The following is a 111,106-nucleotide window of genomic DNA, read 5'->3' on the forward strand; positions in this document are numbered from 1 at the left end:
CGCCGCCGGCCGGTGAACACCGGCTTCAAGGCCGGCAATGTGCGGGACTTCTGCCTCACCTGGGGCGGCGCCTATGACTTCATGCTGCCGCTCGATGCGGACAGCCTGATGGGAGCGCCGGCGGTGCTCGACCTGGTGCGGACCCTGGAGGCGAACCCGCGCATCGGCATCCTTCAAAGCCTCGTGGTGGGCCTGCCCAGCGCCAGCGGGTTCGCGCGCCTGTTCCAGTTCGGCATGCGACACGGCATGCGCTGCTACACGCTCGGCGCCACATGGTGGGCGGGCGATTGCGGCCCGTTCTGGGGGCACAATGCGTTGATCCGGGTGCAGCCCTTCACGCTCCATTGCGAACTGCCGCTCTTGCCCGGAGAACCGCCGCTGGGCGGGCCGATCCTCTCCCACGACCAGGTAGAAGCCGTGCTCATGCGCCGGGCCGGCTACGAGGTGCGGGTGGTGCCGGTGGAGGGGGAGAGCTTCGAGGAAAATCCCCCCACTTTGCTGGATTTCATGGCCCGCGACCTGCGCTGGTGCCTGGGCAATCTGCAATACACCCGCCTGCTCTCCCTGCCGGGCCTGCCGCCCATGAGCCGGTTCCAGCTTTTGTGGGCGATCCTGATGTTCGCCGCCATGCCGGCGGTGCCGCTGGCGCTGGCGCTGCTGCCGTTCGCGGCGGGGGATGCCTCGCCCGAGGTCGGGGCGGGAACGGCGGGGCTTTATCTCGGCCTGCTGTTCCTCTCCCTGTCGCCGAAGCTCGCCGGGCTGGCGGACGTGGCGCTCACGGCGGGCGGCGTCGCGCGCTATGGCGGAGCGGGGCGGTTCGCGGCTTCGGCGCTGGCGGAACTGGCGTTCGCCTTCCTGCTCGCGCCCATCATGGCGCTGTCCACCACCCGCTTCCTGGCGCTGCTCGCCTTCGGCCATGTGCACGGCGTGTGGAACGGGCAGGCGCGCGACGCCCATGCCCTGTCCTGGCGCGTGGCGGCGCGCGCGCTGTGGTTTCCCACGGTGTTCGGGCTTGGGGTGGCGCTCGCCATGGCGCTGACGGCGCCAGTGCTGCTGCTGTGGACCGCGCCGCTGATCGCCGGCTGCTGGCTGGCGATTCCGTTCGCGGTGTTAACCGCCGATCCGCGCTTCGGCGCCTGGCTCGCGGCCCGGCGGCTGTGCGCGACGCCGGAGGAAGCAGCCCCGCCGGCGGTCTTCTCGGCCCTTGTCCCACAGGCTCCGGCGCGGCGCCGCGCGGCGGCCTGAAGCTCTTGCCGCATCGCTGGAAAAGGCCGGGGACGCCGAAAATGTTTCACGTGAAACATGGACTTAGCGCAGACGAACAGCGGTTTCGTGACGCCTCTCCGCGCCGTTTCGGCCGATGACACTGCAAATTCGGCCGAGATCTTCGCCATGAATGAATCCGGTTCGCGCCGGCCGGCCCCGAACGCCGCGACCGTTCAGCTGGCGCGGCGTTCGCGCTGATCGGCGATGAACTCCAGATAGGGGCGCAGGGACATTGCAGGCTCGCATCGCGATCCGTGCCGGCCGCTGTCGGGCGGCGGGATAGAAACGGGCGCCCCGAGGGGCGCCCGCGATCGTCTCAAGCGGTCTGTCGACGTGCGAATGTCAGCGCCGGAAGCCGCCGCCGCCGAAGCGCGCGCCGCCGCCATAGCCGCCGCCGAAGCGGTCGGCGCCGGCATTCACCCGCTCGTTGCTCCACTGGCGCGCCTGGCGCTCCTGGTCGAGGTTCGCGGGCGCGGCATTGTGGTCCACCGACTGCCAGCCGGACGATGTGGCCTTGTTCCAGCCGGTGTCCGAGTGCTGGTAGACGTTGCCGTCATGGTCCGCATAGACGTTGCCGTTGTTCCAGCCCACCGTGTTGCCGGTGCGCTGGTTGGTGGCGACGCCCTTGCTGTCCACGTCCACATGCCCGTCCTCGCGGCTGACCGAGGTGGTGGAGGCGTGGGCCGTGCCGGCGGTGGGATTGACCCCGGTGGATTCGCGCGTCGCTTCCTTGTTGCCGGTATAGGCATTGCCGGTGACGGTGGCGCTGGACTGGCCGCGCGCCCCGGTGGCGGGATTGTAGCGGGAATTGTCGCGGGTGGCGCCGTAATTGCCGGTATAGGGATTGAACGCCGCCGCCGAGCGGCCGGCGAAGTCGGTGCCGCGGGCCGTGGTGCCGGACCAGGCGCGCGAGGACCAGGCGGTGCCGTTGGCGGTCACGCCCCAGGAATGGGCCACCACCGCGTCGCCGCCCCAGCGGCCGTACATGTTGGTGTAGTTGAGATTGGTATAGCCCCAATGGCCGCCCCACGGGCCGGCGCCCCAATAGGGGCCCCAATAGGGGTTCACGGCGGCGCCCCAGGCCCAGCCGGCGGCGAAGCCGAAGCCGAAGCCCACGGTGGCGCCGAGCGCGAAGCCGGCGCCATAGCCATAGGTCGCCGGGCAGCCATACCACCAGGTGGCCCCGGCATAGCCGGTGCAATAATAGCCGCTGCCATAGACCACGGTGCCGCCGGGCGCGACCATCACGCCCATATAGCCGGGGGTGTAGCCGACCACGACTGTCTCCGGCTGCACCGAATAGATCCGCACATAGGTCACATAATGCACGGGCGAGGAGACCGGGATCGTATAGATCACGTCCGGCACCGCGTCGGCCACGCGCCAGGGGCCGGTGGGCGAGGCGGAGACGAACCACACGCCCTGCGAGACCATGTAGAAGCGGTTGGAGCTGACCTGGATCACCGGCAGCGGCGTGTTGACCGCATATTGCAGGCTGGTGCCGGTGATCGGCGCGAACTGCGGCGCGCCCTGGTAGGTGACGCTGCCGCTGGTGGAGCGCTTGACGGTGGCGGTCTGGGGAATGGTGGCGGCGATGGCCGCTTCCTTGGCCTGCGGGGTTCCCGCCACCGAGACCAGCACATTGGCCTTCGGGTCCTGCGGCGAGATCTTCGCGAAGTCCGCCGGCAGCGCGTCGGAGGCGACGAACGCCCAGGGTCCGCGCAGATCGGTGGCGCGGAACCAGCGGCCCGAGATCAGCACGTAATAGGCATTGTTGGTCGGGTCCATGAACACCGCATGGTCGGCATTGCTCATGGAGAGCAGGCCGGTGCCGGCGACCGGGAGCATCTGCGGCTGGCCGTTGGTCTGCACCAGCTCGGTGGGGGTGGCCGAGACATAGATCGCCGGGGGCGGGGTGATCGGCTTGCCGTCCTGCGCCAGCAGCGGGTCGGGCGCATTCTGCTTGGCGGCGATCTTGGCCGCGTTCTGGAGCGCGCTCGCGGGCTGGGGCGTCACCACCCAGGTGCTGTCGAGGCTGCTGGTCTCATACCAGGTGCCGGCCGCCTGGAGATGATAGACGCCCTTGTCGTCGCGCAGCATCAGGGGCCGCGTGTTGATGACGCGCTGGAAGCCCTTCGCCCCGTCCACCGGCTTCAGGTCGGGATCGCCGGAGATCAGCACCAGCACGGTGAGCGTGTCGGTGAAGACGATGCGCGGCGGGGTGTTCTCCACCGGCTGGGTCTTCAGCGCGGCGATCTTCTGGTTGACGGCGTAGCTCGCCTGGAGATGGTCCAGCGCCACGGTGATGCCGTTCGGCGGCAGGCGCTTGGTGAGCGCCTCCTGGATCGCGGCGACCTTCTCGGGGGCGGTCGGCACCTCCACCTTGGCGATGGCGATATTGTCGAGATGGACCAGGCCCTCCGCCTTGTCCACGGTGGTGGTGGCGGTGAAATCGGCGAAGCCATAGGTCGGCGCGCCATCCTTGGGGCCGATGGCGACGGCGGCGCGGCCGCCGATCTTGTTGCCGTCCCAGCTGTTGATCTGCGGCTGGTAGAGCTCCAGCCGGCTGTCGCCCACGTCGAAATCGCGCGGCCAGGCGAGGCCGGCGCCCGGCGCCGCCTCGGTCTGCTGCTGGGCCGGCGGCTGCTGGCCATAGGCAAAGGGCGCAGAGAGCATGGACGCGATGGTCAGCGCGGCGATCGCGCTGGTGCCCTTGAGCCGCACTTTCAGCATTAGCGTTTCCTCTTCCCGAATTGCCCGCCCCAATGGCCAAGACCTAGCATTTCCGATTGCTTTCGTCAGCCGCGGCGGGATCCACCCGCAAGCTTGACGGGTGCGCAAAAACGGACCGCTAATGTGGTGCGTCGCCGCGCCTCAGGTGCGGCGGGGGATGCGTGCAGCATCCGGGCAGGGAGAAGGCAACGTGAAAAGATACGTCGCGGAATGTCTCGGCACGGCAACGCTCGTGCTTTTCGGCTGTGGCGCTGCGGTGGTGACCGGGGCGGGGGGCAACCATGTGGGTCTCCTCGCGGTCGCCTTCGCGTTCGGCCTCGCCGTCACCTCCATGGCCTATGGCATCGGCCATGTGTCCGGCTGTCACATCAATCCCGCCGTGACGCTGGGCGTGTGGGCCGCCGGGCGGCTGCCGGCGATCGAGGTGCCGAAATATATCATCGCCCAGGTCCTCGGCGGGATTCTCGGCGCCGGCATCCTCTATGCCATCGCCTCCGGCCGGCTCACCGGCTTCGATGCCGAAACCGAGGGGCTTGGCCAGAACGGCTGGGGCGAAGGCTATCTCGGAGGCTACGGGCTCGGCGCGGCGGTGGCGGCCGAGCTGGTGGGAAGCTTCATCTTTCTGGTGGTCATCCTCGGCTCCACCTCGCGGGCGGGAATCACCCAGGCGGCCGGCCTCGCCATCGGCCTGTCCCTGGTGATGATCCACATCGTGCTCATCCCGGTGACCGGCGTGTCGGTCAATCCGGCGCGCAGCATCGGCCCGGCGCTGTTTGTCGGCGGCAAGGCGCTGGCGCAGCTCTGGCTGTTCATCGTCGTGCCGCCCATCGGCGCGATGCTGGCGGGATTGCTGTTTCGCCTGCGCGTGCTGGAAGACTGAGGCCGGGCGCACCCGCGGGCGGCGATCGCTCCTTCGCCCGCCACCGGGCGCGCGCGCCCGTTCCCAACACGGGCCTTTGTCGCGCGCCTTTGCGCGCCGTACCCGCGTGCCGGCCTGCCATGTGCGCGTCCTACAGGGGTGCCGTCGGCGCCCATGTGCCATGCACCGCCATGGCGCGCCAGAGCCTTGCCACCCGCGCGGTTCGCGGCTAAGCCCGCTGAAAGCGTGAGGATAGAATGGCTCAGGACGGTCTCAATTATCGCGACGCCGGGGTCGATATCGATGCCGGAAACCGGCTCGTCGATCTCATCAAGCCGCTGGTCAAGGCCACCGCCCGGCCCGGCGCCGATGCCGACATCGGCGGTTTCGGCGGCCTGTTCGATCTCAAGCGCGCCGGTTTCCTCGATCCGCTGCTGGTCGCCACCACCGACGGCGTGGGCACCAAGCTGAAGATCGCCATCGAAACCGGCAAGCACGACACGATCGGCATCGATCTCGTCGCCATGTGCGTGAACGATCTGGTGGTGCAGGGCGCCGAGCCCCTGTTCTTCCTGGATTATTTCGCCACCGGCCATCTCACCCCGGATGTCGGCGCGCAGATCGTCGCCGGCGTGGCGCGCGCTTGCAAGGAAGCGGGATGCGCGCTCATCGGCGGGGAGACCGCCGAGATGCCGGGCATGTATTCGGAAGGCGACTACGACCTCGCCGGCTTTTCGGTGGGCGCGGTGGAGCGTTCCGCCGTGCTGCCCCGCCCGGACGTGGGGCCGGACGACGTGATTCTCGGCCTGGCCTCCTCCGGCATTCATTCCAACGGCTATTCCCTGGTGCGCCGGATCGTCGAGCGCGCGGGCCTCGCCTTCGACGTGGAGGCGCCGTTCGCGCCCGGCGTCGACCTCGGCGTGGCCCTGCTGGAGCCGACCCGGCTCTATGTGCGCAGCGTGCTGGGCGTCATCCGCCAGACCCATGCGGTGAAGGCGCTCGCCCATATCACCGGCGGCGGCATCACCGAGAACCTGCCGCGCGTGCTGCCGAAGGGCACCATCGCGCGCATCGACCTTTCCAATCTCATCGTCCCGCCGGTGTTCCGCTGGCTCGCCCAGGCGGGCGGGGTGGCGCCGGAGGAAATGCTCCGCGCCTTCAATTGCGGGATCGGCATGGCGGTGGTGGTGGCGGCCGAGGACGCCGAGCGGGTCGCCGACGCATTCGCCGACATGGGCGAGAGCGTGGTCCGCCTCGGCGTCATCGAGCCGGGCGCGGACGCGGCCCACGTGGTCTATGACGGCACGCTGGGGCTCGATGCGCCGGTGGGTGACGCCTGATGCACAAGAAACGCGTCGCCATCCTGATTTCCGGCCGGGGCTCCAACATGGCGGCCCTGGTGAAGGCCGCCGAGGCGTCCGATTTCCCGGCCGAGATCGCCCTCGTCGTCTCCAACCGGGCGGATGCGGCGGGCCTGCAATTCGCCGAGGCCGCCGGCATCCGCACCATGGTGCTGAGCCATCGCGATTTCGCCGATCGGATCGCCTTCGACGCCGCGCTCGACGCGCATTTGCGGATCGAGGGAATCGAGATCATCTGCCTTGCCGGCTTCATGCGCATTCTCACCCCCTGGCTGGTGGAGCGCTGGCGCGACCGCATGATCAATGTGCACCCCTCGCTGCTGCCGAGCTTCAAGGGTCTCGACACCCACGCCCGCGCGCTGGAAGCCGGGGTGCGCTTCCACGGCTGCACGGTGCATCTGGTGCGGCCGGAGATGGACGACGGACCCATCGTGCTCCAGGCGGTGGTGCCGGTGCGGCCCGACGACACGCCGCAGACCCTGGCGGAGCGCGTGCTGACGCAGGAGCACATCATCTATCCGCGCGGGCTGGCGCTGCTGGCCGGCGGGCGGATCCAGGTGAAGGACGAGCGCGCGCTCATTTCCGGCGCGCGCACCCCGCTCGACGTGCTGATCGCCCCGCGGGTGTGAGGCCGGCGCCGGGGTCCTGTGCGCTGGCGTCTCGCGTCTCGGGGGCGTGACGCTTGCGCGTCGTGCGCGTGCGGGAAGGAACGGGTTGGCATGACATCCTCGCCGTCGAAGCCGGGCGCCGCGCGCTATCCCCTGGTGCTCGCGACCCTGATGACCGGGGCGGCGGGCTATGTGGACGCCGTGGGCTATGCCCAGGCGGGCGGGCTCTATCTCTCCTTCATGAGCGGCAACACCACCCGCCTCGGCACCGCGCTCGCGGCGCTGAACCTGCATGTGCTGCTCGGCACGGCCATGGTGATCTGCGCGTTCGTGATCGGCGCGGTGGCGGGCACGCTGGTGGTGGAAGCCCCCGTGCGCCGGCCCATGCTGGCGGTGCTCGGGGTTGAAATCCTCCTGCTGTGCGGCGCGCTGGCCCTGGTGGCGGCGGGCAGCCTGATGCCGCCGCTGTTCCTGATCTCCATCGCCATGGGCATGCAGAATTCCGCGCACCAGGTGGTGCAGGGGGCCGACGTGGGCAAGAGCTTCGTGACCGGGGCGCTGTTCAGCTTCGGCCAATCCCTGGTCGCGGCGGCCAAGGGCCGGGTGCGGCCGATGGAATGCGCGATCTACGGCCTCTCCTGGCTCACCTTCGTGGCCGGCGTGGCGCTCGGCGCCCTGACCGTCACCGCCTTCGGCCTGTTCGAGGCGCTGGCGATCCTGGTGGCGGCGCTGGCGGTGGCGATGGTGGGGATCTGGAGGGGGTGGGTTTAGGGGGCTGTGCGGTTTCTTGTGAGGGGAGGTTGGGCCGGCGGGACCGACGTCCCTGCCTACCCTGCGACTCTCAACCTATATTTAATACGGCGCATCTGTATCTTTTCTTGACTGCGGCAATCGGTGTGCATCTATATTTTTTAGATGCAGTGTCTCTGTAAGCCGGCTTAAAAATTATGCAAAAAAAAGACAGAAAATGCATACTTTGTTTGCGCGCGATCTTAGGCGAGACAAAGCCGGAGCATATCCTCCTAAATGCGCTTGGGGGTAGGGTGGCCGTTAAAAATATTATTTGCTCTGAGTGTAACGAGGGCATGGGGCGAGGGCCCGATCGCGATCTAGCCGATAGCGTTGCCATGCTGAGAAGTATTGGACACTTGCGTTCTGGCAATGGTGATGCGCCACCCACTATCCGTGGAGTCAAGAGCGAGGGAATGACATTCAATCTTGAATCAGGGATGCGTGTTAAGCCGCGCTCCGAAGGCAAGCAGGTCAACGTTAATGTAAAAGATAATGACGTAAATATTTCAATTTCAGCTCGTAATGAGAAAGAGCTTGAATATTTGATGAATAGCGCAGCTCGTGCCGTTGCTAAAAAATTAGGCTATTCCGAGCCAAAGGTGATCGAGGCGATCCGAGCCGACATTCTTTCAGCTCACACACGTAGCGATACCATCGTCCCCGCGCCATCAATTAAGGGTGATTTGCAATTTGGTCTAGGGCAATCACAACAGTCTATGGCCAAAGCAGCTCTGGTTCTATGGGCGCGTCTCGTCGGCAGCGAGGAGATCACTCGGCCCTCGTATGATCAAATCAGAAATTTTATTTGGAATGGAGATAAGTCAAATGATCCAACCGTATTGGTGAAATTAGACTATCGAAATATTTTAGAAACACCGCCAGAATTCGGCACAAATCCGAATATTATTCAAATAATAAGTGACAAAAATGGCGCCGTATATGGATATTTTAGATTGTATGGCGCAATCGGATGGCGATTTTTGCTGTCTTCATCCGGGGCTCCTCCAAGAAGGGCGTGCTCTCTTATCTCAAATCCTTTCCAAAATGAGGTTTTTAGCCTAGATAAAGACGAAAAGGCCGTTCTGCCTGCAGAATGGATTTTGGCCGACTGGAGTCTAGATCTTGACAATATGAACCCTGCCATGGACCGGCTTGGCTTCTTGATCGCTCGTGGACAAGATCTATCTCAGCGGTTAATGATTGAAGATTGGTTCAAAGAGGCTTGCGCACAATGCGGGTGCAAAGAAGGTGAAGAATTTACCGAAGAGCATTTAAAATTCATTTCTGAATACGTGTCGAAGCGGGCAGTCGTACACCTCACCCGAAGATCGGTTAGCTGGAGTTCTGCTCGCAGTTAAACTCGTACCTAGCGGTTTTTTTGAAGCTGTGAACCAATTCCACCTCCCCCCTCACACCTTCCCCACCCCCACCCGATTGTCATGAAACGCCGCCCCGCCCCACCGGGGCCACCGGGTAGGCCGCTGACGTGGCGCTGGGCGCCCTGACGGTCACCGCCTTCGGCCTGTTCCACGCCTTGCTGATCCTGGTGGTGACGCTGGCGCTGGCGATGACGGGGATTTGGATGGGGCGGGTGGGGGGAGGGGACTGTTGGAGGACATCGTTAGCCTACCAAGGCAACACGCTGTCAAGAAAGGCGACTATGGCTCCTGACTTGAGCACGTAAAAATCCTCTCGACCGGCCCGGAGGACAATGCCAGCGAAAAAGGCGCGAGGCCCACCCTCTGCGTCCTGGATCACGAATGCGGGCCCGCCGCTCATCCCGTCTGGATTGATCTCTAATGCCCGCGTTGGCGTAACCCGCAATAATGCTTTGTCCGTCGGCTGTTCCTCATGTGGTAAGCAAGCAACATGGAGACGGTAAAAGCCTAAGCGATTGTTTTCATAAAGGTCATAATCCTGCACGGCAGATGGAAAACCCACAATAAGCGCTGCCAGCGTAATGTCTGCCTTGAAGTGGGCGGGTATTGTGGTCAGATCAAAAAATCGCGGCTTCAGCTCTGGAATATTTGCGACTGGGTCTGTGAAATTGAAGGCGACAACGTCGTTTGCATCGCTTTCTAAGGTTGGGTGATAGCCTCGGCGGCCGCTTGATGTGATGACCCGGCTGCCGTCATCTGTCAGCATCCCCACCCGACTTTCATCGACCCCTTCCAGTTGGTGTTGTGCGACGAGCAAGAGGTGATGGCCGCGATAATGGATGGCCGTCGCAGACCCAGGCAGCGAGACTTTAAACGTCTCGTCTCCCTCGTTATAGATCACGAGGCTCAATGCGTGCCGAGCGAGCACGCCCTCAATTGAACGGCCAGGAATGATCACGCCATTCAGGCTGATGCCGAGCCTCATGAAGCTATCAAGGAGAGTCACAGTCTCTCACAAACTCCTCGGTATTCGCTTTAGCGGGAAATTCGCGTCTGCCTTAGATGATCGGCCAAACTCTACTATCGTCCCCCTCACCCCATCCGCATCACCCCCACCCGATTGTCATGAAACGCCGCCCCGCCCACCGGGGCCACGGGGTCGGCGCCGGTGAGGGTGTTGATGCCGCGGCCGCCGGCGTGGGCGGCGTTGGGGTGGATCTGCTCGGCCACCACCACGCCGCGCCGCACGCCGTCGAACAGGCGGGCGGTGAGCTGCACGCGGCCGCGCGGGTTGGAAACCTCCACCGCATCCCCGGTTGAAATGCCGAGCGCCGCCGCGTCGGCGGGGTGGATGAGCAGGGTCGGCCCGCCCTCCTTGTGCGTGGAGGTGGCGGTCTGGTTGAAGGTGGAATTGAGGAAATTGCGCGCCGGCGCGGTCACGAGGCGGAACGGGTGCTCCGCCGTCGCCTCCTCGATCACCGCCCAATGGTCCGGGAATTCCGGCATGTCGGCGACGCCGAATTTTTCCGGCGCGGCGAACGGCACCTTGTCCCAGCGCGGCTTCAGGCGAAAGCGCCCGTCGCGATGGCCGAAGCCGTTGAGATAATGGGCGGTGGCGAAATCCGGCTGCACATCCTTGAAACGCGCGGCCTCCAGCTCCTCCAGCGTGCCGCGCTCCGAGGCGCGCAAGGTCCAGTCCACCAGTTCGCGCGCGCTCATCTCGAAGCCTGGATGCTGCGCGCCGAGGCGCGGGGCGAGCGCGCAGAGCAAGTCATGGTTGGAGCGGCATTCGCCCGGCGGCTCCACCAGTTTGGGCCCCATCTGGATGTGCTGGTGCCCGCCGGAGAGATAGAGATCGTCATGCTCGGTGAACATGGTGGCGGGAAAGACGATGTCCGCCTGCCGCGCGGTCTCGGTGAGGAAATGCTCGTGCACCGCCACGAACAGGTCGTCGCGCGCGAACCCGCGCTTCACCGCCTCCTGGTCGGGCGCGACGCTGAGGGGATTGGTGCTCTGGATCAGCATCGCATGCACCTGCGGCCCGTCATAGAGCGCCGCGCGGTCGCCGGTGAGGATGGCGCCGATGCGGGATTGGTCGAGTTCGCGCGTGGCGGGATCGCGCACGTCCAGCCCCTCGATCAGCGTCTTCTTCAGCCGGTAGATGCCGGAATTGGAATGAAACGCGCCGCCCCCCTCGTGCTGCCAGGCGCCGGAGACCACGGGAATGCAGGAGGCGGCATGCATGTTCACCGCGCCGTTGCGGCTGCGCGACATGCCATAGCCGAGGCGGAAATAGCTCTTCGGCGTTAAGCCCACCAGCGCCGCGAAGGCCTCGATCTCCTCCACGCTCAGCCCGGTGATGGCGGCCGCCCAGGCGGGCGTGCGGGTTTCGAGATGGGCTTCCAGCGCCGCCGCATCATTGGCATAGCGGGCGAGATAGGCGCGGTCGGCGCGATTGTCGCGGAACAGCACGTGCATCACCGCGCAGGCGAGCGCGCCGTCGGTGCCGGGGCGGATCAGCAGGGGAATGTCCGCCTGCTCCATGGTGGGGGTGCGATAGACATCCACCACCGCGATCTTCGCGCCGCGCTCCTTGCGGGCGCGGATGGCGTGGGTCATCACATTCACCTGCGTCGCCACCGCATTGGTGCCCCAGATGACGATCAGGTCCGCCGCGCGGCTGATCTCGCGCGGATCGGCGCCCGCGAGCCGCCCGGTGCCGGCCATATAGCCGCTCCAGGCCGGGTTCACGCAGATGGAGGAGAAGAAGCGCGAATAGCCCTTGGCATGGGTCAGGCGGTTGATGCCGTCGCGCATCACCAGCCCCATCGTGCCAGCATAATAATAAGGCCACACGCTCTGCGCGCCGTGGGTGTGCTCGGCGGCGAGCAGGGCCTGCGCGGTGCGGTCCAGCGCCTCGTCCCAGGAGATGGGGGCGAATTGGGTGGAGCCCTTGGGCCCGGTGCGCTTCAGCGGCGTCATCAGGCGGTCGGGATGGTGCGCGCGCTCGGCATAGCGGGCGACCTTCGCGCAGATCACGCCGGCGGTATAGGAATTGTCCGCCGCCCCGCGCACCCGGCCGATCCGGTTGTCCGCCAGCACCTCCACTTCGAGCGCGCAGGTGGAGGGGCAATCGTGGGGGCAGGTGGAAGCGCGCATCTGCGGGGCGCGCGCCGCCAGCGGGCGGACGTGATCGTTCATGAGCGAGGCAACTCCTTCGCTCCCTTATAGCGTCGCCACGCCCGGCGGGCCAAACGCGTTTCGCCCCCGGCCGCGGCCACGACCGGGGGCGATGCGCGGGCGAAAGGCCCGCGGGCGATGCGCGAACTCAGGTGGCGTGCGCCTTCTCCTTGCCGCGCCCGCGCAGCAGGAAGCCGAGCGTCACCACCAGGGCCGCGCCGACGGCGCTGGCCAGATAATGCGGCAGGTTGGCGGGCTTCAGCCCGCTGGGCGCTTCGGAATCCGGCTTCACCCACTCGGGATTGACGCTCTGCATGTATTGCAGGGACATCACGTCGCCCACCACCATTTCCCCGGCGATCCAGCCGAGCAGGGCCGCGCCCGCCCACACCAGCACCGGCAGGCGGGTGAGCAGCGCCATCACCAGCTGCGAGCCGGCGATGATGAGGGGAATGGTGAGCAGCAGGCCGAAGATGAACAGTTCGGGATGGCCGCGCGAAGCGGCGGCGATGGCCACCACATTGTCGAGGCTCATCACCGCGTCGGCGATGGCGATGGTGCGCACCGCCTTCCACAGGCTGTCGGAGGCGGCAACCTCGTGCGTTTCGCCCTCATTGTCGGTGACGAGCTTCACCGCGATCCAGATCAGCAGCAGGCCGCCGGCCACCTTCAGCAGGGGAATGCCGAGCAGGTAGGAGACGGCGAGGGCGAAGATGATGCGCAGGCCGACCGCCGCGCCGGCGCCGAGCAGGATGCCCCAGCGGCGCTGGCCGGGCGGAAGCGAGCGACACGCGAGCGCGATCACCACCGCATTGTCGCCCGACAGCAGCAGGTCGATCCAGATGATCTGAAGAAGCGAGACCCAAAAGGTCGGATCGGAAAAATCCATGCGACAGTCCTTCTGTCCTGATGGGATGCGCGTGGGCGCGATCCGCGAAATCCGCCGGGAGCGCCGTATCGCAATGACGTTACGGCATGTATGGGGCGCAAAAAAGGGGGCGGATGCCCCCTTCGCGTCGGCAAGTGTCAGTTGTGCGAGGCCGCCTGCCTGGCGCTGCGCATGCGGCCGATGATCCAGGCGATGGCCACCACGAGCACGGCGCCGGCCGCCGCCGCGGGCAGGTGCCAGGCCTCGCTGGCATCATGGCCGCCGAGGCGGTCGGTGATGGCGACGTCGCTCAGCAGCATCTCGCCGGCGACCCAGCCGAGCAGGGCCGCGCCCAGCCAGATGAGGATCGGGAACCGGTCGAGAATGGCCATGACGATGGAGCTGCCGGCCACGATCAGCGGAATGGAGATGGCGAGGCCGAAGATCAGCAGCGTCCAATTGCCGTTGGCGACGGCGGCGACCGCCACCACATTGTCGAGGCTCATGACGATATCGGCGATCGCGACGGTGCCGACGGCCTTCCACAGATTGTCGCTGGCGGCGACCGCATCCTCGTTTTCTTCATTGGGAAGGGCGAGGTCGACGGCGATGTACATCAAGGCGAGGGAGCCGACCACCTTCAGCCAGGGCAAGGCTAGCAAGGTGGCGACGATGCCGGTGAAGAGGATGCGCAATCCCACCGCCACGCCCGCGCCCAGCACGATGCCCCAGCGGCGCGTCTTCTCCGGCAGGGAGCGGCACGCCATGGCGATCACGACCGCATTGTCCCCGGACAGGAGAATGTTGATCCAGATGATTTGCAGCAGCGCCAGCCACAGCACCGGAGAGTCAATCGCCATCGTTCCCCATCCTCATTCGCGTTTCCCGGCGGGTATGCTGCGTCTGGTGCGCCGTATTATGCATTCCCTAACGGGAGGCTAATGGAGTGGCGCGGGGCCTACAATCAAAACCGGACACCGCGCCGCGCAAAAAGCATTGTGCACCGCGGTGTCCGTAGGGGAAACGCCTCAGCCGACGATTTCGTTGCCGGAAAAGAACTGGGCGATTTCGATGGCGGCATTCTCGGCGCTGTCGGAGCCGTGCACGGAATTCGCCTCGATGGACTCGGCGAACAGCTTGCGCAGGGTGCCTTCCGCCGCATTGGCGGGATTGGTGGCGCCCATGACTTCGCGATACTTGAGAACCGCATTATCGGCCTGAAGCACCTGCACGACCACCGGACCGGAGGTCATGAACGCCACCAGCTCGCCGAAGAACGGCCGCTCGCGATGGACGCCGTAGAAGGTTTCGGCCTGTTCGCGGGTGAGCTGGATGCGCTTCTGGGCGACGATGCGCAGACCCGCATTCTCGATCACGGCGTTGACCGCACCGGTGATGTTGCGACGCGTCGCGTCGGGCTTGATGATCGAGAAAGTGCGCTCGATCGCCATGGTGACCGTCCTGTCGTTATGAATGAAAATGGCTCCGCGACTGCCGCGGACGCGCGGGCTTTAGCAGCGATGCCGCTCTGCGGCAAGGGAAGGCGCCGAGAGGACCGCCTTCCCGACGCCAAACGGGCGCCGCATGCCCGGACGCCGGCCGCTTCGGACGGCGGCGCGATGCTTCAGCGCCGCAGGATTTCGGCGATGGCGCGGTCCGTCACCACCGCGATGGAAAAGCGGATCGGGCTCCCGAGCAGGCGCGGCCAGAACAGGGGCTCCTTGATGGCGCCCAGGAATTGCGCGGCGGCAAGGCCGGTATCGAGCGAGGCCGGCAGCTTGCCGGCGCCGCGCAGCACCTCCAGATAGGCCGTGAGCTTGCGCAGCGTCGGTTCCTTGCCGGTGCGCGAGAAGGCCTCCGAGAGTTCGGGAAAGCGCGGCGCCTCGGCGATGATCAGCCGGAGGATGGGGATCACGTCCGGCTGGTCCCAATGGACGCACATGCGCGCGACGAACTCGCGCAGCACCAGGCGCGGGTCCGCCTCGGCCGTGGTCGGCAGGTCGGGGCCGCCGGTGAAATGCGCCCAGACCTCGGCGATGATCGCGCCGAACAGCTCCGCCTTGCTGGGATAATGTTGATACAGCGTGCGCTTGGAGGCGGGCGCGGCGGCGGCGATGGCGTCCATGCTGGTGTTGCCATAGCCGCGCTCGATGAACAGCCGCCGCGCGGCGGAGCGGATGCGGCGGCCGGTGCCGCGCGGATCGCGCGCCGCGAGCCGCGCCTCGGGCGCGGGGCCTTTTGCCGGTGCCGTGCCGCTTGCGGGTGCCGTGCCGCTTGCCGGTGCCGTACCGGTGTCGGGGGCGCGCGCGGCCTCCGGAGCGGGCTTTGCAGCGGCCTTCGCGGCCGGTCCGGCGGTGGCGAGGGGTGGTTTTCGAGTGGTCATGATTGACAATGTAAACTAAACGGTATAGTTTACATATGGCGATTGAGAGCGCGCCCCGCCAGACCGGTGTCTGCGGCCCGCGCCTCCCCGCCCCGGCGCCGCCTCCTGTCCCGGCATGTCCGCGCCGCTCCTCATTTGTCCATCACCTAGTCTCTCATCCGCGAGGTCTTCCATGAACCGCCGCTTCCTGGGCCGTTCCGGCCTGTCCGTGTCCGCCATCGGCCTCGGCTGCATGGGCATGTCCGAATTCTACGGCAGCAGCAATGATGCGCAATCGCTCGAGACCCTCGACGCCGCGTTCGAGCTGGGCGTGACCTTCTTCGATACCGCCGACATGTACGGCGTCGGGCACAACGAACGCCTTCTGAGCCAGTTCCTGAAGGGCAAGCGCGACAAGGTGGTGCTGGCCACGAAATTCGGCCATATGCGCGGCCCCAACGGCGAGCGGCTCGGGGTCAATGGCAAGCCGGATTATGTCCGCACCGCCTGCGATGCCAGCCTTGCCCGCCTCGGCACCGATGTGATCGATCTTTATTATCTCCACCGGGTCGATCCCGCGACCCCCATCGAGGATACGGTCGGCGCCATGAAGGGGCTGGTGGAAGCCGGCAAGGTGCGCTTCATCGGCCTCTCCGAATGTTCGGTGGCGACGCTGAAGCGCGCGAGCGCGGTCCATCCCATCACCGCCGTGCAGAGCGAATATTCCCTGTGGAGCCGCGAGCCCGAGGACGGCATGCTCGCGGCCTGCCGCGAACTCGGCACCGCCTTTGTGGCCTACAGCCCCCTCGGCCGCGCCTTCCTGACAGGGACCGTGGCGACCGGCGCGCTGGAGGCGAGCGACTTCCGCAACCACAATCCCCGCTTCCAGGGCGAGGCGGCGGCGCAGAACGGCCGCCTCGTGGCGGCGCTGGCGCAGATCGCCCAGGGGCTCGGGCTGACCTCCGCCCAGCTGGCGCTGGCCTGGATTCTCAACAAGCAGGACAATGTGGTGCCGATCCCCGGCACCCGCCGCATCAAATATCTCAAGGAGAATATCGCGGCCACCGAAGTGGTGCTCTCGCCCGCGCAGATCGCGGAGCTGGACGCCCTGTTCGCGCCCGAGGCCATCGCCGGCACGCGCTATCCCGAAGCCGCCATGGCCGGCCTCAATCTGTGAGGCACAGGGGCGGGCTGCGGCCCGCCCGCGCTCAAGCCCTCTCCCGCATGCGGGAGAGGCGGCTGCCGTCCCTCAGGGATGGCGCTGCACGAACACCCGGCTTTCGAAATCGAACACCAGCACGCCGTCCTGGTTGGTGCCCGTGTTGTAGGCGATCAGCATGCCCCAGTCCGGCCGGCTTTTGGGCAGGATCTTCTCCCGCGCCTCGGTGGCATAAGTGATGACGTCGTCCACATAGACCGGCTTCAGCCAGCGCAGGTCCTTGAAGCCGGGCGACGGTCCCGTCACCGGCACCGGAATGCCCTTGGCCACCCGCTCGGCGGCGGTGCGCTGCTGATAGGCGACGAAATATTTCATCCAGGTGGCGGCGGTATGCCAGCCGGAGGCGCACAGCGCGCCGAACAGGCTGCGCTTGGCCGCCTCGTCGTCCACATGGAACGGCTGCGGGTCGTATTTGCGGGCGAACGCGACGATCTCGTCCCGGGTGAAGGTGTGGGTGCCGAGGATCTCGCGGTCGCCCACCTGGATTTCATCGAAGAAGTTCATGCGAGGCGCGCTCCCGGATTGCGGCGGCTGAACAGGACCACGCATTCCTGTTCCAGCGCCACGCTGCCCGAAGGTTTCAGCAGTTCCAGCTTCAAGGTCACCAGCCCGAGGTCGGGCCGCGACTTGGAGCTGCGGCTCTGGACCACCGTGCGCCGCAAGGTGACGACATCGCCGGGAAAGATCGGCTCGCGCCATTTGGTCTCGGTCACGCCCGGCGAGCCCTGGCCGGCGGCGCGCAGCAGGAAGCCGTCGCACATCAGCCGCATCATGATCGCGCAGGTATGCCAGCCCGAGGCGGCAAGGCCGCCGAGCATCGACGCCTTGCCCGCCGCCGCATCGAGATGCATGGGCTGGGCGTCGAACTCGCTGGCGAAGGCGATGATCTCCTCCTCGGTGACTTCGTAGGAGCCGAAGGTCTTCACCTCCCCCTCGACGAAGTCCTCCCAAAAGATGTCGGGCATCCCACCTCCTCCTGCCTTTTTCGAATGAGAGGGGAGGCACGGGGCGCGGTCAAGCCACGCCTGTGCGATCCCGTCCCCGCATGCTAGTTGGCGAAGCGGAAGTGCAGCACGTCGCCGTCCTGCACCACATATTCCTTGCCTTCCAGGCGCAGCCGCCCGGCGTCGCGCGCGCCGGATTCGCCCTTGTATTGGACATAGTCCGCATAGGCGATGGTTTCCGAGCGGATGAAGCCCTTCTCGAAATCGGAATGGATCACGCCGGCCGCCGCCGGGGCCTTGGTGCCCTTGGTGATGGTCCAGGCGCGCGCTTCCTTCGGGCCCACGGTGAAATAGGTCACGAGGTGCAGCAGATCGTAGCCGGCGCGGATCACCCGGTTGAGGCCCGGCTCGTCGAGGCCGATGGCGTCGAGATAGTCCTTCTGGTCCTCGGCCGGCAGCACGGCGATCTCGCTCTCGATCTTGGCCGAGACCACCACCGCCTTGGCGCCTTCCTCGGCCGCGCGCTTGAACACCTCGGCGGAGAGCGCATTGCCCTCCAGCGCCGAGGCCTCCTCCACATTGCAGACGTAGAGCACGGGCTTTGCGGTCATCAGGCCGAGCATGGAGAAGGCCTGCTCCTCCTCGGGCTTGCGTTCGACGAGGCGCGCCGGCTTGCCCTCGCGCAGCAGCACCAGGGCGCGGTTCATCAGGTCGAGGGTTTCCTTGGCTTCCTTGTCGGCGCCGTTCTTGGTCTTCTTCTCCAAAGCGGCGGCGCGCTTTTCCAGGCTTTCGAGATCGGCCAGCATCAGCTCGGTCTCGATGGTCTCGATATCGTCCACGGGGGCGATCTTGCCTTCCACATGGGTCACGTCGCCATCCTCGAAGCAGCGCACCACATGGGCGATGGCGTCGCATTCGCGGATATTGGCCAGGAACTGGTTGCCCAGCCCCTCGCCCTTGGAGGCGCCGCGCACCAGGCCGGCGATGTCCACGAAGGTGAGGCGGGTGGGGATGATCTGGCCCGAGCCGGCGATGGAGGCCAAGGTATCGAGGCGCGGATCGGGTACCGCCACTTCACCCACATTGGGCTCGATGGTGCAGAAGGGATAATTGGCCGCCTGCGCCGCGGCGGTCTGGGTAAGCGCGTTGAAGAGGGTCGACTTGCCCACGTTCGGCAGGCCGACGATGCCGCATTTGAAGCCCATAGCTCAGCGATCTTTCAGCGAGGAGAAGACGGTCTCGATGTCCGTCGTAAAGGGATTGATCACGGTGGTGCGCTCGATGGCGAGGCCGTCTTCAAGATCCTCGCTCATCAGCAGCCGGCAATCGGCAAGGAGCGCGGATGCAATCATCAGGCAATCCCACCATTCGAATTTGAAGCGATCCTCGATGTGGAAGGCCCGCCCCATCAGCTCGCTGGGCGAGGCGGAGTGGCAGGCCGGCATCAGATCGCCGAGGAAGTCCCGTATGGCATGGCGCGGCAGGAAGGGAAACCGGTCGATGGCGCGCGCATAGAACTCGCTCGCCACCTGGGGCGTGATCACCAGCTCGCCGTGGCGGCGGATGGAGCGCAGGCTATGCCTCGTCAGCGCCCGTTTGCGCGCGTCGCTGCGGTCCTGGAGGGAGATCAGCATCGGCGCGTCCACGAAGCATCGCAGGCTCATGGCTGTCCTCACGCATCGGGGGTGGGGGTCCCTCCGGGTCCCAGCCCGGGCCGGAGAGCCAGCGGTCGAACGGCGCAAGCGGATCGGAATGACCGCCGAGCGCCCGGCTGAGGCGGTCGGCGATGAATTTGGAGAGGCTCTTGCCCTCGCGCGCGGCGGCGAGGCGCACCTGGACGGTGAGTTCGTCGGACAGGGTGATGGTGATGTTCTTCACGGGCGGCCCCCGCCTGCGCAGGTCGAACGGGCGCCCCACACTGGGGTCAGGCGCGCGGATCGCCAACGGCTTTCTTGTCGCCGAAGCCCTGGGCGTCCAGGAACAGGTGCGCCCGGTTCTGGAATTCCTCCGGCTTTCCGGCCACCAGCTGTTCGGCGAAGTCCGCGCATGCCTCGCACACCCCCTCGACCCACGGCTTCTCGCTCTTGGCGAAATCGCCCAGGACATAAGGGTGCACCAGCGTCTTGTCGCCCGGATGACCGATGCCGAGCCGCACCCGCCAATAGTCGTTGCCGCAATGTGCGGTAATGGAGCGCAGGCCGTTGTGGCCGGCATTTCCGCCGCCCTTCTTGGTGCGGATCTTGGCCGGGGGAAGATCCAGCTCGTCGTGGAACACGAACACGCGCTCCAGCGGGATCTTGTAGAAGCGCATGGCTTCACTGACCGCGCGGCCGCTCTCGTTCATGAAGGTCTCGGGCAGCAGCGCGAGCACCTTTTCCCCGGCGATCTCGCCTTCGGCGACCGCGCCCTGGAAGCGGCGGCGCCAGGGGGAAAGCCGATGGCGGCGGGCCAGGGCCTCCACCGCCATGAAGCCGATATTATGCCGGTTGCCGACATATTTCGGGCCGGGATTGCCGAGGCCTGCGAGCAGGATCACGGTTCAACTCCGGCCCGAGAGGTCGATCAGGACTTGGTGGAGGTCGCGGCGGCGGAGGCGGCGGCAGCCGCCGCATCGTCCGCTTCAGCATCCTTCAGGCCCGACGGCGCCACGACGGTCGCCAGGGTGTCGTCGCCATGCAGCGCCGAGACCACGCCTTCCGGCAGGGTGACCGACGACAGATGCAGCGACGCGCCGAGCGGAACGCCCGTCAGGTCCACGGCGATGTGGTCGGGAATGGATTCGGCCGGGCAATCCAGCTCCACCGCATGGTGGACGATGTTCAGTGTGCCGCCCGCCTTCAGGCCGGGAGAGGCTTCCTGCTTCACGAAGTGCACCGGCACTTCCACCGTGACGCGCGCACCGGCGGACACCCGCAGGAAGTCCACGTGCAGCGGCAGATCCTTCACCGGATCGAGCTGGTAGTCGCGGGGGATGACGCGGTGCTTCTTGCCGTCCACTTCGATCTGGAAGAGGGTGGTCAGGAAGTGGCCGGCGTAGATGGTCCGGGTGATCTCCTTGTGTTCCAGGGAGATGGTGATCGGATCCTGCTTCTCGCCGTAGATCACGGCAGGCACGCGTCCGGCGCGGCGCTCTTCACGGGCGGCCCCCTTGCCGGCCCGTTCGCGCACCACGGCCTTCAATTCTTTGATGGCAGTCATGGCACTTCATCCTAATGTCACTGGTTCCAGAAAGGCCAACGGCCGCTCGCGCGGCCGTCCGGCTTTCGCCTTGGCACGCCTCCAGGGGGGCGCATGCCGAAACGAAGGCGGGCTTATAGCCGCGTTGGCCCGCAAACGCAATAAAGACGGGCACCGGGAGGGGAAAATGGGGCAGTGGACGGCACGCGGGGTGGTTCTGGCGATGCTCATGCTCGGCGTCAGCGGCGCGGCGGGCTGGGCGCAAGGCGCACCGGCCGCGCCCACGGCGCCGGGGAGCGGGGCGCGGATCGTCGAATGGGATATCCCGCAGATCAGCACCTTGCCGGACGACGCCTTCGGCCGCCTCGTGCGGTTCGGCCGCTCGGTGCTGGAGGCGACCTATGCCCATGTGGGCCCCGCCGCCGCCGACCCCGCGATGCGCTTTGCCGGCAACAATCTCGCCTGCGCGAATTGCCATCTCAATGACGGGCGCAAGAAGTTCGGCCTGCCGCTGGTGGCCGCCGACGCCGATTATCCGGCCTATTCCGCCCGCACGGCGCGGGATCTCACCCTCGCCGACCGGGTCAACCAATGCATGACCCGCTCCATGAACGGGCGTCCCATGCCGGCGGACGCGCCGCCCATGCAGGCCTTGCTGGCCTATCTCGCGGTGCTGTCCACCCATATTCCCGAGGATGCGAAGATCTCCGGGGGTGGGGCGGGCACCATGCCGGAGCTGGATCGCGCGGCCGATCCCGTGCGCGGCGCCGCGGTGTTCCGCGCCCAATGCGCCGATTGCCACGGAGTTTCCGGGCAAGGCGTGCGGCGCAATGTGGCCGACGCCGCGCTCGGCTATGGCGTGCCGCCCCTGTGGGGACCGGACAGCTTCAATGACGGCGCGGGAATGAGCCGGCTCATGACCTTGGCCAATTTCGCCCACAACAACATGCCCAACGGCACAGATTGGCTCATGCCGCAGCTGAGCCCGCAGGACGCCTGGGACGTGGCGGCCTTCGTCGAATCCCAGTCCCGCCCGGCGCTGGCCGGCCTGGAACGGGACTTTCCCGACCTGCTTCTGAAACCGATCGACGCGCCCTACGGGCCCTATGCGGACGGCTTTTCCGCCGCCCAGCACAAATACGGCCCCTATGGGCCGATCCGGGCGGAGATCGCCCGGCTGAAGGCGGAAAAGGGCAGCGTGCCCAATCCCAACCTCAAATAGCTATTTGGGCAGCGGCTCGGCGGAGCAGGCGTGCGTGGGCGTCACCTTGAACCAGTCGCCGCACTTGTCGCAGCCGGCGAGGCCGAGGCCGAGGCCCACCACGAGGGCGATCTGAAGAATACGGCGCATGTCGCGCTCCCTGATCCTGCGTCGCGCCGCACCATAAAGCAGGGCGCGCCGCTTTCAACCGGCGCGTTGGGGGCGCGGCCATGCAGCCGATCACAGAAAGCTCAGCGGGTCCACGTCGATCGCCACCCGCACGTTGCCCGTGGGCTTCGGCGCCTTCTCGCGCCAGCCCCTGAGATAGGCGGAGAGATCGAACGCGCGGGGCGCGCGCACCAGCAGCCGCCAGCGATGGCGCCCGCGCAGCAAGGCGAGCGGCGCCTCGGCGGGGCCGAGCACGCGCACATCCGCATGCAAGGGCGCGCTCGCGGCGAGCCGGCGGGCATGGCCTTCCGCCGCATGGGCCTCGCTCGCCGAGACGATCAGGCTCGCCATGCGGCCGAACGGCGGCAGATGGGCTTCCTCGCGCGAGGCGATCTCGCTTTCATAGAAGGCGGCCCGGTCGCCCAGCATCAAAGCCTTCATCACCGGGTGCTCGGGCATGTGGGTCTGAATGAAGCCGCGCCCTTCGGTGGAGCCGCGCCCGGCGCGCCCCGCCACCTGGTGGACGAGCTGGAAGGTGCGTTCCGCCGCGCGCGGGTCGCCATGGCCGAGGCCGACATCCGCATCCACCACCCCCACCAAGGCGAGGCCGGGGAAATTGTGCCCCTTCGCCACCAATTGGGTGCCGACGATGATATCCACCTCGCCCTTGGCCACGGCGTCCAGCTCCGCCCGCATGCGCTCGACGCCGCCGGAGAGATCGCTGGAGAGCACGAGGCTGCGGGCGGCGGGGAACAGGGTCTGCACTTCTTCCTGCAGGCGCTCGACGCCGGGGCCGCAGGGGATCAGGCTGTCCTTGGCGTTGCAGGCGGGGCAGGTGTCGGGGATCGGCGCCTGGTAGCCGCAATGATGGCAGGCGAGCCGGCGGCGGAAGCGATGTTCCACCAGCCAGGCCGAGCAGGAAGGGCAGCGCATGCGGTGGCCGCACGCCCGGCACATGGTGAGCGGGGCATAGCCGCGCCGATTGAGGAACAAAAGCGCCTGCCCGCCCGCCGCCATGGTATCGGCGATCTCGGCCTCAAGGCGCGGGGCGATCCAGCGGCCGCGCGGCGGGCCCTCCTTGCGCAGATCGATGGGCGAGAGCCCCGGAACCTTCGCGCCGCCGAACCGCTCCGGCAGGGCGAGGCGCTTGTAGCGGCCGCGCCGGGCGTTCACCTCGGTCTCGATGGAAGGGGTCGCCGAGGCGAGGACGATGGGCGCTTTCGCCAGCCGCGCGCGCACCACCGCCATGTCGCGGGCGTGATAGGCGACCCCGTCGTCCTGCTTATAGGCCGGGTCGTGTTCCTCATCGACGATGGTCAGGCCGAGATCGCGGAACGGCAGGAACAGGGCCGAACGCGCGCCCGCGACCACGCTCACCTCCCCGCTGGCCACGCCCCGCAGCACCCGCGCCCGGCGTTTTGTGGAAACGCCGGAATGCCATTCCGCCGGCTTCACGCCGAACCGGCGCGTGAACCGGTCCATGAAGGCCTGGGTGAGCGCGATTTCCGGCAGCAGGATGAGCGATTGCCGCCCTTCCATGATCGCCTGGGCCACCGCCTCGAAATAGACCTCGGTCTTGCCCGAGCCGGTGACACCATCCAGCAGGTGCACGCTGAAATCGCGCGCGGCCACCGCCGCCCGCAGCGCCTGCGCCGCGCCGGCCTGCTCGGGCGAAAGCTCGGGCACGGCAAAAGAGGCATCGGGCGGATAGGCGGCGGGCTCGGGTGGAAGGACGAGGGTTTCCAGCGCCCCGTCGTCCACCAGGCCATCCACCACGGAGGGGGAGACCCCGGCTTCGCGCGCCGCCTCGCTTTTGCCGCGCACGAAGCCGTCGGCGAGGAAAGCGAGCAGGCGCGCCCGGGCGGCGGTCATTCTCTCGGGGGCATGGCCGGTGGCGCGCACGCCCACCCGCTCGCGCGTCGGACCCGGGCTTTCGTCGTGGCGCAGGGCCATGCGCAGCACCATGCCGCGCGGCGCCAAGGTATAGTCGGCGATCCAGTCCACCAGCCGGCGCAATTCCTGCGGCAAGGGCGTGTGGTCGAGCTTCGCCTTGACGCTTTTCAGCTTGGCTTGATCGACCCCGCCCGCATCGCTGCGCAGCGCCCACACGCACCCCACCATGCCGCGCGAGCCGAGCGGCACCTGCACGAGATCGCCCGGCGCGAGCGCGAGCCCATCCGGCACGGCATAGGAATAAGGGGCGTCGAGGCCGAGGGGGAGCAGGACATCGACGAGGCGTTGGGTCATGTTGGTTTTTTGGTCCGGCGGGAGCGAAAGGTCAAAGGGGAAGGGGAGAATGGCCGCCGGGTGACGGCGAACCCGCTCCCGTGTCCACCGAAACCACGAAAACGTAGCGTCCACGCCGTTCCGGCCTTGCCTTCGCCATCACGCGCGGCTACCTGCAAGCCATGAAATTCCTCGATCTAGCCAAGATATATGTACGTTCCGGTGATGGCGGGGCGGGGTGCGTCTCGTTCCGGCGCGAAAAGTTCATCGAGTTCGGCGGTCCCAACGGCGGCGACGGCGGACGCGGCGGCGATGTGTGGGTGGAGTGCGTGGACGGGCTCAACACCCTGATCGACTATCGCTACCAGCAGCATTTCAAGGCCAAGAAGGGCGAGCACGGCATGGGCGCCAACCGCACCGGCGCCAAGGGCGCCGACGTGGTGCTCAAGGTGCCGGCCGGAACCGAGATCCTGGACGAGGACGAGGAAACCGTCCTCGCCGACCTCACCGAGGTGGGTCAGCGCATCCGTTTGCTCGCCGGCGGCAATGGCGGGTTCGGCAATGCCCAGTTCAAGACCTCCACCAACCAGGCGCCGCGCCGCGCCAATCCGGGCCTGGAAGGCCAGGAGAAGTGGATCTGGCTGCGCCTGAAGCTGATCGCCGACGCCGGCCTCATCGGCCTGCCCAATGCCGGCAAGTCGACGTTTCTCGCCGCGACCACCGCCGCCAAGCCCAAGATCGCCGATTATCCCTTCACCACCTTGCATCCCGGCCTCGGCGTGGTGCGGGTGGACGACCGCGAATTCGTGCTCGCCGACATTCCCGGCCTGATCGAGGGCGCCCACGAGGGCCACGGCATCGGCGACCGGTTCCTGGCCCATATCGAGCGCTGCCGCGCTTTGCTGCATCTGGTGGACGGCACCTGCGAGCATGCCGGCAAGGCTTATAAGACCGTGCGCGCGGAGCTTGCCGCCTATGGCGCCGGGCTCGACGAAAAGCCGGAGATCGTCGCCCTCTCCAAGATCGACGCGCTTTCCCCCGAACTGCTCAAGCAGCAGAAGGAGCGGCTCCAGCGCGCGGCGAAGAAGAAGCCGCTTCTGCTCTCCGCCCAGTCGGGCCAGGGCATGCAGGATGCGCTGCGCATGCTGTTCAAGGTCGTGACCGACGGCCGCCTTGAGGAGGAGGAAGCGGCGCCCAAGCCCGAGTGGCGGCCGTGAGCGAAGGGGCGGCGGCGGTCTCTCTTTCCACGCGCCGCCTGCTGCTGCGTCCGCTGGCGGCCAAAGACGCCGAGGCGCTGCACCGCGCCTATGGCGATCCGCATGTCATGCGGCACTGGCACACCCCGCCCCATGACACGCTGGCGCAGACCCGGGCTCTGCTGGAAGGGATCGGCGCCGGCTCGGCCTGGGTGCTGGTGCCGCACGGCGGCGAAGAGGCCGTCGGCCTCGTCTATTTTCTCAGCGGGAAAGGCATCGCCGGCCTCGGCTACATCCTCGCCCGCGCGGCCTGGGGCCAGGGCTTCATGCCGGAGGCGGTGGAGCGGGTCGTCGCCTATGGGTTCGAGGCCCTGGGGCTCGACGGCATCGAATTGTGGATCCATGCGGCCAACCCTGCCTCGCGGCGGGTGGCGGAGAAGACCGGCTTTGCCCGGCGTGGCGCCTTCCCGCAAAAGTTTGCCCACGCCCCGGCCGCGCACGAAACCCTGGTTTATGGCCTCAAACGGACGGAATGGGCCGGCGCCGCGGCCGGCCCGGATGCGCCGGCCGAGGCTTACGGCCTGACGCCGGTGCTGGCGGTCCGTGACGTCGCCGCCACCGCCGCATTCTACCGCGACATGCTGGGGTTTCGAATCGAGTTCCTGGAGGGCGATCCGCCGGTTTATGGCGGCGTCGCGTTCGCCACCTTTGCGGCGACGGGCGCGCGGCTGCACCTCACGCATCGTGAGGCACCGCCGCCTGTGGAAGGCCTTTCCCTGCGCATCCTGGTGGACGGTTCCATCGATTGCCTGCATGAGCGGTTCGCCGCGCGCGGCGTCGCGATCGCCGCCCCGCTGACGCAGCAGCCGTGGGGTGCGCGGGAATTCGCGGTGCGCGACAACAACGGCTATGTGCTGATGTTCACCACCCCGGCCTGAGGCGCGGCGGCGGGCGTGGCGCATGGCTGGTTCCACGGCAAATCTCTTGAACTCGCGCCCCGCTCTATCTATGCGATGCACTTCCGCGCCACGGCCGCTTTCCTCGGCGCGCGCCCCCATGACCGAAGACCGCCCGTGACCCACGCACCCGCAGCAGCCGTTCCCTCGCTCGCCGATTTCCGCCGCATCGTCATCAAGGTCGGCTCGGCGCTGCTCGTTGATTCCGCGCGCGGAAAGGTCCGCCTGCCCTGGCTCACCTCGCTGGCGGAGGACATCGGCGCGCTGCATGCCGAGGGCAAGGACGTGCTGGTGGTCTCCTCGGGCGCCATCGCGCTCGGGCGCACCGTGCTCGGCCTGCCGCGCGGCGCACTGAAGCTGGAGGACAGCCAGGCCGCCGCCGCCGTGGGACAGATCGCGCTCGCCCGCACCTGGTCGGAAATCCTCGCCCACGAGAATGTCACCGCCGGCCAGATCCTGCTGACGCTCGGCGACACCGAGGAACGCCGGCGGTATTTGAATGCGCGCTCCACCCTGGCGCGGCTGCTGGAATATCGCGCAGTGCCCGTCATCAACGAGAACGACACGGTGGCGACCAGCGAAATCCGCTATGGCGACAACGACCGCCTCGCCGCGCGCGTCGCCACCATGGCCAGCGCCGATCTGCTGGTGCTGCTCTCCGATATCGACGGACTCTATACCGCTCCGCCGGCGCAGAACCCGGAGGCGCGCCATATCGCCGTGGTGCCGCGCATCACCGCCGAGATCGAGGGCATGGCGGGGGCCGCCGGCTCGGAACTCTCGCGCGGCGGCATGCGCACCAAGATCGAGGCCGGCAAGATCGCCACCTCCGCCGGCACCCATATGGTGATCGCGTCCGGCCATGTGAAAAACCCGCTGCGCGCGATCCTCGATGGCGGGCGCTGCACCTGGTTTCTCAGCGGCGCGACCCCCGCCCGCGCGCGCAAGGCCTGGATCGGCGGCGCGCTGGAGCCGCGCGGCATCCTGCATCTGGACGAGGGGGCGGTCGCGGCTCTGCGGCGCGGCGCGAGCCTGCTGCCGGCCGGCGTCACGCGGGTGGAAGGCCTGTTCGAGCGCGGCGACGCGGTGCTGTTGCGCGGCCCCGACGGCGGCGAGATCGGGCGCGGCCTGGTGGCCTATGACAGCGACCATGCCGAGCGCATCATCGGCCGCGCCAGCGCCGAGATCGAGGCCATCCTCGGCTTCCAGGGCCGGCTGGAACTGATCCACCGCGACGACATGGCGGTGGGCGCGGAATAGGTATCGCCCAACAGGCGACCCTTGAAACAGGCTACCTTTGGGGCCGCGCCTGCGTTATGCGTGGAGCCGGCGTGCAAGGCTTGCGGTTGCGCGGCTTCCGTCCGCACGCCACCTGATGGTAAGGCTTGAGGCCGTTTCGCTTTTTCCGGCGACGGCCCGATCAGAGAGTGCGCCATGTCCACGTCCAGCGCCGCCCGAGTGAACGCCCCCGCGATCGCCGATCGCGCGGTGCCGCCGCAGGATATCGCCGGTACCCTGCTGGACATGGGCAAGCGCGCCCGCGCCGCCGCACGCAGTCTCGCGGTGGCGGACCCCGAGGTGAAGACGCGGGCGCTCCTGGCCGCTGCCCGCGCCATCCGCGCCGCCGCGCCCGAAATTCTCGCCGCCAATGCGGACGATCTGGCGCGCGCGCGGGCCGATGGCATGTCCGCCGCGTTCCAGGACCGGCTGGCGCTGACCGACGCGCGGATCGAGGCGATCGCCGCCGGCATCGAGGCGGTGGCGGCCTTGCCCGATCCCGTCGGCAAGGTCACGGAACGCTGGACCCGCCCGAACGGCCTGATCATCGAGCGCGTGCGCACGCCGCTCGGCGTCATCGGCGTGATCTATGAAAGCCGGCCCAATGTGACCGCCGATGCGGCGGCACTCTGCGTGCGTGCGGGCAATGCGGTGGTGCTGCGCGGCGGCTCCGACAGCCTCGGATCGAGCGGCGCCATTCACCGGGCGTTCGTCGCCGGGCTCGTGGAGGCCGGCTTGCCGGCGGATGCGGTGCAATTCGTGCCGTTCGCCGATCGCGGCGCGGTGGGCGAGATGCTCAAGGGCCTCGGCGGAAACCTGGACGTGATCGTGCCGCGCGGCGGCAAGGGCCTGGTGGCGCGGGTACAGAGCGAGGCGCGCGTGCCCGTGTTCGCCCATCTCGACGGCATCGTCCATGTCTATGTCCATGCGCCGGCCGATCTCGCCATGGCGAAAACCGTGCTGCTGAACGCCAAGATGCGCCGCACCGGCATTTGCGGCGCCGCCGAGACGCTGCTGGTGGACGAAGCGAGTGCGCCGACCCATCTCAAGCCGCTGATCCAGATGCTGCTCGACGCCGGCTGCGAAGTGCGCGGCGATGCGGCGGCGCAGGCAGCCGATCCGCGCGTTTTGCCGGCAAACGATGCCGATTGGGACACGGAATACGAGGATGCCATCATCTCGGTGAAAGTGGTGGCGGGGCTGGACGAGGCCATCGCCCATATCGAGGGGCATGGCTCGCATCACACGGATTCCATCATCACTCAGGATGAGGATGCGGCCCGCCGGTTCCTCAGCGAAGTGGATTCGGCGATCGTCATGCACAATGCCTCCACCCAGTTCGCCGACGGCGGCGAGTTCGGCTTCGGCGCCGAGATCGGCATCGCCACGGGGCGCATGCATGCGCGCGGCCCGGTGGGGGCGGAGCAGCTGACCTCCTTCAAATACCGCGTTCACGGGGCCGGGCAGACCCGTCCGTGACCTGCGTGCCAAGCCCGCGCATGCGAGACTCCCGAGCCCCGGAGAGATCGCCGGCCGCGCCGCTCGGCGAGGGCGCGGCCACGCGCCTGCCGCTGGCTACGGCGGGCATGCGCATCGGCCTGTTCGGCGGCAGCTTCAATCCCGCCCATGGCGCGCATCGCGCCGCCAGCCTGCTGGCACTGCGGCGGCTGGGGCTGGACCGGGTGTGGTGGCTCGTGACGCCGGGCAACCCCTTGAAGGACAATCGCGATCTTCCTTCGCTCGCGGCCCGGGTGGCCTATGCCCGCACGGTGGCGCACCATCCGCTGATCGATGTCACGGGCATCGAGGCGCGGCTCGGCACGCGCTATAGCTACGAGACCGTGGCGGCGCTGCGGGCGCGCCTGCCGCAGGTGCGCTTCGTATGGCTGATGGGGGCGGACAATCTCGCCCATTTCAGCCGCTGGCAACGCTGGCGGGATCTGGCGAACCTGCTGCCGATCGCCGTGGTGGACCGGATGGGCGACAGCCTCGCCGCCACCGCCTCGCTGGGCGCCCAGGCGCTCGGGCGATTCCGAATCGACGAGAGCGACGCGGCCATCCTGCCCACCCTCGATCCCCCCGCCTGGGTGTTTCTGCACGGGATGAAATCCCCAGTTTCCTCAACGGGCATTCGCGCCGCACAACGGCTCGCGGAATGGCCCGCGCGGGGGCCGATGGGCCACAAGTCTTGATTTTTCGTTGATTTGAGCGCATTTTACTTATGCGGCCTCAGGGTTCGGCTTCGCCTGCCCCAGGAGTCCGCATCAATTTTCGAGAGGATTTGGACCACTGTCCACGACGGCTCTCATGGCGGCCGCCCCCAACCCGGCGCCCGCATCGATTTCCGAAGCGCCCGACGCTGAGGAAGTCCTCGCCCTCGTCACCGCCCAGCTGGACGACGACAAGTCGGAAGACATCGTCTCCATCGACCTGCGGGGCAAAACATCGATCGCCGATTACATGGTGGTGGCGTCCGGTCGCTCCCAGCGACATGTGGGCGCCGTTGCCGAGCACCTCATCGAGGCGCTGAAGGCGGCCGGTGTGCGCGACGTGCGGGTCGAAGGCCAGCCGGCCTGCGACTGGGTGCTCATCGACGCCGGGGACGTGATCATTCACGTTTTCCAGCCCGAGGTTCGCAGCTTCTATTCGATCGAGAAGATGTGGTCCGGGACCGCGCGCGCCTGATGGCGCGCGGCGTTTCCCGTTCGGGCTGACCGCGCGGTGCGCATCCTGCTGGTCTGTATCGGCCGGTTGAAAGCCGGGGCCGAACGGGATCTTGTGACACGTTATGTCGAGCGGGCGCGGGCCAGCGGCCGCGCGCTCGGGCTCACCGGCTTCGAGACCCTGGAATTTTCCGAATCCGCCGCGCGGCGCGCGGAAGATCGCATGACCGAGGAAGGCGCGGCCCTGCTTGCCGCCCTCCCGCCCGGGGCCATGGTGGTGGTGCTCGATCCGCGCGGCCGCGCGCTCTCCAGCGAGGATTTCGCCACCCGTATCCAGACCGAGCGCGATGCCGGCACCGCCGCCCTGTGCCTCGTCATCGGCGGCGCGGACGGGCTTGCCGAATCGCTGCGCGCGCGGGCGCAACTGATGCTGGCGTTCGGCGCCGCCACCTTTCCCCATCAATTGGTGCGCGTAATGCTGGCCGAGCAGCTCTATCGCGCCACCACCATTCTCTCCGGGCACCCCTACCACCGGGCCTGAAGGCTATTGACCGGTCCGGGCGCGTGATTTCGCCCTGTCCGGGGCGAAGCTGTGCGATGGTTTACACATCCTCAACTTCGCGTGCTTAAGTCTACGTTCATGATCTTTCGCGCCGGGCCCTTCTTCTGCGTGGTGGCGGTCGGCTTCGCGCTGGCGCAGGCCGGGCCGGCGCATGGCCAGGCGTCATCCCCCGGAGCGGGCGCGCCGGTGCCGGTTCCGCGTGCCGCCAAGCCCGCGCCGCGCCCGGCCGGCGCCCCGCCGGCGGTGGATACCGAGGCGCTGCAGAACGATGTGCGGCGCAATGCGGCCTTCCAGGCCCAGCTCCAGGCCGATCTCGCCAGCGCCTCGGGCGACCGGGGCAAGCTCTCCCAGATGCTGGTGGACACCACCACCCATATTCGCGAGGTCGAGCAGAAGCTGACCGATGTGGAAGGCCGCATGGCGGAGCTGGACCGCAGCCGCTCGGCCCTCGCCGCCTCGCTGGTGAGCCGGCGCGAGGTTCTGGCCGACGTGCTCGCCGCCCTGGTGCGGATGGGGCGCAATCCGCCGCCGGCCTTGCTGATGCGGCCCGACGATGCGCTCGATGCGGTGCGCTCGGCGATCCTGCTCGGCGCGCTGCTGCCGGAAATGCGGGTGGAGGCGGAAACGCTCGCCACCGACCTTGCCGAGCTGAACCGGGTGCGCGCCGAACTCACCAGCGCGCGCGACACGCTCACCACGCTGCGCGCCTCGCTCGGCGAGGATCGCGCGCGGATCGCCGCGCTCGTGACGGAACGCCAGCGGCGCCAGGCGGAGAGCGGGGCCATCCAGCCGGGCGACAAGGCCCAGGCCGATTCCCTCGCCAAGACCAGCGGCGACGTGCACGATCTCGTGACCCGCCTGGAAACCGAAGTGGCGCCCGCCGCGCGCGCCGCCGACGCGGCTCGCTCCGCGCCGCAGGATGCCGCTGGGGCAGGTGGGTCGGGAAAGACCCAGGTCGCGGCCCTGACCAACCCGGCGCGGCTTGCGCCGGCGATCGCCTTCACCGAGGCCAAAGGCTTGCTGCCATTACCCGTTGCCGGAGTGCGGCTGCGCGAATTCGGCGCGCCGGACGGGCTCGGAAGCACGGAAAAAGGCTTGACCATCGCCACCCGCGCGGGCGCGCAGGTCGCCGCTCCGAGCGACGGCTGGGTGGTCTATGCCGGCCCGTTCCGCTCCTACGGCCAACTCTTGATCATAAATGCCGGCGGAGGCTACCATATTCTCATGGCGGGAATGGAACGCATCACCGTGGACCTCGGGCAGTTCGTGCTGACCGGGGAGCCGGTGGCGGTGATGGGAAACGGTCCGCGGGCAGCGAATTCGGCCTCGGGACAGCCCCATTTATATGTCGAATTCCGTAAGGACGGAATTTCAATCGATCCCGCCCCCTGGTGGGCGGCAACGGACAGTCAGAAGGTGCGCGGATGATGCGTCGTACGTCTCTATTTCTCTTTGGCGTTGCGGCCGGCGCCCTGGTGGCCGTAGCGGCAACCCAGCCAGGTATGCTTTCCAGCATGACCGCGCAGGCGGCGGCTTCCGACACCTACCGCCAGCTCAACCTGTTCGGTGACGTGTTCGAGCGCGTGCGATCCGATTATGTCGAGAAGCCCGACGACAGCAAGCTCGTGGAAAGCGCCATCAACGGCATGCTCCAGGGGCTCGACCCGCATTCCTCCTACATGGATGCGAAGAGCTTCCGCGACATGCAGGTGCAGACCCGCGGCGAGTTCGGCGGCCTCGGCATCGAGGTCACCATGGACGACGGCCTCGTGAAGGTGATCGCGCCCATCGACGATACCCCGGCCGCCAAGGCCGGCGTGCAGGCGGGCGACATCATCACCAAGCTCGACGACGACCAGGTGCAGGGCCTCACCCTGAACCAGGCGGTCGAGAAGATGCGCGGCGCCGTCAACACGCCGATTCGCCTCACCATCGTGCGCAAGGGCCAGGACAAGCCGATCGAGATCAAGGTGGTGCGCGACACCATCAAGATCCGCGCGGTGCGCTCGCGAATCGAGAATGGCGACATCGCCTATCTGCGCATCACCTCGTTCAACGAGCAGACCTTCGACAATCTGAAGAAGGCGATCGAGGACACCACCGCCCAGATCGGCCCCGACAAGATCAAGGGCTATATCGTCGATCTGCGCAACAATCCCGGCGGCCTGCTCGACCAGGCGATCGCCGTGTCGGACGCGTTCCTGGAGAAGGGCGAGATCGTCTCCACCCGCGGCCGCAACGCCGACGAGACCCAGCGCTTCAACGCGCGCGGCGGCGACCTGACCAAGGGCAAGCCGGTGATCGTGCTGACCAACGGCGGCTCCGCCTCGGCCTCGGAAATCGTCGCCGGCGCGCTCCAGGACCATAAGCGCGCGACCATTCTCGGCTCGCGCACGTTCGGCAAGGGATCGGTGCAGACCATCATCCCGCTCGGCGGCAACGGCGCGCTGCGCCTCACCACGGCGCGCTACTACACGCCGTCGGGCCGCTCCATTCAGGCCAAGGGGATCGAGCCGGACATCATCCTGATCCAGGATCTGCCGGAGGACCAGAAGGCCAAGATCGGCGCCGCCGCGGGCGACACCACGCGCGGGGAAGCCTCGCTGAAGGGCCATCTGAAGAACGGCGACGACGAGCAGGCGGGTTCGCCCTCCTACGTCCCGGCCGATCCGAAGGACGACACCCAGCTGAAGATGGCGGTGGATCTGCTGGAAGGCACCATCAAGAACGCCGCCTTCCCGCCGAATCCCAACAAGACCACCTCCGCCAACTGAGGCGAATCCGGGCGGTGCGCCGTCCGGACCCGTTGGAGCGTTCAAGGCCCGCCGGTTTTGCCGGCGGGTCTTTTTTTGCCGGAAAAAGACTGTTTCCGTTTTGCGCCGCACGCCCGGCGCGATTGCTTGCCGGCGGACGATTTCGCGGGCAAAGCTGCGGGATAAAAGGAAAATTTCTGCCCTAAGGGCAGGGAATTGCGGGCTTCGCGCGGCTGCGGTGCGTCAATGCGGCACTGTGCCCTTCACTCGGTCGTGTTGCCGCTTCGCAAAGCCTGTGTTAGGCAACCCCGACTTCCGGAGACCGGCCTTGCCGGCGTTTCGGGGGGGAGCATCGATATTCCCAACAGATCAAGGGTTTGGGTCTCCAATCGCGCGGATCGCGCGGCGGAGGTTGCGGACCCGAGAGAGGCGCGGGTGGCGGAGACGATCGTGTCAGGCATGGCGGGGCGCTATGCGACCGCACTGTTCGAATTGGCGAACGAGGCGGGAACCCTCGACGCCGTGAAGGCAGACCTCGGCACGTTGTCGGGCCTGATCGCGGAGAATGCCGACCTCGGCCGTCTCGTGCGCAGCCCGGTCTTCGGCGCCGAGGAACAATCCCGCGCGATCGCCGCCGTGATGGACAGCATCGGCATCACCGGCATCACCGCGAATTTCGTGAAGCTGGTCGCCAGCAACCGCCGCCTGTTCGCGCTGCCGGCGATGATTTCCGCTTTCAACGCTCTGGTCGCCGCCCATCGCGGCGAGGTGACGGCGCAGGTGACTGCCGCCGAGCCGCTGAGCGATACCCACATCGCCGCGCTGAAGGAAGCGCTGGCTCAAAAGACCGGCAAGGACGTGAGCCTCGACGTGACCGTCGACCCGTCCATCATCGGTGGTCTGATCGTGAAGCTCGGCTCGCGCATGGTCGATGCTTCTTTGAAGACCAAACTCAATTCTATCCGGCATGCGATGAAAGAGGTCCGCTGATGGACATTCGAGCCGCTGAAATCTCTGCCATCCTGAAAGAGCAGATCCAGAATTTCGGCCAGGAGGCGGAAGTCTCGGAGGTCGGTCAGGTTCTCTCCGTGGGCGACGGCATTGCGCGCGCTTATGGTCTCGACAACGTCCAGGCGGGCGAAATGGTCGAGTTCGAGAACGGCACGCGCGGCATGGCGCTGAACCTCGAAATCGACAATGTCGGTATCGTGATCTTCGGCTCCGACCGCGAGATCAAGGAAGGCCAGACCGTCAAGCGCACCGGCGCGATCGTGGACGTGCCGGTCGGCAAGGGTCTGCTGGGCCGCGTCGTGGACGCGCTGGGCAATCCGATCGACGGCAAGGGCCCGATCGAATACACCGAGCGCCGCCGCGTGGACGTGAAGGCCCCCGGCATCATTCCCCGCAAGTCCGTGCATGAGCCCATGCAGACCGGCCTGAAGGCGATCGACGCCCTCATCCCGGTGGGCCGCGGCCAGCGCGAGCTGATCATCGGCGACCGCCAGACCGGCAAGACCGCCGTCGCGCTCGACACCATTCTCAACCAGAAGCCCATCAACCAGGGCACGGACGAGAAGGCCAAGCTCTATTGCGTCTATGTGGCGGTGGGCCAGAAGCGCTCCACGGTCGCCCAGTTCGTTAAGGTGCTGGAAGAGCAGGGCGCGCTGGAATATTCCATCATCGTCGCCGCCACCGCCTCCGATCCGGCCCCCATGCAGTTCCTGGCGCCGTTCTCCGGCACCGCCATGGGCGAGTTCTTCCGCGACAACGGCATGCACGCCCTGATCGTCCATGACGATCTGTCCAAGCAGGCGGTCGCCTATCGCCAGATGTCGCTGCTGCTGCGCCGCCCGCCGGGCCGCGAAGCCTATCCCGGCGACGTGTTCTATCTCCACTCCCGCCTGCTGGAGCGCGCGGCCAAGCTGAACGACGCCAACGGCGCCGGCTCGCTGACCGCCCTCCCGGTGATCGAGACCCAGGCCAACGACGTGTCGGCCTATATCCCGACCAACGTGATCTCCATCACCGACGGCCAGATCTTCCTTGAATCCGACCTGTTCTACCAGGGCATCCGCCCGGCGGTGAACGTCGGCCTCTCGGTGTCGCGCGTCGGCTCCTCCGCCCAGATCAAGGCGATGAAGCAGGTGGCGGGCAAGATCAAGGGCGAGCTCGCCCAGTATCGCGAGCTGGCGGCCTTCGCCCAGTTCGGCTCCGACCTCGACGCCTCCACCCAGAAGCTGCTGAACCGCGGCGCGCGCCTGACCGAGCTGCTGAAGCAGGGCCAGTTCTCGCCGCTGAAGGTCGAGGAGCAGGTGGTGGTGATCTTCGCCGGCACCAACGGCTATCTCGACCCGCTGCCGGTCTCCAAGGTCCGCGAGTTCGAGGCCGGCCTGCTGCTGGCGCTGCGCTCGCAGCATCAGGACATTCTCGACACCATTCGCACCTCCAAGGAAATGTCCAAGGAGACCCAGGAGAAGCTCACGAAGGCCATCGAGGCCTTTTCCAAGAGCTTTTCCTGAGCCTTTCCTCGAGATTGATGGACGGGCGCAATGGCGAGCCTGAAAGAACTTAGAAACCGGATCGCCTCGGTCAAGGCGACGCAGAAGATCACCAAGGCGATGCAGATGGTCGCCGCGGCGAAGCTGCGTCGCGCCCAGACCATGGCGGAGGCCGCGCGCCCGTTCGCCGAGCGCATGGATGCCGTCCTCGGCAATCTGGCCTCCGGCGTCACGGTCAGCGCCGACACGCCCCTCCTTCTCGCGGGCACGGGCAAGGACGAGAAGCACCTGCTTCTCGTCTGCACCTCCGAGCGCGGCCTGTGCGGCGCGTTCAATACCCAGATCGTGCGTTTCGCGCGTGAGCGGGCCTATGCGCTGATGGCCCAGGGGAAGGACGTCAAGTTCTTCTGCGTCGGCCGCAAGGGCTACGACCAGCTGCGCCGCACCTTCCCGAACCAGATCGTCGAGCTGGTGGACCTGCGGGCGGTGCGCACGCTCGGCTTCGTGAACGCCCAGGACATCGCGGAAAAGATCATCGCCCGTTTCAACAAGGGCGAGTTCGACGTCTGCACCCTGTTCTTCTCGCACTTCAAGTCGGTGATCTCGCAGATCCCGACCGCGCAGCAGATCATCCCCGCCACCTTCGAGGAGAAGGCCGGCGAGGCGAGCACCTATGATTACGAGCCGGACGAGGGCGAGATCCTCGCCGACCTCCTGCCGCGCAACCTCGCGGTGCAGGTGTTCCGCGCCCTGCTGGAAAATCAGGCGTCGTTCTATGGCTCGCAGATGAGCGCCATGGACAATGCCACCCGCAATGCGGGCGAGATGATCAAGAAGCAGACCCTCATCTACAACCGCACGCGCCAGGCCATGATCACGAAGGAACTCATCGAGATCATCTCCGGCGCAGAAGCGCTCTGACGGCAGCGCGGTCGAGACACAAGGACGACGAACTATGGCCAATCCCACCGGACGCATCTCTCAGGTCATCGGCGCCGTCGTCGACGTGCAGTTCGACGGCCACCTGCCGGCAATCCTCAACGCGCTCGAGACCACCAACCAGGGCAACCGCCTGGTGCTCGAAGTGGCCCAGCATCTCGGCGAGAGCACCGTGCGCACCATCGCCATGGACTCCACCGAAGGCTTGGTGCGCGGCCAGCCGGTCACCGATACCGGCGCCCCGATCCGGGTGCCGGTGGGCGAAGCCACGCTCGGCCGCATCATGAACGTCATCGGCGAGCCGGTGGACGAGCTCGGCCCGATCGTCGGCGAGATGGTCCGCGCCATCCACCAGGAAGCCCCGAGCTACGCCGAGCAATCCACCGAAGCCGAGATCCTGGTGACGGGCATCAAGGTGGTGGACCTGCTGGCGCCTTACTCCAAGGGCGGCAAGATCGGCCTGTTCGGCGGCGCCGGCGTGGGCAAGACCGTGCTCATCATGGAGCTGATCAACAATATCGCGAAGGCGCACGGCGGCTATTCCGTGTTCGCCGGCGTGGGCGAGCGCACCCGCGAGGGCAACGATCTCTACTACGAAATGATCGAGTCCAAGGTGAACGTGGACCCGCACGAGCATGACGGCTCGGCCGCCGGCTCCAAGTGCGCCCTGGTCTACGGCCAGATGAACGAGCCCCCGGGCGCCCGCGCCCGCGTCGCGCTGACCGGCCTCACCGTCGCCGAGCATTTCCGCGACCAGGGCCAGGACGTGCTGTTCTTCGTGGACAACATCTTCCGCTTCACCCAGGCCGGCTCGGAAGTGTCGGCTCTGCTCGGCCGCATTCCCTCGGCGGTGGGCTATCAGCCCACGCTGGCGACCGACATGGGCGCGCTCCAGGAGCGCATCACCACCACCACCAAGGGCTCGATCACCTCGGTGCAGGCCATCTACGTGCCCGCCGACGATCTGACCGACCCGGCGCCCGCCGCCTCGTTCGCCCATCTGGACGCGACCACCGTTCTGTCGCGCTCGATCGCGGAAAAGGGCATCTACCCGGCGGTGGATCCGCTGGACTCCACCTCGCGCATTCTCTCCCCGCTGGTGATCGGCGACGAGCACTACAACGTCGCCCGTCAGGTTCAGCAGACCCTTCAGCGCTACAAGTCGCTCCAGGACATCATCGCCATCCTCGGCATGGACGAGCTGAGCGAAGAGGACAAGCTGGTGGTGTCGCGCGCCCGCAAGATCGAGCGCTTCCTCAGCCAGCCGTTCCACGTGGCCGAAGTGTTCACCGGCTCGCCCGGCAAGCTGGTCGATCTCGCCGACACCATCAAGGGCTTCAAGGGCCTGGTGGAAGGCAAGTACGACCACCTGCCGGAAGGCGCCTTCTACATGGTGGGCACCATCGAGGAAGCCATCGAGAAGGGTAAGAAGATGGCGGCCGCCGCCGCCTGAGTTTAACTGCCGGAGCCTGCGGGCCTGAAGGTTGATAGAGGCCGATCCCAGGTCCGCACCGGCGGATGCGGGGTCGGCATCGCACGCATCAAAGGCCCGCGCGGTCGGAGACACACAGATGGCCACCTTCCCCTTTGAGCTTGTCTCTCCCGAGAAGCTGCTCTTTTCCGGCCAGGTGCAGGAAGTGGGCGTGCCCGGGAGCGAGGGCGATTTCGGCGTCATGGCCGGCCACGCGCCGTTCATCGCCACCCTGCGCCCCGGCATCCTCACCATTCACGCCGATGGCGGCGCCAAGCGCCTGTTCGTGCGCGGCGGTTTCGCCGAGGTGAACCCCGCCGGCCTCACCGTGCTCGCCGAGCGCGCGGTGCCGGTGGAAGAGATCAAGCCGGAGATGCTGCGCCAGCTGATCAAGGACGCGCAGGAAGATATCGCCGACGCCCGCACCGACGAAGCGCGCCAGCGCGCTGAAGCGCAGGTTGCCGATCTCAAGCAGGTGCTGGATATCCTGGTTCCCGGCGAAGCGCCGCTGCCGCATTGAGCAGCGCGGCCTTTCCGAGGCGGTGATGACAAATCAAAGGCCGGCTCGCGCCGGCCTTTTTCTTTGCGCCGTTCCATCTTGCTCCGCGCCCCCTGGCGGGGGGCACCCGCCCCCCACATCGCCGCGGCTTTCGATACCGCCAAGGGGTCTTCCTGCCGCCGAGCTGTCTTCCTGCCGCCGAGGGCGGGCCCGCGCGCGGCGCGCCGAGGTGCGTCAGGGCAGGGTGAAGCGGCGGAAGTCGTGGATGACCCGCTCATAGACCGCCCGCTTGAAGGGAACCACAAGCTCAGCCGTACGCTCCAGGCTTTCCCAGCGCCAATGGACGAATTCGGGCTTATGCTGGCCGCCGCCGGGCTTGTGGATGTCGATCTCGCCGTCCACACCGGTGAAGCGCAGGGCGAACCAGCGCTGTGTCTGGCCGCGATACCTGCCCTTCCAGGCCTGGCCCGCGATGCGGCCGGGAAGGTCATAGGTCAGCCAGTCCTCCACCTCGCCGAGCCGGACGACGGAGCGGATGGAGGTTTCCTCGTATAATTCCCGCAGCGCGGCCGCGAACGGCTCCTCGCCCGCATCGATGCCGCCCTGCGGCATCTGCCAGGAATGCTCCATGTCCACATGTTCGGGGCCGCCCGAGCGCTGGCCCATGAAGACCTGCCCGGCCGCATTGAAAACGGCGAGGCCCACGCATCGACGATAGGGCAGGTCTTCCTGGCGTTTCATGGTGCACCTCGTTTGGCCGCCCGGACCGGGGGCGGGGGATCTGCGCGCCTGCTTAGCAAATCCGCGGCTCCCGCGCGCGGGGGGCGCCGCGCCGGCCCACGCGGAAAAACCGCGCAGGTCCGGGCCGCCCCCGTCGGAGGCTTCAGTGGGCGCGCATGCCGCGCGGCAGGGCGGTCGCGGCCCAGGCGCGCAGGGACACCCAGGTCCGGCGGTCGAGCAGGAAGCGATCCACCGGCACCGAGGCGGCCAGCGCCTTCACGCGGCACAGGCCGGCGCCGCACCACTGGAAGGCGCACTTCTCCAGCACCCGCCGCGAGGCCGGATTGACCACCCGGGCGGCACCGGCGATCTGCGCGATGGCGGTTTCGGAAAAGGCATAGTCGATCACGGCGCGCGCGGCCTCGGTGGCGATGCCGCGGCCCCAGAAGGGTTCGCCGATCCAATAGCCGAGCTCGGGCGCGGGCTCGCCGGGGCGGCGGGCGAAGCCGCACATGCCGACCAGGGTGAGCGCACCTTCCTGCTTCAGGAGCACGGCGAAGGTGGCGGCCTCCTCGCCCTGCGGCGCATGGGCGATGAAGCTCAAGGCGTCGGTGGCGCGATAGGGATGGGGCAGGTTGGCGGTCATTTCCGCGATGCGGCGGCTATTGGCCAGCGCCGCAATGGCGTCCACGTCCTCGATCTTGGGCGCGCGCAGCACCAGCCGCGCGGTTTCGAGGACGGGAATACAGCTTTCCTGTAACGGAACTCCGGGGGGCGTCTCGATGATGGTCATGGCGGGCTCCAGGCCAAGGCAAAAGAAAACCGGGAAGACGTGCCCGTCTCCCCGGTTTCATCGGAGCCCCAGCTTCCTGGTTCAGGCTCCCTCCGGTTCGACGAGACCGGCGGGATCCTGCATTTTCAGGTCTCGCCGGTTATTCAGCCGCCTCAAGGGCGGGGGTAGCTACTACAGAGACGAACGTGCGGTCGTTGGCTTTGGTGCGGAACTCGACGCGGCCTTCGATGAGGGCGAACAAGGTATGGTCCTTGCCCATGCCGACGTTGAGGCCGGGATGCCATTTGGTGCCGCGTTGACGCACGATAATGTTGCCGGGAATGACTTCCTGGCCGCCGAAGCGCTTCACGCCAAGGCGACGGCCGTCGGAATCGCGGCCGTTGCGGGACGAACCGCCTGCTTTCTTATGAGCCATTTGCGCTCTCCGTTCTCAGATCAAGCTTCGGCCGAGGCCTGTTCGGCCGGCGCAGCTTGGGTTGCGGGGACGACGGCCTTGCCGTCGGTTCCGAGAATCTCGGTGATGCGCACGACGGTGAGGTCGGCGCGGAAGCCGCGCTTGCGGCGCGAGTTCTGCCGGCGACGCTTCTTGAACGCGATCACCTTGTCGCCGCGGGTCTGTTCGACCACTTCCACGGTAACGGAGGCGCCGTCCACGAGCGGGGCACCGATCACGGTGGTCTCGCCTGCCAGCATGAGCACGGGGAACGACAGGGTCTGGCCGGCTTCGGCGTCGATGATCTTGTCGACCGTGATGACGTCTTGCGGGGCGACGCGGTACTGCTTGCCGCCCGTCTTGATGACCGCGAACATCTTTGTCTCGCTTTCGTGTTCCACCCGCCTCGAAGGGAGGGCTTCTTTCGGTCGATTGGGAATATGGGCACAGGGGCCCACGCGAAGCGGCTCGTGTACCCTTTGCCGGGTCGGTTTGTCAATGCGCGCGCCCCGGCAAAAACGCGGAGCGGTGCCGGTTTGCGTCCGGCCGCGTGGTGTCCTAACCCTGCGTTTGAAACATCTCCAGGCGGGCTCCAGACAGGGATCCGCCGCTGCCGACGCGCCAGGCTCGATTCGCAAGGATCCCATCATGCACGACAAGCAGGCCGAAATTCCGGACGGCATGCCCGCCATCCGCACCATCGCCATGCCGGCGGACACCAATCCGAGCGGCGATATCTTCGGCGGCTGGCTGATGTCGCAGATGGATCTTGCGGCCGGCAACATCGCCGCCCGCCGCGCCCGCGGCCGCTGCGCGACGGTGGCGGTGGAGGCCATCACCTTTCTCGGCCCGGTGTTCGTGGGCGACGAGGTGAGCCTGTTCGCCAACATCCTGTCGGTGGGCCGCACCTCCATGCGCATCGAGGTGGAAGCCTGGCGCCGCGCGCGGGAAGGCGAGGATACGCGCAAGGTGACGGAAGCCGTGTTCACCTTCGTCGCCATCGACGCCAACGGCAAGCCGCGCCCTGTGGGCGACGCCGCCTGAGGCGCGCGCCCTTTCGGCGGGCGTGGAAAGCCTGCGCGGGGCGTCTTGTGCTTGTTTCCCGGCTCGGCTAGAAGCGCAGAACCACATAAACGGGCGCCGCGCGCCCGTGCCCCGGTTGGAGAGGTGGCAGAGTGGTCGAATGCACCGCACTCGAAATGCGGCATACGGGCAACCGTATCGGGGGTTCAAATCCCTCCCTCTCCGCCAATCATTGCGATAAGTCGTTGAAAATAAAGATTTATCGCTCTCGAACGATACCTCTCCCCACATTGCACCCCACATTCTGAGCGTGCTGCTCTCGCGTGCGCGCGAGGCGATCATCTCGAGTCGATGAACACGTTCTGCGCCTCCGCGTTGAGCAGCAATCTCGACTGTATCGGGCGTCATGCCTGCCCAAAGCCGCTCTCGCGGGCAGATCAAATACATCGCAGCCCTGAACCGCTGAGGTTCAAATACTCAAGCGCGATTTGAGGTTCGGCTTGAAGCCAAAGCGTCCCTCAGCACGAGTTGCTTGACAAAATGACGGTATTATGATACAATACAGAGGCGGAGACTGCCGCCAGCCTCACGAAAGATCACATCATGACTGTCAAATCTCAGACCACCTCGCACGGCATTCTCGTGCTCTTCAATGCCACGCCGTCCCAGGCCGCAAAGTTCGAAGGCGAAGCCGCTGAAAAGGCGCGCGCTGTTGCCGAGGGCCTCGGCCTTCGCTGCGCGACGCTGAACCCGGCGAAGGACGCCAAGCTCATGGCGAGTCTCGCGCGCGGCGCCTTCGACAAGGAGGGTGCTCCCCTGCTCGGCGCGGTCACGCCCCGCATGATCAGCGAGCTCGCGGCCGTGGCCGAGAGCGCGGCCAAAACGGCGCCTGTCGTGCAGTTGATTCCGAAGGCCGCTGAGGCCAAGGCGGCCGCGAAAGCGACAATGCCAGCGCCTGCCGTCGAAACGGCCGCTGACGCCGCCTCGGGCGCCACGGACAAGCCTGTATCTGCCGTGGCCATCGCATCGCAGAACATGCTCGACGGCGGCAATCTCGGTGTCGTCAGTAAGGAGGTCGCCGTGGGGCTCTGGCCCGAGATTGCCAGCGGCCATCTGGTGCTGGCACCGGACTATGAAGAGGGTGCGTTCAACGGCTGGTGGCCAGCCGAGGTCATCAATCGCGACGCGACCCGGGCCACGCTCAAATGGCACGGCTTCGACGATCTGCCGGTGATCACGCGGCCGATCAGCCAGCTCGCCCTCATGCATCCCGATTGCAAGGCGTGAGCGGGAGGCTGGGAGGCCTCATGGCCTCCCAGCACTTATTGCCTAGGCCGGGCCGGACAAGGGCTAAGGCCGCTTGCGGCCACCCTTCAGTGGCGACGGCGGCACTGCATCTGCAGGAGGCTTCTGCAGCAGATCCGCCACGGGCACTTCGAGTACATCCGCCAGTCTATCGAGAAGATCTATCGTGGGATTTTCCGTCTGGCGCTCGATGCCACCGACATAAGCGCGATCAATGCCGGAATCAGCTGCGAGTCGCTCTTGCGAGACTCCGCGAGCCACGCGCAATGCGCGGACGTTCCAAGCCAAAATAGCGCGCCCCTTCATGCGCTCGAAAGCAGCAGCCAGATGGCTATTAAACCACTGGCTATTGCCATCATGTATGAATATCTTCGTCGCGAAATACCTCCGCGCCTCAGAAAGGAATCCCTCCGATGGCCTCTCCCAGGCTGATCAGGACGCTTGCGCTGTGCGGCTGCCTTGGCCTGCTCGCCTTCCCTCACTTCGCTAAGGCCGAGTACGGCTACAAGGACCGGATCTTCGAGCAGAAGTACGTCCTGCCGGAACAGCCCACCGACGATGAGCTCATTCAGCTCCGCCTGGGGCTCATGCTGCTCGGGGCCGACCCCGGGCAGGTCGACACGCTCTTCAGCGCGGAACTGGCACAGGCCATGGGCGGCATGTGCGACACCGTCGTGATCCTGAAGAAGGTGGTCTCCCGGCCGCCTCCCTCTGAGGCGCAGACTGTCCTCACGCAGGCCGCGGAGTCCGGGACGGTACAGGCCGTGAAGATGCAGCGTCCCGAGGTGCCCGGCGCCGAGCTTTGCCTGGCGCAGACCGTGCTCTTCAAGAAGGCCTTTGCCGATAGCCTCTCGACCGATCGGCAATTGAGCGATCTGGCGGCCGCGACCCGCAGGCGCTTCGCCGCCAACTGGATTGCGCAGGCCGAGCTGCAGCGGCCGCAGGTGCAGGCCGCCGCCCAGCGGCTCTCGAACATTCTCCAACGTGTAGCGCGCCTCGCCGCTGTCGGCGTCGTCGTGTCCGCCGCCGATGGGGGCGCCATGCAGGACAGTCCCATCCAGGAGGCACTGACGCAGCTTTCCGGGGACGAGCCCTATGCCACCATCGACCGCCGCCTGACCGAGATCGAGGAGGAGGCGGTGCGCTCCCTTGAAGAGCGCGGCGCGACGCTCAAGCAGCAGCAAGCGCGGTACGAGGAGGAAGCGCGCCGTCTGGATGAAACGCGGCGTCAAGAGTTGGACCGCGCGATCCACGGCACTGAGGCACCCCGGGCACAGGTACAGGCGCCAACCGTCACTCCGACCACCATTGCCGCCGATGCTTTGGATGCCGCCCAAGGGCGTGTCGCGCGAGCACGCCAGGCCGTGCAGGCAGCAGAGCGGCGCTTGCAGGAGCGCTCCGCCGCGATCCAGGCCGATCAGGCGCGCCGCATGCAGAGCCTGGCCATGGGCATGGCGCGGGGCCCATACGGCGTGGCGCAGGCGTTCCAGGATCTGGCGGGCGGCGGTGGTGCCGATCCCCTGGAGGGATTGCGGCGCGAGCGAGCAAGGGCGCAGCGCGAGCTCGATCAGGCCCTGGCCGCTCTGGCCGCGCTGCGGTCAGCGCAGAAGACCGCATCTGCATCGCAGGCCGCACCTGGCGCGCAGCCAAGCGAAGAGCGCTGCGTCGAAGGCGGCCGCTGCACCATCGTCGAGCGCACGGTCTTCTGCCGCACGCCGCAACAGCTCGCCACTTTGCTCTCGGAACGGCCGGGACCGGCGCGGCGGCGCGTGCGCGATCTCTTCGCCAGCACGGGCGACTGCACCATCCTCGACATCGGCGACACGCTGCAATGGGTCGACGCCCTCGTCGTCATCCAGCCGAAGGGCGAGGCGCCGGCCGAACTCATCCCGGTCGTACGCGCCGACGGCCAGCGCGGGCTCGTGCTCAGCGGCGGCGTGGGGATGGCCGCGCCCGCCACGGCGCAGCGCTGAGCCGCGATCTCACGCGCGTTTCCATAGCGTCATCACATCATCGCTTCATTATGGGGGAAAGCATGAAAGTTCTGATGAAAAACCCGAAGACGGGCGAGCTCAAGCGCATCAAGGTCGGCTGGAGCTGGGTCCTGTTCTTCTTCTCCACCTTCTTCGGCATCCCGCTGTTCCTGCGCCGCCTCTATGTCTGGGGCATCCTGATCAATGTGATCAACTTTTCCACGACCATCAGCCAGAGCCTGGCGGACCTGGAGCCGAAGGACGTGGCCCTGGTCGCGCTCGCGGCCTGCATCCTCGATTTGATCTTGATGATCTTCTTCGGCGTCAAGGGCAACGAACTGACGGCCAAGAACTATCTGGAGCACGGCTGGGTGTTCGCCGATCCGGATTCGCAGGAGACCTGGTACGCCAAAACCCGATGGAGCCTTGCCATCGACCGGCCGCCGTATCGCACCGAGCCGCATCCCATGGAGCCGAACCGCACCGAGCCGACCCTACGGAGCGAGGGATGATTTTTCGCGCGAGATGCATCTTCGCAAGCATTGCCGCCGTCGCCGTATTGGCGATGGTGGCTTCCTCTTGCCGGGCACAGGAGGCAGAGCCGGATTGCGATGCGCCGGATTATCGCCCCGCCGATTTGCGCAAGCCCATGCGCTTCTTCTCCCCGCCGAGCGCGATCTGCAGCGGCAATGCCGTCGAGCGCGCCGACCTCGCCGTCGGCATGATCACGCCCGACACGCCGCAGGCCTTCGCCGCCTTTGCCCGCGACAATCCCGATGGCGGCATGCTGCGGTTCGTCTCGCCGGGCGGGGATCTCGCCTCCGCCGCCAAGCTGGGCGAACTGATCCGCAAGGCCGGCTTCGGCACCAGCCTCGGCGAGATCTGCGTCGGCGCCTGCGCCTATGCCATCCTCGGCGGCGTGAAGCGCTACATGATCGCGCAAGACTCCGGCGCCGAGGATGCGGGTGATCTCTTCGACCGTTTCGAGGGCGCCACCGGCACCCGCCTCGGCGTGCATCAATTCTCCTTCTCGGGCACGACGGCCTATGCCCAGCAGATCATGGGGCGGCTGATCGACTACACGCTGGCCATGGGCATCGATCCCCGCTTTCTGGCGCTCGCCGCCAAGACGCCGGAGGGCGCACCCCGCTGGCTCACCCCGGACGAGATGCGCGCCTGGAATATCGACAACACGGCGCGCCGCTATGCGCCGCTCAGCCTGCAGGCCGCCGGGGGCATGGGCTCCGCGATCGGCGCCACTGCCGAAGTGGCCAGCAGCCGCTTCGATGACACGACGCGCCTGCGCCTGTTCTGCCGCAAAGGCCGCAAGACCCCCCTCGTCGCCTTGGTGTTCCAGCCGGGCTCGCGCGACACGGCGCTCGGGCAAAAGACCAGCCGGCCGGAGGATGTGCTGAGCATGCTCGAAAACCTCGACATGGAGGTGCGCTTCGAGCGCGGCGGCACGCGCAAACTCGCCGCGCGCGTGCTCGACATCAAGCCCAGCCCCACCGCCGAGGCACCGTTCCAGCTCATCGCCGTTCTGGAGGTCTCTGGCGTGTCATTCCAAGAGCTGGAAGCCATAGTCGCGGTCTCCTTCCAGGACGCCAGCGATCTCTCCCACGCCGACTGGTCGATCCAGGACGCCCTGCACTTCCGTATCTTCGGAGACCGCCGTCTGATCCACCTCGCCATGGCGACCTGCACAGAGTGAACTCTCGCCAATGAGGAGGCCTTCGATGAATCCACCAGCCATTCTGCGTCGCTTGCTGCTTGGCATCGGCGCTGCCACCTTCGCCGTCCCGCTTCTGCCTGCCCCCGCAGGCGCGCAGACCTATGCGGATTTATCCTGCCGGGCGCTCTGGTACAGTCGCAACGCGATCTATGCCGACCGCGGTTATTGTTTCCGCACCCCCGACGCACGCGCCGTGTTCGGCAACGCCTGCTTCCCACCCTACGGCCAGCTTTCTGCCAGCGAGCAGCGTGAGGTGGAGATCATAAGATCCTGGGAAGCGAGGCGGGGGTGTCCGAGGTAAAAGGGCAGCAGACGGGGCATCTGGAGAGCAAAGAGCCGCACGTGCCGACGATCCAATGGCCTCTGCGCATCATCGATTTTGAGGCGAGCTCACTGGAGGATGGCGGATATCCCATCGAGGTGGGACTTGCCGTCTGGCCGGCGCCGGAGGAGCCCATCCAGGTGTGGTCGGCGCTTATCCGGCCGACGCAGGATTGGAGCGACTTCGGCCATTGGAGCGAACTGTCGCAAGAGGTGCACGGCATCGACCGGGCCGAGCTTGCAACAGCCGAATCGCCGATGGCTGTCGCCAGGACCCTGAACACGCTGATCGGCGACGGGCCAGTTTGGTGCGATGGCGGGCCATTCGACGCTTATTGGATGGATGCACTGTTCGACGCAGCGGGCATAAAGCCCGGCTTCATGCTGCGCAGTTGGGACGGCCTGCTTCGCGAATTTGGCGATGAAGTGAGCGAGGGGATACGGGATCAGCTGGAACACGCCGAAGTGCGGCACCGGGCCGGCGAGGATGCTGCGATGCTGATGGAGGCGCTTGCGGCTGAGTTGAGGCAAGGGCGCTGACCGGCGGGGTGCCACCGATCTGGACAGCGAGTAGCGCAGCGCAAATGAGTCGGTTTGACCCATACGTGCCCCTCGACTGCCCTTTCAGGGACGTCCGCTTTGCGCCCGATTCCGTTGAAAAAGTCGGCCTGTGAGGCGCGCCGGCACGAAGCCGGATTTGGCGGCCGGACGTCGTCTCCGGTCATGCTGGCCTGACCTGCGGCCCGCTCGGGAGGAGCTTGGCGAGCTTCCTGAGGTTCTGAGCAGTGGCGGCGAGGTGGAACTCGTCCCGGGCGCCGTTTGGGCCGCGTAGTCGCAGACGGTCGAGCCTGAGGATGCGCTTGAGGTGGGCGAACAGCATCTCAACCTTCTTCCGCTGTCGGCGTGAGGTGACGTAGTCGTCCGTAGTGGCAATGTCTCGTGCCATGTCGCGGGCCCCTTCGTGGATCGAACGCGGGATCTTGCGGGCGGGTGTATTGGGACAACACCGAGGCTTCGACACGCAAGCCTCGCAGTCCAGTTTGCTGGCGCGGTAGCGCATCACGCCGTCATCATCGACAAGCGGGCGCGGCATCCGGTAGGCCTTCTGCCGCTGCCGCAACGGCTTGCCGGCCGGGCAGATATAGGCGTCCGCATCGCGATCGTAGGTGAAGTCCGACCGGCTGAAGGTGCCGTCCTGGCGTTCGGATTTGTCGAACACCGGGATGTGCGGCTCGATTCCGCGCTCGTGGACCAGCCAGGCGAGGTTCTCCGCCGAACCATAGGCGCTGTCGGCGGCCAGGCGCGCTGACTAGAGGCCGAAGCGATCTTGTGTGCGCTCGATCATGGTGCGTGCCGCCCCGACCTCCGCCTGCCGGATGACGCGGCATGCTTCCACATCGACGATGACGGCGTGATCGAGGTCGATCAGGTAGTTGGTGGCGTAGGCGAAGAAGGCATGGCCTTTCAGGGCGCCGGTCCATTGCGCCGCCGGATCCGACCTGGAGACGAACTTCGGCTTCACCTCGCTCGCGGCGCCCCAGGCGGCCTCGTCGAGCGTGTCGAGATATTCCCGGACCGACCGGCGCGTCTCGGCGAGCCCCTCCCAGTCCACCTGCTCCGAGGCGGCGGCGGACCGCTGCTTGTTGGCATCCGCTTTGATCAGACTGGCATCGACGGCGAAACCCTCGCCGCCGACCAGCCCCTCTTCGATGCAACGCCGCACCGTGGTTTCGAACAGCTCCCGCAGCAGGTCACTGTCGCGGAAGCGTCCGTGGCGGTTCTTGGAGAAGGTGGAGTGGTCCGGCACCGCACCTTCCAGTCCGAGCTGGCAGAACCAGCGATAGGCAAGGTTGAGATGCACTTCCTCGTACAGCCGCCGCTCCGAGCGGATGCCGAAGCAATAGCCGGTGAGCAGCATCCGGATCATCAACTCTGGGTCGATCGAGGGGCGCCCGGTCTCGCTGTAGAACGGCCTGAGGTGCGCCCGGATGCCGGAAAGGTCGACGAACCTGTCGATGGCCCGCACGAGGTGGCCAGCGGGGACATGGGGCTCCAGGCTGAACTCGTAGAACAGCGCGTCCTGCACCTCCGTCCGCTCGCCCATCATCGGCCCATCCTCCATCAACAAGGACGACTGAATCAGGACTTCAGGCCGACAGCAACGCCGACTTTTTCAACGGAATCGACCCTTAGCCGTCCTTTGAAATGCCCACTTTCGAGCTGTCGCTCAAGCTTCGAGCTTAGAGCAGAGAGCCACTCTTTAAGGTTGCAGTGAATGTCTCTGCCGTTCAGTTCGCCAGTGGCGACGTGCTGGCACGGATCCTGGAGGTTCTGCACGATAGGGGTCTGCCGGTCGACCGGCTGAAACTGAAGCTGACGGAAACGGCAATCTCCAAGGGTCGTAGCGTTTGCAGCGGAACAGGCAGCACGTTAACCAGCGGATGACTGGCGAGGCGGATGCTAGGGTGGACATCCCCTTCATGGCATTCGCCATGAAGGGGATGTCCACCGCCCAGGGGCTGCGAGCATCCCATAATCACACTTTCACCATTTTGCTTTCAGCTTGAGTTTCCGCTGAGGAATATTAATCTTGCTCGGAAGATCGACCACAGCGCATCCGCTGAGTTTCGGGAGGGGACGGCAAGATGAAGAGCATCGCGCGAATTCTTTTGAACGGTGTGTTCTCTGCGCTCGGGGCGTTGGGGTTGACCGTCGACATGTCGAAAGCCGTCCAAGCCGAAAGTCTCGGGAAGCAGTCCCTTGGCGATGCGGTGCGGTCTTTGCCGCGCTACCCAGGGGCAGAGCGAGGCGATCAGGGGGGAGTGGAAACCTACCTCAACACACCAATGATCCTCACGGCGGAGCAACAGGCGGACTCGCTGTTCGGGGGCAACCGGGCCTGGCGCGTGGACAAAAAGAGCGCAAATCCCGTTACGCCGCAAGCCACTACTCCAGGTGCACAGGGCAGCAAGAAAACCGGAACCATTCCATCGCAGACCACCGCCCCTGGAAGTAAATAGGCTGGCCGATTGCCCTCCGGCGTTAAGTTCAGGGGCCGGCTCAAAGAGAACGTCGTGCCACGAATACGTTTTCCTGGGGGATCAGTCCAAATACATTCTGCGCGCCCCCATACCGTTCCGGCTCCGATCGCCAGCTGAAGATCTCGACGGTGAACCCCGCTTCTCCCAAGCGATCGGGAAAGTCCGCCCCATAGAGGCGCACGTGGCCCCGCTGGCCAAAGGCCATCCGCTGCTCCTCTGCGCAGATGATGGAGGGATCTTCATACGTTGCGCCATTGGCTGCGATCGGAACTTGCAGGATCGCCCATCCCCCGGGGCGCAGCACGCGGAAAAGCTCCGACAGCGCCCGGCGGTCGTCCGGCACATGCTCCAGCACATGACTGCAGATGACCGCATCGACACATGCATCTGCCAGAGGCATGCGCATCAGGTCCATGATGAGGTCGACGTCCGGCCTGTCGATGTCGGCGGTGACATAGTGAAGGTCACTCATCCGAAGAAAGCAGGCTCGCAGATGCGGCTCGGGCGCCACGTGCAGCAGACGGTGCATGTCCGCCAGCAGATCGGTGCGGTTTCTCAGGAACAGGTAGAGCAGCCGGATCCGGTCCGGGCAGCCGCAGATGGGGCAGATGGCGTGCGGTCGCCTGCCGCCGCCAATGACCCTGCGCTCTGCGAGCACCGGTTCATCGATCCCGCCGGGCAGGAAGGACGGCAGTCGAGCCTCGCACACGGGGCAGCGCAGGCGCCAGCCAAGGTGCTTCAGCCAGCCCGCGCGCGGAGCGCATGCAGGGATCAGTCTGTCGATGATGCCGAGAGACATGGATCCTATCCTCTCGTTCTTCCGATATGCTTCGCTGCCCGGCCGCGGACGCGGAGATAAAAGTCTAGCGTGCGCCGGGCGACCGCGTCGGGATCGAACGCGGAAAGGTCAGGAGACCCCGGTCGGGCTTGCGTTGCCCATGCGAGAGACTCCGAGAGGAGTTGGGGCGTCAGTTCGCCCTCATAGGTCATCACCCACTCCCGTCCGATGTCGTTCCGCAGCTCCAGACTGGATGGCGTCGACGGCAGGAGGACCGGCCGGTCGAGGGAAAGGGCCAGGATGGCGACGCCGGAATTCAGCAGGTCCCGATACGGCAGGACCACCACCGCAGAGGCGCCGAACAAAGCAGCTATCTCCCTTTCCGGTACCCAGCCGATCCGAAGATCGATCCGTTCATCTGCGGCGGCAAGCTGCGCGATCCAGCTCATGTAGTCAGGATTCGCGAATGCGGCTCCGGCACAGACGAGGCGCGTGCGCGGAGCCGCCAGCGCGCTGAACGCCGTCATCAGCCGGTCGAGGCCCTTGTAGGGCCGAATGACGCCGAAGAACAGGAACTGGTGGCCGTCCGGCTCGCGCGTGCCTGTCTCCGCGACATCGGCGAAGATCGAGCGTACATTCGCGGCGGGAATGACGGCCGAAGCGGCTGAGCGGCATCGCGGATGCCTTCGATAGAACAGATCGCGCGAGGCTTCGTTGAGGAAAATCAGCCCATCCAGCATGCTGAACAGGATGAAATAAAAGAGCTCCATGGACCTGCGCGGCGACGTGTCGTGCGGATAGACGTTGTGCGCGGTCCAGATAAGTCGGGCGCCATGCATCTTCATCCATGCCAGCTTGCCGAAGAACCGCCCCGCGTCGGCCATACGCCGCCATGGTCGATCCGCTCCCATCGCATATTCGGGCCAGTGCATGTGGCAGATGTCGACATCCTTGCGATCCGCTTGTGCGGCGCCGTCGACAACCGCAATACCGAGCCGTTCAAGAGCCTCGTACAGAACCCAGATGGCAGCACCACCGTCGCGGGTTCCGCGAGGGGCCGGCAGCACGCGCAGGGGTGGAGCGCTGCGCGAGCCGGTGCTGTTCAATCCTGTTCCTCGTCCCGGCATGGCGGATACCTCGTCTGCTGGGATCATGACGAGAGGCCCAGCTTAATCCCCTGACCCCAAAATTCCCCGGCCCAAAATTCTCCGGCCCAAATTCCGTGGCCCAAATTCCGTGGCCCCGGGCTATAGCGAAGGTGTGTGGACCTGCCGTCACCGCCGCAAATTGCTATCAACCAGACACTTTACCTTGCCGTATGGGGCCTCCTAAGATTGCCACGCCGTGGCCGGAGGCAGATGGTGGATCGGCTGAAGGGATAACTCGCCATGATCATGCATGTGCTTCTGCCCGTGGTTGGGAGTGGGGCGCTGGTATTCGCGCTCGCCACAGGGGCCTTAGCTCAGTCCGGTTCGACCGCCCCGGCATTGGGCAGCACAGTCAATGCAGGCGCCAAGGTGACCACCACCCAGCCAGCCGATTCGGCAGCGCAGAAGAAACAGTCCAAGACCGGCCAGTCCAAGACCGGCCAGTCCAAGGCTTGGGAACCCATCTGCCCGCCGGACTGCGGCACCTCCTCCAAGAAGTAGCGTATGGAGCGCTCGGGAGACAAGCGGACGCCGATCGACATGATCTACGTCGCGGCGTGCGATATCGATTCCCGCTTCACGCGCATCTGCATCGCCAGCATCCGCAGATATTATCCGACAGTCAGGATCCAGTTATTCGTCGGGGCGCCCCTGGTCAGTGGCCTTGCGCGAGAGCTCTCCAGGTATTGGGATGTGGGTATCGCCGACATTCCCTCCGGCAACTATAGCTGGGGATATGTGAAGCTGGAGGCGCTGTTCGGGAAGGATGGCGAGCGGTTCCTGATGCTCGATTCCGATACGATCATGACCGGCCACGTGCTCGATCGGCTGGCGGGAAGCACGGCTCCCTTTCTCGTCGATGACGAGCCGCTGCCGGACGAATATGCCCGGCTGCTCTATTACGATTGGGAGAAGTTGGAGGCCGCCGGTCATGGCGCGACGCCCCGGCCGGCTTTCCTGTTCAATTCCGGCCAGTGGATCGGCACGGCGGGTGTTTTGACACGCGCCGATTTCGATCCATGGCTCGAATGGTCCATGCCGCGCCGGCTGCGCCACCCGCAATTCTTCAAAGCGGGGGATCAGGGGGTATTCAACTTCATCCTGAACCGGAAGGTGGAACGGGAGGATCTCCAGGTGGACCGGAATAAGATCATGCGATGGCCGGGCCGTTCCCTGGATGGGCTGGACGCCGTCTCGGTTGCGCGCGGCACCGCCGATCCGATGATCGTACACTGGGCCGGACTCAAGAAGCTGCGCCAACGCGAGATGCTCGGCGCGGATCTCCTAGCCTATTTCGAGCATCAATATTACCGGCGCATGCCCTTCGGTGCACTGTCTCGTTTATACGACATCTGGCGCGCCTGACCTCAGCGTCTCTCCCACGGTGAAACGGGCGCGGCACGCGCGCAGCAGCTGGTCGACCGCCCCGGCCCAGTCTCCCCGCCTCGGCTGGCGGAACAGGCGAACTGTCGGATACCAGGGACTGTCCTCCCGGTTCAGGAGCCAGCGCCAGTCGGGCGTATGCGGCAGCAGCACAAAGGTCGGTGCCCCGAGCGCGCCGGCAAGATGGGCGATAGACGTGTCGATCGTGACGACAAGATCCATCAGCGAAATAAGGGCCGCTGTCTCGGGGAAGGGGACGCCGATGTTGCGGATGTCGGGATGGGAATCGAGGATCCCCTGGTCCTCGGGCCGGACGCTCGTCTGCAGGCCGAAGAGGTCGGCATCAAGTGTCCGCAGCGGCAGCAGGCGTTCAAGGCCGATGGTCCGATCCAGATGGGCGGCGTTCCTGCCCCAGACCAGGGCAATGCGCGGCCGGCGCTTGGGTCCGAGATGCTGCGACCAGGAACGCACCAGATCGAGTGAAGCCTTCACATAGCCGAGCGGAGCGGGGATCGTATCCAGCCGTGTTCCGAAGGCCAGGGGTAAGCTCATAAGGGGGCAGTGGAAATCAATCCCGGGTTCAAGCGTATCGCCCACGGCGACGATGTGGGATACGCCGCTCACGCCCGCCAGTACCTCGGCCAGGGGCCGGGGCACTTCGAGAATCACCCTGGTACCGCGCTCCGCCAGCAAAGCGGCGTAGCGGGAGAACTGGATGGAATCACCCAGGCCCTGTTCTGCGTGAATAAGGACGGTTTTGCCGGCAATGTTTTCTTCTCCCGTCCAAGCAGGGCCGTGAAAGGTGCTCTGAAGTGCGGGCATCTGGCCGGTCTGCCAGCGCCATTCATATTCGCTCCAGCCGCCCGCCAAGTTTCCCTGGAGTAGGCGGCAAATCCCAAGGTCGAGGTGGGCGTCTGCGGACGCCGGGTCTAGCGCTACCGCAGCTTCGAAGCTCGCCGTTGCCTCATCGTACCGGGCCAACGCCTTCTGCACCCTGCCACGCTCGGCTTGTATCGTGGCGTCCCCGGGGGCTCCTTCAAGCGCCTTGTCGAGGGCGGTGAGCGCCGCATCGAACCGGTACTGCGCGGAGAGCACGTACGCGAGATTGTGCAGGCAGCCCGGATCGTCCGGGTCCACCTCGAGAGCGGCTTGCAGCAGACGCTTGGCACCGGCATGGTCATGTCGCTGTCCCGCGATCACGCCGAGGAGGTGCAGGGCATCGAAGTCCGCGGGAGCCTTGGCCAGGATCTGACGATAGATCCCTTCCGCCGCAGCAAGGTCCCCGGCGCGGTGGAGTAGAAGAGCCTGATCGATCAGCGACATGGGCGATCCCATCGGGGAGCGTGGGGAACCGGAGTGTTAAGCTCACGCGCAGTTCCGATTACAATAATTCAGAGCTGCCACGGGTCCACGCCGAACCTGCAGGAAAACATGCTTTTGGAGACGATCGACGAGGCCATCGCCGCCCATCGTTCCGGCGACCTGATACTGGCGGAGAGCCTGTATCGTCGCGTGCTGGAGCGTGAGCCCCTGCACTTCGATGCCCTGCACCTCCTCGGCGTGATCGCGGCGCAGCATCGGCAGTACGAAGAGGCGGAGTACCTCATGCGCGGCGCCCTTCACATTGAACCGGATGACCTCACGTGCCTGAGACACCATGGCAACGTACTTGCGCGGCTGGGCCGAAACCGGGAGGCCCAGGAGTGTTTCGACCGGGCGCTCGCCTTGGCACCCGACGATCCGGCCGTACTTTCGGACCGGGGTGCTGCGCTGCATGTGCTCGGTCGCTACGCGGAGGCCGCCGATGACTTCAGGGCGGCGCTTCGGTGCGACCCTAGCCACGGCGATGCCCATCTGCGCCTAGGCACCTCCCGACTGCTGCATGGTGATTTTGCCGGTGGCTGGGTGGCATTCGGCTCGCGCCGATGGGACCAGGAGGAGCGGCGGGTTCAACAGGCGGGGGGTATCGATGCACCGATATGGCGTGGCCATGAGCCACTCGTGGGCAGGACCATTCTGCTGCAGGGACGGCACGGCTTTGGCGACACGCTGCAATTTTGCCGATACGTCCCTATGGTCGCAGCCCTTGGCGCGCGCGTGATCCTGGAAGTGCCCCCCTCGATCGCCGGCCTTATGGCCAGCCTCGGTGGTGGTGCCATCGTCTTGCCGGCGGGGGCAGAGCGGCCTTCATTCGATACGCACTGCTCGCTACTGAGCCTGCCCTTCGCCTTCCGAACGATGCTGGACACCATTCCAGCCAGCATTCCCTACCTGTACCCCCCTAGCGCACGTATTGCAGCGTGGGCGCGGGCACTGGGCAGGAAGCGCCGCCCGCGTGTCGGCATCGCTTGGTCGGGCGGCGGGAACCGCAACGACCCCCGTGCGGCGGATTTGTCGGCGTTCCTGTCTCTGCGCGCACTCGATATTGACCTGGTCGTCCTTCAAAAGGATACGACCCCAGCCGAGCGAGAGGTCCTGGCCGTACATCCAGATGTTCTGTATCCGGCGGGGGATTTTTTGGAAACGGCGGCACTGGGGTCCCTGATGGATCTGGTCATCTCCGTCGATACCGCCATCGCGCATCTCGGGGGAGCGCTTGGGGTGCCGACATTTGTGCTGCTTCCCGTGATCCCAGATTGGCGCTGGCTGCTGAACCGGGAGGACAGTCCCTGGTATCCGACCATGCGCCTGTTTCGTCAGCGCGAGGCTGGGGACTGGGACAGCTCGTTCGCAGCCATAAGGCATGAACTTTCCGTGCGCTTCGGATTGATCTGAGACCCTTCTCTGTTCCGGTTTAGGACAGAGTTCTGATACTTTTGTGGCCTCAGGCGGCTTCGGTTTCCAGTGTGGTCTTTGCGGTAAATTCGGCGAGCGATTGGGAGGGGGTGTTCCAGACCATTGCAGAGATGGTCCGCCGCAGCATGGCGGCCCGCTCCGCGTTATCGGGGGACAGTCCATGAGCGCAGCCGCATCCTCGCCAGAGGTGCTCCAGATACTCGTGCCCATCGCGGCGGGCCACTGATCGACAAGATCACCATCCTGGAGATCAAGGCCGAGCGTATCGCCGACCCGGCCAAGCGCGCCAACGTGGTCACGGAGCTGGAGGCCCTGAACGCGCTGCGCGACAGGCACGGCCTCGACGCGCTTACCCGCCGACCTGAAGGTGGTGAACGACACGCTGTGGCAGGTGGAAGACGAGCTCCGGAGCTGGAGGCGGAAAGGCGATTCGACGCCCGCTTCATCGAACTGGCGCGGGCGGTCTATGTCACCAACGACCGGCGCGCGGCGCTGAAGAAGGAAATCAACCTCGCTGTGGGCTCGGCCATCGTCGAGGAAAAATCCTACGCGGGCAGCTAAGGTGTTTGGTCCCACAGTGTGATGGCATAAGTTTATCGCCATGGGAAAGGGACGCGCTATGGGGCAGGTTCTTCATGGGAGCGCCAAGACCACGCACGCCTTACGAGCAGAGCTACAGCGATCGAAAGCTCCGGTCGCGGAACTCGCCAGACGTTACGGGGTCAACGAGAAGACCGTGAAGAAGTGGCGTTCCCGGCCGACGGTCGAGGACGCGCCGATGGGCCCGAAAGAGCGTCGCAGTTCCGTCCTGTCAGCCATCGAAGAGGCGGCAATCGTTGCGCTTCGGGTGCAGGCTCGCCTGCCGCTGGATGACGTGTTCCTGGCCCTGAAGGACGTCATCCCGCATCTCGCACGATCGTCGCTGCATCGGTGCCTCCAACGCCACGGCATCTCGCGCCTGCGCAAGGCGGATCGCGAGAAGCCCAAGCGGTTCAAGACCTATGAGATCGGCTACTTCCACATCGACATCGCCGAGCTTCACTACGAGGGTGGGAAGGCCCATCTCTTCGTCGCGGTGGATCTGACGTCGAAACTCGTCTTCGCCAGGATATATCGGAAAGCAACCAAGCTGGTGGCCTCGGGCTTCCTCAAGGTCCTGGTCGGGGCCATTCCTTACCGGATCCATACCGTGCTGACCGACAACGGCGTGCAGTTCGTCCAGCACGACCGGAAAGCCGTGGAAGGCTTCGTCAGTCACGTCTTCGGCAGGGTCTGCGCTGAGCGCGGCATCGAACATCGTCTGACCAAACCCTATCACCCGTGGACCAATGGCCAGGCGGAGCGAATGGTGCGCACCATCAAGGAGGCGACTGTGCGCTCTTTCTATTATGCCACCCTGATCGACCTGAGGCGCCATGTCCGCGACTGGCTGCTGGCCTATAACTATGCCAAGCAGCTCAAGGCGCTGCGCTTCAAAACCCCGTTCGAAGCCATCCGGCAGATGGCCACGCAAAGGCCCGAACTCTTCGTTCGCCAGCCAAACCATGACATCCTGCGACCAAACACCTAGCTGCGCGCCCCGGTTCGGACAGCAGGCCTCGCTCATTTTCACCAAGTCGTCATGGATATTTCGAGAGCTTAGACCTTGCCGCTGCCACTCCAGGCCTCCTTGATGAGCTCGATCTGCCGCTCATGCGGTTGCAGAGCTTTCAAGGTCGGGTTTCAGGCGAAGAGCGAGAGTCCGGAAATGGCCCAACGGCGACTCGGATGCTCCTTCGATCATCGAGAGAGACTATGTCTCACAAATCAAAATATATGAGACGATGTTTATGTGCTGAAATTTCAACGCGTTGACTGTCTCATAATATAGTCTCATAATGCACAAATGATTATTGGCTACGCGCGCGTCTCAACTGATGGCCAGACTTTAGACAGCCAGATCGAACACCTCAAAGCCGCCGGCTGCGAAAAGCTCTTTCAAGAGACGGCAAGCGGCGCCAAAACGGACCGCCGACAGTTGCGAAAATGCTTAGCGGCCTTGCAAGCCGGTGATACGCTTCTCGTCGTCCGGCTCGATCGCTTGGCACGTGACCTGAGCCCCTTTTCTCCTCCGGTTTAGGCGAGAGTCCGAGGGTTGATTATTGGCCTCATGCGGCCTGGGTTTCCAGTGCCATTGTTGCGGCGAACTTGGTCGGGGACCGATTGCCGAGAGCTGAATGAGGGCGGTTCAGGTTGTAGTCCTCCTTCCATGTGGCGATGGCGGCACGGGCTTGGCCCAGGCTCGAGAACAGGGTCTCGTTCAGGCATTCGTCCCGGAAGCGACCGTTGAAGCTCTCGACGAAACCGTTCTGCATCGGCTTACCGGGAGCGATGTAGTGCCATTCGACGCCGCTCTGCTGGCACCATTTAAGAACGGCCATCGAGGTCAGTTCCGTTCCGTTGTCGGAAACGATGGTCGCAGGCCTGCCCCGGATGGCGAGCAGCGCGTCGAGCTCGCGCGTCACCCGAAGGCCCGAGAGCGAGGTGTCGGCGACCAGCGCCAGGCATTCCCGGCTGAAGTCGTCGACAACCGCCAGCACCCGGAAGCGGCGGCCATCCGTGAAGGCATCCGACACGAAGTCGAGGCTCCAGCGGACATTGATCCGATCCGGCACCAGGATAGGACGCCTTGTGCCGAGCGCCCGCTTGCGTCCCCCGCGCCGGCGCACCTGGAGCTTCTCCTCCCGGTAGAGCCGGCGCAGCTTCTTGTGGTTCACGACAATGCCCTGGCGCCTCAGCATGACATGGATCCGCCGGTAGCCGAACCGGCGGCGCTCACCGGCCACGGCCTTCATGGCCTCCCGCAGACTTGCATCGTCGCGACGCACACTTCGGTAGCGCACGCTGGTGCGATCGACGCCCAGGGCCTTGCACGCCCGACGCTGGCTCACCCCGTGCGCGGCACAGGCGTGGGCCACGGCTTGACGCCGTGCATCGGGCGTCACCATTTTTTTGCGGCGACATCCTTCAGGATGGCGTTGTCGAGCATCTGCTCGGCGAGCAGCTTCTTCAGGCGGGCGTTCTCATCCTCGAGCGCCTTCAGCCGCCGGGCATCGGACACATCCATGCCGCCGTACTTGGCCTTGAACTTGTAGAAGGTGGCCGGGGAGATGCCGTGCTTGCGGCAAACGTCAGCGGTCTTCGCGCCCGCCTCCTGCTCCTTCAGCATCCCAATGATCTGTTCCTCTGTGAACCGTGAGGCACGCATCGTCCGTCTCCGTGTCGACGGACTCTACCTAAATCTGGAGGAGGATCAGGGGCGCAGGTCACCTTCTCTCGCGCTTCGACAAGGCTAACTAGGGAAGCGCTCCCTAGTCCCATGTCGCGACGACGGCCTTGGACCATAATGCGGAGCAGCCAGCGCTTGGCACCGCTTTTATCGACCTCGAGGTACAGCCCGTTGCCGTCCGCATATCGCCCCGGTGTCTTTATCTGGCGCACCTGTAGAGCAGTCAGCGCCTTTTCCGGATGCCTACCACGCTTTTTCATCCGCCCAATTCAAGCCCCACATTTCACCCCACATATTGACTCGGATCTAGCGATATTTCAAGACACGTCGCCGAACAATAAGATTTCGTAACTCATTGACTCTTATAGGTCAATTTGAATGCCAGCGAACATCGTCGGACGCTGGTTTGGCTGCCTCCCTCTCCGCCACTTCTTGAGATAAGTCTCAGAAATTAAAGGCTAGTCTCGTTCGATCGATGCCGCTTCCCTCATTGCGCCGAACATTCTGAACGTGCCGCTCTCGCGTGCGCGCCGGGCGACCATCTCGAAAGAATGAACAGGTTCCGCGCCTCAGCGCTGAGCAAAGGTCTCGCTTGTCTTGGGCGACATGGAGACGAAGGACGGGCCCTCCCTGTTTGTCCCCGGGCAATCACCGATTGCCGAATGGCAAATAGCCTTCGCCGGCTGCGAAAGTAGATTGTGCCGACCTCTTTCAGGAAGGCATGGGGTATGAAGCTCTACTATGCGTCCGGTGCGTGCTCGCTTGCATCGATCATTGCTGCCGAGGAGGCGGGCGTCGAACTGGAGCTCGCCCGCGTCGATATCCGGGCGACGCCCCATGCCCTTGCGGACGGGACCAGCTTCCGGTCGATTAATCCCAAGGGCTACGTGCCCGCCCTCCAGCTCGACGATGGCGCGATCCTGACGGAGGGCGTCGCAATCCTGCAATATCTCAACGACCAGCGTCCGGCTGCGACCTCCGGCAACGGGGGCTTGGCAAGATACCGACTCCAGGAGTGGTTGGTGTTCATCGCCACCGAGCTGCACAAGACCTTCAGCCCCTGGCTGTTCCATCCGGAATATGGCGCGGAGGCCGCCGCCGTCGCGCGGTCGAGGATCGTCGACCGGTTCGCCGTCCTCGAACAGCGCCTTGAGGAGGCGGAGTTCCTGCTCGGCAGGTGCTTCAGCGTCGCGGACGCCTACTGCTTCGCAATCGCGCGATGGGCGCCGGGCAAGGGGATCGACATGGCGCGGTGGCCGGCGCTGTCCGCCTATCTTGCCCGGGTGGAGACGCGATCTTCAGTGGCCGCGGCCCTGCAGCGCCATGGCTGAGCGGGACGGGGCCCATTCCCGAAACCCGCGGTAACAGGATCATGCCCATGACCATCCAGCTTTACGGCTTCTGGCGCTCGAATGCTGCGTTTCGTGTTCGTGTTGCGCTGGCACTCAAGAATCTCGCCTTCGAGGAGATCGACGTCGACATCCTCTCGGGTCGCCAGTTCGATCCCGGCTATGCGGACCTGAACCCCGAGCATGTGGTGCCCACCCTCGTCCACGAGGGTCATCGCCTCTTCCAGTCGCTGGCGATTATCGAATATCTCGACGAGATCGAGCCGGAGCCCCGGCTGCTGCCAACCGATGTGCGGGAGAGGGCCTATGCCAGATCACTTGCCTCGGTCCTGGCGGCGGACGTGCATCCTCTGACTGTGCCGCGCGTACGCAAGCGTCTCGCTGAAGCCTTCGGGGCCGATCCCGCCGCGGTCGAGGCCTGGTGCCGGCATTGGACGACGGAAGGCCTCTCCACCTATGAGAGGCTGCTGAAGCGACGTCCGGCCGCCCCGTTTGCGCTGGGCGCGGCGCCGACGATCGCGGACATATGCATCGCCGGCCAGGTTGCCCTCGCTGACGTTTACCGGATGGACCTCGCGCCATTTCCCGAGGTGGCGGCGGTGGGTGCGCGGTGCTTTGCATTGCCGGCGTTCGCCGATGCGCATCCCTTCCGGCAGCCGGGCTACGGGGCCGCGCGCGCCGATCCCTAGAGCTCCGCTCGATCTCGGGAATGCCCTTCGAGCAATTGGCGGCGGGCGGTCAATCCCCGCCCGACCACGTCGAAGAAGGCGCGCACGCGCGCCGTGTTGCGCAGGTCGCGGTGCGTGATGAGCCAGAGCTCGCGCGTGAGCGCCGCCTGCGGCACGGACACGCTCTTGATGTCCCCTTCCTGGTCGCCGAGATAGCAGGGCAGCAACGCCATGCCGATGCCGGCCTTCACCGCCATCATCTGGTTGATCAGGCTGCTGGACCGGTAGACGATCCGATCGTTTGGCACCGTTTCCGTCAGCCACTTGGCCGCCGCCGCGATGGCCGCCGTGTCCCAGCCGATGAAGCTGTGCCCCTCGAACGGCTCCGCCGATGGGTGGTCGCGGCCGGCGAGGTAGCCCGGGCTCGCGTAAAGCGCCCATGCCGTCTCCGCGATCTGTCGTCCGAACAGGGCGCCCTCGGCGGGACGTGTCGCGCGGATGGCGATGTCCGCTTCCCGCCGCAGCAGGTCCAGCTGCCGGTTGTCGACGAGCAGTTCGAGGGTGATCCCTTCGTGTTTGGCGCGGAATTCGGCGAGCAGGTCGTTGAGGATGCGATAGGCCAGGGATTCAGAGCAGGTGATGCGCAGGTTTCCGGACAGGCGTGCGTCCTGGCCGGTGATCTCCCGGTCGAGCGCGAGAACCTCCGCCTCCATGCGTTCCGCCGCCAGCAGCATCCGATCTCCAGCATCGGTCGGCGTGTAGACGCCGCCGCTGCGCTCGAAGATCTGGACCTGGAACTTGGCCTCGAGGGCATTGAGCCAGCGGAAGATCGTGGAGTGATCATTCCCAAGCTCCTTCGCGGCGCCCTTGAGCGAACCCGCCCTGCTGATCGCCAGGATGAGCCGAAAGTCATTCCAATCCATGCACGTTTTCTCCCGGGAAAGCGTGGCGGCGCAAGCCGGGCCTGCGCTTGCGATCCTGCATATGGGGTGCGTCGGGCCGGGGCAATGGATCACCCGCTTGCCATGCTGCAAGCGCGCCTTTCCAAACGCCAACATCGGCCTGCCGGCGGGAGCCCTATGGTGTTTCCGATGACCGAGGGGCGAACGGAATGACGCCCGAAACCACGGACTGGGAGGCGACATGAGCGCGGGCGCTGCTTGGCTTCTGCTGTTGCTTTCGGGGCTTGTGGACGTCGCCTGGGCCGCGAGCGTGAAGATGTCGGACGGCTACAGCCGGCATGGGTGGACCGCGGCGTCGTTGGCGCTGCTCTTCGTCTTCATCTTTTCGCTCGGCCGCGCGCTCGAGGTCCTGCCGATGGGGACTGCCTATGCCGTCTGGACGGGTATCGGCGCCGTGGGATCGGTGGCGCTCGGCATTGCGTTGTTCGGCGAACCGGCCACCGCAAGCCGGCTGCTCTGGATCGCTGTCACCCTTGTCGGGATCGTCGGCCTCAAGATCACGAGCGGGTAGCGCGAAATCCCCATGAACAACGACACAGTTGAGCGGATGAATGCAGTAATGAACGGTCCTTCCAAGCTTTCCTTCCGCAAGGAAGATGCTCTCAAAGCCTACGAGCAGATGGTTCTCATCCGCCGTTTCGAGGAGCGCGCGGGCCAGATGTACGGCGAAGGGCTGATCGCCGGCTTCTGTCACCTCTATATCGGCCAGGAAGCGGTCGTGGTCGGCATGCAGATGGCGATCGAGAAGGATGACCAGGTCATCACCGCCTACCGGGACCACGGGCACATGCTCGCGCTGGGCGTCGACCCCAACGTGGTCATGGCAGAGCTGGCCGGGCGCGAGACCGGTATTTCCCGTGGTAAGGGGGGCTCGATGCATATGTTTAGCCCCGCGCTCGGCTTCTATGGCGGACACGGGATCGTCGGCGCACAGGTCTCGATCGGCACCGGGCTGGCGCTCGCCAACCGCTACCGGGGGAATGATCGCGTGTGCCTGACCTACTTCGGCGATGGCGCAGCCAACCAGGGCCAAGTGTATGAGAGCTTCAACATGGCCAAGATCTGGAACTTGCCGGTGGTCTATGTGATCGAGAACAACCGCTATGGGATGGGGACGAGCATTGAGAGGGCATCGGCGACCACCAATCTCTCGCAGCGCGGCGCCTCTTTCGATATCCCCGGCGAACAGGTGGACGCTATGGACGTCCAAGCGGTCTGCGAGGCCGGTAAGCGCGCGGTCGGCCGGGCGCGGGCGGGGCACGGCCCCTATATCCTCGAGATGCTCACCTATCGCTATCGCGGCCACTCCATGTCCGACCCGGCCAAGTATCGTTCGCGGGAAGAAGTCCAGAAGATGAAGACCGAGAACGACCCCATCGACCGGGTCATGGCGCGTCTTTTGAACGAGTGGCACGTCACCCAGGACGAACTGAAGGAGATCGATAAGCGTATGAGGGCGAGGGTCATGAGCGCGGTCGACTTCGCAATGCAAAGCGCGGAGCCGGATCCGAGCGAGCTATACACCGATGTCCACGCCTGAGACGGCCGCTCCCAATCAAATCCGAGCCGGATGAAGGCCGGCCTGCCATGTCTGCTGGCCGTGCCCTGTTCGGCCGCCACCCCGCGCGCCCGGTCGATATCCGGACTGCGATAGGCGGCCGCCGGGATTTCGCCCAGCTGCGAGGGATGCACATGTCTCCGCCTATTCCGGACGATCCAATGCCGAGCCGGCGTGCTTGCAGGGACCGGGCTTGGCATCACCAACACGCCGGTCACCAACACCACCACAGGCTCGGTGTCGAGCGACCGGGCGGGGATGGCCTCCGGCATCGACATGAGCGCGCGCATGGTGTCGCTCGCCGTCAACATCGCCCTGATGGGTTTCATCCTGGCCAGCGGCGTGCTGGCCTCCCTGAAGAGCGCCTTGCCGGACATGGCCGCGGCCGACCTGCGGGCGCTCGCCGAGCGGGTGGCGGCGGGCAGTCCCGTCGCGGTCCCCGGCCTGTCCGAGACCGACGTGCATCGGGCGCTCACGACGGGTTTCGAGTGGACTCTGCTCTATGGCGGCACGGCGGTCTGGGTCCTGGCCGCATTGAGCTTCCTGATCTCGAACACGGGAAGGGCCGGCCAGCCCGCGGTTCACTGTTCCGAATGAGGCCGCTCCGGGTCAGGGCGTGCGCCGGTAATGCATGGCGACAGCGCCGTTGCGCAGCGGCGTGGCCGAGATCAGCGCGAGCCGGCGCGTGCTGGGCAACCCGCCCTGGTAGAGGGTCGGGCCGTGGCCTGCGATCCTGGGATGCACGAGGAGCTTGTACTCGTCGATGAGATCCAGCCGGTCCAGCTCGGTCGCGAGCTTGCCGCTGCCGAGGAGCACGCCGGCCGGGGTCGCGTCCTTGAGCCTCTGCACGCCCGTGCGCAGGTCGCCGTCGATGAGGTGGCTGTTGGTCCACGGGAAGGCCTTGCGTGTCGACGACACGATGTACTTCGGCTTGGTCTCCAGCTTGACCGCCCACTCGCGTATGGCCGGCGGCGCCTCCGCGTCGCCGCGGGCGACGGCCGGCCAGTAGCTTTCCATCATCTCGTAGGTGACCCGACCCCATAGCATTGCTCCGCCCTCATCCATCAGGCGGGTGAAGAAGGCGTGCGTCTCGTCGTCGGCAATTCCCTCCTGGTGGTCGACGCAGCCGTCCAGGGTGACGTTGAGGCTGAAGGTCAAGAGTCCCATGGAGCAAGTCTAAGCCATACACTGGAGAACATGTAGGCCCATTGCTCGTGGTCGATGTTGAACGTCCGCAATGGTGGGACTCCGACCTCCGGCGCCAGCCTCGGATGCCCGGTTCCCGGCCAGCGATCGAGGACAGCTCCTGTAGCCAGGTCCCGCGATCCTGCCTTGACCGGCGCTGGACCCGGTGCGCCGGATCATCGGGCGGTGCCGCCCTCTTCCGCTCTCGGGTGGGCTTGACGTAGGATAAGGGCCGACGTTGTCCTTGGGGGGGATGGCTGGAATGGCGCCGTTCAGAATGCTCGCCTTGCTGTCGGCGCTCGCGGCGGCGGTGCCGGTCGCGTCCGGGCCTGCATCCGCGCAGGTGACCTACGAAACCATCCTTCAGAAGGATGTGGCCGGCGCCGCCGACAATCCTCTCACCGGCCGCTACAAGGATTCCGTTCTCCTGGCGCAGACCGCGAAGGCCTTCGACGAACTGACATTGCCGAGCGGGCCGGCGGAAGGCTCCACCTATTCGGACAGCAAGAAGTTCAAGGCGGTGGTGACGGCGCAGGGCAAGGTCACGCGCTCCATCTATGTGGCGCCCGCCGGGCGCTCGTCCCTGGAAGTGCTGACAAACTTCGTCGATGCGCTCGCCGCCAAGGGTTTCGAGCCGGTCTATCGCTGCTCCGGCGACGAATGCGGCGAGAGCTTCGCCGTTCTGAAATACAAATGGGACAAGCCGGCCACCAAGGTGATCGGCGCCAATTACGACCAGCTCCGGCGCGGGATGGTGGACGCGGTGTTCGATCAGGTGGTGGACCTGCGCTATGTGCTCATGAAAAAGGCCGGCGCGGAGGGCGACACCTATGTGGGCCTCTACGCGGCCGTGAACCGGGGGGGAAGTTTCGGGGACGCCTCCCGCGCCTTTTCCGATCGGGCCGCCGTGCTGGTGGAGATCGTCGAGCCCAAGGCCATGGACCGCCGCATGGAAGTGGTCAGCGCGGAGCAGATCACCGGCAAGATGGCGGCGGACGGGAAGGCCGTGTTCTACGGAATCCAGTTCGATTTCGACAAAGCGGACATCAAGGCGGACTCCGAGCCTCAGCTCGCGGAAATGGCGAAGTTCCTGAAAGAAAACGCCACGCTCAAGGTCTATGTAACGGGCCACACGGACAATAAGGGAACGCTCGACTACAACGTCACCTTGTCCAACAAGCGGGCCGATGCGGTGGCGAAAGCCCTCGCGAAGGCCGGGATCGACCCGAAGCGCATGACCGCACGCGGCCTGGGGCCCCTTGCCCCGCTGGCCAGCAACCGCACCGAGGACGGGCAGGCCAAGAATCGACGGGTGGAACTGGTCGAGCAATAGGGCGTCGGGGCTGACCCATAAGCAATGTGCAGCATTCATTCAGTCGTGCAGGGCTCGCTGCACTGCACCTCGTCGCGGCATGTTATGGAACTGAAATATTTGATCTGGAAACCAGCCGGCGGCCAAGACAAGAGGCCGGAAATGCGTAAGATCCGCCGTAAGGGATGCCCCAGAGGAAGGGGCGATGGCATTTCGCTGGGGGCGGCGACGTGGCACGAGACAAGCTTTGCGGTATGCGGCGCACGGTCCTGCGTATCGCGCTCATAATATCGGCCGGCTTTCTGGCCCTCCCGGCACAGGCCACGCCAAGTTGCAGCCTCGCGGATATCGCCCAGGCGGCGAAAGATACCTACAACACCGCGCCCGCATCCTGCGCGGCCCAGTCGGCCAATCCCTATTTCTATGCCCTCACCGCGTTCATGATCGGCTTTACCCAGACGCCGCAGGGCAAGAGCTTCTGCACCGACGTGGAGGGCATCAAGGAGTCCGCCAGCAACCTCCAGAAGCAGGCGGCCAGCTATTGGGACAATGTCCCGGCGGGGCAGCAGGAGCAGCTGAAATCCTATGTGCCGGCCCTGGCCGATGCGAGCGCCACGTCGGCAGATCTCGGCGGCGCGCTCGATACCGTCTCCTGCGCCTGCCAGGTGGCCCAGTGGGAGGGCCCGGGCGCGGTCTATGGCGAGATCAGCAGTTGCGTCGCTTCGGCGCTGTGCGATGCGCAGGACTGGTTCCACGACAACATTTCCAGCAACTTCGCCCCCTGCGAGGATGCGAAGCCGCCGCCACCTCCGCAGCTCATCGATTGCCGGCCGGACCCCCGGACCAAGGACGCCAGCGGGCCTTTCTATCACCTGGACGGCAATGTCCAGAGCGTGGGCGAATACGACCAGTGCTTCGGTAAATATCTCGATGGCTCGTATGTCACCGGCTATCGGTGCGAAGGAAGCTATTGCTTTTCCAACACCATCGCGAGGTCCAATACCGGCAATTACTGCTACTGCCCACCCGCCATGCAGCATGCCGAATACTTCATGGATAGCCCGCCGGGCAATTGCTACAATTACCTCAATTGCCGATGCCCGGACAACACGCAGCCGCTGAGCGACACCGGTGCCGGCGCCTATATCTGCATGTGCCCCAATGGCATGCCGGTGGGCGATGACGGGCAGTGCCAGAAGCCCCCGCCGAAATGCGATTTCTCCTGTCCCGCCACCCAGGTGGTGCTCTCCAAGGACACGCAGAGCTGCACGTTCAGCTGCGGGTGCAAGGAGGGCGACATCCTGATCGACGGCAAGTGCACGTCGCCATGCGCGGATGCAGGACAGGTGATGCTGGCAAGCGGCGTGTGCTGCAATCCCTCCCAAGCCGCATCCTGTGGGGAATGCTGTCCGATCGGCATGCAGCCCGATCCTGTCAGCGGCAATTGCGTTCCGCTGTCCCTGAAGCCGGCGGCGCCCACGGGACCGATCAAGCCGCAGAACATCAACACCAAGCTGAAGCCGGCGGCCCCATGACCATGCTTCGCAGAACCGCCGCCGCGCTCTGTGCCGGGCTGGCCGCCCTCCTCCTCGCTCAGCCGCTCGGTGCGCAGACCCCGCCGCGCGGTCTTCTGGCGCCGGGCGATGCGGCCGTCACGGGCTTTTCCGGCGCCCGTCCGCCGGTCCAGATCCCGCCTGGCATCGACCCGAACGCCTATACCTTCATCGATCCCAACGGCGCCTCGCTGCAGGTCTTCGACCTTCAGGACATGGGCGGCCCGCCCGCGGCCCAGCTTGTACCGGGCCGCACGCCCTTTGCATTTCCCGCCGGCCAGATCGGCCAGGTGTTCGGCGTCGCTTTGGACAATCAGGTGCCGCCCAACATCTATGTCTCCGCCACCTCCGCTTACGGCCTGCCCATCGTGGCGCAGGGCCAAGACGGCACCTGGACCCACGTGAACGTCGCCGGTCCCGGCGCGCGCTTCATGCCGGGCCTGTGGGGCGTGGCGGACCCCAGGGGCGGCCCCGGCTCCATCTGGAAACTGGACGGGGTGACCGGCGCCGTCAGCCTGTTCGCGACCATTGCCCCGGAGGGCCGGCTCAATTCGGGCGCCGCCCTCGGCAACCTGGCGTTCGACGGGGAAAGCAACACGCTTTTCGTCTCGGATCGGGAAAGCGGCCTCATCCATCGCCTGGACATGGCGGGCCGCGAGCTTGCCCGCTACGATCACGGCCTCGCGGGGCGCCGCGCCGCCGGCCTGCCGGAGGTGGCGTTCGATCCGACGCTTCGGCTCGACATCGAAAATCCCGCCTTTTTGCCGGACCAGCCGGCCACCTGGAATTATGCGGCGCCGGAGCGGCGCGTCTACGGCCTTGCCGTGCGCGGTGGCCGGCTGTTCTACGCGGTGGCCGATGGTGCGCAGGTCTGGTCGGTGGCCTTCACGCCGCCGGATGTGCCGCCGGCCTTCGCCGATCCCACGTTCGAGCTGGCCGTGCCGCCGGGCGTGGGGGAGGCCGAGATTTCCAAGATCGCCTTCGACGATGAAGGCCGCATGCTGCTGGCGCAGCGTGCCGCGCCCAGCGGTGCCTTCGACTTCCGCCTGCTGGCGCAGCCGGGCATCGGCCGCGCGCTGCGCTACCAGCTGGTCGCGCCGTTCCCGGGAATGGCGCGCACCTGGCAGCCGGAGCCGGACGAATATGCCCTCGGCTTTGCCGGCGAGCTGCGCAACGGCAATGGCGGCCTCGCGGTCGGCTATGCCTATGACCGGTCCGGGCGGATCGATCGCGGCGCCTGCGGCGGCTTCCTCTGGATGACGGGCGAGGCCCTGCGCCAGACCGGGGACAAGGCGCTGGCGGACCGGCTGCGGCCGGGCGGGCCGGCCGATGTGGACGGCCTCCAGGGCAACCCGCTCTGGACGGTGCGGCCCATGAACACGCCGCCGCTCAGCTCCTATTTCCTCGATTACGACGGCCGCTTCGATCCAGGCCCCGTGGCCGGCCATATGGGCGACATGGCCATCTGGCGCGCCTGTGGCCCGGTGCTGCGCGGCGGCTGGATGCTGCCCGGCTGGTTCGGCTGGTGGTGGGCGGGTGGCGGCTGGGGCCTGCCCATGCCGCCTGCGCCGCCGAAGCTCGCCTGTCCCACCGACCAGCAGAAGCCCGGCTTCCAGTGCTGCCCCGCCGGCACCGTGCCGGGGCCCGGCGGCCAGTGCCGCCCGCTCTGTCCCGACGGAGCCACGGATGCGTTCAGCCAGAAGCTGTGCGCGCTCGGCTTCGACGCGGCGAGCTACGATCCCCAGAAGCCCGAGGCCATCGCCTGCATCGGCGGTGCAAAGCCGGTGGTGAACATGGGCGCGCTCTCCTGCGCCAGCGCATCGCCGGTGCTTTCCGCCGGCATCTGCCCGGCGGGCTGGTCGAAGCAGGCCCTTCCCGGCATCGGCACCGTCTGCGCCCCCTCCAAGGCGCAGCTCCATTGCCCGCCGGGCCAGCAACTGGGCTTGAACGGACAGTGCGTTCCCCTGTGCCTCGGCGGCACCGCATGGCCCGCGCCCCAATGCTGCGCGCCCGGCTCGGCGGTGACGGCCACCGGGCAGTGCTGCCCCGCCGGCTCCGCCATCGACCCGAAGACCGGCGCTTGCGGGCAGGTCATCATCGGCTGCCCGCCGGGCTCGCTCTATGATCCCGCCAAGGGCTGCATGCCGCCGATGGCCGAATGCCCCGCCGGCTTCACGCTGGATGCCCCCTCCGGCCAGTGCCGGAAGATCCAGTTCAACTGCCTGCCGGGCCTTTATCCCATCGGCCCCGATGGCGCCTGCGCCCCGCCCCCGCCGCAGGGCTGCACCCCCGGCATGCCCGGCTGCGCGCTTCTGGACGCCGTGTGCCCGGGCGGCATCTGTGCCGCGACACCCCCGAAAGCCTGCGCCCCCGGCGCGGCGGATTGCCAGCCCACGCCTCCGCCGCCCCAGGCTTGCCCGAGCGGATGGACGCAGAACATGGTGGCCGGCGGATGCTGTCCGCCCGGGCAATCGGCGGCGGCGGGGGGAGCATGCGCCTTCACGGCCTGCCCCGTCCCGAGCAAGCTGGTGGCCGGCAAATGCTGCGCGCCCGACGATCTGAAGCCCGGCGGCGCCTGCGCAGCGAGCCTGTGCGGCGCCGGCGCGCCCGCGGGCGCGGCCGGGGCGTGCTGCCCGTCGGACCGGATCTATCAGGACAAGGCTGGCGCGCAGGCGTGTTGCGCGAAGCCGCTCGCCAACGGCCAATGCGGCGGCGGCCCGCTGACCGGTGACAGCCTGACGCCGCAATGCGGGCCGAATTCCACGGACCCGAAATGCTGCCCCGCCGGTTATGCCGCGAACAAGGGCAGCTGCTGCCTCCAGGGCCAGATCACCTCGAACGGGATCTGCTGCCCCGCCGGCCAGAGCCCCGCCGGGGCGAACAAGGACCAGTGCGCGCCCACGATCAAGGTCGGCACGCCGCCTCCGGGTGAGGGCGGAACCCCGACGGGCGGCGCCTGCTGCATCGCCGGCTCCACCCTCGCGGTGGGCGGCGCCTGCTGCGCGGTGAGCCAGATTACCGCAACCGGCACATGCTGCCCGGCCGGCCAGGTCCCGGACCCGAGGAACCGCCGCGCCTGCATCTCCAGCCCCGCCTGCGCCAGCGGCGAGACGCGCGTGACCGGCGTGTGCTGCCGGACCGAGCGCATCTACACCAATGCGGGGGGCGCGCAGGCCTGTTGCGCCACCACCGTGAAGAACGGCGTTTGCGGCCCGCTCACCGGCACCCCCGCTTTGCCCGAAGGCTGCGCGGCCGGCTACACGCGCACCAGCGACGGCGCCTGCTGCGCCAATGCCTTCGTGAAGGACGGCCGCTGCCTCGCCCAGGGCGGCCCGGGCCCCGCCATCGCCCCGGCCATTCCCGGCCTTCTCATGGCGCCGCCCTTGCGCCTGCCGCCACCTCCGCCACCCGTCGCAGGGCCGCCCCCGGTTCGCCAGCCGCCCGCCCAGGCGAAACCGGCTCGCCCGCTACCCAACCGGCCCGCCGCGCAGCCGGCGCGTCCCGTGCCCAAGCGCCCGGCGGAGCAACCGCCTCATCCCGCGCGTCCCCTGCCCAATCGCCCGGCACCCGAGCGCCAGCGGCCGCCGGAGACGATCCGCCCCATCCTCCCCAACGGGCCGATTCCTGGGATCATCCGCGCGTTGCCGCAAGGTGCGCCATCCGTGGTGGCACCCCAGAGGCAAGCGCCGAAACCCGCCGCCCCCGCGACCCGGCCGGCGCCGCAAACCCAGACGGCGCCCGCCCGCTCCGCGCCGGCGCAGACCACGCCCCCGCAACGCCGCCAACAACAACAGCAGGATCCCAATGCACCCGCGATCCGATAGGCCCGCTTTCCTGAGGCGGCGCATCATGTCGTTCGGACTTGCGTTCCCGGCGGCCGCGCTTCTGGCGGCCGCGCTCCTCGCGTCCCCGCCGGCGCGTGCCCAGGCCACGCGGGCGGAGATCGAGGACGTGGTCCGCAGCTATCTTGCCGCCCATCCCGAAGTGGTCGGCCCGCTGGTGAAGCAATATCTCTCGGACCATCCCGAGGTGCTCCAGCAGGCCATCATCGACATGATGGGCAAGCGCGGCGGCGCCCCGGCCCCGGCCCCGGCCGCTCAGGCCGCGCCCCCCATGGTGGACCGTTCGGCGGCGGTGAAGCAGAACGCGGACGCGCTCTTCAATTCGAGCCGGCAGGTCACGCTCGGCGATGCGAACGGCGACGTCACGCTCGTGGAGTTCTTCGATTACAATTGCGGCTATTGCAAACGCGCGCTTCAGGACACGGTGTTCCTGCTGAAGGACGATCCGAAACTCAAGATCGTGCTGAAGGAACTGCCGATCCTCGGCCCCGGCTCCGCGGAGGCGGCGCGCATCGGCGTCGCGCTCAACATGCAGGATCCCTCCGGCACGAAGTATCTCGCCTATCACCGGACCCTGTTGTCGGACCGGGGCCAGGCGAACCGCGAGAGCGCGCTCAAGGCCGCGGCCTCCGCCGGCGCGGACATGGCGCGCTTGGAGAAGGACGTATCCAGCCCCGAGGTCGACAAGGCGCTCGCCGAGAGTCGCGACCTGGCGCGCGCCTTGGGCATCAACGGCACTCCGGCCTATGTGGTGGCGGGTGGCGTTGTTCCCGGAGCCGTGGGCGCCGAAACCCTAAAGAACAAGATCGCCTCCGCCCGCCCGCGCTGACGGAGATTGCGGGACGCCAGACGATGTGAATCTGCGCGATCCCTGCCCAGGGCGTCCGCAAAGCGCATCCCGTTTCCTGAGGGCGAGCCGCCGGGGCGGTCGGTTCGAGACTCTCAACGCATCACGCGCGAAGGGCACGCGGTGCATGCCGGCTCTTGCCCGATCCCAAAAAAGTCCGCGCACGAGCCGGCGAGGGCCGTGCGCGGATTGGGCGGATTTCTGGTCTTGGCGGAGGCTCAGAAGCGCTCGCCGACCATGTCCTCGCTCTTGGTCCACAATGCCTCGGCGTGCTCGGGATCGAGCGCATAGCCGCGCACGCCTTCGCTGCCGGCATTGATCAGCCCCTCGGTCACCTCCGATACATGGCAATTCTCGCAATAGCGGCCGCCCACCGCCGCGGCATCCGCCACGACGCCGGCCCAAACCGAGGTCGCGGCGCCTTGCGGAATGGTCTTCCACTGGAACGGCGGCTTGCCCTCGGCGGCGAGGTCCGCATTGATCCGCGCGAGCATCTGTTCGAGCGTGGCATAGCCGATATGGCGCCCGAGTTCGGTCTGGATGCCGCCCGGATGCAGGGCGGTGGCGCGGACGCCGCGCGCCCGGTGCCGACGGTCGAAGGCCACCGCGAACAGGATATTGGCGGTCTTGGACCGGCCATAGGCGACCAGCGGCTCATAAGGCGTGTGCGCGAAGTTCGGGTCTTCGAGATCGACGTCCGAATAGCGGTGGCCCGCGGACGACACGTTGACCAGGCGGCCGCCCGGCGCGATCAGCGCGGCGATGCGGTTGACCAGCACGAAATGCCCGAGATGATTGGTGCCGAACTGGGTCTCGAAGCCGTCGGCGGTATGGCCGAGGGGCGTCGCCATCACGCCGGCGTTCGCGATCACCAGATCGAATGTCCGCCCGTCCGCGAGCAAGCGGTCGGCGCAGGCGCGCACATTGGCCAGCGAGGCGAGGTCGAGCTGGACCAGCTCGAGGCCGCCGCCGTTCGCGGCTTCTGAACGGACGCGGGCGGTGGCCGCCTCGGCCTTGGCAAGATCGCGCGCCGCGCCGACGACCTGCATGCCATGCGCGGCAAGTGCTCGCGCGGTCTCAACGCCGAGGCCGGCGGAAACGCCGGTGACGAGGGCGCGCTTACCCCGCAGATCGATGCCCGAAAGCACGTCGTCGGTGGTGGAGTTTGCTCCGAAAGGTCGGGTCATGACACTCTCCTGATGGCGGACGCGCTCCTCCTGCCGGCTGGGGCGCCATTGCCCCTCGGCCGTTGATGAAATAAGAGGAGGTTGTCTCCGCTTTCAAATACGGAGGAGCCCTCCGTTTATCAAGGGGTGATTTGCGTGATCGATCCCGGCGCGCCCGGTCCCGTTCGCAAGCCGCGCGCCGATGCGCAGCGCAACCGCGCGCGCCTGCTCGAAACCGCCAAGGCGGCGTTTGCGGAAAAAGGGTCCGAGGCCAGCCTCGATGAGATCGCGCGGGCCGCCGGCTTCGGCATCGGAACGCTGTATCGCCATTTTCCCACCCGCGACGCGTTGATCGAGGCGGTGTATCGCAATGAGACCCGCCAGCTTGGCGAAGCGGCCGCGCGGCTGGCCCAGACGCATCCGCCCGTCGAGGCGCTGCGGGAATGGCTGTTGCTGTTCGTGGACTATCTCGGCACCAAGCACGGCATGTCCGAAGCCATGAACTCGCTCGTTGCCGGGCCGACGGACCTTTATGCCGCGTCCGGGGCGCAGGCCAAGCAGGCCATGGCGCTGCTGGTGGATCGGGCCGTGGCGAGCGGGGAAATCCAGCTGGACATCGACCCCCTGGACCTGCTGCGCGCCCTGGCCGGGGTGGCCAACATCAGCGCCGGCGCGAACTGGAAGCAGGCCGCACGGCGCCTCGTCGATATCCTCGTCGTGGGAATTAGCACCGGCGGCAGGGGGCGGTAGGGGCTGCGCCAGAAGCGGAGCGGCGCGCGCGCCTGTGGATGGGCGCCCGGTCTTCGGGGAGCGTTACGCGGAGATCTTCCAATCCTGGCGATCGCGAAACGATTTCAGGCAGAAATCGATGAAGAGCTGCACCTTCAGCGAGCGATGGCGCACCTTCTGCGTGACGATGTAGATGGAATCGTCGAAGCCAAACGGCGTCGCCTGGTACCCCGGCAACAGCGCGACGAGGCTGCCGTCCTCGAGGTCGGGGCCGATGTTCCAGGTGGGCAGCAGCGCCACCCCGAGCCCCTTCAGAGCGCCGAGGCGCAGCACGTCGCCTCCATCCGATTGCAGGCTGCCGCGGACCCGGCATTCGGTCAGCTCGCCGTCCTTCATGAAGCGCCAGATGGGCTGATTGAACTCGGAATAGAAGGTCAGGCAATTGTGCGCCGTCAGATCCTCGGGCCGTTCGGGGCGGGGATTGCGCGCAAGATAGGCGGGGCTCGCGCACACCACGCGCCGGCTGGAGACCAGCTTGCGGATCATCAGCGACGGGCTGTTCACCTCGCCCACGCGCAGCGCCACGTCGATATTCTCGTCCACCAGATCCAGCGGCCGGTCGGACAGGCGCAAGTCGACGCACAAGCCCGGATGCTGGGAGAGGAAATCCGGCAGGCGCGGCGCGAGTTGCCGGTTGCCGAACGACATGCGGGCATGGACGCGCAGCGTGCCGCGCGGCGTCACCTGTAGCTGGCCGATCTCAGCGTTCAGGCCCTCGATTTCGCTGAGGATCGGCTCGATCCGGGCGAGATACAGTTGCCCCGCCTCGGTGAGCGTCAGTTTCCGGCTGGTCCGGTTGAGCAGCCGCACGCCGAGGCTGTCTTCGAGCGCGTTGATGCCGCGAAACACCGAAGCTGGCGAGATGCCGATCTGCCGCCCCGCCGCCGACAAGCTGCCGCCCTGCACCACGCGCAGGAAGAGTTGCATATGGGCGAGTGTATCCATGGCCTCGATCTTTTCGCTTTTTGAAAAGATGGTTTGTGTGGCGGATGATTGTCAAGGGGTTGATCTGATGTCCTTATCTGGCCATCCGACGAACTGGGGCAATGGCGGGAAGCAACATCCCGGATCGGGAAAATATCTTCGAGAAATGTTCGGAGAGAGACGTCAAGACCAAAATAACAATAATAATCAAAATAGGAGAGGATCATGTCGGGGCACCAAACTCGCTTCAGGCGAGAGATGGCGCGCGTCCAGTTCAAGACAAAAATCGTGACTGCCAGATCCTGTCTCAGCCGGAATCTGGAGCGAAGCAGGCGCTCGGGGTCAAGCCATGATCTCGCCAGCTGAGCACAAGTTCATCCTGGCTGTCGGGCCCGATGCGCAGCTGGCCTATTGCGCGGATGATTTTTCCGATCCTTGGAGCACGCCGGACACTGTGGTGATGCTGCATGGGATTGCCGAGGAAGCGGCGATCTGGCGTCCCTGGGTGCCGCATCTGGCGCGCCGCCACTGCGTCGTGCGCCCGGACCTGCGCGGGTTCGGAAGCTCCTCCCCCTTGCCGGAAGGGCGCGCCTTCGCGATTTCGGACTGGGCGGACGATATCGAGCGGCTGGTCGCGGCCCTCGGCGCGCGCCGCGTGCATCTGGTGGCCACCAAGCTCGGCGCCCTCGTCGCCTGCGAACTGGCCCAGCGCCAGCCGTCCTGGCTCGCATCGCTGACCCTCGCGGGCATGCTGGCGTCGGCGCGTGCCTCGCTCGGCCCCTGGGTCGAGGAGTGGGTCGCCGAGGTCGAGCGCAACGGGGTCGAGGGGTGGGCGCGCATGACCATGCCCGGCCGCATGGGCCCCTCGCTGCCGCCGGTGGCCCTGGACTGGTGGATCAGGCTCATGGCCAAGGCCGCGCCGGAGGCGGTGATTGCCTGTCTGCGCCTGCTGCCCGGTCTCGACGGTCCGCCCAATCCCGAACGGATCGCGTGCCCGACCCTGTTCCTCGTATCCGCCGGCGGAGATTCCGCGCGCACCGGCTACGACCAGCGCCCCGCGATCGCCGACGTCCGGCGGCTGCAGGAGCGCATCGCGAATTCCGAGCTGGGGTTCGTGGAGGCGGATTCCTATCACATCGCGGCGACCCACCCGGACGCCTGCGCCGCAGCCACCGCAACCTTCATCGCCCACGTCAATTCCACGGCCGATGGCCGGCACCGCCAACCCTACGTAGCAGCATCCGGCATGCGCCGCGCCGCAGGAGACATCTGATGACCGACATCGTCGCACCCCTCTCGGTGCCCAAGGCGGCCGAAAAGCAGAAGGCGGGACCCATGGCGGTTCTGCGCATCACCAGCGGACATTTCCTGGAGATGTTCGACTTCATCCTGTTCGGCTTCTATGCCACCAGCATCAGCCGGGCGTTCTTTCCGTCCTACAGCGAATATGCCCAGCTCATGCTGACGTTCATGACGTTCGGCGCAGGCTTCCTGATGCGGCCCGTCGGCGCCATCGTGCTCGGCGCATATGTCGACCGCGTCGGGCGGCGCAAGGGTCTCCTGATCACCCTTGGCATGATGGCGCTCGGCACGGTGCTCATCGCCTTCACCCCCAATTATGCGGTGATCGGCGCCCTCGCCCCCTGCCTCGTGCTCATCGGCCGCCTGGTCCAGGGCCTCTCGGCCGGCGCGGAACTGGGCAATGTGGCGGTCTATCTCACCGAGATCGCCCCGCCCGGCCGCGAGGGCTTCTACGTCTCCTGGCAGGCGGTCGGGCAGCAGGTGGGCATCATCCTCGCTGCGGTCATCGGCTACCTCATCAACGTCGCGCTTTCGCCGCAGCAGATCGACGAGTGGGGCTGGCGCATCCCGTTTGTGATCGGCTCCATGATCGTGCCGCTGCTGTTCGTCCTGCGGCGCTCGCTGGTGGAGACCGACACGTTCCTGGCCCGCAAGCGCCGCCCCACCAATGCGGAAATCTTCCGCTCCGTGGCGCGGAACTTCCAGGTGGTGATCGCCGGCATGCTGCTGGTGACCGGCACAAGCGTGTCCTTCTATCTGCTGAGCATCTACACGCCCACCTTCGGCAAGACGGTGCTTCATCTCAGCATCCTCGACAGCCTCATGGTGTCGCTGCTGAGCGCCATCTTCAACGCCGTGATGTTCCCGGTGATGGGCGCGCTGTCGGACCGCATCGGCCGCAAGCGCCTTCTTCTCACCTTCTCCGCGCTGATGATCCTCACCGCCTATCCGGTGCTGCACTGGCTGGTGGAGGCGCCGAGCTTCCCGCGCATGTTGATCGTCCTGCTCTGGCTGAATTTCGCTTATTGCGGCTACACCGCCGGCATGTACGCGGGCCTCACCGAGGTGATGCCGCTCGAAGTGCGCACCACCGCCTGGTCGCTCGCCTTCAGCCTGAGCGTCGCCACTTTCGGCGGCTTCACCCCGGCCATCGTGACCTGGCTCATCGCCGCCACGGGGGATCGCGGCGCGCCGGGCATCTGGATGGGCGTGGGCGGCCTCTGCGGCATGCTGGCGACCCTCTATCTCTACCGCCGCGGACGCAAGGCCGTCGGGGCCGATTCCCTGCGGTCCGCGGGCTGATCTCCTCGCGGGCGCGCCGCCCCGGCGGGCCCGCTTTTCTCCACCCTGGAGGGTCGTATGGACACCTTGAGGCCACTGACAGTGAGCCAAAGACTGGCCGCGTTCGCACACGGCTTGCGGTTTGAAGATCTGCCCGCCGAAGTGGTCGAGCAGGCCAAGGACCGGCTGCTGGACAGCCTGTCCACCGGGATTGCCGCCAACGGTTTGCCGGTGCCGAACGTCGCCATGGCGATCGCCCTGGGCAACCAGGGGCCGGCGACCATCTTCGGGGCCGCGGGCGGATATCCCATCGTCGACGCCGCGCTGGTGAATGCGACCTTGATCAATGGCCGCACGCAGGACGACTTCCTTGCCAAGTCCCACCCCGGCGCCGTGGTGGTTCCGGCCGCGCTGGCGGTCGGCGAAGCGGAGGGCGTGAGCGGCCGCGATCTCATCACCGCGCTCGTCATCGGCTATGAGGTGGTGGCCCGCGCCTATCTCGGCGGACCGGGCATGCTGCCGCGCTTCCGCGCCACGGGCGTGGCCGGCTGCATCGGCGCCGCCGCCGCCGCCGCCAAGCTGCTGCATCTCGATGCCGAGCAGACCGCCAATGCGCTCGGCTGCTCCGCCGTGTTCGCGGCCGGCATCGGTGCCGGCTTCCTGACCGGCACGATGGATGTGAAGCTGAATGTCGGCATGGCCGCCCGCAACGGCGCGACGGCCGCCTTGATGGCGCGGGCCGGAGCCACCGCTTCGCCGCTCGAATTCGAGGGCGAGGCCGGCTTCTACAAGGCCGTCGCCAATACCGCCGAGCATGCCGCGCGCGCGGTGGACGGCCTCGGCGAACGCTTCCTGATCTCCGACACCATCTACAAGGAATATCCGGTCTGCATCTTCGTGCAGACGCCCGTGACGCTGGCGCGCGGCCTCGCCGAGCAACTGGGCCGTGCCGTCGCCGATATCGAGAAGGTGACGGTCACGGTGTCCGACCTCACCTATACCAATCCGGGCTTCACCAATATCGCGCCCTATGCGAGCGCGCTCAACGCCCGCGTTTCGGCGCGCTTCTGCATCGCCGCCGCGCTGCTCGGGCGGCCGATCGACGAATTCGAATATTATTCGAACTATACCGACGCCGAGGTGCTGGCGCTTTCCGACAAGATCGATCTCGTCCTGGATCCCGTCCGTGCCGATATCGTCGATGTCGCGATCCGCACCACGAACGGGCAGGTGGTCTCGGCGCGGGGCGGGGAAGGCGAGACGCTGCATCCCACCCGCCAGAAGATCGCGGGCAAGTTCACCCGCATCACCGGCACCCTGCTCGGGACGCGCGGCGAGCGCATTCTCGAGATGGTTCACACCCTCGACAAGCTGGATGACGTCCGCATCCTGGCGCAGCTGCTGCGTGCCACCGACGGACAGACCGGCGCAGGAATTCTTTCGGAGGCGGCGCAATGATTGGTTGGAGAGCCCGTATCGGCTTCCTGGTTCCCCCCGGCAATCCCACCGTTGAGCCGGAAATGACGGAGCTGGCCCCCAAGGGGGTGTCCGTGCATTTCACGCGCATGGACGCATCCGGGCCGGCAGGGACCCACACGGGCCAGGAGGAGCGCAACCTCAGCCAGGTCGCGAGCGTGCCGGCGGCCTCCAGGCTGCTGGCCATGCTGAGCCCGAACGTCATCGTGATGGCCCACACCGCCACCAGCTATACCATCGGCAAGGCGCGCGAGGCCGAGCTGGTGACGCAGGTGGAGCGCGAGACCGGAACGCGCTTCGTCACCGCCTTCGGCAGCGCGCTCGCGGCCTTCGCGCATCTCGGCATCCGCCGCATCGGCTATGCGACGCCCTATGGCGAGGACGTGACGCTGGAGGGCAAGGCGCATTTCGAGGCCCATGGCGTGGAAGTGCCGCGCTATGCCCGCCTCGAAGGCGTCCGCAACATCTACGAGGAGACGCCGGAGCGCGCCTACATGGCCGGGCGGCAGGCCTATGTTGAAGGCGTGGATGCCGTGTTCCTCAGCGGCGTCGGCATGCCGACGCTGGCGGCCTTGCAGCAATTGGAGAACGACATCGGCAAGCCGGTGCTTTCGGCCGCCGGATGCATGATGTGGAACGCGCTGCGCATCGCCGGGATTCACGAGCCCCGGCCCGGCTACGGCCGGCTGTTCGCGGGGGCCTGACCCCACGCGTGTGCCGGCGCGTCAGCGTGCCGGCACACATCCGGTCTCGGCGATCACCGGAGGATCACCCGGGCGGTGCGGCCGGTTCAGGCCTTGAATCGCTTCGCCAGCGCTTCCGATCCCCGAGCCAGAATGCCGGCGTCGGAACCGACCGCAGTGAAGATGCATCCGGCCTTGATGTAGCGTTTCGCAAGGGTCTCGTCGCTGGTGAGGATGCCGGCGCGGTTTCCGGCGGCGCCGATCCGGCCGACGAGGCCCTCGATCAGCGACACCACCGCCTCGTTGTTCTGGTCGCCCAGATAGCCGGTGGCGGCGGAGAGATCGCCGGGCCCGACGAACAGGCCGTCCACGCCCGGCACGGCGGCGATGGCTTCGAGATTGCGCATGCCCTCCTCCGATTCGATCTGCACCAGCACGCAGATCTCCTCATGGGCGCGGCTGTAATAATCCTTCACGCGGCCGAAGCGCGAGGCCCGCGAGGCGGCCGCGAAACCGCGCACGCCGTGGGGCGGATAGCGCGTATAGGCGACCGCCGCCGCCGCCTGCTCGGCGGTGTCGATCATCGGAATGAGGAAGGTCTGAACGCCCGCGTCGAGATAGCGCTTGATCAGGGTCTGGTCGCTCACCGGCGGGCGCACGATGGGATGGGCGGAATTCTCCATGCAGGCCTGGAGCTGCGAGAACACCATGGGAAGTTCGTTCGGCGAATGCTCGGTGTCGAGCAGCAGCCAGTCGAAGCCGGATCCGGCGATGATCTCGACCGTGATGTGGCTCGCAAGGCTGCTCCACAGGCCGATCTGTTGCTGGCCGGCATAGATGCCGCGCTTGAATGTGTTGACGGGCAGTTCCACGGTTTTGTCCTCAGCTCAGAAGATGTCCGGCTCGCCGGCGGGGGTGCCGAACGAGGTTTCTAGAAAATCGAAGTCGCAGCCCTCGTGGGCCTGGCCGATGTGCCGGGAGAACATCCAGCCATAGCCGCGCTCGAAGCGCGGTTGCGGGGGCACGAAGCCGGCGCGGCGGCGCGCCAGTTCCTCGGGCGAAACCAGCATGTCGATGGACCGCGCCTCGACATCGACGCGCACCGCGTCGCCCGTGCGCAGCAGCGCCAGCGGGCCGCCGACGAAGCTCTCGGGCGAGACGTGCAGGATGCAGGCGCCATAGCTGGTGCCGCTCATGCGGGTATCCGAAATGCGGATCATGTCGCGCACCCCTTGCCGCACCAGCTTCTTCGGGATCGGCAGCATGCCCCATTCCGGCATGCCGGGGCCGCCCTGCGGGCCGGCGTTGCGCAGCACGAGCACATGGTCCGCCGTCACATCGAGGGTCTCGTCCTCGATCGCCGCCTTCATGGCGGGGTAATCGTCGAACACCAGCGCCGGGCCGGTATGCTTCAGCAGATGCGGCGCGCAGGCGCTCGGCTTGATGACGCAGCCTTCGGGGGCGAGATTGCCCCGCAGCACGGCCAGCGCGCCTTCCCGATAGATCGGATTGTCCAGGGTGCGGATGACGTCGTCGTCATAGACCTCCGCGTCGGCAATATTCTCGCCGACGCTCATGCCGGTCACGGTGAGCGCATCGAGATGGAGCAGGTCGCCGAGGCGCTTCATGAGGGCGCGCAAGCCCCCGGCGAAATAGAAATCCTCCATCAGATAGGTGCTGCCGCTCGGCCGCACATTGGCGATGACGGCGACGCGGCGGCTGGCGCGGTCGAAATCCTCAAGGCCGATGTCCGAGCCGGCCCGGCGCGCCTGGGCGATGAGGTGGATAATGGCGTTGGTGGAACAGCCCATGGCCATCGCCACCGTGATGGCATTCTCGAACGCCGCCCGGGTCTGGATGCGTGCCGGCGTGAGGTCCTCCCACACCATGTCGACGATGCGCCGACCGGTCTGCGTGCTCATGCGCATGTGGTTCGCGTCCGCCGCCGGAATGGAGGAGGCGCCGGGCAAGGTCATGCCGATGGCTTCGGCGATGGCGGTCATGGTGCTGGCGGTGCCCATGGTCATGCAATGGCCGTAGCTGCGGGCGATGCCGCCCTCGATCTCCTGCCATTGGGCCGCGTCGATATTCCCCGTGCGCCGCTCGTCCCAGAACTTCCAGGCATCCGAGCCGGAGCCGAGCACCTTGCCCTTCCAATTGCCGGGAAGCATGGGGCCGGCGGGGAGATAGATGGCCGGCACCCCCGCGCTGGTGGCGCCCATCAGCAGGGCCGGCGTGCTCTTGTCGCAGCCGCCGAGCAGCACCACCCCATCGACGGGATGGGAGCGGATCACCTCCTCCGTCTCCATCGCCAGCATATTGCGATAGAGCATGGAGCTGGGCTTGAGGAAGGTTTCGGAGACCGAATGGACCGGCAGCTCCAGCGGAAAACCGCCGGCCTGCAACACGCCGCGCTTCACATCCTCCACCCGGTGCTTGAAATGGGCGTGGCAGGGGTTGAAGTCCGACCAGGTGTTGAGAAGGGCGATCACCGGCTTTCCCGCCCAGTCCTGCGGGTCGTAGCCCATCTGCATCGCGCGGGAGCGATGGCCGAAGCCGCGCAGATCGTCGGGCGCCAGCCAGCGGGCGCTGCGGAGGGTTTCGGGAGACTTCAGGTGAGGCTTCATGGGGCGAGCCTTGTCTGGAAGGGCGACGGCGCGATTTGCCGTCGTGCCGGGATGTGCCGCGTTCCGCCGCGCCGCCCGTCGCCGTGCGCTGCTCAGCCCCGGTTCAGGGATTTCGCGCGCAGGGCGGAAATCGTCGTGCTGGGAGAGATCGCTTCGGTGTCGAGCTTGACGTGGATGACCGCCGCATTGGGCGACGCGAAGGCGGCCTCCATGACCGGGATCGCGTCCCGATCGTCGGCGATGGTGAAGCCGTCGGCGCCGAACGCGCGGGCATAGGCGGCAAAATCGGGATTTCTCAGGTCGGTGCCGAAGACCCGGCCGGGAAATTCGCGCTCCTGATGCATCCGGATGGTGCCGTAGGTGCCGTTGTCGATCACAAACACCTTCGGCGCGAGCCCGTATTGCATGGCGGTGGCCAATTCCTGCCCGGTCATCAGGAAATCGCCGTCGCCGGCGAAGCACAAGGCGGTGCGGGCGGGATTGAGCCGTGCCGCGGCGATCGCCGCCGGGAAGCCATAGCCCATGGTTCCGGAAATCGGCGCGAGCTGGGTGCCGAACGCCGGATGCCGGTAGAAGCGATGCAGCCAGATGGAGAAATTCCCCGCGCCGCTGCACATCACCGTGTCGGCGGGAAGATTCTGCCGCAGCCAGTGCATGATCGTGCTCATCTGCACCGGCCCGGGCACCTGAGGCAGCGGCTCCGACCAGGCGAGATAATCCGCGTGCGCCGCCTCCCGCCACGCCCGGCGGCGGGTGTCGGCCGGCGGCTCCAGTTCGTCCAGCGCGGCGGCGAAGGCGCCCGGAGTGGCGTTGATCGCAAGGGTGGGCTGGAACACGCGGCCCAGTTCCTCGACGCCGGCATGGACATGCACGAAGGCAACGCCGGGATTGGGGATGGGAATCAGGCTGTAGCCCTGGGTCGGCATCTCCGACAGGCGCGTGCCGAAGGCGAGGATCAGGTCGGCATCCTTGACGCGCTGCGCGAGCTTGGGATTGGCGCCCGGCCCGAGGTCTCCGGCATAGGCCGCGTGATGGTTGGGAAACAACATCTGGCGGCGGAAGCTGGCGCCGACGGGAATATCGAAGCGTTCGGCGAAGCGCACCAGCGCCGCCACCGACTGTTCGTTCCAGCGCGAGCCGCCGACGATCACGAATGGCCGCTCCGCCGCCCGGAGCAACGCGCCGAGCGTCTCCATGTCGCCGTGCCCCGGCGCGATCTCCAAAGGCACGAATGCGGGAACGTCCTCGACCACCACCTGTTCGTCCAACATGTCGTCCGGCAGGGTCAGAACCACCGGACCCGGGCGGCCCTGCGTCGCCACGCGCACGGCGCGGGCGACGAATTCGGGAATGCGGGCCGCATCGTCGATCTCGATCACGAGCTTCGCCATGGTTCCGAACACGGCGCGGGGATCGATTTCCTGGAACGCGTCGCGATGGCGGAAGCCGCGCGAGATCTGTCCCGAGATCAGGATCATCGGGGTCGAATCCTGCTGCGCCACGTGTACGCCCGCGCTGGCATTGGTCATGCCGGGGCCGCGCGTGACGAAACACAGGCCGGGCAGCCCCGTGAGCTTGCCGGCCGCCTCGGCCATGAAGGCGGCGCCGCTTTCCTGGCGGCACACGACGAAATCGATGCGCGAATCCGCCAGGGCGTCGAGCACGGGCAGATAGCTTTCCCCCGGGACGCCGAAGGCATGGCGCAGCCCGTGACCTTCGAGCGCGTCCACGAGAACTTGAGATGCCGCACGCGTGCGGCTGGAAGGCTTGTGCATGATAGGCCCCTGCAATCCGAAGCGCCCGCGCCCAGGCGGGCATGTGTCAGTAAAGGTGTCGACCCGAGTCCGTTTGCATAAGTTCTCCCGTCATCGTGGTCGCGTCTTCGACCAGAAAGACGACTTGACGCGCCACGTCGGAAGGCCAGACGCCCCGCTTCAACGGGAAGCTCGTCTCCGCTTCATGCAATTTGCTTTGGTACATGTCTTCCGACATGAGTTTCCTGGTCCAATTGCCGAACAGGCCGCCGGGACAGATGGCGTTGACGCGCACCTGTGGAGCCAGCACGCGGGCCAGGGAGAGCGTCAAGGTGTTCAGCGCTCCCTTTGACGCGGCATAGGCAATCGAGCTTCCGTTGCCGGTGATGCCGGCCACGGAGGAGATGTTCACGATAGCCGCATCGCCGGTGGCCCGCAGGTGCGGGGCGGCCGCGCGCGCCATCTGGAACGGGCCGATGAGGTTCACGTCATAGAGGCGGTGGAACTCCGCCGCATCGAGATCCTCCAGCGCGCCGAGCGCGATGGGGCGGGTCACCGCGGCATTGTTGATGAGGATGTCGAGACGTCCCCAGCGCGCGTTGGCGGCATCCGCCAGGCGGCGGCACTCGGCGTCGCGCGCCACATCGGCCTCGAAGGCAAAGGCATCGACGCCGAGCGCGGCGCATGCGGCGACCACCGCATCGGCCCCCGCGCGGTTGCTGGCATAATTCACGGCCACATTGCAGCCGCGCGCCGCAAGCGCCTTGGCGGTCGCCCCGCCGACCCCGTCCGGCGAGCTGGCGCCGGTCACGATGGCTGTCTTGCCCTGAAGGTTCATCTCTCACCTGCCAACAAATCGAGCGGGGCGCTTTTCGAAAAAGGCGGTGATGCCTTCGAGATAATCCTGCGTGCCCTCAAGCGGGCGCCGCAGCGTGTCGTTCAGCGCGTTGGCCTGCTCGAACGGCAGGTCGGCGCCGAAATTCATCATCTGCTTGATGCCGGCGAGCCCGAGCGGGCTCGATTTCTTGATCGCGTCGGCGATCTCGTGCGCCTTCACGAGCAGCCGGTCGCGCGGGACCACATGCTCGACGATGCCGAGGGAGAGCGCTTCGTCCGCCTTCACCCGCCGCGCGGTGAAGAAGATTTCCTTGGCGCGGCCCCGGCCGATGAGGCGCGGCAGCACCACCGCGGCGCCGGCGCCGGGATAGGCGCCCAGGGTCATCTCGGGAAAGGAGAAGACGGCATCCTCCGCCGCGACGCGCAGATCGCAGTAAAGCGCCAGCTCGAAGCCGCCGCCGAGGCAATAGCCGTGGACCGCGGCGATCACAGGCTGCGGCATCCGCCAGACGGCCTCGTTCACCTCCCAGCCGCGGGTGCGCTGCTCCCATTTCTCGTCGGCATCGAGGGTGCGCCGCTCCTTGAGGTCCGCCCCGGCGCAGAAGGCGCGCTCCCCGGCGCCGGTGATGACGACGACCCGCACGTCCGGACGCTGCGCGAGCGCGTCGATTGCCGCGCGCAATTCGCGCGACAATTCGCTCGAGAGCGCATTCATCGCCTCCGGCCGGTTGAGCGTGAGCGTGACGACCCCGTCGGTCTCGTCCTGAAGCAGAATGCCCATGTCGCGCTCCCGCTCATCCCACGTAGGTGCGAATATTGGTGGCGACCGCGACAATCTCGCCGCGCTGATTCGTGCAGGTCACGTCGGCGAAGACGCGCTTCTTCTCCATGTCGTAGCGGGCGATCTTGTATTCGGTGCGGATCGTGTCGCCGAAGAACACGGGATTGACGAAGCGCACCCGGTCGTAGCCGAGGGAAACGGTGCGCCCCAGGTAGAGATTGGCCGAACTCGCCGACATGAAGCCGAGCAGCAGGGTGCCGTGGGCGACGCGCCGGCCATATTTGCCGCCGGCCATATATTCTTCGTCGATATGGTTCGGCGAGAAGTCGCCGGAAATGCCGGCATAGAGGTAAACGTCTGATTCCGAGACGGTTTTCGTGAAAACGGAGGAGGTTCCGAGCGGCACCTCCTTGAACGCGGTATCCTCCATGGTCCACCCTTGTGCTGGGAGGCCCGGTGGGCCCCGCTGCTTTGTCTTGCCACATTGGTATGACAAGTGGACTTTTCCCGCAAGCTGTTCCATGATGGATCCATGACCGAAAGCGCACCGACCGTCGGCCCTATGTCGACAGAAGCCTTGACCCTCCTCGCCCCGAAGCCGGTGAAGCTGAGCGATCAGATCTATGATCGGATCTTCGAGCTGATCGTCAGCGGGGAATTCCCCGAGAAGAGCAAGCTGCCGACCGAGGTGGAATTATCGGACCGGCTGAACGTGTCGCGGACGATCGTGCGCGAGGCCTTGGCGCGTCTGCGGGACGACGGGATCGTGATCTCCCGGCAGGGGGCAGGCACCTTCGTCCAGCGCCAGCCGAGCAAGGCGATTCTCGGGTTTGCGCCGGTGGGCAGCATCGCCGACGTGCAGCGCTGCTTCGAGTTTCGCGTCGCGCTCGAAGGGGAGGCGGCCCATGTGGCGGCCAGCCGTGGCGATGCCGCCCGGATCGCCGAGATCGCGCGGGCGCTTGCGGTTCTCGAGGAGATCGTGAAGACCGGCAGCCTCGGCGCCGCGGCGGACTATGATTTCCACCTCGCGGTGGCGCGGGCGACCTGCAATCAATTCTTCGCCTCGGCGATGGAATTGCTGCGGCCGCACATTGATTTCGGCATGAACCTGGCCCGCAGCCTGTCGCTTCAGAAGCCGAAATCCCGCGTCCGCCAGGTCCAGGACGAGCATACGCAGGTCTATGAGGCGATCGTGAAGGGGGATGCCCCGGGCGCGCGGGATGCCATGCGCGTTCATATCGAGAATGCCCGCAGGCGCATGTTCGAAGGAATATCCGCCTAGCCATTTTTCGGCCTACGGGCCGAGGTCGATTAAGTATATGATATAAATATACTTTTTAGAGAGTGAGTCGATTTTGCGGGCGCGTGCCCTCTGGCTTGTTCTCGGCAAACGCCAATGCGCCGAGTGGCCTCAAGTTCTTGTTCGCTCACGGTTTCCGATGCCGAGTCGCGGTTCATTCCCGCGGAAAGAGCCGCCGGCACGGCGAAAAAATGTTGAAGTTGTCTAATCATTAGACAACTATGTCCGAAGAGATGCGCACAAGCGCACAGCATCGGGGAGGAGAGAAGATGAAGCTCACAGCCGGGTTTCGTCGCGATGGCCTGACACGCCGCCAGTTGCTCGTTACGGGCGCCGGCGGCGTTCTATGGTCCGCGATGCCGCATCTGGTGTCCCGCGCGCATGCGGAGGCCAGCCAGCCACCCAGCCTGGAGGCCGCGAAGGCCGAGGGGCCGGTGGTGGTCTGGCACGCGGACCAGGAAGCCGACGTCGTCGAATTCCTTCGGGTTTTCAAGGAAAAGACCGGCGTCGACGCGGTGCAGCAGCGTTTGCTGCCCGGCGCTGCCCTGCCGAAGCTGGAAGCCGAGTTCCGCGCCGGCCAGACCACCGGAGACGTCTACATCACCTCCGATTCCGGCATCATGGAGAATCTGCGTCTCCAGAATCGCCTTCTGCGCTACATCCCTAAGGACATCGACGCCTACGCCCCCGAATATCGCAGCGCGGAGCCGGGATATTGGACGACATATTACGTCAATGTCGGGCCGATGATGTACGATCCGCGCTATGTGAAGAAGGAAGTTGCGCCGAAGACCTGGACCGATTTGCTCGACCCGCAATGGAAGGGGCAGATCGGATTCCAGAACTCGGCGGCGGGCACGTCCTACGGCTTCTGGTTCGCCATGAAGGATGTCCTGCCGAAGGATTTCTGGGACAATCTCGGAAAGAACAACCCGCGCGCCTATGCCTCCTCCACCCAGATCTCCCAGGATATCGAGCGGGGAGACCTCAAGATCGGCGGCCGGGTGAGCATATTCCAATATGTAAAATCGGTACGTAACAAGCAGTCGGTCGAGGCGGTGTTCCCGACGATCGGGGTCCCGGCCGTGAACCAGGTCATCGGCATCTTCGGCACCACCAAGCGCCCGAATGCCTCCAAGATTTTCACGGAATTCATGCTTTCCAAGGAGGGCCAGTATCTCTGGAATAATATCCAGGGCTCCTATTCGGCGCGCAAGGATATCCATATCGAGCATCTGCCCGACATCACCACGCTCAACCTGCGCTTGCCCGTGGACTTCCAGGACTACATGCGGCCCGAGCGGCGGCGTGAATTCGTGGCGATCTGGAACAAGATGACGGGCCTGTGATGTCGGTGATGTCCGAACAGGAAGCGCAGCGCGCGGCGTTTGCCCGCGCCTCTGCCTTCGATCTTCGCCCGGAGGTGTGGATTCCGCTGGTCCTGCTGACAGGAACCCTCGGCTTCCCCTTCTTCCTGCTCGTCACGAGCGCGTTCAACGTGGGAGATCCGGAGGCATTTCCGGCCAAAGCCTACGGCATCGACAATTTCATCGCGCTGTCCGGCCATCTGGACTGGATCCGCAACACGCTGGTCGTCGCCGGCGGCGGCACCGCGCTGGGGCTGGTCATCGGCGTGGTGTTGGCCTGGATCATCCACCGCACGACCATGCCGGGGCGAAAGCTGTTCGAGCTGCTGATCGCCATCCCCTATCCGCTGGGGCCGCTGGTCGGGGCGCTGGCCTGGAGCCAGCTCGGCGCGCCGCGCGACGGCCTGATCAACCGGATGTTCGGTGCGATCACCGGCTTCGAGACGCATCTGATCAACATCTATACGCCGATGGGGATCATCTTCGTCGAGGCGATCTTCGAGGCGCCGGTCGCCGTTCTGATCATCGGGGCGGCGATGCAGCGCATGGATCCCTCGCTCGAGGAATGCTCCTCCATCTTCGGGTCGGGAAAGCTCCGCACCGCCTGGAAAGTCACCCTGCCGCTGATGCTGCCGGCGGTCGCGAGCGCGGCCCTGTTCATGTTCACCTCCATGATCGGATCGTTCGCGATCCCGACCATGCTCGGCACCTCCTCGCGCTTCTACGTCGCCACCAATGCCATGTACGTGCTGCTGCAGGGCTATCCGCCGAACTATCCGCTCGCCGCCGCGCTCGGTCTGGTTCTGATCTGCATGACGGCGGTCGCGGTCTGGCTGGTCCAACGGGTGCTGCGCGGGAAGTCCTATGCGGTCATCTCGGGCAAGAATTATCGCCCCCGGCAGGTGGACATGGGTTGGATGACGGGAGTGTTGTTCGCGATTGCGGCGCTCTATGTCCTGCTGTCGCTGATCTTGCCGATGGGCACGCTTCTTCTGGCCTCGTTCCAGTCGAGCAATGCCATCAGCTTCAATTTCCCGGCCTGGACGCTGGGCAATTACAAATATGTGATGTTCGACTTCCCCACGACCCAGCAGGCGATCCTCAACAGCCTGCTCCTGGGGGTGGGCACGGGCGTCATCGGCGTGCTTCTGGCGACCTTCATCGCCCTTGCCACGCACCGCTCGCGCAGCGACGGGCGCCGGCTTCTCGAACAGATGACGATGCTGCCCCAGGCCTTTCCGCGCCTCATTTTCGCGATCGGCTTCCTGTGGATGATCCTCGCGCTGCCGCTCAAGCTTTACGGCACCTTGTTCGCCGTGCTGCTGGCTTACGTCATCGTCTTCCTGCCGCTCGCCTATCGCGGCATGAGCGGCGTGGTGGTGCAGATCGACATCGCCCTGGAGGAGGCGGCCCGCATCAGCGGCGCGGGGGCATGGCGCATCCTGCGGACGGTCACGCTGCCGCTGCTGCGGCCGGGCCTGCTCGCCACCTGGGCGCTGCTGTTCATGGTGTCGGTGCGCGAGATCAGCGCCTCCCTGTTCCTCTCCGGGCCCGGCACGCAGGTGCTGGGGCCGGCCATCTTCAGCTTCTGGGATTCCGGTGGCATGCCGCGCGTCAGCGCGCTCGCTGTGGTGCAGGCCCTGATCATCCTGATCGCGCTCACCCTCGTGCGCTCCATGGCAAATCGCGGCGCCAAAGTCTGACTGGAGAAAGCATCATGCTGGCCTTACACCGATCCGCGCAGACTCTTTCCTTCGGCGAGGCGCAGCCGCGCAATACGCCGGCGCCGGCCTATATCGAGGTGCGCGATCTCGTTGCCGCGTTCGGCGCCAAGATCGTCGTCAAGGGCGTCTCGTTTGCCGTCGGGCGCGGCGAACATCTTTCCCTTCTCGGCCCTTCGGGCTGCGGAAAGTCCACCACCCTGCGCTGCATCGCGGGGCTTGAAACGCCGGTGTCCGGCGAAATCGTCATCGACGGCAATCTGGTCTTCTCCTCGTCGAAGCGCATCAACGTGCCGACCGAGAAGCGCAAGCTGTCGATGGTGTTCCAGAGCTATGCGATCTGGCCGCACATGTCGGTGTTCGAGAATGTCGCCTATGGGCTGCGCGTCCAGCGGGTCGCGGAAAGCGAGATCAAGCAGCGGGTCGCGGACATGCTGCGGATGGTCGGCATCGAGGATTATATCGATCGCCCCGCGACCGATCTCAGCGGCGGCCAGCAGCAGCGCGTCGCCCTCGCGCGCAGCTATGCCTCGCGGCCGAAGGCGATCCTGCTCGACGAGCCTTTGTCGAACCTGGATGCGCGGCTGCGGGTGCGCATGCGCGACGAGATCAAGGAATTCCAGCACAAGTTCGACCTGTCGACGATCTATGTCACCCACGACCAGGAAGAGGCGATGGCGATTTCCGATCGCATCATCGTCATGCGCGACGGTCACATCGAGCAATGCGGCAAGCCGCTCGACATCTACGACACGCCGGCGACGCGCTTCGTCGCGGACTTCATCGGCGCCGCGAACATCCTTGTGGGCACGGCCGCCGGCGAAGCCTCCTCGGGCGCGCCGGTGCTGAAGGTGGGCGAGGCCCTGGTGGAATGCGCGGAGGGATCGCAGCTTTTCCCCGTCGATACGGGCAGCATGCATCTCGCGGCCCTGCGCACGGTCTATCCCGAAATGCGCCGGGAGGCGCCGCCGCGCCCGAACCAATGGGCCGCCACCGTCACCCGCCGCGTCCTGCTCGGCGATATCGTCAATTACACCCTCGCCTGGCCGGGCGGCGACCTGCGCGTGCACGCGTTTCCCAATGCCCTGTTCGAGGAGGGGGAGCGCATCCAGCTCCACATTCCGCCCCATCGCACGGTTCCGGTCCGGGCCGATTGAGCGCGATCGCGAACAGCAAAGGGTGGATCGTGGACATTTCGAAGCTTCAGACGGACGTGCTCGTCCTGGGCGGCGGGCTCGCGGGCTATCGTGCGGCGGTGGCCGCGCGCGAACAGGGCGCGTCGGTCACCATGGCCTATTTTGCCCGTGGCGCCTCGCCTTATGTGATCGGCTGCAATGCGCCGATTGCCCATGCCGATGCGCGCGACAGCCCGGACATGTTCTTCGCGGACATGGTGCGCGGCGGATACGGGCTGAACGACCGCAGGCTGGTGCACGCCCTGGCGCACGGCGCGGCGGATGCGCAGCGCGAGCTGTCCGCGCTGGGCGTGCCGTTTCCGGTGGAACAGGATCGCATCATCCAGCGCCATCTGTCCGGCAACACCTATCCCCGCTCCCTGTTCATCCCCGAGGGCACGGGGCGCATCGTGCTCGAACATCTGGCTGCCCACGCGGCGCATATCGGCGTGCGCATCCTCACCGGCCAGAAGGTGGTCGACCTGCTGAACGCGGATGGCGAGGTGGCCGGGGCGCTGCTGTGGGATCGGCGGGCGGGGACCTTCTCCGCCGCTTGCGCCCGCGCGGTGGTGCTCGCGACCGGCGGGATCGGGAGGATCTATGCCGACAGCACCTATCCGGCCGATGTCGGAAGCGATTCCTACGGCCTCGCGCTGAAGCACGGGGCGCATCTGATCGACATGGAGTTCGTGCAGTTCGAGCCGGTGGTGACCGTCTGGCCCGAAGCCTGCCGGGGCATGGAGATGCCCACCGCGATGCTGGGGGACGGTGCGCATCTGCTCAACGCGCAGGGGGAGCGGTTCATGTTCCGCTACAACCCGGTGCACGGCGAAAAGCAGATCGAAAAGGCGAAGATGGCGCTCTGCGTGCAGACCGAGATCGACGAGGGGCGGGGGATGCCCGACGACACGGTCGTGTTCGACACCACCGTCCTGCCCGCGGAACGCTTGGAAAGCTACAAGATCCATGTGCGGCGCCTGCGCAATGCGGGCGTCGATCCGCTGACCACCCCGCCTCGCGTTCGGCCGGCATCCCACAGCCAGATGGGCGGGATCCTGATCGACGACAGGGGATGGACCGGCGTGCCGGGTCTCTACGCCGGTGGCGAGAGCGCGGGCGGCGTGCATGGCGCGAGCCGGCTCGCCGGCAACGGCTGCGCGGATACGCTGGTGTTCGGCGCGCTCGCGGGCCGTGGCGCCGCAGGCGGCATGCCGTCCGCGCGCGACCGCGACTGGGACGCCGTGGTCGCGGCGTCGGTTGAGGCCGTCACCGGCCACGCCAATGAAACCGGGCAGGCCCGCGCGTCCGACATCAAGGATGCGGTGCGCCATTTGATGCTGCGCACGGCGGGATTGTGGCGCCGTGAGGAGGGCTTGCGCGAGGGGCAGGAGGGCCTGCGCGATCTCGCCCGCACCGCCGCCGCCGATGTCCTCGCATGCGATGTCGACGAGATGGTCGAGGCGTTGGAACTCGGCCACATGCTCGCGACCGCCCGCATGATCGTGGAGGCCTCCCTGCTGCGCACGGAAAGCCGGGGCGCGCACCAGCGCCGGGACTTTCCCGCCCAGGACGACGTCAACTGGCTGAAGCACATCGGCTTTCGCACCGACCGCGCCGGCGGGTTCGTGCGCGAAGACGCCCCCATTCAATAGACAGGTGAAGACATGCCCGCTCAAAAGCCGCTCGCCGGCATCAAGGTTCTCGATTTCACGCGTCTTTTCGCCGGCCCCTTCTGCACCATGCTGCTGGGGGACCTGGGCGCCGATGTCGTGAAGGTGGAGGCGCCGGACGGCGATCCGATCCGCCATCAGGGCCCCCCCTTCCACAAGGACCATGCCTTCAGCTTCCTGGCGGCGAACCGCAACAAGCGCTCCATCGTCATCGACATGAAGACGCAGGAGGGCCGGGCGCTCGCCCGCCGCCTCGCGCTGGCCGCGGACGTGATCGTGGAGAATTTCCGGCCCGACGTGATGGCGCGGCTCGGGCTCGATTACGAGAGCCTGGCGGCGGAGAATCCCCGGCTGATCTTCGTCTCCATGTCCGGGTTCGGGGCCAATGGACCCTATAGCGAGAAGGGCGCGTTCGACCTCACCATCCAGGCCGAAGGCGGCTATATGAGCCTCACCGGCGAGCGCGACGGGGCGCCCATCAAGCTCGGCACGTCCGCATTCGATCTCGTGTGCGGCCAATATGCGATGGGGGCCGTGGCCACCGCGCTTTTCGATCGCGAGCGCACCGGCAAGGGCCAGCACATCGAGACCAGCCTGTTCGAGAGCGAGATCTCCTTCCTCGTGGATGCCGGCATCGAATATCTCACCACCGGCGTGAGCAAGGGCAAATGGGGCTCCGAGCATGCCCAACAGGTGCCCTACAAGGCCTTCGAGGCCGCCGACGGCTGGGTGGTGATCGGCGCCGGCGTGCAGAATCTGTTTGAGCGCTTCCTGAAGGTGATCGGCCGGTCCGACCTTATGGCCGACCCGCGCTTTTCCGAACTGTCCGGCCGCGTCGAGAACCGCGATGCGCTCCACGCCATCCTCGACGCCGAGGTCCGCCGCTTCTCGGTGGACGAGCTGGTCGCGCAATTGAACGCGGCGAAGGTGCCCTGCTCGCCGATCAACAATATGGAGCAGGTGTTCAACCACCCGCAGGCCCTGCATCGCGCGATGGTGCAGAAGGTGGAGCATCCCCAATACGGGCCGCTGTCGGTCATCGGGCCGGCGGTGAAATACAGCGGCTTCGACGTCGCGGCCGGCTGGACCGCGCCTCCACTGCTGGGCGAGCACACGCAGGCCGTGACGGCCGACTGGCTGAGCTGACAGGATACCCCATGGATTTCGAGCTTTCCGAGGACCAGCGCCTGCTGCTGGGCGAATGGCGCAAGGCCATCGATCGCGACATCGCCCCGCTCACGCGCCCACATGCCGACAGTTTCATTCCCAAAGAGGTCGCCCATGTGCTGCTGCGCAAGACCGGGGATTTCGGCGTCGGCAACGGCTGGGTGGCGGAGGAGGGGGGCGGCCTCGGCCTCGATTTCCTCACCAGCGGCCTGCTCTATGAGGAGCTGTCGCGCACCTCTCCAGATCTCGCGGGGCTCGCCTTCGTGGCGGAGGGCGCGGCGCTGAAGCTGTTCCGCACGGGGTCCGAGCCTTTGAAGGCGCGGTATCTCGCGCAGCTGCTGTCCGGAGAGCTGATCGGATGTTCCGCCATCAGCGAGCCGGGCATCGGTTCGAGCGTGCGCGAAATGCGCACCCGCGCCGTGCGCGACGGGAAATATTTCCGGATCTCCGGCGAAAAGCTCTGGATCTCCAACGCCAGCATCGCCGACCTGGTCATTCTGGTCGCTAAGACCGGGGACGGTGAATTCACCATGTTCCTCGCGGACCGCGCGGAGCACGGGTTCAAGACCGCCGAGATTTCCAAGCTGGGCTTGAATGGGTGGTCTCTCGGCCAGGTCAGTTTCGAGGACATGGTGGTGTCAGAGGACAATGTCCTCGGCGGCGTGGGCGGCGGGCTGCGCGAGACCATGAAGGGCTTCGAGCGCTCGCGCTGCTTCATCTCCACCCTTGCGCTCGGCATCGCCCAGGCGGCGCTGGACGACAGCCTCGTTTATGTGAAGGAGCGGCAGTCCTTCGGCAAGCCGATCGGCGCGCATCAATTGGTGCAGGGGTTGCTGGCGGAGATGGTGAGCGACATCGAGGCGTCCCGGCTGCTGCTCTATCGGGCCTTGTGGATGCTCTCCAAGGGCGGGCGCTGCGCGACCGAGGCGGCGATCGCCAAATCCTTCGTGACCGAGGCGGCGCAGCGCGTGACCTCGAAGGCGATCCAGATTCACGGCGCCTTCGGCATCAGTCGCGAATTCCCGCTGGAACGGCATTTCCGCAATGCCCGCATGCTCACCATTCCCGATGGGACCACCCAGATCAATCAGCTGATCATCGGGCGCAACCTGACGGGCTTCGATGCCTTCAAATAGCCGGCCCGGCCGAGGTGCGGCGCGGCCCGCGGGCTCAATGGTGCAGGATCTTTGACAGGAACAGGCGGGCGCGCTCGCTGCGGGGATGGGCGAAGAATTCCTCCTTGCGGGCGTCCTCCACGATCTCGCCGCCGTCCATGAAGATGACCCGGTGCGCCACTTTTCGCGCGAAGCCCATCTCGTGCGTGACCACCATCATGGTCATGCCCTCCTTGGCCAGCTCCACCATCACGTCCAGCACTTCATTGATCATTTCCGGGTCGAGCGCGGAAGTCGGCTCGTCGAACAGCATGCATACCGGGTCCATCACCAGCGCGCGGGCGATGGCGACGCGCTGCTGCTGGCCGCCGGACAGCTGGCCGGGATATTTTTCCGCATGCGCCTTGAGGCCCACCCGATCGAGCAGCCGCAGGGCTTTTTCCATGGCTTCCTCGCGCGAGCGACCGAGCACCTTCTGTTGGCCGAGGCATAGATTGTCGGTGATGCGCAGATGGGGAAACAGCTCGAAATGCTGGAACACCATGCCCACCCGCGCCCGCAGCTTGGGCAGGTTGGTCTTGGGCGAAGTCACCTCCACCCCGTCCACGATGATCTCCCCGCGCTGGATCGGCTCCAGCGCATTGACGGTCTTGATCAGGGTCGATTTGCCGGAGCCCGAAGGCCCGCACACCACCACCACCTCGCCGGTCTCCACGCTGGTCGTGCAGTCCTTGAGGGCCTGGAAGTGCGCGCCGTACCATTTGTTGACGTTGCGGATGGCGATCATGGGCATGGGAAGAACCTGCAATGGGCTCAGCGCGCGATGGCGATGCGGGCCTGGAGCCGCTTCACGAGCGTGGAGGCGGTAAGCGATATGATGAAATAGACGACGGCCGCGAACACATACATTTCGGTCAATCGGCCGTCGCGCTGGCCGACTTTGGAGGCGGCGCCGAGAAAATCGGTGATGGAGAGCACGTAGACGAGCGACGTATCCTGAAACAATACGATCATCTGCGTGAAGATGACCGGAAGCATGTTCCGGAACGCCTGGGGCAGAACCACATAGCGCATCATCTGTGGATAGGTGAGGCCGATGGCATAGCCCGCCGCCACCTGCCCGCGCGGGATCGACTGGATGCCGGCGCGCATGATCTCGGAGAAATAGGCGGCCTCGAAGAGCGTGAAGGTGATGATGGTGGAGGAAAGCGCCCCCACCTTGATCGGCCGATCCGTGTGCAGGATCCATTGGCCGATATAGGGCATCAGGAAGTAGAACAGGAAGATCACCAGCACGAGCGGCAGCGCCCGCATGACGTTCACATAGCTGGCGGCAATCGCCGGAACGACCGGCAGGGAGGACAGCCGCGCCATGGCGATGAGCGTGCCGAGCAGGACGCCGCCGACGGTCGCGATTGCCGTCAGCGTCAGGGTAAAGGTCATGCCTTCCCGGAACAGGTAGGGCAGCGAGCGGGCGATGATGTTGAAGTCGAAATCGCTGAACACGCTCATTTCCCCGCATTGAAGCCGGGAACCGACACGCGCCGTTCCAGCATCCGCATGCCGATGGTCACCACCGCATTCAGCAGCAGGTAGATCACGGTCGCCGCCGTGAAGGCCTCGAACACCTGGAACGAGAATTCCTGCATGGCGCGCGCGCTGCCGGTCAGTTCCATCAGCCCGATGGTCAGCGCCACCGAGCTGTTCTTGATGGTGTTCAGGAATTCAGAGGTGAGCGGCGGCAGCATGATGCGGTACGCCATGGGCAGGAGAATATAGCGATAGGTCTGCGCGGTCGTGAGGCCGATGGCGGTTCCCGCCATGCGCTGGCCGCGCGGCAAGGTGTTGATGCCGGCGCTGACCTGCATCGCGACGCGCGAGGACATGTAGAAGCCGATCCCCACCACCGCGGTCAGGAACGGGCCGTAGCGCAATTGCTTCACGAAGGTGCCCCAGTCGTGGGGGAGCAGTTCGGGAACGACGAAGAACCACAGGAACAGCTGGACCAGAAGCGGGATGTTGCGGAACAGCTCGACATAGGCATCGCTCAGGCGCACCAGCCATCTGAAGGGCAAGGTGCGCGCCACGCCCACCAGGGAGCCCAGCACCAGCGCCACCAGCCAGGCGCAGACCGAGGTGGCGATGGTCCATTTGAGGCCACCCATCAGCATGTCGAAATAGGTTCCGCTGCCGTCCGGCGACGGCGCCCAGAGGATGGCCCAGTTCCAATGGTAATCCACGCGCACCTCGCTTGAGCAGGTCTTGAATCGCGCCGCGCGGCCGGCCGGGATGGCGCCATCCCGGCCGGCGGGGCCCTACGCGCCCTCAGTAGGCGGCGGGATCGCCGCTGTCGGTGGGATTGGCGAATGCCTTTTTCAGCGGGGCGCCGAGCGGCACATTGAGGTTCAGGTTCTTCGGCGGGATCGGCGACTGGAACCACTTGGTGTAGATCGTCATGATCTCCGGGCTCTTATAGAGCGCGGCCGTGGCGCCATCGACCACCGTCTTGAACGCCGCGTCATCCCGCCGAAGCATGATGCCGTAGGGCTCGGGCTTGGAGAACGCATCCTCCGAAATCACATAGGCGGACGGATCCTTCGAGCCGGCGACGAGGCTGGAGAGCAGGATATCGTCCATCACGAACGCCACCGCGCGGTCGGTTTCCACCATCAGGAAGGCTTCCGCATGGTCCTTGGCGGGGACGATATTGATGTTGAGCTTGCGCTCGGTGTTCGCCTCATTGAGCTGCTTGATGTTGGTGGTGCCGGAGGTGGACACCACCGTCTTCCCCGCGAGATCGGCGATCGACTTGATGTTGCTGGATTTTTTGGAGACGAAGCGGCTCGCGGTGAGGAAGTGGGTATTGGTGAAGGCGACCTGCTTCTGGCGGTCGGGGTTGTTGGTGGTCGAGCCGCATTCCAGATCGACCGTGCCGTTGGCGATCAGCGGGATGCGGGTGGCCGAGGTGACCGGCGTATAGGCGACGTCCAGCTTGTCGAGCTTCAGCTCCTTCTTCACCGCCTCGACGACCTTGGCGCAGATGTCCATGGCGAAGCCGACCGGCTTCTGGTTGTCGTCGAGATAGGAGAAGGGAATGGAGGATTCGCGATAGGCGAGCGTGATCGTCCCGGTGTCCTTGATCTTCTTGAGGGTCCCCGCGAGATCCTGCGCCCCTGCGGGCAACGACAGGCACGCGGTGAAACAGCCGGCTATCAAGATTTTGCTGACGTTCATGTCGTTCTCCTCTGGTGGTGGGAACCGGGCGTCCGGCGAAAACAGGGGCGCGTCTGCCCGTTAAAAGGGCACGCTGACCGGATGAGCGCAATCGCGGCGTGTCGCACGCAGGCTATTCCCCATTTGTCGGCGGCCCGGGCGGGCACGCGCGATGCTACCGCAGCCGTTGCGGAAATCGAGTGCCTTCCCATGCACGCCCCGTGCCGGGCGCGGGCGTGCCTTGCCGGGCGCGGATCGCGCAAGGCGCTGGTGGCTAGGGGCAAAGGAGGGGGGTGCCGAAGGGCAGGCGGTCCGTCACGGCGCGTGGCGCGGTGCCGCAGGGGCTGCCGTCAAAAGGCGGGGCGCCGTCAAGAGAGCGCCGCTTCAGAGTGGACGCGGCGCGTTAAAGACCCAGCTTGAGCCGCCGGGATTTGGCCCGGGAGACACAGATCATCATCCACTCGGCCTGCTCATCTCGCGACAGAACGAAATCCTGATGGTCCGCCACGCCGTGCAGAAGGCGTGTCTTGCAGACCCCGCAGGTCCCGGCCTCGCAGGAGCTTTCGGCATCGAGACCGCGTGCCCGAAGCGCCGCCAGAATGGATTGGCCGGAGTGTACGGGGATGATCGTTCCGGTCGAGGCCAGTTCGATCTCGAATTCCGCGCCGTCCTCGCCGTCCAGGGGCGCCGGCGGCAAGGGAAAGGTGGCGGATGGTGGGGCAAAAGTCTCGAAGCGCACCGCGCCGGCCGGCCAGTGGGCGCTGGCCGCCTGAACGGCTGTGTTCAAGCCGTGGGGACCACAGCAATAGACCCGCGTTCCCGGCATGTGAGTCGCCAGCAGCGCTGCCGTGTCGAGGCCGGCTGCGGGAACGCCGCCGTCCAGGTGGAACGTGACCGACCCGGCCTGCGCGAGGGCATTCGCCTCTTCCAGGAATGCGAGCCGTTCGCGGGACCGCGCGCAATAATGCAGCGCGAAGCTCGCTCCAATTTCGCCGAGGTGCGTGGCCATGGCGATCAGCGGCGTGATGCCGATTCCGCCGCCGACCAGGATCGTGTGCCGGGCGCCCTCGTCGAGTTCGAAATGATTGCGGGGCGCCGAAATGGCCAGGACATCGCCCGCCCGCACCTGATCGTGGATATGCAGCGAGCCGCCGCGCCCCGTCTCCTCGCGCTGGACGGCGATCTCGTAGCGGTGACGCTCGCCGGGGCGATTGTGGAGGGAATATTGCCGCGCCATCCCATTCGGCAGGCGCACCTCGATGTGCGCGCCGGCGGTGAAGGGGGGGAGGGGCTCGGCGCCCAAAGGCACGAGTTCGAGCGAGACAATGCCTTCGGCACGATAGGTGATCCGCCGCACGCGGACGTTGAGGGTCATCACGCGGCCCCGAAGAAAGGCTCGGGAATGCCGGGCACGTCGACGGCGATGGTGAACAGGCTGCCGGCCAGCGGCTGCTTGCGAAGATCGGATGCGGCCAGCGGATACGTGGCCGTGGTCACGTACAGCGTCTTGAGGTCCGGGCCGCCGAACGCGCACATGGTGGGCCGTTGCGCCGGCAGTCCGATCACCCGGTCGATGATGCCGTCCGGAGAATAGCGTGCCAGGTGCCAGCCGCCCACGTGGCAGATCCAATAATAGCCCTGCGCATCCACCGCCGCGCCGTCGGGCCTTCCTTCCTGGATGTCGATGGCGAGAAAGACCCGCTGGTTCGAGATGGCGCCGCTGGCGGCGTCGAAGTCCCAGGCCCAGACATAATCCTGCCGGCTGTCGGAATGGTACAGGATGCGGCCGTCGGGGCTGAAGGCGAGGCCGTTCGAGCAGATCAGCTTGTCCACCATGCGCGTGCAGGTGCCGTCCGGATCGTAGCGGAACAGCGCGCCGACCCGCTTGTCCATGCTCTCGATCACGGTCCCCGCCCAGAAGCGGCCGGCGGGATCGCAGCGCCCGTCATTGAAGCGGGTGTTGGGGTTGTCCGCCTCCCATTCGAAGACGCGTCGCGCGACCACCTCTTCGCCCAGGTCGATGAGAAAAATGCCCGACTGCATGCCGGCGATGATGCCGCCCCCGCGGCGGAAGCCGAAGCATCCGATGCGCTCCGGCATCATCCATTTGCGGGTCTCTCCGCTGGCCGGATCGAAGCTGTTCAGGGAGGGTTCCATGATGTCGACCCAATAGAGCTTCTGCTCGGCGGCATGCCAGCGGGGGCATTCGCCGATCAGCGCGCAGGTCTTGAGGACGCACGTCACCTCGTTCACGCGGGATCTCCGGGCGCGGTGGGGCCATTCATTTGTGAGGGAGCGGGGAGGCGACCGCCTCCCCGGAGCGGGATCAGCTCTTCCTGACGATCAGGTCGATCTCGATATCGCAGCCGCGGGCGAGGCCGGTGACGCCGACGCAGGTGCGGGCCGGCAGGCTCTGCGGCGGGAACAGCGTGGCATAGACCGCATTCATGCGCTCGTAATGGGCCTCGAAGCGGGTCAGGAATACGCGCGCCTGCACGATGTGCCCGTCCTCGAACCCGCACCGCGCCATGACCGAACGCAGATTGTCGAACACGGTGCGGGTCTGCGCCTCGATGCCCTCGGGCACCGTGCCGTCCGGCAGGATCGGCATTTGTCCGGTCACGAACAGCCAACCGTCCACTTCGACCGCATGGCTGTAAGGCGCGACCGCCACGGGGCCGTCCTGAAAGAAATGATGGATCGGCTCAGACATTGACCGCCCCCTCGGCGAAGCTTTGGGCCGGCGTGGCCGCTTGAGGATAAAAGGCGCCCTCGGCCTGCAGCGCGCGCACCGCCTTTTCCACCTGCGCCTGCCGCTCGCCCACCGGCAGGGGCTCGCTGCGGATCGCCTCGGCGCACACCTTGCGGCCGAAATCGCGCAGCACCGTCGTGTCGTCGGCCGTCGTGCGCGGCACGTTCAGGATGGTTTCGTTGTTGTAGGTCGGCACGATGCCTGTCCCATACAGGCGTGGTTGCGCGGGAACCGCCCCCGACCGCACGGCGCCGATGCCGTTGCGCAGCTGCCGGCGCAATTGGGCGATGCCCTTGTCGGTGGAGCACAGATGCTCGTTGCGGTGAGTCGCGATCGGCCCCTGCGCCACCATGGCGTCCCAGTCCCCCGGGCTTTTCTGGCGGTCGATATAGGGGCGCTCGTCGGTCTGCCCCATGAGGTCGATCTTGCCGAGGCCGATATCTTCCTCGCGCCCCTCCCTCCGGGGGTCGATCACGTCGTTGAAGTGCCGCACGCCGATCACCCAGCAATGGGTGTCGTCCACCGGCACGATCCAGCGGGTGAAGGCCGCACACAAAGCGAACTTCTCCTTGCTGCCGTCGACGAAGCCGGTGCCGAACTGGGCGACATTGGGCAGGATCACATCGCTGGCGCGGATCCAGAGATTGTCCGCGCACCGCCGTGTCGCAACCGAGAGCAGGCCGAGCGGGGTTTCAAAGAATTCGATCACCGGCAGTTCGGCGAAAGCGGGGGTGAATTGAACGCCGGTGACGATGGAATGCAGATAGGCGGTATGGATGGGGTCCGCCGCATTTTCGTGCACCTGCAGCCAGTTGCACGGCATGTCGAGCTTGTAGGGCACGAGGTGGTTGCCATCCGGCCACACGAGGGTGTCGTAGAGGGGGAAGTCCGGCGTCTCCTCGGGCGGCCCCATATAGGCGAAGACGAGGCCGGCGAATTCATGGGTGCGGTAGGCGCCGTGGCAGATGGAGTCCTTCAGGCGGCTTCCCGGCGGCTCGCTCGGCGTCTCTTCGAGGGTGCCGTCCACATTGTAGAGCCAGCCGTGATAGGCGCAGCGAATGCCGTGCTCGGCGATGATGCCATATTCAAGGGACGTGCCCCGGTGGCTGCAATGGCGGTGCACGAGGCCGAGGTCGCCGCTCTTGTCGCGGAACAGCACGAGATCCTCGCCCAGCACGCGGATGGGAATCGGCATTTCCTTCACCTCGGAGACGAGCGCGATCGGCTGCCAATAGCGCCGCAGATACTCGCCGCACGGCGTCCCCGGTCCCACCCGCGTCAATTCGGTGTCGTCCTCCCGCGAGAGGGAATTGTAGAATCCTCCGAACGGAGGCCGCTTCTTGGTCGCCATGACGGGTCCCTTTCTCAATGGCCGCGAATTGCGAGGGCTTTGCGCTGCGCGGTCTGCCAGGGCAGGATCAGCCGCTCGGCGAGGGCGATGCCGTAGAACAGCGCAAGGCCGATGAAGGAGAGGATGGCGAGGGCCGCGAACATGCGGACCATGTCGAACTGGCCCTGGGCCATGAGGATGAGATAGCCGAGGCCCCGGTTCGCGGCGACGAACTCGCCCACGATGGCACCGATCAGCGCCAGGGAGATCGCCACCTTCATGCCCGCGAACAGCGCCGGGAGGGCATGGGGAAAGCGGATCTTCCAGATGATCTGCACCGCCGATGCGCGCGCCGACCGGCCGAGGTCGAGCATATCGGCATCGACCGATTTCAGCCCGTGCACCATGTCGATGACGATGGCGAAGATGGCGATCATCGCGGCGATCGCGATCTTCGGATTGAGGCCCGTGCCCATCCAGACGATGAACAGCGGCGCGATGGCGACCTTCGGCACGCTGTTGAGCGACACCAGGAAAGTATAGAGGGTCTGCTCCATCGCCTTGAACTGGACGATCAGCACCGCGCAGGCGACGCCGAGAACAACCGCGAGCATGAATCCACCCAAAGTCGCCTGCAGCGTATAGACGGCGTGAAACAGATAGAGCGAGGGCTCATCGGCGATCGCCGCGAGGATGGTCGATGGCGCCGGAAGGAGGAATTGGGGTATCGCGAACAGGCGCGTGGCGCCCTCCCAGAGGGCAAGCGCCGCAGCCGCCGCAAGGAGCGGCAGGCGCACGCTGCGCGTCAGGGCCCCCAGGTCGCCGGGGCTCATGGCTCCCTCCGCAGGATGCCGAGGTCTTCGAAGGTCTGGCGGATGCGTCGGCCATATTCGGCGAACTCCGGCGTTTCCCGCACCGACAAGGGCCGCGGGCGCGGCAGGTCGATGTCGATCACCGCTGCGATCCGGCCCGGTCGCCGGTCCATCACCACCACCTGGTCGCCGAGGAAGATGGCCTCGCCGATATTGTGGGTGATGAAGACCGTGGTGGCGCTGGTGCGCAGATTGGTGGATTGCAGTTCGAGGTTCAGTTCGTCGCGGGTGAAGGCGTCGAGCGCGGCGAACGGTTCGTCCATCAGCAGGATTTCGGGATCGTCCAGCATGGCCCGGCAAATCGCGGCGCGCTGGCGCATGCCGCCGGAAAGCTCCCAGGGATAGCTGTTGTGGAAGCTTTCCAGCCCGAAGATCTTCAGCAGCTCCCGCGCCTTGTCGATCCATTCGCGCCGGGGCTTGCCGCGGAATTCCACCAGCAGCAGCACATTGTCGAGCACGGTGCGCCAGTTCAGCAGCACGTCGCGCTGGAACACCATGCCGAGGTTTTCCGGCGGCTGGTCGATCTCCCGCCCGCGAAGAATGATGCCGCCGGTGCTGGGCCGTTCGAGCCCGGCGATACAGCGCATGAGCGTGCTCTTGCCGCAGCCGCTGGGGCCGACGATGCTGATGAACTGTCCCGCCCGTATCTTCAGCGACACGTCCCGCAGCGCTTCCACCCGCCCGCGGTCGCTCTCATAGACCTTGGAGACATGGTCGACGAGAATATGTGCCTCGGTCACTGCGGGCGGGGACGCGGGCACGCCATCCGCCCGCATTTCCAACACGATCGCGTTCATTGGCCGGCCGTGGCGATCAGCGCATTGGTGAAATAATCGGCCGGCTTGGTGCCTGCCGGGATCAGCTTGGCGCCCTCGAGCAGGGAGATCGTGTTGGCCCAATCCTTCTCAGACTGCCAGCCGAGCGGCTTGCCCTGCGTATTGGCGGTGTGGAAATACTTGATGTGCTCGCGGATGCTGCCGACCAGTTGCGCGCGGTCCAGCTTGGCATCGGGCCGGCGCTTCATGATGATGCTTGCCGCTTCCTCGATCGCGGCGTCGCCGCCATCGATGATCTGCTGCCAGGCTTCCATATAGCCCTGCACCAGGCCCTGCACGGCGGCGCGGCGCTTCTCCAGGGTCGCTTCCGTCACGACCAGGCCGTAGGACGGCAGGGCGAGGCCGTAGTCGCCGAAGAGGATATAGTCGGATGGCCGGGACTTGAGAGAAGCCATCGCGAACGGGATCGAGGTGATCATCCCGTCGCCCCGGCCCGCCGCATAGGAAGGAATTTTCGACGCGGCATCGATGCTCACGAGATTGACCTTCTCGCGGCTCGTCCCGCCGGCGACCAGGAAGGGATCGATGAAGGGTCCCTCGAACGAGGTCGCCGTGTAGATGATTTCCTTGCCCTCGAGATCCTTGGGCGTCTTCAGCCCGGACTCCTTCGGCACGAACACGCCGAGCGAGGTCTTCTGGATCAGGCCCGCGACAGAGGTGAGCTTCAGCCCCTTTCCGCGCGCCACGGCCATCACCGAAAGATCCGCGTGGCCCACGTCGAACTGGCCGGAATTCACAAGCTGAACGGTGGTCGTGGAGCCGTTGCCGTCCTCATGGGCGACCTCGACGCCATGCTTGGCAAAAATGCCCTTTTCGATGCCCCAGTGCCATCCCGCCTGAAGGCCGCTGACGGTCCAGCTGTCGCGCACGGTAATTTTTTCAAGAGCGAAAGCAGCATGCCCGCTCAATACAAGAGCCACAGTGGTAAAAAGGCTGAATGAACGAATCCTAGACATGGCCACTACCCCCTGAATGCGCAGGTGTCTGCTGCATGTTCTGGAATTGTTTGTTGATGAGGAAAGGGTAGGCGCACCGTGTAACGTGTGTAAACTCATCAATCAAGAAAGCCGAATTCGGTAAATCAGACTGGTAGGTGCCGTTTTTTTGGCCGCATGCACGCGGTATTGCTCAAAGGAAGGGCAGAAATGAAGGACGAGGCCCGGGTGCGCTCCCAGTTCGATACAAGTCGCTTCATGTCATCGGTAACGTTGCGGCAAATCCGCTACTTCGTCGCTGCTGCCGAATGCGGAAAGGTCAGCCTTGCCGCATCGATGATCGCCATTTCCCCTTCCGCCATTACCGATGCGATCGGTGAACTGGAGGAGATGGCGGGCACGCAATTGTTCAAGCGCCACCCGCGCGGCTTGGCGCTCACCTATGAGGGACACCGGTTCCTCGTGCATTGCCGCAACATCCTTTCGGCAATCAAGGATGCGTCCTACGCCTTCAGCCATCCCGATAATTCGGTCGAGGGCGCGTTTACGCTGGCGACGACGAGCACGGTTCTCGGCTATTTCATCGTCCCGCTGGTGACCCGGTTCCAGCGCAGCTTCCCCAACATCGTGGTGCATCTGGTGGAGGGCAAGCGCAGGGACATCGAAGACGGGCTGCTCAAGGACGATTGCGACCTCGCGGTGGTCCTGGTTTCCAACAGCGAGAACCGCCCGGGGCTGCGCAGCTACACGCTGATTCAATCGGTGCGGCGCCTTTGGCTTTCGCCGCGCCATCCGCTGCTGAACCGGGAGGCGATCAGCCTGGCGGACGTGGCGAACGAGCCCTACATCCAGCTCACCATCGACGAGGCGGACGTCTCCACGTCAAGCTATTGGAAAGCCAACGAGCAGGAGCCGCGGATCGTGCTCAGGACGGAATCGGTGGAGGCGATGCGCAGCCTCATCGCCTTCGGCCACGGCGTCACGATCCTGTCGGACATGATGTATCGCCCCTGGTCGCTCGAAGGCGACCGGGTGGAGGTGCGGGACCTGACGGACAAGATTCCGACCATGGACACCGGCTTGCTCTGGAAGGGGGATCAGGTCCGCAATCGCGCCGCCATGACGTTCCAGAACTTCTGCCGGCTCGAGTATGAAAAGGATCTCTTGTCGCGCGCCCGCACGGTCAATCAGGCGTGAGGGCCGGTCGGAACGCGGCGGAACGGCGACGCGCCCGGCATCGCCGCTCCGCCTTGATGCCGCAGGTCAGATGATCGCCTGGACCATGATTTCGATCAGGGTATCCGGCGTCGCGAGCTTCGATTCCACGGTTGCCCGCGCCGGAACGATGCCGGGGGCCACCCAGGATTCCCAGACCTTGTTCATGCCGCCCGCGTCGGACATGGACGTGAGCCAGATATTGACGCTCACCATCTTGTCCTTGGAGGAGCCGGAGCGCGCCAGATAGTCGTCGATCTGCTTCAGGACCGATGCGGTCTGTTCCTCGATGCCGAGCGAACAGTCTTCCGCCGTGAGGCCGGCGAGAAACACGAAACCATTGGCGATGACCGCCTTGCTGTAGCGATTATTGGAATCATAGCGCGTGATCATGGAGAAGCATCACCTTGTGAAGAAAGGGGGCGTGCGAGGTCGCGCGGCGGCATGCCGGCGAAGGCGAGAATTCAGGACGAAATGCTTTCCGGCCAGCCGATCGAGCGGAGATGGTCGCGATAGCGCGCCACCTCTCCCGCCTCGTAGCAATCGGCATAGTGGTAGGCGAGCGGCAGGTACCAGTCGAAGCCTTTGCGCAGTTCGCTCACCGGCTCCAGATTGATGTCCACCCGCAGGTCAATGAGCGGATAGGCCTTGTCCGCATAGACTTGCAGCACGGCGGAGCGCTGTCCGGTGGGCTGGCCGCCGGCATCCCGGCCGGCTTCGATGGCCCGCAGAAGGCGTTCCTCCAGCTCTTGGTCGGCGGAGGATTCGAACGCATCGGCCATGGCTTCCACGACCTGCGGCCCCACCAGGGCATTGCCGGCGACGGCATAGGTCTTGCCCACGCGGCTGCCGTTCCAGGGAAAGGCCTTGGGGCCGGTTCGCACCGCGATATCGCCGGACACGTTCACCACCGCGGTCTGGCGCTGATCGGAATTCGGGTCGGCGGCGGCGAGCGCCTGAAGGATCCTTTCCGCGCCATATCCTGCCTCATACAGGGCAATGGCGAGTTCGCGCTGATAGAAATTGTGGCCCGCCTGGACGGTGAGCACGCCGCGTCCGGGAAAGATGCGGAAGGTGCGATTGGAAACGGCAGGAGTGCCGGTTGACTGGGCAATGCCAACCTTTCCGCTTCGGGGGCAGAACGCCAAGATTGTGAATGTCATTGATCCTCCCAACGGCAGCGTGCGCCCCGCCATCCGCAAGGCGGCAACTGGCACGCGTGATGCTTCGTAAGCATCAGGTCCGAGGCGCATTTCATAAATATGATAATTAATTTGACCTGTCATCATAATTATGAAGATTATTATTGAGCCGAGCCGGCGAGAGATATCGATCGGCGGCGGAGGGCCGGGACACCGGGTCGCCGTCGCCGGAGGATGATCGGATATCGCGGGCAGGTCGCGCTGCCGCCATCGCGTGGCGGTGCCCCCGGGGCTTCGAATGCCCGGCTCTCAGAGGGGTGTTGAGGATGAAGTCGTTTGCGGCCTTTGCCTTTGGGCTGTCCCTGGTTGTGGCACCTTTGACCTGTCTGCCAGCGCCGTCTTTCGCGCAGTCTAAGTCCTTGATCATCCAGCGCACGAATGATGCGCAGACTTATGACATCCATAAGATCCTGCATCGCGGCGCGGCCGAAGGCCTGTTTATGCTGACAGATACGCTGGTATCGATCGAGGATGACCTGAAGACCATACATCCGCTGCTTGCGAAGTCATGGACCGTGTCGCCGGACGGCAAGACCTACGATTTCGTGCTGCGCGACGACGTCACCTTCTGCGACGGTAAGCCCATGACCGCCGCCGACGTGGAGGCCACCTTCGCGCGCTGGATGTCGCCGGAAATCCATTCCAGCACCGTGGCGAACATCGGCCCGGTGCAATCGGTGAAGGCCACCGGCAAGTACGAAGTGCAGTTCGTGCTTTCCGAGCCGTTCAGCGAACTTCTGCTACAGCTCAGCGCCCCCTATGCGGGCATCATCGACATGGATTCGGTGAAGAAGCTCGGCGACGGGTTCGGCGTGCGGGGCTTCAACGGAACCGGCCCGTTCTGCTGGGCCTCCTGGCGCCCCGGGGATGAACTCGTCCTGACACGCCACCCGACCTATCATTGGGGGCCGGAATTCTACGACAACAAGGGCCCCGCCCTCACCGAGCGCATCGTCTGGAAGGTGGTTCCGGAAGAAAACACCGCCGTCGCCGCGATCCTGTCCGGCACCAGCGACATCACCAATGTGTTTCCCTGGTCGGCGGTCGGGAAAGCCCGCGCAAACAAGAATATCGGCATCGTGCAGCCGCGCGCCTTCGGCTGGATGGGCTTCATCGGCATCCGCATCGCCCGGCCCCTGATGCAGGATATCCGCGTGCGGCGGGCGATGATCATGGCCGTCGACCAGGATGCCATCGCCTCGGCCTTCTATTATGGCGAGGCGGACCCGGCGCACTTCATCGCCGCGCCGAACACGCCCGATTACGATAAGTCGATCGAGCCGGAATTGCTGAAGTTCGATCCCGACGGCGCCAACAAGCTGCTGGACGAGGCGGGCTGGGTGAAGAAGCCCGACGGCTTCCGGTACAAGGACGGAAAGAAGCTCGCCCCGGTGCTGGTGGGCCAGGACAACACCGTGTGGCGCGAGCGGCTGGAAGCGGTGCAGGGCATGATGCGCGACGTCGGGATCGACCTTCAGCTCCAGCTCTGGGAGCCCACGGTCAGCTACGGAAAGATCGGCCAGGACGACGTCGACATGTGGTCGCTGTTTGCCTCCTATTCGTCCATGAGCGATATCATCAGCAAGTATTTTCCGGCCAAGCAGCACTATTCTTCATTCAAGAACGTGCCGGACCAGGCCGTGGAGCTGACAAAGCTTCTGGCGGCCGGTCGCTCCGCGCTCACCCAGGAAGAGCGCTTCAAGAATCTCTCGAAGGCCCAGCATCTGATCGTCGAACTGGCGCTGTGGATCCCGCTCGTCCACGAGCGCGAGCTGATCATCTACAACAAGACCAAGGTCACCGGAGTGAAGCCGCACAGCCTTTACTCGGCGGGCCTCTACAAGGGGCTCGACCTGAAGCCGCTCTGAGCCGCGGCCCGCGCTCCGCCGGCGCGCCGGCGGGGACACCGATTTCACCTCTGGGCGGCCGCCAGCGCCGCCCGGTCGATCCCGCAAGGCGGTCCCTAAAGGGAGCGCGGCGGCGGACGGAGGATTGGCCGGCATGCTTCGTGTCATCGTGAAACGGCTGATGGTCTCGATCCCGGTGTTGATCGGGGTCCTGTTCATCGGCTTCATGCTGCTGGTGGTGGTGCCCAGCGATCCCGCGGCGATCATTGCGGGGGAAGGCGCGACGCCGGAGATCCTCGCCGGCCTGCATCACGACCTCGGCCTCGACCGGCCGGTGCTGGAGCGGTTCGCCCTCTATATCGGGCGCGTGCTGCAGGGCGACCTCGGCAAATCGGTGCTCAACCGGTCTCCGGTCATCGACGAGCTGCTGCGCACCATCGGGCCGACCGCGGAATTGATGCTGTGCGCCATGCTGGTGGCGATCCCCATCGGCATCGGCTTGGGCACGCTTGGCGCGGTGACGCGCGGGCGTTGGATCGACCGGACGGTGATGATGGTTTCGGTTGCCGGGCTTTCCATGCCCGGCTTCATGATCGCCCTGCTCGGCATCGAATATTTCGG

The 111,106-nt window shown here is 66.1% G+C and carries 109 protein-coding genes, 1 tRNA gene and 2 pseudogenes (2 of these 112 cut by a window edge); 62 read left to right on the forward strand and 50 right to left on the reverse strand.

From position 1 onward, the window contains the following. Positions 1-1,245, forward strand: partial view of a glucans biosynthesis glucosyltransferase MdoH gene (gene mdoH, locus V5F84_RS03675; protein WP_394043997.1) — the 3' portion only. Its footprint begins 546 nt before the window's first position; only the last 1,245 of its 1,791 coding nucleotides appear in the window; the start codon falls outside the window, past its left edge; the stop codon is at positions 1,243-1,245. A gap of 363 nt (positions 1,246-1,608) precedes the next feature. Here mdoH and V5F84_RS03680 read toward each other — a convergent pair whose 3' ends face one another. Then, the gene (locus tag V5F84_RS03680) at positions 1,609-3,999 is read right to left on the reverse strand and encodes a carbohydrate-binding family V/XII (protein ID WP_394043998.1); all 2,391 of its coding nucleotides are present in this window, start codon (positions 3,997-3,999) and stop codon (positions 1,609-1,611) included. 190 nt (positions 4,000-4,189) lie between these two features. On the opposite strand from V5F84_RS03680, the gene aqpZ reads away from it, so the two are divergent. The 6 genes and pseudogenes from aqpZ (at position 4,190) to V5F84_RS03710 (ending at position 8,977) form a co-directional block, all read left to right on the forward strand. Continuing rightward, a complete protein-coding gene (gene aqpZ / locus V5F84_RS03685) occupies positions 4,190-4,879 on the forward strand; it encodes an aquaporin Z (RefSeq protein ID WP_394043999.1) in 690 nt (229 codons plus the stop codon). 236 nt (positions 4,880-5,115) lie between these two features. Next, on the forward strand, positions 5,116-6,198 hold the full coding sequence (gene purM, locus V5F84_RS03690) for a phosphoribosylformylglycinamidine cyclo-ligase (RefSeq protein ID WP_394044000.1): 1,083 nt from the start codon (positions 5,116-5,118) through the stop codon (positions 6,196-6,198). Continuing rightward, a complete protein-coding gene (gene purN / locus V5F84_RS03695; RefSeq protein ID WP_394044001.1) occupies positions 6,198-6,848 on the forward strand; it encodes a phosphoribosylglycinamide formyltransferase in 651 nt (216 codons plus the stop codon). Before purM ends, purN begins: the two co-directional genes overlap by 1 nt. Positions 6,849-6,938: 90 nt before the next feature. Beyond that, a complete protein-coding gene (locus V5F84_RS03700; RefSeq protein WP_394044002.1) occupies positions 6,939-7,598 on the forward strand; it encodes a YoaK family protein in 660 nt (219 codons plus the stop codon). Positions 7,599-7,774: 176 nt separating this feature from the next. Then, a pseudogene (locus V5F84_RS03705) lies at positions 7,775-7,879 on the forward strand (hypothetical protein); the annotation flags it as partial. Positions 7,880-8,032: 153 nt separating this feature from the next. Further along, positions 8,033-8,977: a hypothetical protein gene (locus V5F84_RS03710; protein ID WP_394044060.1), complete on the forward strand. Its 945-nt coding sequence runs from the start codon at positions 8,033-8,035 to the stop codon at positions 8,975-8,977. Between the two features lie 268 nt (positions 8,978-9,245). On the opposite strand, the gene V5F84_RS03715 is transcribed toward V5F84_RS03710, so the two are convergent. The 6 genes from V5F84_RS03715 to V5F84_RS03740 form a co-directional block, all read right to left on the reverse strand. Then, on the reverse strand, positions 9,246-9,983 hold the full coding sequence (locus V5F84_RS03715) for a hypothetical protein (protein ID WP_394044003.1): 738 nt from the start codon (positions 9,981-9,983) through the stop codon (positions 9,246-9,248). Positions 9,984-10,090: 107 nt separating this feature from the next. Further along, positions 10,091-12,199 carry a molybdopterin-containing oxidoreductase family protein gene (locus tag V5F84_RS03720; protein WP_394044004.1) on the reverse strand — a complete coding sequence of 703 codons (2,109 nt, stop codon included), beginning with the start codon at positions 12,197-12,199 and terminating at the stop codon, positions 10,091-10,093. Positions 12,200-12,326: 127 nt separating this feature from the next. After that, positions 12,327-13,067 carry a TerC family protein gene (locus tag V5F84_RS03725; protein WP_394044005.1) on the reverse strand — a complete coding sequence of 247 codons (741 nt, stop codon included), beginning with the start codon at positions 13,065-13,067 and terminating at the stop codon, positions 12,327-12,329. Between the two features lie 137 nt (positions 13,068-13,204). Continuing rightward, complete coding sequence (locus V5F84_RS03730; protein WP_394044006.1) at positions 13,205-13,906, reverse strand: TerC family protein; 702 nt, start codon at positions 13,904-13,906, stop codon at positions 13,205-13,207. 168 nt (positions 13,907-14,074) lie between these two features. After that, entirely contained in the window at positions 14,075-14,497 is a 423-nt protein-coding gene (gene ndk, locus V5F84_RS03735; RefSeq protein WP_394044007.1) for a nucleoside-diphosphate kinase, read from the reverse strand. A 173-nt stretch (positions 14,498-14,670) separates the two neighbouring features. Beyond that, positions 14,671-15,429 carry a TetR/AcrR family transcriptional regulator gene (locus V5F84_RS03740; protein ID WP_394044008.1) on the reverse strand — a complete coding sequence of 253 codons (759 nt, stop codon included), beginning with the start codon at positions 15,427-15,429 and terminating at the stop codon, positions 14,671-14,673. Between the two features lie 172 nt (positions 15,430-15,601). Between V5F84_RS03740 and V5F84_RS03745 the strand changes: the two genes are divergently transcribed. Then, a complete protein-coding gene (locus tag V5F84_RS03745) occupies positions 15,602-16,585 on the forward strand; it encodes an aldo/keto reductase (RefSeq protein WP_394044009.1) in 984 nt (327 codons plus the stop codon). A gap of 72 nt (positions 16,586-16,657) precedes the next feature. On the opposite strand, the gene V5F84_RS03750 is transcribed toward V5F84_RS03745, so the two are convergent. The 7 genes from V5F84_RS03750 to V5F84_RS03780 form a co-directional block, all read right to left on the reverse strand. Then, positions 16,658-17,131, reverse strand: coding sequence for a MaoC family dehydratase (locus V5F84_RS03750; protein ID WP_394044010.1), 474 nt, complete (start codon positions 17,129-17,131; stop codon positions 16,658-16,660). Next, positions 17,128-17,592: a MaoC family dehydratase gene (locus tag V5F84_RS03755; protein ID WP_394044011.1), complete on the reverse strand. Its 465-nt coding sequence runs from the start codon at positions 17,590-17,592 to the stop codon at positions 17,128-17,130. Before V5F84_RS03755 ends, V5F84_RS03750 begins: the two co-directional genes overlap by 4 nt. 83 nt (positions 17,593-17,675) lie before the next feature. After that, a complete protein-coding gene (gene ychF / locus V5F84_RS03760) occupies positions 17,676-18,776 on the reverse strand; it encodes a redox-regulated ATPase YchF (protein WP_394044012.1) in 1,101 nt (366 codons plus the stop codon). Positions 18,777-18,779: 3 nt separating this feature from the next. Then, positions 18,780-19,205, reverse strand: coding sequence for a PIN domain-containing protein (locus tag V5F84_RS03765; protein WP_394044013.1), 426 nt, complete (start codon positions 19,203-19,205; stop codon positions 18,780-18,782). Beyond that, positions 19,147-19,449 (reverse strand): hypothetical protein, encoded by a 303-nt coding sequence (locus V5F84_RS03770; RefSeq protein ID WP_394044014.1) that lies wholly within the window; start codon positions 19,447-19,449, stop codon positions 19,147-19,149. Before V5F84_RS03770 ends, V5F84_RS03765 begins: the two co-directional genes overlap by 59 nt. Positions 19,450-19,495: 46 nt before the next feature. Then, complete coding sequence (gene pth, locus V5F84_RS03775; RefSeq protein WP_394044015.1) at positions 19,496-20,107, reverse strand: aminoacyl-tRNA hydrolase; 612 nt, start codon at positions 20,105-20,107, stop codon at positions 19,496-19,498. A gap of 26 nt (positions 20,108-20,133) precedes the next feature. Next, positions 20,134-20,769 (reverse strand): 50S ribosomal protein L25/general stress protein Ctc, encoded by a 636-nt coding sequence (locus V5F84_RS03780; RefSeq protein WP_394044016.1) that lies wholly within the window; start codon positions 20,767-20,769, stop codon positions 20,134-20,136. A gap of 166 nt (positions 20,770-20,935) precedes the next feature. On the opposite strand from V5F84_RS03780, the gene V5F84_RS03785 reads away from it, so the two are divergent. Then, positions 20,936-21,970: a c-type cytochrome gene (locus tag V5F84_RS03785; protein ID WP_394044017.1), complete on the forward strand. Its 1,035-nt coding sequence runs from the start codon at positions 20,936-20,938 to the stop codon at positions 21,968-21,970. Here the strand turns inward: V5F84_RS03785 and V5F84_RS03790 are convergent, their stop codons facing one another. Together V5F84_RS03790 and V5F84_RS03795 are read right to left on the reverse strand one after the other, a co-directional pair. Next, positions 21,971-22,099 carry a hypothetical protein gene (locus tag V5F84_RS03790; protein ID WP_394044018.1) on the reverse strand — a complete coding sequence of 43 codons (129 nt, stop codon included), beginning with the start codon at positions 22,097-22,099 and terminating at the stop codon, positions 21,971-21,973. It lies immediately after the preceding gene. A 90-nt stretch (positions 22,100-22,189) separates the two neighbouring features. Further along, positions 22,190-24,364, reverse strand: coding sequence for a primosomal protein N' (locus tag V5F84_RS03795; protein WP_394044019.1), 2,175 nt, complete (start codon positions 24,362-24,364; stop codon positions 22,190-22,192). Between the two features lie 161 nt (positions 24,365-24,525). Here V5F84_RS03795 and obgE point away from each other — a divergent pair, with 161 nt between their 5' ends. From obgE to V5F84_RS03865, 14 genes are all read left to right on the forward strand, one after another. Further along, entirely contained in the window at positions 24,526-25,560 is a 1,035-nt protein-coding gene (obgE, locus tag V5F84_RS03800) for a GTPase ObgE (protein ID WP_394044020.1), read from the forward strand. Next, positions 25,557-26,477, forward strand: a complete 921-nt coding sequence (locus tag V5F84_RS03805) for a GNAT family N-acetyltransferase (protein ID WP_394044021.1) — start codon at positions 25,557-25,559, stop codon at positions 26,475-26,477. The genes obgE and V5F84_RS03805 overlap by 4 nt, the downstream gene beginning before the upstream one ends. 135 nt (positions 26,478-26,612) lie before the next feature. Beyond that, positions 26,613-27,755 (forward strand): glutamate 5-kinase, encoded by a 1,143-nt coding sequence (proB, locus tag V5F84_RS03810; RefSeq protein WP_394044022.1) that lies wholly within the window; start codon positions 26,613-26,615, stop codon positions 27,753-27,755. A 198-nt stretch (positions 27,756-27,953) separates the two neighbouring features. Further along, a complete protein-coding gene (locus V5F84_RS03815) occupies positions 27,954-29,252 on the forward strand; it encodes a glutamate-5-semialdehyde dehydrogenase (RefSeq protein WP_394044058.1) in 1,299 nt (432 codons plus the stop codon). A gap of 20 nt (positions 29,253-29,272) precedes the next feature. Then, entirely contained in the window at positions 29,273-29,965 is a 693-nt protein-coding gene (locus V5F84_RS03820; protein ID WP_394044023.1) for a nicotinate-nucleotide adenylyltransferase, read from the forward strand. Between the two features lie 115 nt (positions 29,966-30,080). Next, complete coding sequence (rsfS, locus tag V5F84_RS03825) at positions 30,081-30,458, forward strand: ribosome silencing factor (protein ID WP_394044024.1); 378 nt, start codon at positions 30,081-30,083, stop codon at positions 30,456-30,458. 36 nt (positions 30,459-30,494) lie between these two features. Beyond that, entirely contained in the window at positions 30,495-30,977 is a 483-nt protein-coding gene (gene rlmH / locus V5F84_RS03830) for a 23S rRNA (pseudouridine(1915)-N(3))-methyltransferase RlmH (RefSeq protein ID WP_394044025.1), read from the forward strand. Positions 30,978-31,076: 99 nt separating this feature from the next. Further along, complete coding sequence (locus tag V5F84_RS03835) at positions 31,077-32,426, forward strand: murein hydrolase activator EnvC family protein (protein WP_394044026.1); 1,350 nt, start codon at positions 31,077-31,079, stop codon at positions 32,424-32,426. Further along, positions 32,423-33,772 carry a S41 family peptidase gene (locus V5F84_RS03840; protein WP_394044027.1) on the forward strand — a complete coding sequence of 450 codons (1,350 nt, stop codon included), beginning with the start codon at positions 32,423-32,425 and terminating at the stop codon, positions 33,770-33,772. Before V5F84_RS03835 ends, V5F84_RS03840 begins: the two co-directional genes overlap by 4 nt. A 438-nt stretch (positions 33,773-34,210) precedes the next feature. Further along, complete coding sequence (locus tag V5F84_RS03845; protein ID WP_394044059.1) at positions 34,211-34,741, forward strand: F0F1 ATP synthase subunit delta; 531 nt, start codon at positions 34,211-34,213, stop codon at positions 34,739-34,741. Then, entirely contained in the window at positions 34,741-36,270 is a 1,530-nt protein-coding gene (gene atpA, locus V5F84_RS03850; protein WP_348843814.1) for a F0F1 ATP synthase subunit alpha, read from the forward strand. The genes V5F84_RS03845 and atpA overlap by 1 nt, the downstream gene beginning before the upstream one ends. Positions 36,271-36,300: 30 nt before the next feature. Beyond that, the gene (locus tag V5F84_RS03855; RefSeq protein WP_348843815.1) at positions 36,301-37,170 is read left to right on the forward strand and encodes a F0F1 ATP synthase subunit gamma; all 870 of its coding nucleotides are present in this window, start codon (positions 36,301-36,303) and stop codon (positions 37,168-37,170) included. A 34-nt stretch (positions 37,171-37,204) separates the two neighbouring features. Beyond that, positions 37,205-38,641 carry a F0F1 ATP synthase subunit beta gene (gene atpD, locus V5F84_RS03860; protein ID WP_394044028.1) on the forward strand — a complete coding sequence of 479 codons (1,437 nt, stop codon included), beginning with the start codon at positions 37,205-37,207 and terminating at the stop codon, positions 38,639-38,641. A gap of 118 nt (positions 38,642-38,759) precedes the next feature. Further along, complete coding sequence (locus tag V5F84_RS03865) at positions 38,760-39,179, forward strand: F0F1 ATP synthase subunit epsilon (RefSeq protein ID WP_394044029.1); 420 nt, start codon at positions 38,760-38,762, stop codon at positions 39,177-39,179. Between the two features lie 213 nt (positions 39,180-39,392). Here the strand turns inward: V5F84_RS03865 and V5F84_RS03870 are convergent, their stop codons facing one another. The 4 genes from V5F84_RS03870 to rplU all read right to left on the reverse strand — a co-directional run bounded on the left by V5F84_RS03870 (position 39,393) and on the right by rplU (position 41,481). Next, positions 39,393-39,899 (reverse strand): RNA pyrophosphohydrolase, encoded by a 507-nt coding sequence (locus V5F84_RS03870; protein ID WP_394044030.1) that lies wholly within the window; start codon positions 39,897-39,899, stop codon positions 39,393-39,395. 142 nt (positions 39,900-40,041) lie between these two features. Beyond that, positions 40,042-40,671: a GNAT family N-acetyltransferase gene (locus V5F84_RS03875; protein WP_394044031.1), complete on the reverse strand. Its 630-nt coding sequence runs from the start codon at positions 40,669-40,671 to the stop codon at positions 40,042-40,044. Between the two features lie 139 nt (positions 40,672-40,810). After that, positions 40,811-41,086, reverse strand: a complete 276-nt coding sequence (gene rpmA, locus V5F84_RS03880; protein WP_394044032.1) for a 50S ribosomal protein L27 — start codon at positions 41,084-41,086, stop codon at positions 40,811-40,813. A gap of 20 nt (positions 41,087-41,106) precedes the next feature. Beyond that, positions 41,107-41,481 carry a 50S ribosomal protein L21 gene (gene rplU / locus V5F84_RS03885; protein ID WP_394044033.1) on the reverse strand — a complete coding sequence of 125 codons (375 nt, stop codon included), beginning with the start codon at positions 41,479-41,481 and terminating at the stop codon, positions 41,107-41,109. A gap of 271 nt (positions 41,482-41,752) precedes the next feature. On the opposite strand from rplU, the gene V5F84_RS03890 reads away from it, so the two are divergent. The 3 genes from V5F84_RS03890 (at position 41,753) to V5F84_RS03900 (ending at position 43,414) form a co-directional block, all read left to right on the forward strand. Then, a complete protein-coding gene (locus V5F84_RS03890) occupies positions 41,753-42,148 on the forward strand; it encodes an acyl-CoA thioesterase (RefSeq protein WP_394044034.1) in 396 nt (131 codons plus the stop codon). Positions 42,149-42,265: 117 nt separating this feature from the next. Continuing rightward, positions 42,266-42,355, forward strand: a tRNA-Ser gene (locus V5F84_RS03895). A gap of 375 nt (positions 42,356-42,730) precedes the next feature. Beyond that, positions 42,731-43,414 (forward strand): hypothetical protein, encoded by a 684-nt coding sequence (locus tag V5F84_RS03900; RefSeq protein WP_394044035.1) that lies wholly within the window; start codon positions 42,731-42,733, stop codon positions 43,412-43,414. Positions 43,415-43,477: 63 nt separating this feature from the next. Here V5F84_RS03900 and V5F84_RS03905 read toward each other — a convergent pair whose 3' ends face one another. Beyond that, on the reverse strand, positions 43,478-43,738 hold the full coding sequence (locus V5F84_RS03905) for a helix-turn-helix domain-containing protein (protein WP_348846213.1): 261 nt from the start codon (positions 43,736-43,738) through the stop codon (positions 43,478-43,480). 107 nt (positions 43,739-43,845) lie between these two features. Here V5F84_RS03905 and V5F84_RS03910 point away from each other — a divergent pair, with 107 nt between their 5' ends. The 5 genes from V5F84_RS03910 to V5F84_RS03930 all read left to right on the forward strand — a co-directional run bounded on the left by V5F84_RS03910 (position 43,846) and on the right by V5F84_RS03930 (position 47,998). Further along, complete coding sequence (locus V5F84_RS03910; RefSeq protein WP_394044036.1) at positions 43,846-45,405, forward strand: hypothetical protein; 1,560 nt, start codon at positions 43,846-43,848, stop codon at positions 45,403-45,405. Between the two features lie 62 nt (positions 45,406-45,467). Further along, positions 45,468-45,917: a hypothetical protein gene (locus tag V5F84_RS03915; RefSeq protein ID WP_394044037.1), complete on the forward strand. Its 450-nt coding sequence runs from the start codon at positions 45,468-45,470 to the stop codon at positions 45,915-45,917. After that, a complete protein-coding gene (locus tag V5F84_RS03920) occupies positions 45,914-47,116 on the forward strand; it encodes a COG3904 family protein (RefSeq protein ID WP_394044038.1) in 1,203 nt (400 codons plus the stop codon). The genes V5F84_RS03915 and V5F84_RS03920 overlap by 4 nt, the downstream gene beginning before the upstream one ends. A 25-nt stretch (positions 47,117-47,141) precedes the next feature. After that, on the forward strand, positions 47,142-47,438 hold the full coding sequence (locus V5F84_RS03925) for a YARHG domain-containing protein (RefSeq protein ID WP_394044039.1): 297 nt from the start codon (positions 47,142-47,144) through the stop codon (positions 47,436-47,438). After that, positions 47,426-47,998: a 3'-5' exonuclease gene (locus V5F84_RS03930; protein ID WP_394044040.1), complete on the forward strand. Its 573-nt coding sequence runs from the start codon at positions 47,426-47,428 to the stop codon at positions 47,996-47,998. The genes V5F84_RS03925 and V5F84_RS03930 overlap by 13 nt, the downstream gene beginning before the upstream one ends. A gap of 181 nt (positions 47,999-48,179) precedes the next feature. On the opposite strand, the pseudogene V5F84_RS03935 reads toward V5F84_RS03930, so the two are convergent. Then, positions 48,180-49,565, reverse strand: a pseudogene (locus V5F84_RS03935) (IS1182 family transposase). A gap of 538 nt (positions 49,566-50,103) precedes the next feature. Here V5F84_RS03935 and V5F84_RS03940 point away from each other — a divergent pair. Then, entirely contained in the window at positions 50,104-50,478 is a 375-nt protein-coding gene (locus V5F84_RS03940) for a hypothetical protein (protein ID WP_394044041.1), read from the forward strand. A 40-nt stretch (positions 50,479-50,518) separates the two neighbouring features. On the opposite strand, the gene V5F84_RS03945 is transcribed toward V5F84_RS03940, so the two are convergent. Together V5F84_RS03945 and V5F84_RS03950 are read right to left on the reverse strand one after the other, a co-directional pair. Then, on the reverse strand, positions 50,519-51,298 hold the full coding sequence (locus V5F84_RS03945) for a methyltransferase domain-containing protein (RefSeq protein WP_394044042.1): 780 nt from the start codon (positions 51,296-51,298) through the stop codon (positions 50,519-50,521). Positions 51,299-51,303: 5 nt separating this feature from the next. Next, on the reverse strand, positions 51,304-52,383 hold the full coding sequence (locus tag V5F84_RS03950) for a glycosyltransferase (protein ID WP_394044043.1): 1,080 nt from the start codon (positions 52,381-52,383) through the stop codon (positions 51,304-51,306). Between the two features lie 282 nt (positions 52,384-52,665). Between V5F84_RS03950 and V5F84_RS03955 the strand changes: the two genes are divergently transcribed. Then, complete coding sequence (locus V5F84_RS03955) at positions 52,666-52,926, forward strand: hypothetical protein (RefSeq protein ID WP_394044044.1); 261 nt, start codon at positions 52,666-52,668, stop codon at positions 52,924-52,926. Between the two features lie 39 nt (positions 52,927-52,965). After that, positions 52,966-53,790: a hypothetical protein gene (locus V5F84_RS03960; RefSeq protein WP_394044045.1), complete on the forward strand. Its 825-nt coding sequence runs from the start codon at positions 52,966-52,968 to the stop codon at positions 53,788-53,790. Here V5F84_RS03960 and V5F84_RS03965 read toward each other — a convergent pair. Continuing rightward, on the reverse strand, positions 53,767-55,131 hold the full coding sequence (locus V5F84_RS03965) for a tetratricopeptide repeat protein (protein WP_394044046.1): 1,365 nt from the start codon (positions 55,129-55,131) through the stop codon (positions 53,767-53,769). The two genes, V5F84_RS03960 and V5F84_RS03965, sit on opposite strands and share 24 nt — an antisense overlap. Positions 55,132-55,245: 114 nt before the next feature. Here V5F84_RS03965 and V5F84_RS03970 point away from each other — a divergent pair, with 114 nt between their 5' ends. From V5F84_RS03970 to V5F84_RS03985, 4 genes are all read left to right on the forward strand, one after another. Next, positions 55,246-56,583 (forward strand): tetratricopeptide repeat-containing glycosyltransferase family protein, encoded by a 1,338-nt coding sequence (locus V5F84_RS03970; RefSeq protein ID WP_394044047.1) that lies wholly within the window; start codon positions 55,246-55,248, stop codon positions 56,581-56,583. Positions 56,584-56,706: 123 nt separating this feature from the next. Beyond that, complete coding sequence (locus tag V5F84_RS03975) at positions 56,707-57,165, forward strand: hypothetical protein (protein WP_394044048.1); 459 nt, start codon at positions 56,707-56,709, stop codon at positions 57,163-57,165. Between the two features lie 58 nt (positions 57,166-57,223). Beyond that, entirely contained in the window at positions 57,224-58,174 is a 951-nt protein-coding gene (locus tag V5F84_RS03980; protein WP_394044049.1) for an IS481 family transposase, read from the forward strand. Between the two features lie 315 nt (positions 58,175-58,489). Next, a complete protein-coding gene (locus tag V5F84_RS03985; RefSeq protein ID WP_509277154.1) occupies positions 58,490-58,723 on the forward strand; it encodes a recombinase family protein in 234 nt (77 codons plus the stop codon). A gap of 28 nt (positions 58,724-58,751) precedes the next feature. Here V5F84_RS03985 and V5F84_RS03990 read toward each other — a convergent pair. Continuing rightward, positions 58,752-59,851 (reverse strand): IS3 family transposase gene (locus V5F84_RS03990; RefSeq protein WP_509277155.1). Its coding sequence is split into 2 segments (ribosomal slippage): positions 58,752-59,590 and positions 59,590-59,851, totalling 1,101 coding nucleotides; the frame shifts between segments, so codons are not numbered across the junction. Next, entirely contained in the window at positions 59,806-60,132 is a 327-nt protein-coding gene (locus V5F84_RS03995) for an integrase arm-type DNA-binding domain-containing protein (RefSeq protein WP_509277156.1), read from the reverse strand. Before V5F84_RS03995 ends, V5F84_RS03990 begins: the two co-directional genes overlap by 46 nt. Before the next feature lie 468 nt (positions 60,133-60,600). On the opposite strand from V5F84_RS03995, the gene V5F84_RS04000 reads away from it, so the two are divergent. Together V5F84_RS04000 and maiA are read left to right on the forward strand one after the other, a co-directional pair. After that, entirely contained in the window at positions 60,601-61,203 is a 603-nt protein-coding gene (locus tag V5F84_RS04000; protein ID WP_394045031.1) for a glutathione binding-like protein, read from the forward strand. 47 nt (positions 61,204-61,250) lie between these two features. Continuing rightward, positions 61,251-61,910, forward strand: coding sequence for a maleylacetoacetate isomerase (gene maiA / locus V5F84_RS04005; protein WP_394045033.1), 660 nt, complete (start codon positions 61,251-61,253; stop codon positions 61,908-61,910). Here maiA and V5F84_RS04010 read toward each other — a convergent pair. Then, positions 61,907-62,923 carry a LysR family transcriptional regulator gene (locus V5F84_RS04010; RefSeq protein ID WP_394045035.1) on the reverse strand — a complete coding sequence of 339 codons (1,017 nt, stop codon included), beginning with the start codon at positions 62,921-62,923 and terminating at the stop codon, positions 61,907-61,909. The two genes, maiA and V5F84_RS04010, sit on opposite strands and share 4 nt — an antisense overlap. 109 nt (positions 62,924-63,032) lie before the next feature. On the opposite strand from V5F84_RS04010, the gene V5F84_RS04015 reads away from it, so the two are divergent. The 3 genes from V5F84_RS04015 to V5F84_RS04025 all read left to right on the forward strand — a co-directional run bounded on the left by V5F84_RS04015 (position 63,033) and on the right by V5F84_RS04025 (position 65,006). Further along, entirely contained in the window at positions 63,033-63,362 is a 330-nt protein-coding gene (locus V5F84_RS04015) for a DMT family transporter (RefSeq protein WP_394045037.1), read from the forward strand. Positions 63,363-63,374: 12 nt separating this feature from the next. Beyond that, entirely contained in the window at positions 63,375-64,391 is a 1,017-nt protein-coding gene (pdhA, locus tag V5F84_RS04020) for a pyruvate dehydrogenase (acetyl-transferring) E1 component subunit alpha (protein ID WP_394045039.1), read from the forward strand. A gap of 192 nt (positions 64,392-64,583) precedes the next feature. Further along, positions 64,584-65,006, forward strand: coding sequence for an MFS transporter (locus tag V5F84_RS04025; RefSeq protein ID WP_394045041.1), 423 nt, complete (start codon positions 64,584-64,586; stop codon positions 65,004-65,006). Positions 65,007-65,018: 12 nt separating this feature from the next. Here V5F84_RS04025 and V5F84_RS04030 read toward each other — a convergent pair whose 3' ends face one another. Then, positions 65,019-65,576: a dihydrofolate reductase family protein gene (locus V5F84_RS04030; protein ID WP_394045043.1), complete on the reverse strand. Its 558-nt coding sequence runs from the start codon at positions 65,574-65,576 to the stop codon at positions 65,019-65,021. 280 nt (positions 65,577-65,856) lie between these two features. Here V5F84_RS04030 and V5F84_RS04035 point away from each other — a divergent pair, with 280 nt between their 5' ends. The 4 genes from V5F84_RS04035 (at position 65,857) to V5F84_RS04050 (ending at position 73,130) form a co-directional block, all read left to right on the forward strand. Beyond that, positions 65,857-66,927, forward strand: a complete 1,071-nt coding sequence (locus V5F84_RS04035) for a DUF4892 domain-containing protein (RefSeq protein ID WP_394045045.1) — start codon at positions 65,857-65,859, stop codon at positions 66,925-66,927. Positions 66,928-67,160: 233 nt separating this feature from the next. Continuing rightward, positions 67,161-68,441 (forward strand): hypothetical protein, encoded by a 1,281-nt coding sequence (locus tag V5F84_RS04040; protein WP_394045047.1) that lies wholly within the window; start codon positions 67,161-67,163, stop codon positions 68,439-68,441. Further along, positions 68,438-72,283 carry a hypothetical protein gene (locus tag V5F84_RS04045; protein WP_394045049.1) on the forward strand — a complete coding sequence of 1,282 codons (3,846 nt, stop codon included), beginning with the start codon at positions 68,438-68,440 and terminating at the stop codon, positions 72,281-72,283. The genes V5F84_RS04040 and V5F84_RS04045 overlap by 4 nt, the downstream gene beginning before the upstream one ends. A 25-nt stretch (positions 72,284-72,308) precedes the next feature. Next, a complete protein-coding gene (locus V5F84_RS04050; RefSeq protein WP_394045051.1) occupies positions 72,309-73,130 on the forward strand; it encodes a DsbA family protein in 822 nt (273 codons plus the stop codon). Between the two features lie 236 nt (positions 73,131-73,366). Here V5F84_RS04050 and V5F84_RS04055 read toward each other — a convergent pair whose 3' ends face one another. After that, positions 73,367-74,335: an SDR family NAD(P)-dependent oxidoreductase gene (locus tag V5F84_RS04055; protein WP_394045053.1), complete on the reverse strand. Its 969-nt coding sequence runs from the start codon at positions 74,333-74,335 to the stop codon at positions 73,367-73,369. Between the two features lie 135 nt (positions 74,336-74,470). Between V5F84_RS04055 and V5F84_RS04060 the strand changes: the two genes are divergently transcribed. After that, complete coding sequence (locus V5F84_RS04060) at positions 74,471-75,064, forward strand: TetR/AcrR family transcriptional regulator (protein WP_394045055.1); 594 nt, start codon at positions 74,471-74,473, stop codon at positions 75,062-75,064. 63 nt (positions 75,065-75,127) lie between these two features. Here the strand turns inward: V5F84_RS04060 and V5F84_RS04065 are convergent, their stop codons facing one another. Further along, positions 75,128-76,048, reverse strand: a complete 921-nt coding sequence (locus tag V5F84_RS04065) for a LysR family transcriptional regulator (protein ID WP_394045057.1) — start codon at positions 76,046-76,048, stop codon at positions 75,128-75,130. Between the two features lie 328 nt (positions 76,049-76,376). Between V5F84_RS04065 and V5F84_RS04070 the strand changes: the two genes are divergently transcribed. The 4 genes from V5F84_RS04070 (at position 76,377) to V5F84_RS04085 (ending at position 80,790) form a co-directional block, all read left to right on the forward strand. After that, complete coding sequence (locus V5F84_RS04070) at positions 76,377-77,300, forward strand: alpha/beta fold hydrolase (protein ID WP_394045059.1); 924 nt, start codon at positions 76,377-76,379, stop codon at positions 77,298-77,300. Then, positions 77,300-78,631, forward strand: a complete 1,332-nt coding sequence (locus V5F84_RS04075; protein ID WP_394045061.1) for an MFS transporter — start codon at positions 77,300-77,302, stop codon at positions 78,629-78,631. The genes V5F84_RS04070 and V5F84_RS04075 overlap by 1 nt, the downstream gene beginning before the upstream one ends. An 81-nt stretch (positions 78,632-78,712) precedes the next feature. Next, on the forward strand, positions 78,713-80,068 hold the full coding sequence (locus tag V5F84_RS04080) for an MmgE/PrpD family protein (RefSeq protein ID WP_394045063.1): 1,356 nt from the start codon (positions 78,713-78,715) through the stop codon (positions 80,066-80,068). Further along, positions 80,065-80,790 (forward strand): maleate cis-trans isomerase family protein, encoded by a 726-nt coding sequence (locus V5F84_RS04085; protein ID WP_394045065.1) that lies wholly within the window; start codon positions 80,065-80,067, stop codon positions 80,788-80,790. Before V5F84_RS04080 ends, V5F84_RS04085 begins: the two co-directional genes overlap by 4 nt. A gap of 86 nt (positions 80,791-80,876) precedes the next feature. Here the strand turns inward: V5F84_RS04085 and V5F84_RS04090 are convergent, their stop codons facing one another. From V5F84_RS04090 to V5F84_RS04115, 6 genes are all read right to left on the reverse strand, one after another. Beyond that, the gene (locus tag V5F84_RS04090) at positions 80,877-81,641 is read right to left on the reverse strand and encodes an aldolase/citrate lyase family protein (protein WP_394045067.1); all 765 of its coding nucleotides are present in this window, start codon (positions 81,639-81,641) and stop codon (positions 80,877-80,879) included. A gap of 15 nt (positions 81,642-81,656) precedes the next feature. After that, positions 81,657-83,396 (reverse strand): L-arabinonate dehydratase, encoded by a 1,740-nt coding sequence (gene araD / locus V5F84_RS04095; protein ID WP_394045069.1) that lies wholly within the window; start codon positions 83,394-83,396, stop codon positions 81,657-81,659. A 92-nt stretch (positions 83,397-83,488) separates the two neighbouring features. Continuing rightward, the gene (locus V5F84_RS04100) at positions 83,489-85,171 is read right to left on the reverse strand and encodes a thiamine pyrophosphate-binding protein (protein WP_394045071.1); all 1,683 of its coding nucleotides are present in this window, start codon (positions 85,169-85,171) and stop codon (positions 83,489-83,491) included. A gap of 46 nt (positions 85,172-85,217) precedes the next feature. Then, positions 85,218-85,988, reverse strand: coding sequence for an SDR family NAD(P)-dependent oxidoreductase (locus V5F84_RS04105; RefSeq protein ID WP_394045073.1), 771 nt, complete (start codon positions 85,986-85,988; stop codon positions 85,218-85,220). Positions 85,989-85,991: 3 nt separating this feature from the next. After that, complete coding sequence (locus V5F84_RS04110; protein WP_394045075.1) at positions 85,992-86,768, reverse strand: enoyl-CoA hydratase/isomerase family protein; 777 nt, start codon at positions 86,766-86,768, stop codon at positions 85,992-85,994. Between the two features lie 13 nt (positions 86,769-86,781). Further along, positions 86,782-87,198, reverse strand: coding sequence for a MaoC family dehydratase (locus V5F84_RS04115; protein ID WP_394045077.1), 417 nt, complete (start codon positions 87,196-87,198; stop codon positions 86,782-86,784). Positions 87,199-87,345: 147 nt separating this feature from the next. Between V5F84_RS04115 and V5F84_RS04120 the strand changes: the two genes are divergently transcribed. The 7 genes from V5F84_RS04120 to V5F84_RS04150 all read left to right on the forward strand — a co-directional run bounded on the left by V5F84_RS04120 (position 87,346) and on the right by V5F84_RS04150 (position 96,304). Further along, positions 87,346-88,050, forward strand: a complete 705-nt coding sequence (locus V5F84_RS04120) for an FCD domain-containing protein (RefSeq protein WP_509277157.1) — start codon at positions 87,346-87,348, stop codon at positions 88,048-88,050. Between the two features lie 287 nt (positions 88,051-88,337). Then, positions 88,338-89,417, forward strand: a complete 1,080-nt coding sequence (locus V5F84_RS04125; protein WP_394045081.1) for an ABC transporter substrate-binding protein — start codon at positions 88,338-88,340, stop codon at positions 89,415-89,417. Between the two features lie 8 nt (positions 89,418-89,425). Next, positions 89,426-91,138 carry an ABC transporter permease gene (locus V5F84_RS04130; RefSeq protein ID WP_394045083.1) on the forward strand — a complete coding sequence of 571 codons (1,713 nt, stop codon included), beginning with the start codon at positions 89,426-89,428 and terminating at the stop codon, positions 91,136-91,138. Positions 91,139-91,152: 14 nt separating this feature from the next. After that, complete coding sequence (locus V5F84_RS04135) at positions 91,153-92,313, forward strand: ABC transporter ATP-binding protein (RefSeq protein WP_394045085.1); 1,161 nt, start codon at positions 91,153-91,155, stop codon at positions 92,311-92,313. Between the two features lie 29 nt (positions 92,314-92,342). Beyond that, a complete protein-coding gene (locus V5F84_RS04140) occupies positions 92,343-93,983 on the forward strand; it encodes an FAD-binding protein (RefSeq protein WP_394045087.1) in 1,641 nt (546 codons plus the stop codon). Positions 93,984-93,995: 12 nt separating this feature from the next. Beyond that, the gene (locus V5F84_RS04145; RefSeq protein WP_394045089.1) at positions 93,996-95,147 is read left to right on the forward strand and encodes a CaiB/BaiF CoA transferase family protein; all 1,152 of its coding nucleotides are present in this window, start codon (positions 93,996-93,998) and stop codon (positions 95,145-95,147) included. 11 nt (positions 95,148-95,158) lie between these two features. Next, entirely contained in the window at positions 95,159-96,304 is a 1,146-nt protein-coding gene (locus tag V5F84_RS04150) for an acyl-CoA dehydrogenase family protein (protein ID WP_394045091.1), read from the forward strand. A 34-nt stretch (positions 96,305-96,338) separates the two neighbouring features. On the opposite strand, the gene V5F84_RS04155 is transcribed toward V5F84_RS04150, so the two are convergent. The 11 genes from V5F84_RS04155 to V5F84_RS04205 form a co-directional block, all read right to left on the reverse strand. After that, positions 96,339-97,070 (reverse strand): amino acid ABC transporter ATP-binding protein, encoded by a 732-nt coding sequence (locus V5F84_RS04155; RefSeq protein WP_394045243.1) that lies wholly within the window; start codon positions 97,068-97,070, stop codon positions 96,339-96,341. 26 nt (positions 97,071-97,096) lie between these two features. Beyond that, a complete protein-coding gene (locus V5F84_RS04160; protein ID WP_394045245.1) occupies positions 97,097-97,789 on the reverse strand; it encodes an amino acid ABC transporter permease in 693 nt (230 codons plus the stop codon). 2 nt (positions 97,790-97,791) lie between these two features. Then, entirely contained in the window at positions 97,792-98,523 is a 732-nt protein-coding gene (locus V5F84_RS04165) for an amino acid ABC transporter permease (RefSeq protein ID WP_394045093.1), read from the reverse strand. Positions 98,524-98,608: 85 nt separating this feature from the next. Next, positions 98,609-99,517 (reverse strand): amino acid ABC transporter substrate-binding protein, encoded by a 909-nt coding sequence (locus V5F84_RS04170; RefSeq protein WP_394045095.1) that lies wholly within the window; start codon positions 99,515-99,517, stop codon positions 98,609-98,611. 382 nt (positions 99,518-99,899) lie between these two features. Further along, entirely contained in the window at positions 99,900-100,871 is a 972-nt protein-coding gene (locus V5F84_RS04175; protein WP_394045097.1) for a PDR/VanB family oxidoreductase, read from the reverse strand. Continuing rightward, the gene (locus V5F84_RS04180; RefSeq protein ID WP_394045099.1) at positions 100,871-101,749 is read right to left on the reverse strand and encodes an SMP-30/gluconolactonase/LRE family protein; all 879 of its coding nucleotides are present in this window, start codon (positions 101,747-101,749) and stop codon (positions 100,871-100,873) included. The genes V5F84_RS04175 and V5F84_RS04180 overlap by 1 nt, the downstream gene beginning before the upstream one ends. 73 nt (positions 101,750-101,822) lie before the next feature. Continuing rightward, a complete protein-coding gene (locus tag V5F84_RS04185) occupies positions 101,823-102,209 on the reverse strand; it encodes a RidA family protein (RefSeq protein WP_394045101.1) in 387 nt (128 codons plus the stop codon). Then, positions 102,202-103,599 carry a Rieske 2Fe-2S domain-containing protein gene (locus tag V5F84_RS04190; RefSeq protein WP_394045103.1) on the reverse strand — a complete coding sequence of 466 codons (1,398 nt, stop codon included), beginning with the start codon at positions 103,597-103,599 and terminating at the stop codon, positions 102,202-102,204. The genes V5F84_RS04185 and V5F84_RS04190 overlap by 8 nt, the downstream gene beginning before the upstream one ends. Positions 103,600-103,613: 14 nt before the next feature. Next, the gene (locus tag V5F84_RS04195; protein ID WP_394045105.1) at positions 103,614-104,411 is read right to left on the reverse strand and encodes an ABC transporter permease; all 798 of its coding nucleotides are present in this window, start codon (positions 104,409-104,411) and stop codon (positions 103,614-103,616) included. After that, positions 104,408-105,247, reverse strand: coding sequence for an ABC transporter ATP-binding protein (locus V5F84_RS04200; RefSeq protein WP_394045107.1), 840 nt, complete (start codon positions 105,245-105,247; stop codon positions 104,408-104,410). Before V5F84_RS04200 ends, V5F84_RS04195 begins: the two co-directional genes overlap by 4 nt. After that, on the reverse strand, positions 105,244-106,155 hold the full coding sequence (locus tag V5F84_RS04205; protein ID WP_394045109.1) for an ABC transporter substrate-binding protein: 912 nt from the start codon (positions 106,153-106,155) through the stop codon (positions 105,244-105,246). The genes V5F84_RS04200 and V5F84_RS04205 overlap by 4 nt, the downstream gene beginning before the upstream one ends. Before the next feature lie 276 nt (positions 106,156-106,431). Between V5F84_RS04205 and V5F84_RS04210 the strand changes: the two genes are divergently transcribed. Next, the gene (locus V5F84_RS04210; RefSeq protein WP_394045111.1) at positions 106,432-107,418 is read left to right on the forward strand and encodes a LysR family transcriptional regulator; all 987 of its coding nucleotides are present in this window, start codon (positions 106,432-106,434) and stop codon (positions 107,416-107,418) included. Between the two features lie 66 nt (positions 107,419-107,484). Here the strand turns inward: V5F84_RS04210 and V5F84_RS04215 are convergent, their stop codons facing one another. Together V5F84_RS04215 and V5F84_RS04220 are read right to left on the reverse strand one after the other, a co-directional pair. After that, positions 107,485-107,829: a RidA family protein gene (locus V5F84_RS04215; protein ID WP_394045113.1), complete on the reverse strand. Its 345-nt coding sequence runs from the start codon at positions 107,827-107,829 to the stop codon at positions 107,485-107,487. A gap of 71 nt (positions 107,830-107,900) precedes the next feature. Then, positions 107,901-108,599, reverse strand: a complete 699-nt coding sequence (locus V5F84_RS04220) for a DUF1028 domain-containing protein (protein ID WP_394045115.1) — start codon at positions 108,597-108,599, stop codon at positions 107,901-107,903. A gap of 479 nt (positions 108,600-109,078) precedes the next feature. Here V5F84_RS04220 and V5F84_RS04225 point away from each other — a divergent pair, with 479 nt between their 5' ends. Continuing rightward, complete coding sequence (locus tag V5F84_RS04225) at positions 109,079-110,506, forward strand: ABC transporter substrate-binding protein (protein ID WP_394045117.1); 1,428 nt, start codon at positions 109,079-109,081, stop codon at positions 110,504-110,506. A gap of 133 nt (positions 110,507-110,639) precedes the next feature. Then, positions 110,640-111,106, forward strand: the start of a protein-coding gene (locus V5F84_RS04230; RefSeq protein WP_394045119.1) for an ABC transporter permease. 472 nt of this gene lie beyond the right edge of the window; 467 of the gene's 939 nt are visible here — the first part of the coding sequence; its start codon is at positions 110,640-110,642; its stop codon lies off the right edge, out of view.

Origin of the sequence: Roseixanthobacter liquoris (genome assembly GCF_043195135.2) — a bacterium.
In the GTDB taxonomy this organism is placed as follows: domain Bacteria; phylum Pseudomonadota; class Alphaproteobacteria; order Rhizobiales; family Xanthobacteraceae; genus NCEH01.

What these genes read in the sequence shown, in the direction of transcription:
- V5F84_RS03680 (WP_394043998.1), bottom strand. Translation starts at nt 3,999, where the DNA reads ATGCTGAAAGTGCGGCTCAAGGGCACCAGCGCGATCGCCGCGCTGACC.
- purM (WP_394044000.1), top strand. Translation starts at nt 5,116, where the DNA reads ATGGCTCAGGACGGTCTCAATTATCGCGACGCCGGGGTCGATATCGAT.
- purN (WP_394044001.1), top strand. Translation starts at nt 6,198, where the DNA reads ATGCACAAGAAACGCGTCGCCATCCTGATTTCCGGCCGGGGCTCCAAC.
- V5F84_RS03700 (WP_394044002.1), top strand. Translation starts at nt 6,939, where the DNA reads ATGACATCCTCGCCGTCGAAGCCGGGCGCCGCGCGCTATCCCCTGGTG.
- V5F84_RS03710 (WP_394044060.1), top strand. Translation starts at nt 8,033, where the DNA reads ATGACATTCAATCTTGAATCAGGGATGCGTGTTAAGCCGCGCTCCGAA.
- V5F84_RS03715 (WP_394044003.1), bottom strand. Translation starts at nt 9,983, where the DNA reads ATGAGGCTCGGCATCAGCCTGAATGGCGTGATCATTCCTGGCCGTTCA.
- V5F84_RS03720 (WP_394044004.1), bottom strand. Translation starts at nt 12,199, where the DNA reads ATGAACGATCACGTCCGCCCGCTGGCGGCGCGCGCCCCGCAGATGCGC.
- V5F84_RS03725 (WP_394044005.1), bottom strand. Translation starts at nt 13,067, where the DNA reads ATGGATTTTTCCGATCCGACCTTTTGGGTCTCGCTTCTTCAGATCATC.
- V5F84_RS03730 (WP_394044006.1), bottom strand. Translation starts at nt 13,906, where the DNA reads ATGGCGATTGACTCTCCGGTGCTGTGGCTGGCGCTGCTGCAAATCATC.
- ndk (WP_394044007.1), bottom strand. Translation starts at nt 14,497, where the DNA reads ATGGCGATCGAGCGCACTTTCTCGATCATCAAGCCCGACGCGACGCGT.
- V5F84_RS03740 (WP_394044008.1), bottom strand. Translation starts at nt 15,429, where the DNA reads ATGACCACTCGAAAACCACCCCTCGCCACCGCCGGACCGGCCGCGAAG.
- V5F84_RS03745 (WP_394044009.1), top strand. Translation starts at nt 15,602, where the DNA reads ATGAACCGCCGCTTCCTGGGCCGTTCCGGCCTGTCCGTGTCCGCCATC.
- V5F84_RS03750 (WP_394044010.1), bottom strand. Translation starts at nt 17,131, where the DNA reads ATGAACTTCTTCGATGAAATCCAGGTGGGCGACCGCGAGATCCTCGGC.
- V5F84_RS03755 (WP_394044011.1), bottom strand. Translation starts at nt 17,592, where the DNA reads ATGCCCGACATCTTTTGGGAGGACTTCGTCGAGGGGGAGGTGAAGACC.
- ychF (WP_394044012.1), bottom strand. Translation starts at nt 18,776, where the DNA reads ATGGGCTTCAAATGCGGCATCGTCGGCCTGCCGAACGTGGGCAAGTCG.
- V5F84_RS03765 (WP_394044013.1), bottom strand. Translation starts at nt 19,205, where the DNA reads ATGCTGATCTCCCTCCAGGACCGCAGCGACGCGCGCAAACGGGCGCTG.
- V5F84_RS03780 (WP_394044016.1), bottom strand. Translation starts at nt 20,769, where the DNA reads ATGACTGCCATCAAAGAATTGAAGGCCGTGGTGCGCGAACGGGCCGGC.
- V5F84_RS03785 (WP_394044017.1), top strand. Translation starts at nt 20,936, where the DNA reads ATGGGGCAGTGGACGGCACGCGGGGTGGTTCTGGCGATGCTCATGCTC.
- V5F84_RS03790 (WP_394044018.1), bottom strand. Translation starts at nt 22,099, where the DNA reads ATGCGCCGTATTCTTCAGATCGCCCTCGTGGTGGGCCTCGGCCTCGGC.
- V5F84_RS03795 (WP_394044019.1), bottom strand. Translation starts at nt 24,364, where the DNA reads ATGACCCAACGCCTCGTCGATGTCCTGCTCCCCCTCGGCCTCGACGCC.
- obgE (WP_394044020.1), top strand. Translation starts at nt 24,526, where the DNA reads ATGAAATTCCTCGATCTAGCCAAGATATATGTACGTTCCGGTGATGGC.
- V5F84_RS03820 (WP_394044023.1), top strand. Translation starts at nt 29,273, where the DNA reads ATGCGAGACTCCCGAGCCCCGGAGAGATCGCCGGCCGCGCCGCTCGGC.
- rsfS (WP_394044024.1), top strand. Translation starts at nt 30,081, where the DNA reads ATGGCGGCCGCCCCCAACCCGGCGCCCGCATCGATTTCCGAAGCGCCC.
- V5F84_RS03835 (WP_394044026.1), top strand. Translation starts at nt 31,077, where the DNA reads ATGATCTTTCGCGCCGGGCCCTTCTTCTGCGTGGTGGCGGTCGGCTTC.
- V5F84_RS03840 (WP_394044027.1), top strand. Translation starts at nt 32,423, where the DNA reads ATGATGCGTCGTACGTCTCTATTTCTCTTTGGCGTTGCGGCCGGCGCC.
- V5F84_RS03845 (WP_394044059.1), top strand. Translation starts at nt 34,211, where the DNA reads ATGGCGGGGCGCTATGCGACCGCACTGTTCGAATTGGCGAACGAGGCG.
- atpA (WP_348843814.1), top strand. Translation starts at nt 34,741, where the DNA reads ATGGACATTCGAGCCGCTGAAATCTCTGCCATCCTGAAAGAGCAGATC.
- V5F84_RS03855 (WP_348843815.1), top strand. Translation starts at nt 36,301, where the DNA reads ATGGCGAGCCTGAAAGAACTTAGAAACCGGATCGCCTCGGTCAAGGCG.
- atpD (WP_394044028.1), top strand. Translation starts at nt 37,205, where the DNA reads ATGGCCAATCCCACCGGACGCATCTCTCAGGTCATCGGCGCCGTCGTC.
- V5F84_RS03865 (WP_394044029.1), top strand. Translation starts at nt 38,760, where the DNA reads ATGGCCACCTTCCCCTTTGAGCTTGTCTCTCCCGAGAAGCTGCTCTTT.
- V5F84_RS03870 (WP_394044030.1), bottom strand. Translation starts at nt 39,899, where the DNA reads ATGAAACGCCAGGAAGACCTGCCCTATCGTCGATGCGTGGGCCTCGCC.
- V5F84_RS03875 (WP_394044031.1), bottom strand. Translation starts at nt 40,671, where the DNA reads ATGACCATCATCGAGACGCCCCCCGGAGTTCCGTTACAGGAAAGCTGT.
- rpmA (WP_394044032.1), bottom strand. Translation starts at nt 41,086, where the DNA reads ATGGCTCATAAGAAAGCAGGCGGTTCGTCCCGCAACGGCCGCGATTCC.
- rplU (WP_394044033.1), bottom strand. Translation starts at nt 41,481, where the DNA reads ATGTTCGCGGTCATCAAGACGGGCGGCAAGCAGTACCGCGTCGCCCCG.
- V5F84_RS03890 (WP_394044034.1), top strand. Translation starts at nt 41,753, where the DNA reads ATGCACGACAAGCAGGCCGAAATTCCGGACGGCATGCCCGCCATCCGC.
- V5F84_RS03900 (WP_394044035.1), top strand. Translation starts at nt 42,731, where the DNA reads ATGACTGTCAAATCTCAGACCACCTCGCACGGCATTCTCGTGCTCTTC.
- V5F84_RS03905 (WP_348846213.1), bottom strand. Translation starts at nt 43,738, where the DNA reads ATGAAGGGGCGCGCTATTTTGGCTTGGAACGTCCGCGCATTGCGCGTG.
- V5F84_RS03910 (WP_394044036.1), top strand. Translation starts at nt 43,846, where the DNA reads ATGGCCTCTCCCAGGCTGATCAGGACGCTTGCGCTGTGCGGCTGCCTT.
- V5F84_RS03915 (WP_394044037.1), top strand. Translation starts at nt 45,468, where the DNA reads ATGAAAGTTCTGATGAAAAACCCGAAGACGGGCGAGCTCAAGCGCATC.
- V5F84_RS03920 (WP_394044038.1), top strand. Translation starts at nt 45,914, where the DNA reads ATGATTTTTCGCGCGAGATGCATCTTCGCAAGCATTGCCGCCGTCGCC.
- V5F84_RS03925 (WP_394044039.1), top strand. Translation starts at nt 47,142, where the DNA reads ATGAATCCACCAGCCATTCTGCGTCGCTTGCTGCTTGGCATCGGCGCT.
- V5F84_RS03940 (WP_394044041.1), top strand. Translation starts at nt 50,104, where the DNA reads ATGAAGAGCATCGCGCGAATTCTTTTGAACGGTGTGTTCTCTGCGCTC.
- V5F84_RS03945 (WP_394044042.1), bottom strand. Translation starts at nt 51,298, where the DNA reads ATGTCTCTCGGCATCATCGACAGACTGATCCCTGCATGCGCTCCGCGC.
- V5F84_RS03955 (WP_394044044.1), top strand. Translation starts at nt 52,666, where the DNA reads ATGATCATGCATGTGCTTCTGCCCGTGGTTGGGAGTGGGGCGCTGGTA.
- V5F84_RS03960 (WP_394044045.1), top strand. Translation starts at nt 52,966, where the DNA reads ATGATCTACGTCGCGGCGTGCGATATCGATTCCCGCTTCACGCGCATC.
- V5F84_RS03965 (WP_394044046.1), bottom strand. Translation starts at nt 55,131, where the DNA reads ATGTCGCTGATCGATCAGGCTCTTCTACTCCACCGCGCCGGGGACCTT.
- V5F84_RS03980 (WP_394044049.1), top strand. Translation starts at nt 57,224, where the DNA reads ATGGGGCAGGTTCTTCATGGGAGCGCCAAGACCACGCACGCCTTACGA.
- V5F84_RS03985 (WP_509277154.1), top strand. Translation starts at nt 58,490, where the DNA reads ATGATTATTGGCTACGCGCGCGTCTCAACTGATGGCCAGACTTTAGAC.
- V5F84_RS03995 (WP_509277156.1), bottom strand. Translation starts at nt 60,132, where the DNA reads ATGAAAAAGCGTGGTAGGCATCCGGAAAAGGCGCTGACTGCTCTACAG.
- V5F84_RS04000 (WP_394045031.1), top strand. Translation starts at nt 60,601, where the DNA reads ATGAAGCTCTACTATGCGTCCGGTGCGTGCTCGCTTGCATCGATCATT.
- maiA (WP_394045033.1), top strand. Translation starts at nt 61,251, where the DNA reads ATGACCATCCAGCTTTACGGCTTCTGGCGCTCGAATGCTGCGTTTCGT.
- V5F84_RS04015 (WP_394045037.1), top strand. Translation starts at nt 63,033, where the DNA reads ATGAGCGCGGGCGCTGCTTGGCTTCTGCTGTTGCTTTCGGGGCTTGTG.
- pdhA (WP_394045039.1), top strand. Translation starts at nt 63,375, where the DNA reads ATGAACAACGACACAGTTGAGCGGATGAATGCAGTAATGAACGGTCCT.
- V5F84_RS04030 (WP_394045043.1), bottom strand. Translation starts at nt 65,576, where the DNA reads ATGGGACTCTTGACCTTCAGCCTCAACGTCACCCTGGACGGCTGCGTC.
- V5F84_RS04035 (WP_394045045.1), top strand. Translation starts at nt 65,857, where the DNA reads ATGGCGCCGTTCAGAATGCTCGCCTTGCTGTCGGCGCTCGCGGCGGCG.
- V5F84_RS04040 (WP_394045047.1), top strand. Translation starts at nt 67,161, where the DNA reads ATGCGGCGCACGGTCCTGCGTATCGCGCTCATAATATCGGCCGGCTTT.
- V5F84_RS04045 (WP_394045049.1), top strand. Translation starts at nt 68,438, where the DNA reads ATGACCATGCTTCGCAGAACCGCCGCCGCGCTCTGTGCCGGGCTGGCC.
- V5F84_RS04050 (WP_394045051.1), top strand. Translation starts at nt 72,309, where the DNA reads ATGTCGTTCGGACTTGCGTTCCCGGCGGCCGCGCTTCTGGCGGCCGCG.
- V5F84_RS04055 (WP_394045053.1), bottom strand. Translation starts at nt 74,335, where the DNA reads ATGACCCGACCTTTCGGAGCAAACTCCACCACCGACGACGTGCTTTCG.
- V5F84_RS04065 (WP_394045057.1), bottom strand. Translation starts at nt 76,048, where the DNA reads ATGGATACACTCGCCCATATGCAACTCTTCCTGCGCGTGGTGCAGGGC.
- V5F84_RS04070 (WP_394045059.1), top strand. Translation starts at nt 76,377, where the DNA reads ATGATCTCGCCAGCTGAGCACAAGTTCATCCTGGCTGTCGGGCCCGAT.
- V5F84_RS04075 (WP_394045061.1), top strand. Translation starts at nt 77,300, where the DNA reads ATGACCGACATCGTCGCACCCCTCTCGGTGCCCAAGGCGGCCGAAAAG.
- V5F84_RS04085 (WP_394045065.1), top strand. Translation starts at nt 80,065, where the DNA reads ATGATTGGTTGGAGAGCCCGTATCGGCTTCCTGGTTCCCCCCGGCAAT.
- araD (WP_394045069.1), bottom strand. Translation starts at nt 83,396, where the DNA reads ATGAAGCCTCACCTGAAGTCTCCCGAAACCCTCCGCAGCGCCCGCTGG.
- V5F84_RS04100 (WP_394045071.1), bottom strand. Translation starts at nt 85,171, where the DNA reads ATGCACAAGCCTTCCAGCCGCACGCGTGCGGCATCTCAAGTTCTCGTG.
- V5F84_RS04105 (WP_394045073.1), bottom strand. Translation starts at nt 85,988, where the DNA reads ATGAACCTTCAGGGCAAGACAGCCATCGTGACCGGCGCCAGCTCGCCG.
- V5F84_RS04110 (WP_394045075.1), bottom strand. Translation starts at nt 86,768, where the DNA reads ATGGGCATTCTGCTTCAGGACGAGACCGACGGGGTCGTCACGCTCACG.
- V5F84_RS04115 (WP_394045077.1), bottom strand. Translation starts at nt 87,198, where the DNA reads ATGGAGGATACCGCGTTCAAGGAGGTGCCGCTCGGAACCTCCTCCGTT.
- V5F84_RS04125 (WP_394045081.1), top strand. Translation starts at nt 88,338, where the DNA reads ATGAAGCTCACAGCCGGGTTTCGTCGCGATGGCCTGACACGCCGCCAG.
- V5F84_RS04130 (WP_394045083.1), top strand. Translation starts at nt 89,426, where the DNA reads ATGTCCGAACAGGAAGCGCAGCGCGCGGCGTTTGCCCGCGCCTCTGCC.
- V5F84_RS04135 (WP_394045085.1), top strand. Translation starts at nt 91,153, where the DNA reads ATGCTGGCCTTACACCGATCCGCGCAGACTCTTTCCTTCGGCGAGGCG.
- V5F84_RS04145 (WP_394045089.1), top strand. Translation starts at nt 93,996, where the DNA reads ATGCCCGCTCAAAAGCCGCTCGCCGGCATCAAGGTTCTCGATTTCACG.
- V5F84_RS04150 (WP_394045091.1), top strand. Translation starts at nt 95,159, where the DNA reads ATGGATTTCGAGCTTTCCGAGGACCAGCGCCTGCTGCTGGGCGAATGG.
- V5F84_RS04155 (WP_394045243.1), bottom strand. Translation starts at nt 97,070, where the DNA reads ATGATCGCCATCCGCAACGTCAACAAATGGTACGGCGCGCACTTCCAG.
- V5F84_RS04170 (WP_394045095.1), bottom strand. Translation starts at nt 99,517, where the DNA reads ATGAACGTCAGCAAAATCTTGATAGCCGGCTGTTTCACCGCGTGCCTG.
- V5F84_RS04175 (WP_394045097.1), bottom strand. Translation starts at nt 100,871, where the DNA reads ATGACCCTCAACGTCCGCGTGCGGCGGATCACCTATCGTGCCGAAGGC.
- V5F84_RS04185 (WP_394045101.1), bottom strand. Translation starts at nt 102,209, where the DNA reads ATGTCTGAGCCGATCCATCATTTCTTTCAGGACGGCCCCGTGGCGGTC.
- V5F84_RS04190 (WP_394045103.1), bottom strand. Translation starts at nt 103,599, where the DNA reads ATGGCGACCAAGAAGCGGCCTCCGTTCGGAGGATTCTACAATTCCCTC.
- V5F84_RS04195 (WP_394045105.1), bottom strand. Translation starts at nt 104,411, where the DNA reads ATGAGCCCCGGCGACCTGGGGGCCCTGACGCGCAGCGTGCGCCTGCCG.
- V5F84_RS04200 (WP_394045107.1), bottom strand. Translation starts at nt 105,247, where the DNA reads ATGAACGCGATCGTGTTGGAAATGCGGGCGGATGGCGTGCCCGCGTCC.
- V5F84_RS04210 (WP_394045111.1), top strand. Translation starts at nt 106,432, where the DNA reads ATGAAGGACGAGGCCCGGGTGCGCTCCCAGTTCGATACAAGTCGCTTC.
- V5F84_RS04215 (WP_394045113.1), bottom strand. Translation starts at nt 107,829, where the DNA reads ATGATCACGCGCTATGATTCCAATAATCGCTACAGCAAGGCGGTCATC.
- V5F84_RS04220 (WP_394045115.1), bottom strand. Translation starts at nt 108,599, where the DNA reads ATGACATTCACAATCTTGGCGTTCTGCCCCCGAAGCGGAAAGGTTGGC.
- V5F84_RS04225 (WP_394045117.1), top strand. Translation starts at nt 109,079, where the DNA reads ATGCTGACAGATACGCTGGTATCGATCGAGGATGACCTGAAGACCATA.